The organism is Streptomyces sp. NPDC101152, from assembly GCF_044768275.1.
Taxonomy (GTDB): domain Bacteria; phylum Actinomycetota; class Actinomycetes; order Streptomycetales; family Streptomycetaceae; genus Streptomyces.
Map to the genome: position 1 here is coordinate 18,175 of NZ_JBIWPO010000012.1, position 97,826 is coordinate 116,000.

Annotated in this window: 92 protein-coding genes and 2 riboswitches; of the genes, 51 read left to right on the forward strand and 41 right to left on the reverse strand. The window is 71.4% G+C overall.

What is annotated here, in order from left to right; translation table 11 throughout:
• Positions 1–124: 124 nt before the first annotated feature.
• The 5 genes from aceE to ACIRVK_RS18070 all read right to left on the reverse strand — a co-directional run bounded on the left by aceE (position 125) and on the right by ACIRVK_RS18070 (position 8,948).
• A complete protein-coding gene (gene aceE, locus ACIRVK_RS18050) occupies positions 125–2,827 on the reverse strand; it encodes a pyruvate dehydrogenase (acetyl-transferring), homodimeric type (RefSeq protein WP_404248035.1) in 2,703 nt (900 codons plus the stop codon).
• 256 nt (positions 2,828–3,083) lie between these two features.
• Positions 3,084–3,707 carry a GntR family transcriptional regulator gene (locus ACIRVK_RS18055; RefSeq protein ID WP_404248036.1) on the reverse strand — a complete coding sequence of 208 codons (624 nt, stop codon included), beginning with the start codon at positions 3,705–3,707 and terminating at the stop codon, positions 3,084–3,086.
• 222 nt (positions 3,708–3,929) lie between these two features.
• Positions 3,930–5,696, reverse strand: coding sequence for a 2-oxoglutarate dehydrogenase, E2 component, dihydrolipoamide succinyltransferase (gene sucB, locus ACIRVK_RS18060; RefSeq protein ID WP_404248037.1), 1,767 nt, complete (start codon positions 5,694–5,696; stop codon positions 3,930–3,932).
• 59 nt (positions 5,697–5,755) lie between these two features.
• A complete protein-coding gene (lpdA, locus tag ACIRVK_RS18065) occupies positions 5,756–7,144 on the reverse strand; it encodes a dihydrolipoyl dehydrogenase (RefSeq protein ID WP_404248038.1) in 1,389 nt (462 codons plus the stop codon).
• Positions 7,145–7,421: 277 nt separating this feature from the next.
• Positions 7,422–8,948: a leucyl aminopeptidase gene (locus ACIRVK_RS18070; protein WP_404248039.1), complete on the reverse strand. Its 1,527-nt coding sequence runs from the start codon at positions 8,946–8,948 to the stop codon at positions 7,422–7,424.
• Between the two features lie 242 nt (positions 8,949–9,190).
• Between ACIRVK_RS18070 and ACIRVK_RS18075 the strand changes: the two genes are divergently transcribed.
• Complete coding sequence (locus ACIRVK_RS18075) at positions 9,191–9,985, forward strand: endo alpha-1,4 polygalactosaminidase (RefSeq protein ID WP_404248040.1); 795 nt, start codon at positions 9,191–9,193, stop codon at positions 9,983–9,985.
• 25 nt (positions 9,986–10,010) lie between these two features.
• Here ACIRVK_RS18075 and ACIRVK_RS18080 read toward each other — a convergent pair whose 3' ends face one another.
• Positions 10,011–10,805, reverse strand: a complete 795-nt coding sequence (locus tag ACIRVK_RS18080) for an adenosylcobinamide-GDP ribazoletransferase (RefSeq protein WP_404248042.1) — start codon at positions 10,803–10,805, stop codon at positions 10,011–10,013.
• A gap of 60 nt (positions 10,806–10,865) precedes the next feature.
• Between ACIRVK_RS18080 and ACIRVK_RS18085 the strand changes: the two genes are divergently transcribed.
• Positions 10,866–11,630, forward strand: coding sequence for a hypothetical protein (locus tag ACIRVK_RS18085; protein ID WP_404248044.1), 765 nt, complete (start codon positions 10,866–10,868; stop codon positions 11,628–11,630).
• Positions 11,631–11,980: 350 nt separating this feature from the next.
• On the opposite strand, the gene ACIRVK_RS18090 is transcribed toward ACIRVK_RS18085, so the two are convergent.
• From ACIRVK_RS18090 to cobT, 3 genes are all read right to left on the reverse strand, one after another.
• Positions 11,981–12,781: a hypothetical protein gene (locus tag ACIRVK_RS18090; protein WP_404248045.1), complete on the reverse strand. Its 801-nt coding sequence runs from the start codon at positions 12,779–12,781 to the stop codon at positions 11,981–11,983.
• A 37-nt stretch (positions 12,782–12,818) separates the two neighbouring features.
• Positions 12,819–14,555: a phosphatidylglycerol lysyltransferase domain-containing protein gene (locus ACIRVK_RS18095; protein ID WP_404248046.1), complete on the reverse strand. Its 1,737-nt coding sequence runs from the start codon at positions 14,553–14,555 to the stop codon at positions 12,819–12,821.
• Between the two features lie 84 nt (positions 14,556–14,639).
• Positions 14,640–15,803, reverse strand: coding sequence for a nicotinate-nucleotide--dimethylbenzimidazole phosphoribosyltransferase (gene cobT, locus ACIRVK_RS18100; RefSeq protein WP_404248048.1), 1,164 nt, complete (start codon positions 15,801–15,803; stop codon positions 14,640–14,642).
• 104 nt (positions 15,804–15,907) lie between these two features.
• Between cobT and ACIRVK_RS18105 the strand changes: the two genes are divergently transcribed.
• On the forward strand, positions 15,908–16,465 hold the full coding sequence (locus tag ACIRVK_RS18105; protein ID WP_404248050.1) for a hypothetical protein: 558 nt from the start codon (positions 15,908–15,910) through the stop codon (positions 16,463–16,465).
• A gap of 15 nt (positions 16,466–16,480) precedes the next feature.
• Here the strand turns inward: ACIRVK_RS18105 and ACIRVK_RS18110 are convergent, their stop codons facing one another.
• Positions 16,481–17,686 carry a bifunctional adenosylcobinamide kinase/adenosylcobinamide-phosphate guanylyltransferase gene (locus ACIRVK_RS18110; RefSeq protein WP_404248052.1) on the reverse strand — a complete coding sequence of 402 codons (1,206 nt, stop codon included), beginning with the start codon at positions 17,684–17,686 and terminating at the stop codon, positions 16,481–16,483.
• A gap of 114 nt (positions 17,687–17,800) precedes the next feature.
• On the opposite strand from ACIRVK_RS18110, the gene ACIRVK_RS18115 reads away from it, so the two are divergent.
• Positions 17,801–18,013 carry a hypothetical protein gene (locus tag ACIRVK_RS18115; RefSeq protein ID WP_404248054.1) on the forward strand — a complete coding sequence of 71 codons (213 nt, stop codon included), beginning with the start codon at positions 17,801–17,803 and terminating at the stop codon, positions 18,011–18,013.
• 51 nt (positions 18,014–18,064) lie between these two features.
• On the opposite strand, the gene ACIRVK_RS18120 is transcribed toward ACIRVK_RS18115, so the two are convergent.
• From ACIRVK_RS18120 to ACIRVK_RS18130, 3 genes are all read right to left on the reverse strand, one after another.
• The gene (locus ACIRVK_RS18120; RefSeq protein ID WP_404248056.1) at positions 18,065–19,129 is read right to left on the reverse strand and encodes a S1C family serine protease; all 1,065 of its coding nucleotides are present in this window, start codon (positions 19,127–19,129) and stop codon (positions 18,065–18,067) included.
• Between the two features lie 55 nt (positions 19,130–19,184).
• Entirely contained in the window at positions 19,185–19,886 is a 702-nt protein-coding gene (locus ACIRVK_RS18125) for a class I SAM-dependent methyltransferase (RefSeq protein ID WP_404248355.1), read from the reverse strand.
• An 83-nt stretch (positions 19,887–19,969) separates the two neighbouring features.
• The gene (locus tag ACIRVK_RS18130) at positions 19,970–20,641 is read right to left on the reverse strand and encodes a DUF3043 domain-containing protein (protein WP_404248058.1); all 672 of its coding nucleotides are present in this window, start codon (positions 20,639–20,641) and stop codon (positions 19,970–19,972) included.
• A gap of 191 nt (positions 20,642–20,832) precedes the next feature.
• Between ACIRVK_RS18130 and ACIRVK_RS18135 the strand changes: the two genes are divergently transcribed.
• The 4 genes from ACIRVK_RS18135 (at position 20,833) to ACIRVK_RS18150 (ending at position 23,917) form a co-directional block, all read left to right on the forward strand.
• Positions 20,833–21,624: a PspA/IM30 family protein gene (locus tag ACIRVK_RS18135; protein ID WP_404248060.1), complete on the forward strand. Its 792-nt coding sequence runs from the start codon at positions 20,833–20,835 to the stop codon at positions 21,622–21,624.
• A 31-nt stretch (positions 21,625–21,655) separates the two neighbouring features.
• Positions 21,656–21,934 carry a hypothetical protein gene (locus tag ACIRVK_RS18140; protein ID WP_404248357.1) on the forward strand — a complete coding sequence of 93 codons (279 nt, stop codon included), beginning with the start codon at positions 21,656–21,658 and terminating at the stop codon, positions 21,932–21,934.
• 82 nt (positions 21,935–22,016) lie between these two features.
• The gene (locus ACIRVK_RS18145) at positions 22,017–23,237 is read left to right on the forward strand and encodes a sensor histidine kinase (protein WP_404248062.1); all 1,221 of its coding nucleotides are present in this window, start codon (positions 22,017–22,019) and stop codon (positions 23,235–23,237) included.
• Positions 23,234–23,917 carry a response regulator gene (locus ACIRVK_RS18150; protein ID WP_404248064.1) on the forward strand — a complete coding sequence of 228 codons (684 nt, stop codon included), beginning with the start codon at positions 23,234–23,236 and terminating at the stop codon, positions 23,915–23,917. The genes ACIRVK_RS18145 and ACIRVK_RS18150 overlap by 4 nt, the downstream gene beginning before the upstream one ends.
• 4 nt (positions 23,918–23,921) lie before the next feature.
• Here the strand turns inward: ACIRVK_RS18150 and nadA are convergent, their stop codons facing one another.
• The gene (gene nadA, locus ACIRVK_RS18155) at positions 23,922–25,106 is read right to left on the reverse strand and encodes a quinolinate synthase NadA (RefSeq protein WP_404248066.1); all 1,185 of its coding nucleotides are present in this window, start codon (positions 25,104–25,106) and stop codon (positions 23,922–23,924) included.
• A 242-nt stretch (positions 25,107–25,348) separates the two neighbouring features.
• On the opposite strand from nadA, the gene ACIRVK_RS18160 reads away from it, so the two are divergent.
• Positions 25,349–25,705: an iron-sulfur cluster assembly accessory protein gene (locus ACIRVK_RS18160; protein WP_030582488.1), complete on the forward strand. Its 357-nt coding sequence runs from the start codon at positions 25,349–25,351 to the stop codon at positions 25,703–25,705.
• An 84-nt stretch (positions 25,706–25,789) separates the two neighbouring features.
• On the opposite strand, the gene ACIRVK_RS18165 is transcribed toward ACIRVK_RS18160, so the two are convergent.
• Positions 25,790–27,583 (reverse strand): hypothetical protein, encoded by a 1,794-nt coding sequence (locus ACIRVK_RS18165; RefSeq protein ID WP_404248068.1) that lies wholly within the window; start codon positions 27,581–27,583, stop codon positions 25,790–25,792.
• Positions 27,584–27,771: 188 nt separating this feature from the next.
• Positions 27,772–27,981, reverse strand: coding sequence for a hypothetical protein (locus tag ACIRVK_RS18170; protein ID WP_404248070.1), 210 nt, complete (start codon positions 27,979–27,981; stop codon positions 27,772–27,774).
• A 133-nt stretch (positions 27,982–28,114) separates the two neighbouring features.
• Between ACIRVK_RS18170 and ACIRVK_RS18175 the strand changes: the two genes are divergently transcribed.
• Positions 28,115–29,089 (forward strand): carbohydrate kinase family protein, encoded by a 975-nt coding sequence (locus ACIRVK_RS18175; protein WP_404248072.1) that lies wholly within the window; start codon positions 28,115–28,117, stop codon positions 29,087–29,089.
• A gap of 3 nt (positions 29,090–29,092) precedes the next feature.
• On the opposite strand, the gene ACIRVK_RS18180 is transcribed toward ACIRVK_RS18175, so the two are convergent.
• Positions 29,093–30,469, reverse strand: coding sequence for a cysteine desulfurase/sulfurtransferase TusA family protein (locus ACIRVK_RS18180; RefSeq protein ID WP_404248074.1), 1,377 nt, complete (start codon positions 30,467–30,469; stop codon positions 29,093–29,095).
• 286 nt (positions 30,470–30,755) lie between these two features.
• Here ACIRVK_RS18180 and coxB point away from each other — a divergent pair, with 286 nt between their 5' ends.
• From coxB to ACIRVK_RS18200, 4 genes are all read left to right on the forward strand, one after another.
• Positions 30,756–31,718, forward strand: a complete 963-nt coding sequence (gene coxB, locus ACIRVK_RS18185) for a cytochrome c oxidase subunit II (protein WP_404248076.1) — start codon at positions 30,756–30,758, stop codon at positions 31,716–31,718.
• Complete coding sequence (gene ctaD / locus ACIRVK_RS18190) at positions 31,715–33,451, forward strand: cytochrome c oxidase subunit I (RefSeq protein WP_404248078.1); 1,737 nt, start codon at positions 31,715–31,717, stop codon at positions 33,449–33,451. The genes coxB and ctaD overlap by 4 nt, the downstream gene beginning before the upstream one ends.
• On the forward strand, positions 33,448–33,846 hold the full coding sequence (locus ACIRVK_RS18195; protein ID WP_404248080.1) for a cytochrome c oxidase subunit 4: 399 nt from the start codon (positions 33,448–33,450) through the stop codon (positions 33,844–33,846). Before ctaD ends, ACIRVK_RS18195 begins: the two co-directional genes overlap by 4 nt.
• Before the next feature lie 132 nt (positions 33,847–33,978).
• Positions 33,979–35,235, forward strand: coding sequence for an Ig-like domain-containing protein (locus ACIRVK_RS18200; RefSeq protein WP_404248082.1), 1,257 nt, complete (start codon positions 33,979–33,981; stop codon positions 35,233–35,235).
• A 33-nt stretch (positions 35,236–35,268) separates the two neighbouring features.
• Here ACIRVK_RS18200 and ACIRVK_RS18205 read toward each other — a convergent pair whose 3' ends face one another.
• Complete coding sequence (locus ACIRVK_RS18205; protein ID WP_404248084.1) at positions 35,269–35,673, reverse strand: hypothetical protein; 405 nt, start codon at positions 35,671–35,673, stop codon at positions 35,269–35,271.
• Between the two features lie 145 nt (positions 35,674–35,818).
• On the opposite strand from ACIRVK_RS18205, the gene ACIRVK_RS18210 reads away from it, so the two are divergent.
• The 6 genes from ACIRVK_RS18210 (at position 35,819) to ACIRVK_RS18235 (ending at position 42,913) form a co-directional block, all read left to right on the forward strand.
• Complete coding sequence (locus ACIRVK_RS18210; RefSeq protein WP_404248086.1) at positions 35,819–36,439, forward strand: heme-copper oxidase subunit III; 621 nt, start codon at positions 35,819–35,821, stop codon at positions 36,437–36,439.
• Positions 36,440–36,519: 80 nt separating this feature from the next.
• Complete coding sequence (locus ACIRVK_RS18215; RefSeq protein ID WP_404248088.1) at positions 36,520–37,329, forward strand: c-type cytochrome; 810 nt, start codon at positions 36,520–36,522, stop codon at positions 37,327–37,329.
• Positions 37,326–38,381 carry a Rieske 2Fe-2S domain-containing protein gene (locus ACIRVK_RS18220; RefSeq protein WP_404248090.1) on the forward strand — a complete coding sequence of 352 codons (1,056 nt, stop codon included), beginning with the start codon at positions 37,326–37,328 and terminating at the stop codon, positions 38,379–38,381. Before ACIRVK_RS18215 ends, ACIRVK_RS18220 begins: the two co-directional genes overlap by 4 nt.
• Positions 38,378–40,012, forward strand: a complete 1,635-nt coding sequence (locus ACIRVK_RS18225) for a cytochrome bc complex cytochrome b subunit (RefSeq protein WP_404248092.1) — start codon at positions 38,378–38,380, stop codon at positions 40,010–40,012. The genes ACIRVK_RS18220 and ACIRVK_RS18225 overlap by 4 nt, the downstream gene beginning before the upstream one ends.
• A 141-nt stretch (positions 40,013–40,153) precedes the next feature.
• A complete protein-coding gene (trpD, locus tag ACIRVK_RS18230; RefSeq protein ID WP_404248094.1) occupies positions 40,154–41,218 on the forward strand; it encodes an anthranilate phosphoribosyltransferase in 1,065 nt (354 codons plus the stop codon).
• Between the two features lie 75 nt (positions 41,219–41,293).
• Positions 41,294–41,410: riboswitch (SAM riboswitch) on the forward strand.
• Between the two features lie 141 nt (positions 41,411–41,551).
• Complete coding sequence (locus tag ACIRVK_RS18235; protein ID WP_404248096.1) at positions 41,552–42,913, forward strand: aminotransferase class V-fold PLP-dependent enzyme; 1,362 nt, start codon at positions 41,552–41,554, stop codon at positions 42,911–42,913.
• Positions 42,914–42,929: 16 nt separating this feature from the next.
• Here ACIRVK_RS18235 and ACIRVK_RS18240 read toward each other — a convergent pair whose 3' ends face one another.
• Both ACIRVK_RS18240 and ACIRVK_RS18245 read right to left on the reverse strand, forming a co-directional pair.
• Positions 42,930–43,211, reverse strand: a complete 282-nt coding sequence (locus ACIRVK_RS18240) for an Lrp/AsnC family transcriptional regulator (RefSeq protein ID WP_404248098.1) — start codon at positions 43,209–43,211, stop codon at positions 42,930–42,932.
• Positions 43,208–43,942 carry a rhomboid family intramembrane serine protease gene (locus ACIRVK_RS18245; protein ID WP_404248100.1) on the reverse strand — a complete coding sequence of 245 codons (735 nt, stop codon included), beginning with the start codon at positions 43,940–43,942 and terminating at the stop codon, positions 43,208–43,210. Before ACIRVK_RS18245 ends, ACIRVK_RS18240 begins: the two co-directional genes overlap by 4 nt.
• 166 nt (positions 43,943–44,108) lie before the next feature.
• Here ACIRVK_RS18245 and ACIRVK_RS18250 point away from each other — a divergent pair, with 166 nt between their 5' ends.
• The 5 genes from ACIRVK_RS18250 (at position 44,109) to ACIRVK_RS18270 (ending at position 49,452) form a co-directional block, all read left to right on the forward strand.
• Positions 44,109–44,348: a hypothetical protein gene (locus tag ACIRVK_RS18250; protein WP_055541554.1), complete on the forward strand. Its 240-nt coding sequence runs from the start codon at positions 44,109–44,111 to the stop codon at positions 44,346–44,348.
• A 36-nt stretch (positions 44,349–44,384) separates the two neighbouring features.
• On the forward strand, positions 44,385–45,728 hold the full coding sequence (locus ACIRVK_RS18255; protein ID WP_404248102.1) for an NYN domain-containing protein: 1,344 nt from the start codon (positions 44,385–44,387) through the stop codon (positions 45,726–45,728).
• Positions 45,729–45,963: 235 nt separating this feature from the next.
• A complete protein-coding gene (locus ACIRVK_RS18260) occupies positions 45,964–47,001 on the forward strand; it encodes an NlpC/P60 family protein (RefSeq protein ID WP_404248104.1) in 1,038 nt (345 codons plus the stop codon).
• A gap of 207 nt (positions 47,002–47,208) precedes the next feature.
• Positions 47,209–48,225 (forward strand): NlpC/P60 family protein, encoded by a 1,017-nt coding sequence (locus tag ACIRVK_RS18265; RefSeq protein ID WP_404248106.1) that lies wholly within the window; start codon positions 47,209–47,211, stop codon positions 48,223–48,225.
• A gap of 33 nt (positions 48,226–48,258) precedes the next feature.
• Positions 48,259–49,452: a hypothetical protein gene (locus ACIRVK_RS18270; RefSeq protein WP_404248108.1), complete on the forward strand. Its 1,194-nt coding sequence runs from the start codon at positions 48,259–48,261 to the stop codon at positions 49,450–49,452.
• A 57-nt stretch (positions 49,453–49,509) separates the two neighbouring features.
• Here ACIRVK_RS18270 and ACIRVK_RS18275 read toward each other — a convergent pair whose 3' ends face one another.
• On the reverse strand, positions 49,510–50,745 hold the full coding sequence (locus ACIRVK_RS18275) for a glycosyltransferase 87 family protein (protein ID WP_404248110.1): 1,236 nt from the start codon (positions 50,743–50,745) through the stop codon (positions 49,510–49,512).
• A 130-nt stretch (positions 50,746–50,875) separates the two neighbouring features.
• On the opposite strand from ACIRVK_RS18275, the gene ACIRVK_RS18280 reads away from it, so the two are divergent.
• On the forward strand, positions 50,876–52,018 hold the full coding sequence (locus ACIRVK_RS18280) for a glycosyltransferase family 4 protein (protein WP_404248112.1): 1,143 nt from the start codon (positions 50,876–50,878) through the stop codon (positions 52,016–52,018).
• A 127-nt stretch (positions 52,019–52,145) separates the two neighbouring features.
• The gene (locus ACIRVK_RS18285) at positions 52,146–53,729 is read left to right on the forward strand and encodes a GMC oxidoreductase (RefSeq protein WP_404248359.1); all 1,584 of its coding nucleotides are present in this window, start codon (positions 52,146–52,148) and stop codon (positions 53,727–53,729) included.
• 13 nt (positions 53,730–53,742) lie between these two features.
• On the opposite strand, the gene ACIRVK_RS18290 is transcribed toward ACIRVK_RS18285, so the two are convergent.
• The gene (locus ACIRVK_RS18290) at positions 53,743–55,539 is read right to left on the reverse strand and encodes an AMP-dependent synthetase/ligase (protein WP_404248114.1); all 1,797 of its coding nucleotides are present in this window, start codon (positions 55,537–55,539) and stop codon (positions 53,743–53,745) included.
• 295 nt (positions 55,540–55,834) lie between these two features.
• Between ACIRVK_RS18290 and ACIRVK_RS18295 the strand changes: the two genes are divergently transcribed.
• The 6 genes from ACIRVK_RS18295 to ACIRVK_RS18320 all read left to right on the forward strand — a co-directional run bounded on the left by ACIRVK_RS18295 (position 55,835) and on the right by ACIRVK_RS18320 (position 60,878).
• On the forward strand, positions 55,835–56,632 hold the full coding sequence (locus tag ACIRVK_RS18295; RefSeq protein WP_404248116.1) for a metallophosphoesterase: 798 nt from the start codon (positions 55,835–55,837) through the stop codon (positions 56,630–56,632).
• Positions 56,633–56,742: 110 nt separating this feature from the next.
• Positions 56,743–57,186 (forward strand): SRPBCC family protein, encoded by a 444-nt coding sequence (locus tag ACIRVK_RS18300; protein ID WP_404248118.1) that lies wholly within the window; start codon positions 56,743–56,745, stop codon positions 57,184–57,186.
• A gap of 44 nt (positions 57,187–57,230) precedes the next feature.
• Positions 57,231–58,388 (forward strand): ArsA family ATPase, encoded by a 1,158-nt coding sequence (locus ACIRVK_RS18305; protein ID WP_404248120.1) that lies wholly within the window; start codon positions 57,231–57,233, stop codon positions 58,386–58,388.
• Between the two features lie 57 nt (positions 58,389–58,445).
• Entirely contained in the window at positions 58,446–58,943 is a 498-nt protein-coding gene (locus ACIRVK_RS18310) for a DUF5304 domain-containing protein (protein ID WP_404248122.1), read from the forward strand.
• 108 nt (positions 58,944–59,051) lie between these two features.
• Positions 59,052–60,005: an ROK family glucokinase gene (locus ACIRVK_RS18315; protein WP_404248124.1), complete on the forward strand. Its 954-nt coding sequence runs from the start codon at positions 59,052–59,054 to the stop codon at positions 60,003–60,005.
• A 126-nt stretch (positions 60,006–60,131) separates the two neighbouring features.
• Positions 60,132–60,878 carry an endonuclease/exonuclease/phosphatase family protein gene (locus ACIRVK_RS18320; protein ID WP_404248126.1) on the forward strand — a complete coding sequence of 249 codons (747 nt, stop codon included), beginning with the start codon at positions 60,132–60,134 and terminating at the stop codon, positions 60,876–60,878.
• Positions 60,879–61,005: 127 nt separating this feature from the next.
• Here the strand turns inward: ACIRVK_RS18320 and ACIRVK_RS18325 are convergent, their stop codons facing one another.
• On the reverse strand, positions 61,006–61,575 hold the full coding sequence (locus tag ACIRVK_RS18325) for a hypothetical protein (RefSeq protein WP_404248127.1): 570 nt from the start codon (positions 61,573–61,575) through the stop codon (positions 61,006–61,008).
• Positions 61,568–62,347: an alpha/beta hydrolase gene (locus tag ACIRVK_RS18330; protein WP_404248361.1), complete on the reverse strand. Its 780-nt coding sequence runs from the start codon at positions 62,345–62,347 to the stop codon at positions 61,568–61,570. Before ACIRVK_RS18330 ends, ACIRVK_RS18325 begins: the two co-directional genes overlap by 8 nt.
• 156 nt (positions 62,348–62,503) lie before the next feature.
• On the opposite strand from ACIRVK_RS18330, the gene ACIRVK_RS18335 reads away from it, so the two are divergent.
• From ACIRVK_RS18335 to ACIRVK_RS18350, 4 genes are all read left to right on the forward strand, one after another.
• Complete coding sequence (locus ACIRVK_RS18335; RefSeq protein WP_404248129.1) at positions 62,504–63,259, forward strand: lysophospholipid acyltransferase family protein; 756 nt, start codon at positions 62,504–62,506, stop codon at positions 63,257–63,259.
• 43 nt (positions 63,260–63,302) lie between these two features.
• Positions 63,303–64,508: a MacS family sensor histidine kinase gene (gene macS, locus ACIRVK_RS18340; protein WP_404248363.1), complete on the forward strand. Its 1,206-nt coding sequence runs from the start codon at positions 63,303–63,305 to the stop codon at positions 64,506–64,508.
• Positions 64,508–65,185, forward strand: a complete 678-nt coding sequence (locus ACIRVK_RS18345) for a response regulator (protein ID WP_404248131.1) — start codon at positions 64,508–64,510, stop codon at positions 65,183–65,185. The genes macS and ACIRVK_RS18345 overlap by 1 nt, the downstream gene beginning before the upstream one ends.
• A 108-nt stretch (positions 65,186–65,293) precedes the next feature.
• Positions 65,294–66,322, forward strand: coding sequence for a 6-phosphofructokinase (locus ACIRVK_RS18350; RefSeq protein ID WP_404248133.1), 1,029 nt, complete (start codon positions 65,294–65,296; stop codon positions 66,320–66,322).
• An 18-nt stretch (positions 66,323–66,340) separates the two neighbouring features.
• Here the strand turns inward: ACIRVK_RS18350 and ACIRVK_RS18355 are convergent, their stop codons facing one another.
• Positions 66,341–68,218, reverse strand: coding sequence for an anthranilate synthase family protein (locus tag ACIRVK_RS18355; RefSeq protein ID WP_404248135.1), 1,878 nt, complete (start codon positions 68,216–68,218; stop codon positions 66,341–66,343).
• 98 nt (positions 68,219–68,316) lie between these two features.
• Positions 68,317–68,454, reverse strand: coding sequence for a trp operon leader peptide (locus tag ACIRVK_RS18360; protein ID WP_404248136.1), 138 nt, complete (start codon positions 68,452–68,454; stop codon positions 68,317–68,319).
• Between the two features lie 25 nt (positions 68,455–68,479).
• Between ACIRVK_RS18360 and ACIRVK_RS18365 the strand changes: the two genes are divergently transcribed.
• Both ACIRVK_RS18365 and ACIRVK_RS18370 read left to right on the forward strand, forming a co-directional pair.
• Positions 68,480–69,832, forward strand: coding sequence for a class II 3-deoxy-7-phosphoheptulonate synthase (locus ACIRVK_RS18365; RefSeq protein WP_404248138.1), 1,353 nt, complete (start codon positions 68,480–68,482; stop codon positions 69,830–69,832).
• Between the two features lie 134 nt (positions 69,833–69,966).
• Positions 69,967–70,200 carry a bacterioferritin-associated ferredoxin gene (locus tag ACIRVK_RS18370; RefSeq protein WP_404248140.1) on the forward strand — a complete coding sequence of 78 codons (234 nt, stop codon included), beginning with the start codon at positions 69,967–69,969 and terminating at the stop codon, positions 70,198–70,200.
• 24 nt (positions 70,201–70,224) lie between these two features.
• On the opposite strand, the gene bfr is transcribed toward ACIRVK_RS18370, so the two are convergent.
• Positions 70,225–70,704 carry a bacterioferritin gene (gene bfr, locus ACIRVK_RS18375; RefSeq protein ID WP_133042876.1) on the reverse strand — a complete coding sequence of 160 codons (480 nt, stop codon included), beginning with the start codon at positions 70,702–70,704 and terminating at the stop codon, positions 70,225–70,227.
• A gap of 174 nt (positions 70,705–70,878) precedes the next feature.
• Between bfr and ACIRVK_RS18380 the strand changes: the two genes are divergently transcribed.
• On the forward strand, positions 70,879–71,526 hold the full coding sequence (locus tag ACIRVK_RS18380; protein ID WP_404248142.1) for a sulfite oxidase-like oxidoreductase: 648 nt from the start codon (positions 70,879–70,881) through the stop codon (positions 71,524–71,526).
• A gap of 2 nt (positions 71,527–71,528) precedes the next feature.
• Here ACIRVK_RS18380 and ACIRVK_RS18385 read toward each other — a convergent pair whose 3' ends face one another.
• The 5 genes from ACIRVK_RS18385 to thiO all read right to left on the reverse strand — a co-directional run bounded on the left by ACIRVK_RS18385 (position 71,529) and on the right by thiO (position 76,641).
• Positions 71,529–72,407: a deoxyribonuclease IV gene (locus ACIRVK_RS18385; RefSeq protein ID WP_404248144.1), complete on the reverse strand. Its 879-nt coding sequence runs from the start codon at positions 72,405–72,407 to the stop codon at positions 71,529–71,531.
• Between the two features lie 34 nt (positions 72,408–72,441).
• A complete protein-coding gene (gene pknB / locus ACIRVK_RS18390) occupies positions 72,442–74,373 on the reverse strand; it encodes a Stk1 family PASTA domain-containing Ser/Thr kinase (protein ID WP_404248146.1) in 1,932 nt (643 codons plus the stop codon).
• Between the two features lie 118 nt (positions 74,374–74,491).
• Positions 74,492–75,286, reverse strand: a complete 795-nt coding sequence (locus tag ACIRVK_RS18395) for a thiazole synthase (RefSeq protein ID WP_404248147.1) — start codon at positions 75,284–75,286, stop codon at positions 74,492–74,494.
• Between the two features lie 3 nt (positions 75,287–75,289).
• Positions 75,290–75,490 carry a sulfur carrier protein ThiS gene (gene thiS / locus ACIRVK_RS18400; protein WP_404248149.1) on the reverse strand — a complete coding sequence of 67 codons (201 nt, stop codon included), beginning with the start codon at positions 75,488–75,490 and terminating at the stop codon, positions 75,290–75,292.
• A complete protein-coding gene (gene thiO / locus ACIRVK_RS18405; RefSeq protein ID WP_404248151.1) occupies positions 75,487–76,641 on the reverse strand; it encodes a glycine oxidase ThiO in 1,155 nt (384 codons plus the stop codon). The genes thiS and thiO overlap by 4 nt, the downstream gene beginning before the upstream one ends.
• A riboswitch (TPP riboswitch) is annotated at positions 76,639–76,750 on the reverse strand. Its footprint overlaps the gene before it by 3 nt.
• A gap of 53 nt (positions 76,751–76,803) precedes the next feature.
• Here thiO and ACIRVK_RS18410 point away from each other — a divergent pair.
• The 6 genes from ACIRVK_RS18410 (at position 76,804) to ACIRVK_RS18435 (ending at position 81,674) form a co-directional block, all read left to right on the forward strand.
• Complete coding sequence (locus ACIRVK_RS18410; RefSeq protein ID WP_404248153.1) at positions 76,804–77,154, forward strand: hypothetical protein; 351 nt, start codon at positions 76,804–76,806, stop codon at positions 77,152–77,154.
• 31 nt (positions 77,155–77,185) lie between these two features.
• The gene (locus ACIRVK_RS18415) at positions 77,186–78,415 is read left to right on the forward strand and encodes an NAD(P)/FAD-dependent oxidoreductase (RefSeq protein WP_404248155.1); all 1,230 of its coding nucleotides are present in this window, start codon (positions 77,186–77,188) and stop codon (positions 78,413–78,415) included.
• Between the two features lie 66 nt (positions 78,416–78,481).
• Positions 78,482–78,853, forward strand: a complete 372-nt coding sequence (locus tag ACIRVK_RS18420) for an Rv2175c family DNA-binding protein (protein WP_404248157.1) — start codon at positions 78,482–78,484, stop codon at positions 78,851–78,853.
• Between the two features lie 123 nt (positions 78,854–78,976).
• Positions 78,977–79,633, forward strand: coding sequence for a thiamine phosphate synthase (thiE, locus tag ACIRVK_RS18425; protein WP_404248159.1), 657 nt, complete (start codon positions 78,977–78,979; stop codon positions 79,631–79,633).
• Positions 79,634–79,743: 110 nt separating this feature from the next.
• Positions 79,744–80,667: a methylenetetrahydrofolate reductase [NAD(P)H] gene (gene metF / locus ACIRVK_RS18430; RefSeq protein ID WP_404248161.1), complete on the forward strand. Its 924-nt coding sequence runs from the start codon at positions 79,744–79,746 to the stop codon at positions 80,665–80,667.
• A 56-nt stretch (positions 80,668–80,723) separates the two neighbouring features.
• Positions 80,724–81,674 (forward strand): hypothetical protein, encoded by a 951-nt coding sequence (locus ACIRVK_RS18435; protein ID WP_404248163.1) that lies wholly within the window; start codon positions 80,724–80,726, stop codon positions 81,672–81,674.
• 27 nt (positions 81,675–81,701) lie between these two features.
• Here the strand turns inward: ACIRVK_RS18435 and ACIRVK_RS18440 are convergent, their stop codons facing one another.
• The 5 genes from ACIRVK_RS18440 to ACIRVK_RS18460 all read right to left on the reverse strand — a co-directional run bounded on the left by ACIRVK_RS18440 (position 81,702) and on the right by ACIRVK_RS18460 (position 87,632).
• Positions 81,702–83,213 carry a phytoene desaturase family protein gene (locus tag ACIRVK_RS18440; RefSeq protein WP_404248165.1) on the reverse strand — a complete coding sequence of 504 codons (1,512 nt, stop codon included), beginning with the start codon at positions 83,211–83,213 and terminating at the stop codon, positions 81,702–81,704.
• Between the two features lie 10 nt (positions 83,214–83,223).
• Positions 83,224–83,829 (reverse strand): DUF4126 domain-containing protein, encoded by a 606-nt coding sequence (locus ACIRVK_RS18445; protein WP_404248167.1) that lies wholly within the window; start codon positions 83,827–83,829, stop codon positions 83,224–83,226.
• A 347-nt stretch (positions 83,830–84,176) separates the two neighbouring features.
• Complete coding sequence (locus tag ACIRVK_RS18450) at positions 84,177–84,803, reverse strand: TetR/AcrR family transcriptional regulator (RefSeq protein WP_404248169.1); 627 nt, start codon at positions 84,801–84,803, stop codon at positions 84,177–84,179.
• Positions 84,804–84,850: 47 nt separating this feature from the next.
• Positions 84,851–86,935, reverse strand: coding sequence for a YhgE/Pip family protein (locus tag ACIRVK_RS18455; RefSeq protein WP_404248171.1), 2,085 nt, complete (start codon positions 86,933–86,935; stop codon positions 84,851–84,853).
• A complete protein-coding gene (locus ACIRVK_RS18460) occupies positions 86,922–87,632 on the reverse strand; it encodes an ATP-binding cassette domain-containing protein (protein WP_404248173.1) in 711 nt (236 codons plus the stop codon). Before ACIRVK_RS18460 ends, ACIRVK_RS18455 begins: the two co-directional genes overlap by 14 nt.
• Positions 87,633–87,792: 160 nt before the next feature.
• Here ACIRVK_RS18460 and ACIRVK_RS18465 point away from each other — a divergent pair, with 160 nt between their 5' ends.
• The 3 genes from ACIRVK_RS18465 (at position 87,793) to ACIRVK_RS18475 (ending at position 90,004) form a co-directional block, all read left to right on the forward strand.
• Positions 87,793–88,359: an SAV_6107 family HEPN domain-containing protein gene (locus ACIRVK_RS18465; protein ID WP_404248175.1), complete on the forward strand. Its 567-nt coding sequence runs from the start codon at positions 87,793–87,795 to the stop codon at positions 88,357–88,359.
• A 208-nt stretch (positions 88,360–88,567) separates the two neighbouring features.
• Positions 88,568–89,338: a methyltransferase gene (locus ACIRVK_RS18470; RefSeq protein WP_404248177.1), complete on the forward strand. Its 771-nt coding sequence runs from the start codon at positions 88,568–88,570 to the stop codon at positions 89,336–89,338.
• A gap of 276 nt (positions 89,339–89,614) precedes the next feature.
• Positions 89,615–90,004, forward strand: coding sequence for a DUF3040 domain-containing protein (locus ACIRVK_RS18475; protein WP_404248179.1), 390 nt, complete (start codon positions 89,615–89,617; stop codon positions 90,002–90,004).
• A gap of 77 nt (positions 90,005–90,081) precedes the next feature.
• On the opposite strand, the gene ACIRVK_RS18480 is transcribed toward ACIRVK_RS18475, so the two are convergent.
• The 4 genes from ACIRVK_RS18480 to ACIRVK_RS18495 form a co-directional block, all read right to left on the reverse strand.
• Positions 90,082–92,490: a DUF3488 and DUF4129 domain-containing transglutaminase family protein gene (locus ACIRVK_RS18480; protein ID WP_404248181.1), complete on the reverse strand. Its 2,409-nt coding sequence runs from the start codon at positions 92,488–92,490 to the stop codon at positions 90,082–90,084.
• Positions 92,487–93,851, reverse strand: a complete 1,365-nt coding sequence (locus ACIRVK_RS18485; protein WP_404248183.1) for a DUF58 domain-containing protein — start codon at positions 93,849–93,851, stop codon at positions 92,487–92,489. Before ACIRVK_RS18485 ends, ACIRVK_RS18480 begins: the two co-directional genes overlap by 4 nt.
• Positions 93,851–94,903 (reverse strand): AAA family ATPase, encoded by a 1,053-nt coding sequence (locus tag ACIRVK_RS18490; RefSeq protein WP_404248185.1) that lies wholly within the window; start codon positions 94,901–94,903, stop codon positions 93,851–93,853. The genes ACIRVK_RS18485 and ACIRVK_RS18490 overlap by 1 nt, the downstream gene beginning before the upstream one ends.
• Positions 94,904–95,154: 251 nt before the next feature.
• Positions 95,155–95,700: a beta-class carbonic anhydrase gene (locus ACIRVK_RS18495; RefSeq protein ID WP_404248187.1), complete on the reverse strand. Its 546-nt coding sequence runs from the start codon at positions 95,698–95,700 to the stop codon at positions 95,155–95,157.
• Positions 95,701–96,033: 333 nt separating this feature from the next.
• On the opposite strand from ACIRVK_RS18495, the gene rsmH reads away from it, so the two are divergent.
• Complete coding sequence (gene rsmH, locus ACIRVK_RS18500; protein WP_404248189.1) at positions 96,034–96,990, forward strand: 16S rRNA (cytosine(1402)-N(4))-methyltransferase RsmH; 957 nt, start codon at positions 96,034–96,036, stop codon at positions 96,988–96,990.
• The gene (locus ACIRVK_RS18505; RefSeq protein WP_404248191.1) at positions 96,987–97,475 is read left to right on the forward strand and encodes a hypothetical protein; all 489 of its coding nucleotides are present in this window, start codon (positions 96,987–96,989) and stop codon (positions 97,473–97,475) included. Before rsmH ends, ACIRVK_RS18505 begins: the two co-directional genes overlap by 4 nt.
• Positions 97,476–97,826 lie beyond the last annotated feature (351 nt).

The window sequence follows — 97,826 nt, forward strand, 5'->3', positions numbered from 1 at the left end:
GCCTGGGCCAATCCCCCCATATGGCGGGGGGGGGGGGGGGGGGGGGGGCCCGGGTTGGGGGGGGGCGCCCCGGGGCGCCCCCCCCGCGGGGGCCCCACCAGCCCCCACCGGACCCGCGGCCGAATTACAGCCCGTACTTCTCCCGGGCCTCCTTGACCGCCGTGGCCTTCACCTCGCCGCGCCGCGCCAGCTGGGCCAACGCCGCGACGACGATCGACTCGGCGTCGACGCCGAAGTGGCGCCGGGCCGCCTCGCGGGTGTCGGAGAGGCCGAAGCCGTCGGCACCGAGCGAGGACCAGTCCTGCTCGACCCACTGCGCGATCTGGTCCGGTACCTGGCGCATGTAGTCCGAGACGGCGAGCACCGGACCCTCGGCGCCCTGCAGGGCCTGGCGGACGAACGGCACCCGCTCCTCGCCCCGCAGCAGCGCGGCATCCGCCTCCAGCGCGTCACGCCGAAGCTCCGTCCAGGACGTCGCCGACCAGACGTCCGCCGCCACGCCCCATTCCTCGGCGAGCAACTGCTGCGCCTTGAGCGTCCAGTGGATCGCCGTGCCGGAGCCCAGCAGCTGGATGCGCGGGGCGTTCGCCGGGACGGTCAGACCGGCGGACTCCGCCGTGTTGAAGCGGTACAGGCCCTTGACGATGCCCTCGTCGATGCCGAGGCCCTGCGGCTTGGCGGGCTGCGGCAGCGGCTCGTTGTAGACCGTCAGGTAGTAGAAGACGTTCTGGTCCTCGCCCGGCTTCGCCTCGCCGTACATCCGGCGCAGACCCTCACGGACGATCACCGCGATCTCGTAGGCGAAGGCCGGGTCGTACGACAGCGCCGCCGGGTTCGTCGCCGCGATCACCGGCGAGTGGCCGTCCGCGTGCTGCAGGCCCTCGCCGGTCAGGGTCGTGCGGCCGGCCGTCGCGCCGACCAGGAAGCCGCGGCCGAGCTGGTCGCCGAGCTGCCACATCTGGTCGGCCGTGCGCTGCCAGCCGAACATCGAGTAGAAGATGTAGAACGGGATCATCGCCTCGCCGTGCGTGGCGTACGCGGTGGACGCGGCGATGAAGTCGGCCATCGAACCGGCCTCGGTGATCCCCTCGTTGAGGATCTGGCCGTTCTTGGCCTCCTTGTAGTACATCAGCTGGTCGCGGTCGACCGGCTCGTACGTCTGCCCCTTGGGGGAGTAGATGCCCAGGGACGGGAACAGGCTCTCCATGCCGAAGGTGCGCGCCTCGTCGGGGACGATCGGCACCCAGCGCTTCCCGGTCTCCTTGTCGCGGACCAGGTCCTTGACCAGGCGGACGAAGGCCATGGTGGTGGCCACGTTCTGCGAGCCGGAGCCCTTGTCGAAGGAGGCGAACGCCTTCTCGGCGGGGGCGGGCAGCGGCGCGAGCGCGTGCGTACGGCGGGCCGGGGCCGGGCCGCCGAGGGCCGCGCGGCGCTCCTGGAGATAGCGGACCTCGGGGGAGTCGGCGCCGGGGTGCCCGTAGGGGACCACGCCGTCGACGAACTGGCTGTCGGAGATGGGGAGTTCAAGAAGGTCTCGCATGTTCTTGAACTCGTCCACCGTCAGCTTCTTCATCTGGTGGTTGGCGTTCTTCGAGGCGAAGCCCTCGCCGAGGGTGAAGCCCTTGACCGTCTGGGCCAGGATCACCGTCGGGGCGCCCTGGTGCTCGACGGCCGCCTTGTACGCCGCGTACACCTTGCGGGCCTCGTGACCGCCGCGCGAGAGGTGGAAACACTCGAGGATCTTGTCGTCGCTCAGCAGCTTCGCCATCTCGGCGAGCGCCGGGTCCTTGCCGAAGAAGTCCTCGCGGATGTAGGCCGCGTCCCGCGTCTGGTACGTCTGCACCTGGGCGTCCGGTACCTCGCGCAGCCGGCGTACCAGGGCACCCGTGGTGTCGAGCTGGAACAGCTCGTCCCAGGCCGTGCCCCACAGCGTCTTGATGACGTTCCAGCCGGCGCCGCGGAACTGGGCCTCCAGCTCCTGCACGATCTTGAAGTTCGCGCGGACCGGTCCGTCGAGGCGCTGCAGGTTGCAGTTGATGACGAAGGTCAGGTTGTCCAGGCCCTCGCGGGAGGCCAGCGCGAGCGCCGCCGTGGACTCCGGCTCGTCCATCTCGCCGTCGCCGAGGAAGGCCCAGACGTGCGAGGACGAGACGTCCTTGATGCCGCGCGCGGTCAGGTACCGGTTGAAGCGGGCCTGGTAGATGGCGGACAGCGGGCCGAGGCCCATGCTCACCGTCGGGAACTCCCACAGCCAGGGCAGCCGGCGCGGGTGCGGGTACGACGGCAGGCCGTTGCCGCCTGCCTCCTGGCGGAAGTTGTCCAAGTGCTGCTCGGTCAGGCGGCCGTCGAGGAAGGCGCGGGCGTAGATGCCGGGGGAGGCGTGGCCCTGGATGTAGAGCTGGTCGCCCGAGCCGTCGGACTCCTTGCCCTGGAAGAAGTGGTTGAAGCCGGTCTCGTAGAGCCAGGCGGCGGAGGCGAAGGTGGCGATGTGGCCGCCGACGCCGTGTTTGCTGCCCCGGGTCACCATCGCGGCCGCGTTCCAGCGGTTCCACGCGGTGATACGGCGCTCCATCTCCTCGTCACCGGGCACGGACGGCTCGGCGGCGGTCGGAATGGTGTTGACGTAGTCCGTCTCGAGGAGCTTGGGCAGCGCGACGCCGGTGCCCTCCGCGCGCTCCAGCGTGCGGCGCATCAGGTACGCGGCACGGTGCGGGCCCGCCGCCTTGGCGACCGCGTCCAGGGAGGCCTGCCATTCGGCGGTCTCCTCAGGGTCCCGGTCGGGGAGCTGGTCGAGCTCGCTCGGCTGGATGGCGTTGGGGTCGGTCATGTCGCCGCCTTCCTCAGTCGAAGGGGGTTCCCTCATCGGTAAGGGTTCGGGGGTGCCCTTGGTCTTTGGCAGGACAGGGCGGAGGGCCTTGGTGGGCCCGTCGGCGACAATAACTCCCTGATCGATGATCGATCAAAGGCTCCAGGGCAAAATATCTTGATTCCGAGAAAGTCGGCACGGAGTGTCTCGCCCGAAGACACCGGGTGCCGCTTATGTCGGGCGTTTTCGCAGGTGAGCGGGGTTGTGCTCGGGTGGGTCAGGCGCGCGGCGCGCACCCGAGGACATGTGCCTTGACGATCTCGGCGATCCGCGGATCCCGCCTGCGGAACGCGGCCACCAGCTCCTCGTGCTCCTCCGCGTACGACTGCTGGACCGTCCCCAGCCACCGGATGGACAGCGCCGTGAACACCTCGATGCCCAGGCCCTCCCAGGTGTGCAGCAGCACCGAGTTGCCGGCCGCCCGCACCAGCTCGCGGTGGAAGGCGACCGTGTGCCGCACCTGGCCCGTCCCGTCGGAGGCCCGGTCCGCCTCGTACAGCGCGCTGACGTGCGGTTCCAGTGCCGAGCAGTCCTGCGCCAGCCGCTCAGCGGCAAGCTCCGCCGCGATGGCCTCCAGGCCGGCCCGCACCGGGTAGCTCTCCTCCAGGTCGGCCGCCGTCAGGTTCCGGACCCGGACGCCCTTGTTCGGCGCGGACTCGATCAACCGCAGCGACTCCAGCTCGCGCAGCGCCTCCCGCACCGGGGTCTGGCTGACCTCCAGCTCGGTCGCGATCCGCCGCTCCACGATCCGCTCGCCCGGCTGCCAACGCCCGCTGACGATCCCCTCCACGATGTGCTCGCGGATCTGTTCGCGCAGCGAGTGGACGACGGGCGCGGTCATGAGGGCTCCTTCAACGCGTTTGACGTTTAGACAATACGGCCGGTTCGCTCCGTGGGTAGGGCCGACGGGGGTGCTTCAGTGCAGGTGAGACGAGACTTACACGTTGGCTGCGTTGATACAGCCCCGCGCCCCTGGGGGGTGCAGCCGACCCAGGCCACAACGGCGGCGCCCCGTCCGGAGATCTCCGGACGGGGCGCCGTACCGCCTGACAGGGAAGGAAAGTCAGAGGCCGAGTTCGACCTCGAACTCGCCGGCCTCCAGGATGGCCTTGACCGCGGTCAGGTAACGGGCCGCGTCGGCGCCGTCGACCAGACGGTGGTCGTAGGACAGGGTCAGGTAGGTCATGTCGCGGACGCCGATGACCGTGCCCTCCTCGGTCTCGATGACCGCCGGGCGCTTGACCGTGGCACCGATGCCGAGGATCGCGACCTGGCCCGGTGGCACGATGATCGTGTCGAACAGCGCGCCGCGCGAACCGGTGTTGGAGATGGTGAAGGTCGCGCCGGACAGCTCGTCGGGCGTGATCTTGTTGCCACGGACCTTGCCGGCCAGCTCCGCCGTGGCCTTCGCGATGCCGGCGATGTTCAGGTCGCCCGCGTGCTTGATGACCGGGGTCATCAGGCCCTTCTCGGAGTCCACCGCGATACCGACGCTCTCGGTGTCGAAGTAGGTGATCGTGCCCTCGGCCTCGTTGATCCTGGCGTTGATGACCGGGTGGGCCTTCAGCGCCTGGGCCGCCGCCTTCACGAAGAACGGCATGGGGGAGAGCTTGACGCCCTCGCGCGCGGCGAAGGAGTCCTTGGCCTTTGCGCGCAGGCGCATCAGCCGGGTGACGTCGACCTCGACGACCGAGGACAGCTGCGCCTGCTCGTGCAGCGCCTTGACCATGTTGTCGCCGATGACCTTGCGGATGCGCGGCATCTTGACGGTCTGGCCACGGAGGGGAGAGGCCTCCAGGGTCGGCGCCTTCTTGGCGGCCGGGGCGGCGGCCGCGGCCGGAGCCGGGGCAGCGGCGGCGGCCTTCGCGGCCTCGGCGGCGGCGATGACGTCCTGCTTGCGGATACGGCCGCCGACGCCGGTGCCCTTGACGGAGGCGAGGTCGACGCCGTTCTCGGAGGCGAGCTTGCGCACCAGCGGGGTGACGTAGGCGCCGTCGTCGGTCGCCTGGGTGGCGGTCGGGGCGGTGGGCGCGGCGGCCGGGGTGACCGGAGCCGGAGCCGGAGCCGGCGCGGGGGCCGGGGCAGCCGGAGCGGCCTGGGCCGGAGCCGGGGTGGGAGCCGGGGCGGCGGGCGCCGGGGCCGGAGCGGCGGGGGCGGCCGGGGCGGCGGCGGGCGCCGGAGCCGGGGCGGCCGGAGCCGGAGCGGCGGCCGGGGCGGCACCCGGGGCGCCGATGACGGCGAGCTTGGCGCCGACCTCGGCGGTCTCGTCCTCGCCGACCGTGATCTCGAGCAGCACACCGGAGGTGGGTGCCGGGATCTCGGTGTCGACCTTGTCCGTGGAGACCTCGAGCAGCGGCTCGTCGGCCTCGACGGAGTCGCCGACAGACTTCAGCCAGCGGGTGACGGTGCCCTCGGTGACGGACTCGCCGAGCGCGGGCAGGACGACGTCCGTGCCCTCGGCACTGCCGCCGCCGGACGCGGCCTCGGCGGTGGGAGCGGGCGCCGGGGCGGCCTGCTCGGTGGAGGGGGCCGCGGCCTGCGGGGCCGGCTCCGGCTCGGCGGCGGGGGCCGGGGCGGCGGCGGGCGCGCCGGTGCCGTCGTCGATGACGGCCAGCTCGGCGCCGACCTCAACGGTCTCGTCCTCGGCGACCTTGATGGAGGCGAGGACACCGGCGGCGGGCGAGGGGATCTCGGTGTCGACCTTGTCGGTCGACACCTCGAGCAGCGGCTCGTCGGCCTCGACGCGCTCGCCCTCGGCCTTCAGCCAGCGGGTGACAGTGCCCTCGGTGACGCTCTCGCCGAGCGCCGGAAGGGTTACGGAAACCGCCATGGTTTCGGTTGCTCCTTACGAATTGCGGAAGTCTGTCTCGTCGCTTCGTCGACCGAGGGTCAGTCGTGCGCGTGCAGCGGCTTGCCGGCCAGGGCCAGGTGGGCCTCGCCGAGCGCCTCGTTCTGCGTCGGGTGGGCGTGGATGAGCTGGGCGACCTCGGCGGGCAGCGCCTCCCAGTTGTAGATCAGCTGGGCCTCGCCGACCTGCTCGCCCATGCGGTCGCCGACCATGTGGACGCCGACCACGGCACCGTCCTTGACCTGGACGAGCTTGATCTCGCCCGAGGTGTTCAGGATCTTGCTCCTGCCGTTGCCCGCCAGGTTGTACTTCAGAGCGACGACCTTGTCCGCACCGTAGATCTCCTTGGCCTTGGCCTCGGTGATGCCCACGGAGGCGACCTCCGGGTGGCAGTACGTGACCCGGGGGACACCGTCGTAGTCGATCGGGACGGCCTTGAGACCGGCCAGACGCTCCGCCACCAGGATGCCCTCGGCGAAGCCCACGTGCGCGAGCTGGAGCGTCGGGACCAGGTCGCCGACGGCGGAGATGGTCGGGACGTTCGTCCGCATGTACTCGTCGACCAGGACGTAGCCGCGGTCCATCGCGACGCCCTGCTCCTCGTAGCCGAGACCGGCGGAGACCGGGCCGCGGCCGACCGCGACCAGCAGGATCTCGGCCTCGAACTCCTTGCCGTCGGCCAGGGTGACCCTGACGCCGTCGGCGGTGTACTCGGCCTTCGAGAAGAAGGTGCCCAGGTTGAACTTGATGCCGCGCTTGCGGAACGCGCGCTCAAGAAGCTTGGAGGAGTTCTCGTCCTCGACCGGGACGAGGTGCTTGAGGCCCTCGATGACGGTGACGTCCGCACCGAAGGACTTCCAGGCGGAGGCGAACTCGACGCCGATGACACCGCCGCCCAGGATGATCGCGGACTTGGGCACGCGGTCCAGGACGAGGGCGTGGTCGGAGGAGATGATCCGGTTGCCGTCGATCTCCAGGCCCGGCAGCGACTTCGGCACGGAGCCGGTCGCCAGCAGGACGTGACGGCCCTCGACGCGGCGGCCGCCGACGTCGACGGAGGTCGGGGAGGACAGCCGGCCCTCACCCTCGATGTACGTCACCTTGCGGGAGGCGACGAGACCCTGCAGGCCCTTGTACAGGCCGGAGATCACGCCGTCCTTGTACTTGTGGACGCCCGCGATGTCGATGCCCTCGAAGGAGGCCTTCACACCGAACTGCTCGCTCTCGCGGGCCTGGTCGGCGATCTCGCCCGCGTGCAGCAGGGCCTTGGTGGGGATGCATCCCCGGTGCAGGCAGGTACCGCCGACCTTGTCCTTCTCGATCAGGGCGACGTCCAGGCCCAGCTGCGCCCCGCGCAGGGCCGCGGCGTAACCGCCACTGCCACCGCCGAGGATCACTAGGTCGAAAACGGTGCTGGCGTCGTTCGCCACGTCACGTCCTCCATGCATGTGCGCCACGCCGGTCAGCGGTGACCGGTCGGCGGCTGGTGTCCGGCCGCTCTTGTCTTCGGCCCTGTGGTGGGGCCCTGTCCTGCCGTGGCCCATCTTCGCACTTGTCAGGGGGGAACGAGACGCCGGGCCGGTGTGTGAGACGTCCCACGTTCAGTTGAGCGCTCACCGAAACGGCAACGGGAACAACCGGCGAAACGGCCACCGAGAAGGGGGCCCCGCCCTACCCGCGCGCGGGGCCCCCTCGGTCGGGGCGCTATCAGCCCAGGTCACCAGCGGCGGTCAGCTCCGCCAGCCGCACCAGCGTCCGTACCGCCGTACCCGTACCGCCCTTGGGGGTGTAGCCGAAGGGGCCGCCCTCGTTGAAGGCGGGGCCGGCGATGTCCAGGTGGGCCCAGGTGATGCCCTCGCCCACGAACTCGCGCAGGAACAGGCCCGCCACCAGGCCGCCGCCCATCCGCTCACCCATGTTGGCGATGTCGGCGGTGGGGGAGTCCATGCCCTTGCGCAGGTGCTCCGGCAGCGGCATCGGCCAGGCCGGCTCGCCGACCGCCTCGGCGGCCTCGTGCACCGCGGCGCGGAACGCGTCGTCGTTCGCCATGATCCCGAACGTGCGGCTGCCCAGCGCCAGCACCATCGCGCCGGTCAGCGTGGCGACGTCGACGATGGCGTCCGGCTTCTCCTGGGAGGCGGCCCACAGCGCGTCGGCCAGCACCAGCCGGCCCTCGGCGTCGGTGTTGAGCACCTCGACCGTCTTGCCGCTGTACATGCGCAGCACGTCACCCGGGCGCGTGGCGGAGCCCGACGGCATGTTCTCGGCGAGTGCCAGCCACCCGGTGACGTTCACCTCGAGACCGAGCCGCGCGGCCGCGACCACGGCCGCGAAGACCGCCGCCGCACCGCTCATGTCGCACTTCATCGTCTCGTTGTGCCCGGCCGGCTTCAGCGAGATGCCGCCCGAGTCGTAGGTGATGCCCTTGCCGACGAACGCGAGGTGCTTCTTCGCCTTGGAGGAGGTGTACGACAGCTTCACCAGCCGCGGCCCGGACGCCGACCCCGCGCCGACGCCGAGGAGGCCGCCGTAGCCGCCCTTCTGCAGGGCCTTCACGTCGAGCACCTGCACCTTGATGCCGTGCTCCTTGGCCGCAGCCGAGGCGATCGCCGCGAACGCCTCCGGGTTCAGGTCGTTCGGCGGGGTGTTGATGAGGTCACGCGCGCGGTTGAGCTCCTCGGCGACGGCGACGGCACGCTCGACGGCGGCCTTGTGCTCCTTGTCCCGGGGCTTCGCGCCGAGCAACGCGGCCTCGGCGAGCGGCGCCTTGCCGTTCTTCGCCCGGGGGTCCTTGCCGTTCTCCTTGTAGGCGTCGAAGGAGTACGCGCCCAGCAGCACGCCCTCCCCGATCGCGCCGACGTCGCCGGCATCGCCGACGGGCAGGGCGAAGGCGGCCTTCTTGGCACCCGTGAGGGCGCGGGCGGCGGCACCGGCGGCCTTGCGCAGCGCCTCGGCGGCGTAGCCGGCGTCCTTGTCGGGCTCGGCGCCGAGACCGACCGCCACCACGAGCGGGGCCTTGAAGCCGGAGGGCGCGGGCAGCTTCGTCACCTCGCCCTCGGCACCCGAGGCGCCGAGGGTTTCCAGGACGCCGGCGAGGTTGCCGTCGTAGGCCTTGTCCACGGCCTCGGCGCCCGGCGCGACGACCGGGTTCTTGGCGCCCTTGGCGACACCGATCACGATCGCGTCGGCCCGAAGACCGGGCGCCGCGGCGGTGCTGAGAGTGAGAGCAGTCACGGTGGTGAAATCTCGCTTCCGATTGTGAGTTCCTGTGGTCGGTGTGGTCGACCGGGCCCGACAGCCGACCCCGGATGCGAACCGAGGGTGCTGCTTGGCGGGGCCTTCCCCGGTGCGGCGAACACTCCCGCTGAGCCTACGCGCGTGCGTGCGTTCGCTCCCCCCTCATGTGGCCGCTACCGGACGGGGCCCGGCATCGGAGATCATCCTTGGCGAAACGTCACGTCACTTCTGGAGCCAGCATGGTGAAACGCCCGATACTCATGCTCGCCCTGATCCTGCTGCTCGCAGGCTGCGGCGGCGCCCCCGCCTCCACCCCCGACTCCGAGCCGTCCGGCGGGCGTTGGCAGCCGCGCCCCGGGGTGGCCTGGCAGTGGCAGCTCAGCGGCAGGCTCGACACCTCCGTCGACGTCCCGGTGTACGACATCGACGGCTTCGACCAGCCCAGGGCGACGGTGACCGCGCTGCACGACAAGGGCCGCAAGGTCATCTGCTACGTCTCGACCGGCGCGTGGGAGGACTGGCGGCCCGACGCGAAGAAGTTCCCCTCGTCGGTCATCGGCAAGGGCAACGGCTGGAAGGGCGAGCGCTGGCTCGACGTCCGCAAGGCCGACGTCCTCCAGCCGCTGATGGCGGCCCGCCTCGACAGGTGCCGGCAGAAGGGCTTCGACGCCGTGGAGCCCGACAACATGGACGGCTACAAGAACACGACCGGCTTCCCCCTCAACGCCGACGACCAGCTCCGCTACAACCGCCTGATCGCGCGCCTCGCCCACGACCGGGGCATGTCCCTCGGCCTGAAGAACGACCTCGACCAGATCCCGCAGCTGGTCGGGGACTTCGACTTCGCGGTCAACGAACAGTGCGCCCAGTACGGCGAGTGCGCGGCGATGAAGCCCTTCATCGCCGCGGACAAGGCCGTCTTCCACGTGGAGTACGAACTCCCCACGAGCCGCTTCTGCGCCGAGTCCCACCGCCTGAGGTTCAGCTCGATGCTCAAGAAGTACGAACTGGGCGCCTGGCGACAAGCCTGCTGACCGGCGGCGGCCAGGGGGTGTTCTCCTAGTGCCCCAGCGACAGCACGAGCAGCGACACCGTCGCCGCCGTCTCGGCCAGCCCGCCGAACACATCGCCGGTCACCCCGCCGAAGCGGCGCGTGCAGTGCCGCAGGAGGAGTTCGGCGACGGCGAGCGCGGCGAGCACCGCCAGCGCGGCACGAACCGCGTCGTACGGCGAGACGAGCGCCCCCGCGCCCGCGGCGACCGCGGTCACCACGACGGCCGCGGCCACCGCGCTCCGTACCGGAACGACCCCGGCGACCGCCGCGCCCAGCCCCTCCGGGCGCGCGGCGGGCACCCCGTCCCGGGCGGCGAGGGTGAGGGCGAGCCGGGCCGCGGTCGCCGAGACGACGGCGGCCAGCGCGCCCCGCCCCCACGAAGCTCCGTACGCCTGGGCCAGGGCGGCCATCTGGGCCAGCAGGACCAGGACCAGCGTGATGACCCCGAACGGGCCGATGTCCGACTGCTTCATGATCCGCAGCGCGTCCTCGGCGGGCTTCCCGCTGCCCAGCCCGTCCGCGGTGTCCGCGAGCCCGTCGAGGTGCAGACCCCGGGTGAGGACCGCGGGTACGGCGGCGGAGGCGACGGCCGCGAGCAGCGCGCCGGCGCCCAGGGCCAGCAGCAGCACGCCGGTCAGGGCGGCGCAGCCGCCGACGACCAGCCCGGCCGACGGGGCGCACAGCATGCCGCCGCGCGCCGCGTCCCGGTCCCAGCGGGTCACCCTCACCGGCAGCACGGTGAGGGTGCCGAAGGCGAAGCGGAGGCTGTCCGGCCAGGGGGTCTTGGAGGGTTCGGGCACCGGCGCAGGTTACCCGGCGGTCGGGAGGGCGGATACGGGTACCCTCGCTAAAGTGCGCATATGGGACATTGGCTGGAGCGGAACATCATCGAGCCCGGCAAGCTCCCGCTGCTGCTGGCGCTGGCCGCGTTCGTACTGACGTTCCTGATCACCCGGGTGATCACCCGCCTCATCCGGGCCGGGAAGGGGCCCTTCGGGAACGTCAAGGCGGGCGGACTGCACATCCATCACGTGGTGCCCGGGGTGGTGCTCACGGTGGTGGGCGGGTTCGGTGCGGTGGCCAGCGACCGGCACGGGTTCGGGTCGGCCGTGTGCGCGGTGCTATTCGGGATGGGGGCCGGTCTTGTCCTGGACGAGTTCGCGCTGATCCTGCACCTCGACGACGTCTACTGGACCGAGCAGGGCCGCAAGAGCGTCGAGGTCGTCGTCCTGACGGCGGCCCTGGTCGGGCTGCTCCTCGCGGGGTTCTCGCCGTTCGGCGTCAACGACATGAGCCAGGGGGAGCTGAACGACCGCGGCGGCGTGATCTCGACCATCGTGGTCAACTTCCTGTTCGCGCTGGTCGTCCTGGTCAAGGGCAAGCCCCGGATGGCGATCTTCAGCGTGATCGTCCCGCTGGTGGGGCTGATCGGCCTCATCCGCCTCGCCCGCCCGGGCTCCCCCTGGGCCCGCCGCTTCTACCGACGCCGCCCCCGCGCCCGCGCCAAGGCCGTCCTGCGCGCCTACCACCGCGACCGCCGCTGGTCCGGCCCCCGCCGCAGACTCCAGGACTGGATCGCCGGCAAACCCGACCCGGAACCCACCCGCACCCTCGGCCACCGGTGACGCCGCCGCGGCGGCGGTGCGTCGATCGGTGTCGTCACCACTGTCGGTCCGGCCCATGGCGTGGGCTCCGCGACCGGGTCGGCGCGAACCCGGCCCTGGATCCACCCGTGCCGTCAACGCCGTCGGTCCGGCCCATGGCGTGGGCTCCGCGACCGGGTCGGCGCGAACCCGGCCCTGGGCCCACCCGTGCCCTCGGCCACCGGTGACGCCGCCGCGGCGGCGGTGCGTCGATCGGTGTCGTCACCACCGTCGGTCCGGCCCATGGCGTGGGCTCCGCGACCGGGTCGGCGCGAACCCGGCCCTGGATCCACCCGCGCCCGACAGCAACGCGGGGCCGGACATGTCCGTGTCTAGTGGCGCGGCAGGCGGCGTCTGCCCGGCAGGGAGCGGCGGGCGGCGCGGCGAGCGGGTGGGCCGGACGTCGTGACGGGGCGGACGCCGCCCGTCGTGGTACCCGCGCCGGGGTGGCTCTCGGCCGAGGCGGTCCCCGCCCTGCGGTGACGGTGCCGTCGGCGCAGGGCCGAGGCGCCGATCAGCAGGGCCACCGCCGCGATCGCCGCGAGGTGTTCCTTGCCGGCCAGGTTGCCCTTGAGGGCCACCTCCACCGCCATCGCGCCGGTCACCGCGCCCGCCGTGACGTACGCGCCGTAGCGCCAGCCCAGGAACACGGCGAGGCCCACCACGGCCGCCGACGGGCCGGTGTCGACGACCTGGGCGTCCGCGGCGGGCAGGCCGAAGAGGCTCTCGAAGCCCAGCCAGATGCCCACGCGCGCGTACAGCGTGCCGGCGAGGGTGGCGGTGTAGACGATGACGGCGGTGCGCCAGCGGCCGAGGCAGATCTCCGCGATCCCGAAGACGAACACGATCTGCAGAAGCGCGCCCCACACCGGCAGGTCGAGGGCGGGCACGAAGAGGGACAGGGGAGTGCGCAGCAGGGCCAGCCACAACGGGTCCGCGGCCCGCACCGCCCCCGTGTCCTGGACGAACCGGAAGCCCCAGGACTGGTTCTGCACGATCTGCACGACCGCCGTCAGCACCACCGCCGCCAGGGTCATCGGGACCGCCCGCCAGCGCCGCTCGAGCAGCGGCTCGCGCACCGCGGCGTACACGCGCCCCCATTCGGCACGGGCCCAGCGGGCGAGCCTGTTCATCCGGCGGTCCTCATCTGACGTTGTCGCGAAGCTGCTGCTATCGATGGGTTTCCAAATGCCTCCGATACAGCCACTTGGGCAGCCCCGGCGGCTCCAGGAACCCCTCCGCCCGCGCCGACGCGATCGCGATGCGCGGGAGGTCCGCGCTCTTCTCGAAGAGCAGGAAGCGCGGCTCCCAGATGGGCCGGTACTTGGCGTTGGCGCGGTACAGCGACTCGATCTGCCACCAGCGGGAGAAGAAGCTGAGCAGCGAGCGCCACAGCCTCAGCACCGGCCCGGCCCCGAGACGTGCTCCCCGTTCGAAGACCGAACGGAACATCGCGAAGTTGAGTGAGACCTGAGTGATCCCGATCTCCCGGGCCCGGCGCAGGAGTTCCAGCACCATGAACTCCATCAGCCCGTTGTCGCAGGCGCGGTCCCGGCGCATCAGGTCGAGCGAGAGCCCGTGCGGCCCCCACGGCACGAAGGACAGCAGCGCCTTCAGCTCACCCGTACCGTCCGTGCACTCCAGCATCACGCACCGCCCGTCCTCCGGGTCCCCGAGCCGCCCCAGCGCCATGCTGAACCCGCGCTCGGTGGCCCCGTCCCGCCAGTCGTCCGCCCGCTGCAGCAGGTACGCCAGCTCGGCCGCCGGGATGTCCTCGTGCCGTCGCACACACACCGTGTACCCGGCCCGCTTGACCCGGTTGTAGGCCTGACGCACGGTCCGCATGGCCCGTCCCTCCAGGGTGAACTCGGCGACGTCCACCAAAGCCTCGTCGCCCAGCTCCAACGCGTCCAGCCCGTGCCGCGCGTACACCGTCCCGGCCTCCTCGCCCGCCCCCATCACGGCCGGGATCCACCCGTGCGCCCGCGCCTCGGCCAGCCACGGCTCGATGGCCCCCGGCCAGGCCTCCGGATCGCCGATCGGATCGCCGGAGGCCAGCGACACCCCGCCCACGACCCGGTAGGCGACCGCCGCCTTCCCCGTCGGCGACCACACCACGCTCTTCTCCCGGCGCAGCGCGAAGTACCCGAGCGAGTCGCGCTCGCCGTGCCGCTCCAGCAGCGCCCGCAGCCGCTTCTCGTCGTCCTCGGTCAGCGGGTCGACGGCGCGCCGGGAGCGGAAGGCGGCGTACAGGACGGCGAGGACGAGCAGCGTGCTGAGCACGTTGACGGCGACGTTGACCCAGTTCGGCACGTCGATGCCAGGGAAGCGGGACTCGTCGACGGAGACCGAGACCAGCCGGAAGGTGCCGTAGCGCCAGCGCTCCAGGAACGTCGAACGCGCCGCGTCCGGCGCCTGGTTGGTGACGGTGACCAGCAGCGCGGCGAACAGCGAGGAGGCGAGCGTGCCGCCGACCGCGACGGCCACGGCCAGCCTCGGATTGGCACGGTCTCCCTTGGCGTAGAACTCCTTGCGCCCGACGACCAGCGCGGCGACGAAGGCCGCGGTGAGGGCGAGGGAGACCCAGTTCTGGGCGTACTGGCGGATCTCCGGGAACGCCATCGCGAAGGCGAACAGCCCGAGGAAGGAGCCCGCCAGCGCGAGGTTCAGGATCCACGCGGCACGCTTGCGGCGGCGCATGGTGATGGCGAGGAAGGCGGTGAAGACGCCCGACGCGAAGCCGGCGGTCAGCAGGTACGGCGTGAAGAAGTTCTCCTGGTTGTGCCGCCGCACGTCCTGCCCCAGGGAGACCCAGCCGGCACTGAGGAAGTTGACGAACGCGACGGCCCGCAGGTACCAGACAGCGAAAGCGGCGGCCCGCCGCGAGGCATTTCGGGCATCTCCCATGGATGAGGATCATATGGGGGATGCCCGACGGAACCCGACCACCTTTGGTCTGCCGCACGGCCGACTTTCGGCTTCTTCTCCCGCCTAGTCGATCTCCTCCTTGTCGACTTCGGCGACGCCCGCCCCTTCGGCGACGCCCGCCCCTTCGGCGACGTCGGCGACTTCGGCGACGTCGGCGGCCTTCTCGGCCTCCCCGGCGACCTCCGGCTTCTCCGGCAGCTCCGCGGCCAGCGCCGCCGCGGCCTGCACCACCGGCAGCGCGAGCAGGGCGCCCGTGCCCTCGCCCACGGTCACCCGCTGGGTCAGCAGCGGCTCCAGCGCCATCCGGTCCAGCGCCTTGGCCTGCCCCGGTTCCCCGCTGTCGTGCGCGGCCAGCCACCAGTCCGGCGCCCGGAACGCGATCCGCTGCGCCACCAGAGCGCAGGCGGACACCACGACCCCGTCCAGGATCACCGGCGTCTTGCGTACCGCGCTCTGCAGCAGGAAGCCCGTCATCGCGGCGATGTCGGCCCCGCCCACACTCGCCAGCAACTGCAACTGGTCACCGAGGACCGGCCGCGCCCGCCGCAACGCGTCCCGGATCGCCGCGCACTTGCGCATCCACGCCAGGTCGTCGATCGCGAGCCCGCCCCGCCCGGTCACCACGGACGCGTCGGTCCCGCACAGCGCGGCGATCAGCACCCCCGCCACCGTCGTCCCGCCCACGCTCACATCGCCGAGCACCACCAGATCCGTACCGGAGTCGGCCTCCTCGTCGGCGACGGCCATCCCGGCCCGGAACGCGGCCTCCGCCTCCTCCAGCGTCAACGCGTCCTCGATGTCGATCCGGCCGCTGCCGCGCCGCACTCGGTGCCGTACGACCTCGGCGGGCAGCTCGTCCGGGTCGCAGTCCAGGGACATGTCGACCACCCGCACCGGTACGCCGAGCCGCCGGGCCAGCACCGACACCGGACGGCCGCCCCCCAGGACCTCACGCACCAACGCGCCCGCGCTGCCCGCGGGACGCGCCGAGACACCCAGCTCGGCGACGCCGTGGTCACCGGCGAACAGCACCACGCGCGGCCGTTCGATCGGTCGCACCGGCACCGCGGACTGCGCCGCGGACAGCCACTCACCCAGGTCGTCGAGGCGGCCCAGCGACCCGGGCGGCACGATCTGACGCTCCCGACGCGCCTCGGCGTCGCGGCGCACCCCACCGTCGGGGCGCTCGATCAGATCGGTGAAGTCGTCGAGATTAAGCGAGCTCATTCGCCGAACAGTACCGGCCCGGATCGAACATGACCGCGCCACATGGCCATCACGCGCATCCGGCATCGTTGCCCCCGACAACGAGACGCCTTATGTTCCTTTTTGTGACGATTTCGGTACGTCTCCCCCCGCCGGCCCCGCACCGTCTGCGCACCCTCCTGAACGACCTCGACCGCCGACGCCGCCACCGCGGGGCCGCTCGCGCGATCTGGCGCCTCCTCCCCGAGCCGGAGAGCTGGCTGGACGTCAACACGGGCGACGCCGACTTCCCCGAAACCGCCAGACGCCTGTTCCCGTACACGTCCTTCGACGGCACCGACCCGACGCCGCGAGTGGCATACGCGCGCGCGGCGGAACGCGTCGAGGAGGCATACGTCGGCACGTTGACGGACCCACACATCGCAACGGCGGTGCGGGGCCGCTATGACGTGGTCAGCGTCCTTGACGCCCCGGCTTCCAGCGAGGAAATCCGCACGGCCGTCACCGCTCTGCGTCCGGCAGGCCTCCTCGTCATGGAGGCTCCTTGGCGCCCATCGGACGAGACGCGTGCCTACCTGAAATCGCAGGGCTGCACACTCGTCACCCCATCCCGCCCTCTGGCGGAGCGTCTGGCGAAAACCCACCTTCTCATCGCACGCCGGGCTCCCGGGGCGCCCCGATAGGGGCGCGGGGCCGCCTCACCCCCGCAAAACCACCGCCTGCCCGGCGACAACCAGCACCACCGCCTCACACTCCGCGCCGAACCCCGCGTTCAACCGCCCGAGTTCATCGCGATACCGCCGCCCCGACGCCGTAGACGGCACGATCCCCGACCCCACCTCGTTGGACACGGCGACAACGGTCCGCCGAGCCGAACGCACCGCCGACGTCAACTCCCGCACCCGCTCCCGCAAGGCACTTTCCCCACCGTCCGCCCACACCGCGTCGTCCCACGCCCCGACGGAGTCCATCGCGTCCGTCAGCCACAGCGACAGACAGTCGATGAGCAACGGCGCCCCCTCCTCCCGGAGCAACGGCACCAGGTCGCACGTCTCGGCCGTACGCCACGAACCCGGCCGCCGCTCCCGGTGCGCGGCGACCCGCGAGGTCCACTCGGCGTCGCCGCCCCGCGTGCCGCCCGTCGCCACGTACAGCACGTCCGGGAAGGCCTCCAGCCGCCGCTCGGCCTCCACCGACTTCCCGGACCGGGCCCCGCCCAGCACCAGCGTGCGCCGGGGCACGTCGGGAACGTCCTCGTAGACGCCGACGGTCAGCGTCGACCCGTCCGGCACGGCCCGCGCCCCCGCGGCCGCGAGCCGGCGCCGCAACTCGGCGCCCGGCGGCACGTCGTGGTCGAGGTGGACGGCGACGACGTCCGTGGTCGGTCCGACCGCGCCGACCGCACGCAGCTTGGCGAGCGCGTCCGGCCGTCCCACGACATCGGCCAGCACCATGTCACATACCACTGAGCCGTTACCGCTCTCCAGCCCCGCCGGCGCACCCCCCGGCGGCAGGTACAGCAGCCGCTGCCCGGTCGGCCCCGTCACCGCGTACCCCGTGCCCGGCGCGTCCATCGCCACCGCGCGCACCCGATGCCCCGTCAGCAGCGCCAACTCCCGCCCGTCCGGCACCCGTACGGGCTGCGGCAGCCCCGCGGGCACCTCCACGGGCGGCCCGTCGTGCGGATGGGAGAGCACCACCTGCCGTACGCCGCTGAGCGAGTGCCCGGCGCGCGCGGCCGCGAACGCCGCGCCCGGCGTCAGGTCCAGGAGCAGCGTCCCGTCCACCAGCACGGCGGTGGCGGCCCGCGCGTCCTCGCCGAGCGCGACCGCACACGCGGCGCAGGGACAGTCGGGGCGGGGCAGTCCCGCCGGGGCACCGGTACCGAGCAGAGTCACTTCCACGGGAGTGATTTTCGCTTGTCCGTGCAGGTGTTGCCCGTCCGACTAGGCTTCAGGGCAGGAGGCGGACCAAGATCCGCCTTCTGCTGTGCAGGTGATCGGATACGGGAGGCGTAGATGACGTCATGGACGTGGCGGTTCGAGAAGGCCGACGGGGCGGAGGTCCCGCCCGCGGTGCAGCCCGAGGAGTTCACCACGCAGGGGGACGCCGAGTCCTGGATCGGGGAGCACTGGAAGGCCCTGCTGGACGGCGGCGCGGACCAGGTACGGCTGTTCGAGGACTCCACGGAGATCTACGGGCCGATGAGCCTGCACGCCGCCGAGGCGTAGGCCCGCGGCCATTGCGGACGAGGGGGCGGCCCGCGCCGGCCGCCCTCGCCGTCACTGCTGGCCCAGCGTCACGTCGGCCTTCTTCTGGCTGCCGTTGCGGGTGAACGTCACCGACGTCCGGTCGCCCGGCTTGTCCTGTGCCAGTGCCTCGGTCAGGGACGTGATCGTCGTGATGTCCGTGTCACCCAGTCTGGTGATGATGTCCCCGGCCTGGATCCCGGCCTTGTCGGCCGCCCCGCCGCTCTTCACCGAGACCACGGCGACCCCGGCGGGCTGGTAGTTCTGGTCGACGACCGTCCGGCCCGTGATGCCGAGCGCGGCCCGGCCCGAGTCGGTCACCTTGCCGGTCCTGACGATCTGGTCGGCGATCGTCTTCACCGTCGAGGCCGGGATCGCGAAGCCGATGCCGGGCGCGCTGCCCCCGAAGGACGGGTCGGTCGCGGCGAGCGTCGGGATGCCGATGACCTGCCCGTTCAGGTTGACCAGGGCGCCGCCGCTGTTGCCGGGGTTGATGGCCGCGGAGGTCTGCACCATGTTGGCGATCGTGGCGCCCGTACCGCCGTCGCTGCTGCCCTCGGTGACGGTCCGTCCGGTCGCCGAGACGATGCCCTGCGTCACGCTGGAGGACAGGCCGAGCGGCGAGCCCATCGCCAGCACGATCTGCCCGACCTCCACCTTCGCGGAGTCGCCGAAGGTCGCCGCCTTCAGCCCGCTGGGGACCTGGTCCAGCTTGACGACGGCCAGGTCCTGCTGGGGGTAGGAGGAGACGAGCCGGGCCGTGAGGGTGTTCTCGCTGTTCGCCGTCGTCACCTTGAACGTCTTCTCGTTGCCGACGACATGCGCGTTGGTGAGGATGTGCCCCTTGTCGTCGTACACGATCCCCGATCCCAGCTCACGGCTCGCCTGGATCTGCACGACCGACGGCAGCACGTCCTTGATCACCCGCTGGTACTCGCTCTGCAGGTCGCCGCCGGACTGCTGGGCGAGGGCCTGCGCGGCCCGCGTGGTGGACGAGTCCCGCGCACCGGGGAAGCCGGCGCCGGAGCACCCGCTCACCAGGGCGAGAACGGCGAGGGGGAGGACCAGCCGAAGGGCACGGGTACGCGTGATGTCCATGCCCCGAGTGTCTCTTTGGGGTGAATGTCCGGCCCCTGGTGCACGCCCCAACGGCTCAGCCGCGTACTCCGCACAGGTGCAGCAGCGCGGCCACCCGGCGATACGGATCAGTCCGCCCGGCCCGCTCCTCCGCCGCCAGCAGGGTCTCCACGTCCGCCGGGGGCTCCGCGTCGTCGGCCGCCGTGTCCGTGAAGACCCGCACGCCGTACCAGGCGTGCAGCGGCGCCCCGATGCCGGCCAGGGTGGCCGTCAGCGTCTCCAGGCGGTCGGCGCGGACGTCGAGCCCGAGGCGGTTGGTGTAGGCGACGGTGTCGAAGGCGGCCAGCACGCCGGACCAGTCGCCGTGCAGGCCGGGCCGCATGGCCAGCGCGTCGGCGTTGCGGACCAGCAGCGACAGCAGGCCGCCGGGCGCGAGCATCCGGGCCAGCCCGGCGAGCAGGGCGTCCGGCTCCCCGACGTACATGAGCACGCCATGACAGAGCACGACGTCGAAGCTGCCCGGCAGGAAGTGCACTCCGGTGTCCCGGCCGTCGCCCTCGACGATCCGCACGCGCTCCCGGATGCCCTCCGGCTCGGCGGCGAGCGCGGTGCGGGCGACCGCCACCATCCTGGGGTCCTGCTCGACCCCGGTCACCTGGTGCCCGGCCCGGGCCAGCCGCAGCGCCTGCGTGCCCTGGCCCATCCCGACGTCGAGCACCCGCAGCCGCTGCCCGACCGGGAACCGCCCCCCTATCTGCTCGTCGAGCTGCCGGGCCACCAGCTCCTGGCGTACGACGTTCCGCAAACCGCCCAGCTTGTTCAGCCAGGACTCCGCCGCGCCCCCGGTGAACGACGTGGTGCTCAGGGCCGCTCTCCGCGCTTGACCTGCGGCTTCGGCAGCCGGAGCCGGCGCATCTGGAGGGAGCGCATCAGCGCGTAGGCCACGGCGCCCTTGCGGCTCTGGTCGGGGAAGCGCGCAGCGAGCGCCTTGCGCAGCCGGACGGCGCTGATGACCGCGTCGACCACGATGAACACGATCACCACGAGCCACAGCAGCAGCGCGATGTTCTGCAGCGCGGGCACCCGTACGACGCTCAGCACCAGGATGATCACGGCCATCGGCAGGAAGAACTCGGCGACGTTGAAGCGCGCGTCGATCCAGTCGCGGGCGAACCTGCGCACCGGGCCCTTGTCACGGGCGGGCAGGTACCTCTCGTCACCACCTGCCAGCGCCTGGCGCTGCCGCTCCAGGGCGGCACGGCGCTCCTCACGCTGGCGCTTGGAGGCGTCCTTGCGGGTCAGCGTCGTGTCGGCGACGCTGCGGCGCTGGGACTGGGCCTCACTGCGCTTGGGCGTGGGGCGGCCCTTGGGGGCCTGCGGGTCACGGGGCTGCTTGGAGTCGGTCAGCGGCGCCTTCTCGGCGCCGGCCTTCTCTTCCTTGGCACGGCTACGGAACACAAAACCCAAGGGTACGGGGTGCCCGGGGTTGGACCCCAGCCCCGCGGGGAACGATCCGGCAACACCAGTCGTCATGTAAGGGACAGAGGGGGCGGTTTCCCCAGGGGGACACCTACTCCCTACGCCGGAGCGGCGGCCGGAGCAGTCGTCCTTGGGGATGAGCGCATCCGTCCCGGAACAGTGCGTCAATGGATGCAGGGCCCGTACTGTGGGTTCTGTCGCAGAGCTGGAGCTGGAAGTCCGTCAGAAGGGGGCGCGCGAAGCCCATGAGCGGTGTCATGAAGCGTATGGGGATGATCTTCCGCGCGAAGGCGAACAAGGCCCTTGACCGGGCCGAGGACCCGCGCGAGACCCTCGATTACTCGTACCAGAAACAGCTGGAGCTGCTTCAGAAGGTGCGCCGCGGGGTCGCCGACGTGGCGACCAGCCGCAAGCGTCTGGAACTGCAGCTCAACCAGCTCCAGTCCCAGTCCACCAAGCTGGAGGACCAGGGCCGCAAGGCGCTGGCGCTCGGCCGTGAGGACCTCGCCCGCGAGGCGCTCTCCCGCCGTGCCGCGCTCCAGCAGCAGGTCACCGACCTCGAGACGCAGCACGCGACCCTGCAGGGCGAGGAGGAGAAACTCACCCTCGCGGCCCAGCGCCTGCAGGCCAAGGTGGACGCCTTCCGTACGAAGAAGGAGACCATCAAGGCCACCTACACCGCCGCCCAGGCCCAGACCAGGATCGGCGAGGCCTTCTCCGGCATCTCGGAGGAGATGGGCGACGTCGGGCTGGCGATCCAGCGCGCGGAGGACAAGACCGCCCAGCTGCAGGCCCGCGCCGGCGCCATCGACGAGCTGCTCGCCTCGGGCGCCCTCGACGACCCGTCCGGGTTGCACAAGGACGAGATCCAGGCCGAGCTGGACCGGATCTCCGGCGGCTCGGACGTGGAGCTGGAGCTGCAGCGCATGAAGGCGGAGCTGGCCGGCGGCTCGCCCCAGCAGGCGATCGAGGGCGGCACAGGGCAGGCTCAGTCCCAGCAGCAGCCACAGGACACCCCACGCTTCGACAAGCAGTAGGGGTCACCCCGAGGAGGCCGACATGAGCGACATGATCGTGCGGATCATGGGGGAGGGACAGGTGAGGCTGGCCGACAGCCACCTCGCCGAACTCAACAAGCTGGACGACGACCTCCTCAAGGAGATGGAGAACGGCGACGGCCCCGGCTTCCGCCGCACCCTGGCGGCCCTCCTGGCCAAGGTCCGGGAAGTGGGCACGCCCCTGCCCGACGACTCCCTGGAACCCTCCGAACTGATCCTCCCCTCCGCGGACGCGACCCTGGAGGAGGTCCGCGACCTCCTGAGCGACGACGGGCTCATCCCGGGGTAGTAGCAGCTACCTGTTCCCGGGCGGCGTCACGGTACGGCCACCAGGCATTCCGGCCTGGGCGGCCGCCCCTTACTGTTCAAGCGTGAGCACCACCCTCGAACGCACCCGTTGCCGCCTCAGGGCGCACCCCCTCGCGCTGGACGCGACCCTGGCGGCGGGCGTGCTCGTCTGTATGGTGGCCGGCTCCTTCGTCGACCCGCACGGGAAGAACGGCGTCAGCTGGGGACTGCGCACACCCGACCCGCTCGCCCTGCTGCTGATGGCCCTCGGCGCCCTCGCCCTGGTCTTCCGCCGCCGCGTCCCACGGACGGTCCTCGCCCTCACCGGCGCGGTCTCCCTGGTCGAGTGCGTCGTCGGCGACCCGCGGGCCCCGGTCGCCATGTCCGCCGTCGTCGCCCTGTTCACCGTCGCCGTCAGCACCGACCGCGCCACCACCTGGCGCCTGGGCCTGCTGACGATGACCGTGCTCACCGGCGCCTCGATGCTCTTCGGCCCGCTGCCCTGGTACGCCCAGGAGAACCTCGCCATCTTCGCCTGGACCGGCATCGGCGCGACCGCGGGGGACGCCGTCCGCAGCCGTAAGGCCGCCGTCCAGGCCATCCGGGAGCGCGCCGAGCGGGCGGAACGCACCCGTGAGGAGGAGGCCCGCCGCCGCGTCGCCGAGGAGCGGCTGCGCATCGCCCGGGACCTGCACGACGTCGTCGCCCACCACATCGCCCTGGTCAACGTGCAGGCCGGCGTGGCCGCTCACGTCATGGACAAGCGGCCCGACCAGGCCAAGGAGGCCCTCGCCCACGTCCGCGAGGCCAGCCGCTCCGCGCTCAACGAGCTGCGCGCCACCGTCGGCCTGCTGCGCCAGTCCGGCGACCCCGAGGCCCCCACCGAGCCCGCGCCCGGCCTCGACCGCCTCGACGAACTCGTCGGCACCTTCCGCAGCGCCGGCCTGCACGTCGAGGTCGCCCGCGCCGACCAGGACACGACGCTGCCCGCCGCCGTCGACCTCGCCGCCTACCGCGTCATCCAGGAAGCCCTCACCAACGTCCAGAAGCACGCCGGTACCCGGGCGAAGGCCGAGGTCAGCGTCGTGCGGGTCGGCCCGAACATCGAGATCACCGTGCTCGACGACGGGGCCGGCGAGGACCAGGACCCCGAGCACGGCGGCGGCCACGGCCTGCTCGGCATGCGCGAGCGGGTCAGTGCGCTGCGCGGCACCCTCACCACCGGCCCCCGCTACGGCGGCGGCTTCCGCGTCCATGCGATCCTGCCGGTCAAGACCCGTACGGCCACCGGGGGAAGCGCATGACGATCCGTGTCCTGCTCGCCGACGACCAGGCGCTGCTGCGCAGTGCCTTCCGGGTGCTCGTCGACTCCGAGCCCGACATGGAGGTGATCGGCGAGGCGTCCGACGGCGCGGAGGCGGTACGGCTGGCCAAGGAGCAGCGGGCCGACGTCGTGCTGATGGACATCCGCATGCCGGGCACCGACGGCCTCGCCGCCACCCGCATGATCAGCGCCGATCCCGCCCTCGCCCACGTCCGCATCGTCATCCTCACCACCTTCGAGGTCGACGACTACGTGGTGCGGTCCCTGCGGGCCGGCGCCTCCGGCTTCCTCGGCAAGGGCAGCGAACCCGAGGAACTGCTCGCCGCCATCCGCGTCGCGGCCGGCGGCGAGGCACTCCTCTCGCCGACCGCCACCAAGGGCCTGATCGCGCGCTTCCTCGCCCAGGGCGACGCCTCGGACGACGACCGCGACCCCGCCCGCGCCGAACGCCTCGACGCGCTGACCGTCCGCGAGCGCGAGGTCCTCGTCCAGGTGGCCGGCGGCCATTCCAACGACGAGATCGCCGAACGCCTCGAGGTCAGCCCGCTCACCGTGAAGACGCACGTCAACCGCGCCATGGCCAAGCTGGGCGCGCGCGACCGCGCCCAGCTGGTGGTGATCGCCTACGAGTCCGGACTCGTACGCCCGCGATCGGACTGAATCCTTACGGCAGCGCCAGCATCCGCTCCAGCGCCAGCTTCGCGAACGCCTCCGTCTCCTTGTCGACCTCGATGCGGTTGACCAGGTTGCCCTCGGCCAGCGACTCCAGGGTCCAGACCAGGTGCGGGAGGTCGATGCGGTTCATGGTCGAGCAGAAGCAGACCGTCCGGTCCAGGAAGACGATCTCCTTGCCCTCCGGGGCGAAACGGTTCGCGAGCCGTCGTACGAGGTTGAGCTCGGTGCCGATGGCCCACTTGGAGCCGGCCGGCGCCGCCTTGAGCGCCTTGATGATGTACTCCGTCGAGCCCACGTAGTCCGCCGCAGCGACGACCTCGTGCCGGCACTCGGGGTGGACCAGGACGTTGACGCCCGGTACGCGCTCGCGCACGTCGTTGACGGAGTCCAGCGAGAAGCGGCCGTGCACCGAGCAGTGCCCCCGCCACAGGATCATCTTCGCGGCCCGCAGCTCGTCCGCCGTCAGCCCGCCGTTCGGCTTGTGCGGGTTGTAGACGACGCAGTCCTCGAGGGACATGCCCATGTCGCGGACGGCGGTGTTGCGGCCCAGGTGCTGGTCGGGCAGGAACAGCACCTTCTCACCCTGCTGGAAGGCCCATTCCAGGGCCCGCTGGGCGTTCGAGGACGTGCAGATCGTGCCGCCGTGCTTGCCTGTGAACGCCTTGATGTCCGCGGAGGAGTTCATGTACGACACCGGGACGACCTGCTCGGCCACCCCGGCCTCGGTCAGCACGTCCCAGCACTCGGCGACCTGCTCGGCCGTGGCCATGTCGGCCATGGAGCAGCCGGCGGCGAGGTCGGGAAGGACCACCTTCTGGTCGTCCGAGGTCAGGATGTCGGCCGACTCCGCCATGAAGTGCACACCGCAGAACACGATGTACTCGGCCTCCGGGCGCGCGGCCGCGTCCCGGGCCAGCTTGAAGGAGTCGCCCGTGACGTCGGCGAACTGGATGACCTCGTCGCGCTGGTAGTGGTGGCCGAGCACGAACACCTTGTCGCCGAGTTTCTCCTTGGCCGCGCGGGCCCGCTCGACCAGGTCCGGGTCGGACGGCGAGGGCAGGTCTCCGGGACACTCGACACCGCGCTCGCTCTTCGGGTCGGCCTCCCGGCCGAGGAGCAGCAGGGCGAGCGGAGTCGGCTGTACGTCGAGCTCCGGGGTCTGGGCGGTGGTCACGGCACGCACCCTTTCTACTTTTCGTCGTTCTGACATTATCTATCATAACCCGGTTCACGTCACTTTGACGATGGTCATAACGTCGATGTGACATGAATCCCCATGAGCCGTTTTCCGCTCGGCATCCCGTGTGCGAGCATGAAGAAGACGCCGAAAGACAGGCGCCGGCCCGGAATGAATCCGCGGCCTTGCCGGTTGGACCAGTCGGCAAGCAGTCTCCGTACAACCCGGGAGAGATGTAGATGTCCGTATCGGACGAGACCAGCACCGTCACCGACGGCATCATCCTGTCCGACGCCGCTGCGGCGAAGGTCAAGGCCCTGCTCGACCAGGAAGGCCGTGACGACCTGGCCCTGCGCGTCGCCGTTCAGCCCGGCGGCTGCTCCGGCCTGCGCTACCAGCTCTTCTTCGACGAGCGTTCGCTCGACGGTGACGTGGTGAAGGACTTCGGCGGCGTCAAGGTCGTCACCGACCGCATGAGTGCCCCGTACCTGGGCGGCGCGTCCATCGACTTCGTCGACACCATCGAGAAGCAGGGCTTCACGATCGACAACCCGAACGCGACGGGCTCCTGCGCCTGCGGTGACTCCTTCAGCTGAGCCTCCGAGCTGCTGAACAGCTGAACACGCCGAAGGCGGCGGCCCCTTCCGAGAGGGTCACCGCCTTTGCGCTCTCTTGTGCCGCTACCGCACGCCCGCCGACGTGCCGGGCAGCAGCGCCCCCGGCTTCACCTGCGGGATCTGCCTGCCGTCCGAGCCCACGACCGTGCGGTCACCGAGCGGCTGCGCCAACTGAACGGTCTTCGACAGCTCCTTGGCGATCATGATGCAGACCTTGCCCTTCCAGGGCGTCTCGGTCACCGTGACGGTCACCTTGTCGGAGCTCTCGCTCGCCTTGGCGGCGTAGTCGCCGCACACCCCACCCGTGAACGTCACGGTCAGCTCCCTGCCGTCGGCCCGGTAGCCGTCGACCTTGATGTCCCGGGTGGCGGGCGCGCCCGTCCCCGGCGGGGTCGGCGTGGCCGACGGCGAGCTGGGGACCAGGTACTTCGGGTCGATCGCCGGGTACGTGACCGTGAAGGTGTCGGCCGCCCTTCGTACCTCAAACAGCCAGGACGGCACCAGCGCCGGGCGGCCGCCCACGCTGTGCGAGGCCAGCCCGAACACCGCCTTCTCGACGGGGAGCGCCTGCGCCGCCGACGTCGGCGAGGCAGCCGAGGTCCCCTGCCCGCACGGGGCCTCCAGACGGTCCTTCAGCGGCTCAGGAGTGGCACAGCCACCGATACCCATCCGGTGATCGGCCCCCGGCGACGCGTTGAGCAGGTCGAGCGTCTTCTTCGCGCCCAGCACCGGGTACGTGTCCCCCTTGACCGGGGCGCTCAACTGCCCGCTGCCGCCGATCACCTGCCCCTGCGCGCCGACGGTCAGCCCGATCGTCCAGCCGTACGTCGGCAGCCCGCCGACCACCGGATCGGCGTTGACCACCCGCTGGGCGCCCATGACCTGGCTCGCGTCCACCTTCGCGTCGTCCTGACCCACCGCCTTGAGCACCGGCGCCGCGGCCTTCTTCGCCGCGGCCTCGGTCACCGGGTCGAACGCCGGGTCGGCGGGATCCTTGGTGCAGACGGTGACCTTGTGGCAGTCGTCGGTCCCGGCCGCGTACCGGTGGAACGTCCAGTTGCCGGGCGCCTGCCGGTTCACCACGAGGCTCGGCCCCGAGCCGTCCCCGCTCGCTCCGACCTGCCAGGCCTCACCCCGGGCCACCGGCGTCCCGGTCAGCCCCAGCGCCTTCGCCAGCCGGGCCACCTGCTCCTCGGTGACCCCGCCGGTCACCCGGAACACGGGCGCCGAGCCCGGCCCGTCCGGCAGGCTGCCGTCGGCGGCGTACTTCATGCCGTACGGGTTCGGCTCACCGGGCGCGATCCCTTTCGAACCGCCCGAGCCGGAACCGTAGTCGTCGAGTGCGAGGGGCGGGGGGGTGCCGCCGTCCCCGGACGCCCCGGGAGCCGTACCGCCGGACCCACCGGAGGCCGACGTCGCGAGGTAGGCCCCGCCCCCGCCGACGAGGAAGACGGCGGCGGCCACGGAGGCGATGAGCAGGGGGGAACGCCGACGGCGCGGGTGGGGGGCGTCACCGGACTCATGGGGGCCGGGAACCTCCGCGGCCTCCTCGGCACGGGGGCTCTCGGCGTCCTGCGCGTCGGTGTCGGCCTCAGCCGCAGCGCCCTCTTCAACGGCGGTTTCCGCTTCGGCGGACGTACCCTCCGCGTCACCGTCACCGTCACCGTCACTGTCGCCGTCGGCGGCCGGAACCTCCGGGTCGCCCGAGGCCCTACCCGTCTCCTGCACGTCCTCGGGAGCGCCCCCGTCGGTCTCCGCACCGGGGGGAGTCTCGGCGCCCGGGGCGTTCCGCTCCTCCCCGTCGCCCCGCTCCTCGGCGGAGCCGGCGGTGTCGTTGTCGGGTCGCTCGGTGTTCACCGCATCGCTCCTTCGGCTGTGCACTGTCCCTGCGACCCTGACCCGGCCCTGTCAAAACGGCCGGCGGGAGGGTCGTATCGCGTATCCCCTTCACGGGGGACGGCGATGGGACGCACCGGGGGAGCGCACGGTTCCCTGAAACGCGCCGATCGGGACTACGGACGCCGTTTGGGCCGCCGCCCCCCTGGTCAGTCGCCGTAGTCCGACATCGCGTCCAGCAGGCGGGCCGACCTCGACGGCACCGTCACCCCGTGGATGAGGGAGGGGGAAACGGGACGGGAGTCGGTCCGGTCGGGCGCGGCCCAGTGGGGTGCCATCCGGGCGCAGTCGCCCCACAGCGACGCGAGGTCGCCTTCGAGGTCGACCGGCGCCGGGGAGTGGACCTTGAGGTTCGTCATAACGGAACGGTATGCACGCACCGGCCTGTGAAGAAAGATCTACTATCAGGTAGTTTTGGCGGCTTCAGCGCTCCGGTACGACCCGGTAGCGTGAACCGTCAACCCAGTTTCTCCCTACAGGAGAGTCCACGCCGTGCGCATCGCAGTCACCGGATCCATCGCCACCGACCACCTGATGACCTTCCCCGGCCGCTTCGCCGACCAGCTCGTCGCGGACCACCTGCACACGGTCTCGCTCTCCTTCCTGGTCGACAACCTCGACGTACGCCGCGGCGGGGTCGGCGCCAACATCGCCTTCGGCATGGGTCAGCTCGGCACGAACCCCATCCTCGTCGGCGCGGCGGGCTTCGACTTCGACGAGTACCGCGCCTGGCTGGAGCGGCATGGCGTCGACACCGAGTCGGTCCGCATCTCGGAGACCCTGCACACCGCGCGCTTCGTGTGCACCACCGACTCCGACCACAACCAGATCGGCTCCTTCTACACGGGCGCGATGAGCGAGGCCCGCCAGATCGAGCTCAAGACCGTCGCGGACCGCGTCGGCGGCCTCGACCTGGTGCTGATCGGCGCCGACGACCCGGAGGCGATGCTTCGCCACACCGAGGAGTGCCGCTCGCGGTCCATCCCCTTCGCCGCCGACTTCTCCCAGCAGATCGCCCGGATGAACGGCGACGAGATCCGGATACTGCTGGAGGGCGCCACGTACCTGTTCTCCAACGAGTACGAGAAGGGGCTCATCGAGTCCAAGACCGGCTGGAGCGACGCCGAGATCCTCACCAAGGTCGGCCACCGGGTGACCACGCTGGGCTCGCGGGGCGTGCGGATCGATCGGGTCGGCGAGGACCCGATCGAGGTCGGCTGCCCGGACGAGGAGCGCAAGGCCGACCCGACCGGTGTGGGCGACGCGTTCCGCGCCGGGTTCCTGTCGGGCCTCGCCTGGGGCGTCTCCCTGGAGCGCGCGGCCCAGATCGGCTGCATGCTGGCGACCCTGGTCATCGAGACGGTCGGCACCCAGGAGTACCAGCTGCGCCGCGGCCACTTCATGGACCGCTTCACCAAGGCGTACGGCGACGAGGCCACCTCCGAGGTCCAGAAGCACCTGGCGTAACGGCTACGCGACCCGGCGGACCACGTAGGCCGAGCCCTGGTCCGCCGGCTCCTCGCCGACGTACTCCTGCCCCCGCATCGCGCACCACGCCGGGATGTCCAGGCGGGCCGCCTCGTCGTCGGCCAGCACCCGCACCGTGCCGCCCACCGGTACGTCCCCGATGACCTTGGCCAGCTCGATGACGGGCAGCGGGCACAGCTTGCCCAGGGCGTCCACGACCAGGGCGTCCTCCTGGCGCGCTGTCCTGGGCACCGGCGCCCCCAGCTTCTCCCGCACCCCGCGCACCGCTCCCGGCAGCACCTCCAGGAACCGCTCCACATCGGCCTCGGCCGTCCCCATCGGCAACGAAACCCGCACATTCCCCTCACTCAGCACCCCCATCGCCTTCAGCACATGGCTGGGCGTCAGCGTGCTGCTCGTGCAGGACGATCCGGACGAGACGGAGAACTCCTCCCGGTCCAGCTCGTGCAGCAGTGTCTCCCCGTCGACATAGAGACACGAGAAGGTGACGATCCCGGGCAGCCGCTGCTCCGGATCGCCCACGACCTCCACGTCCGGCACCAGTTCCGGCACCCGGGCACGGATCCGCGCCGTCAGCTCCCGCAGCCGTACCCCCTCTTGCGCCGCCTCGGCCCGCACGGCCCGCAGGGACGCGGCCGCCGCCACGATCGCCGGGATGTTCTCGAACCCGGCAGCCCGCCCCGACTCCCGCTCGTCGGCGGGCCCCCGCACCGCGAACCGCACCCCCTTCCGCACCACGAGCACCCCCACCCCGGCGGGCCCACCCCACTTGTGCGCACTGGCGGTCAGCAGCGACCAGTCCCCACCGACCGTCCCCCACCCCAAGGACTGCGCCGCATCCACCAACAACGGCACCTCCACCGCCCGGCAGGCTTCCGCCACCGCCTCCACAGGCTGCACGGTCCCCACCTCATGGTTGGCCGACTGCAGACAGGCAAGCGCGGTGTCCGTCCGGAGTGCGGCGGCGAAGACCGAGGGGTCCACGGCCCCTTGCCGGCCCACGGGTACCTCGCTCACCTCCCCACCGCCGGCCGCGAACACCTCGGCCGAATGGAGTACCGAGGAATGTTCGACGGCCGACACGATCAGGTGACGACCCACCCGACGCCGCCCGGCCACCGCACCCGCGATCCCGGTGTGCACGGCCTGCGTCCCGGACGAGGTGAACACCAGTTCGTCGACCCGACACCCCACAGCCTCGGCAACAGCCTCCCGAGCGGCATCCAACAGCAACCGAGCCCTCCGCCCCTCCCGGTAAAGACGCGCAGGATCAGCCCACCCTTCGTCCAACGAGGCCAACAGCGCCTGACGAGCGACGGGATGGAGAGGAGCGGAGGATGCAGCGTCGAAATAGGACATACGCAAACGCTATGACGTCCCTCGCGGCAGCGGACCCAAGGGGCGCGGGGCGGTGACATTGGCGGCTCCGCCGAGGGGCGCGACCAGCCACAAACAACCCGCAGCCGCCAAACCAGCGAACCCACCTCCACACTAGGCCCCCCTCCCCGCGAACCCTCGGAGAGCGTCGGCTAGGGTTTGGTCCGCATAAACATCCAAACCCCTGCCCGACGCAGGGCGGCGACCGACCAGATGAGAAGGCAGGCCGCAGCCGACCGCGCGGGCGAGACTCTCGGGAAGGCGCTACGTGAGTCCCAACGGCTCCGACCGCTCGCCGCGGCGCCCGATGCGGCGGAAGCTGCTGCAGGCAATGACCGCGGGCCTGGTCCTGGCGACCGCCACCGGTTGCACATACAAGGACTTCCCCCGCCTTGGTATGCCCACCCCGACCACGGAAGAGGCTCCGCGGATCCTCTCCCTGTGGCAGGGCTCCTGGGCTGCCGCGCTCGCCGTCGGCGTGCTGGTGTGGGGTCTGATCATCTGGAGTGCGATCTTCCACCGGCGCAGCCGCACCAAGATCGAGGTTCCTCCGCAGACCCGGTACAACATGCCCATCGAGGCGCTGTACACGGTGGTCCCGCTCATCATCGTCTCGGTGCTGTTCTACTTCACGGCCCGCGACGAGTCGAAGATCCTCAGTCTCACGGACAAGAAGCCCGACGTCACCATCAACGTCGTCGGCTACCAGTGGAGCTGGGGCTTCAACTACGTGACGCCGGTTCCCGGTGTGGCGGGCGACGCGAAGACCGACCAGAACCTGGCGGCCATTCCGGACCGGTTCAAGAACGATTTCCCGGCGAACGCCGGCGGTGTGTACGACGTCGGCACGCCCGCCACGCGCAACCCCCAGACCGGCAACCCGGGCCCCACGCTGTGGCTGCCCAAGGGGGAGACGGTCCGCTTCGTCCTCACCTCGCGTGACGTCATCCACTCCTTCTGGGTGGTGCCGTTCCTGATGAAGATGGACGTCATCCCGGGCCACACCAACTCCTTCCAGGTGACCCCCAACAAGGAGGGCACGTTCCTGGGCAAGTGCGCGGAACTGTGCGGCGTCGACCACTCCCGGATGCTGTTCAACGTGAAGGTCGTCTCCCCGGAGCGTTACCAGCAGCACCTCAAGGACCTCGCCAAGAAGGGGCAGACCGGTTACGTTCCCGCCGGCATCGCGCAGACGAGCCACGAGAAGAACCGGGAGACGAACAACCTGTGAGCATCCTCAACGAACCCCAGGGTGCCGCGGCAGCGGGAACGCATTACGCGGACGAGCTGCCGGTCCGGCGCAAGCAGCCCGGCAACGTCGTGATCAAGTGGCTCACCACCACTGACCACAAGACGATCGGGACGCTCTACCTCGTCACGTCGTTCGCGTTCTTCCTGATCGGCGGCGTCATGGCGCTGCTGATGCGCGCCGAACTCGCCCGGCCCGGTCTGCAGATCATGTCGAACGAGCAGTTCAACCAGGCGTTCACGATGCACGGCACGATCATGCTGCTGATGTTCGCGACGCCGCTGTTCGCCGGCTTCACGAACTGGATCATGCCGCTGCAGATCGGCGCCCCGGACGTGGCGTTCCCGCGGCTGAACATGTTCGCCTACTGGCTCTACCTGTTCGGCTCGACCATCGCGGTCGGCGGCTTCCTCACCCCGCAGGGCGCGGCCGACTTCGGCTGGTTCGCCTACAGCCCGCTGTCGGACGCGGTCCGCTCCCCGGGCGTCGGCGCCGACATGTGGATCATGGGTCTGGCCTTCTCCGGCTTCGGCACCATCCTCGGCGCGGTCAACTTCATCACCACGATCATCTGCATGCGCGCCCCCGGCATGACGATGTTCCGCATGCCGATCTTCGTGTGGAACGTGCTGCTGACCGCGGTGCTGGTCCTGCTCGCCTTCCCCGTCCTCGCCGCCGCGCTGTTCGCGCTGGAGGCGGATCGGAAATTCGGGGCACACGTCTTCGACTCGGCCAACGGCGGAGCGTTGCTGTGGCAACACCTCTTCTGGTTCTTCGGCCACCCAGAGGTGTACATCATCGCCCTGCCGTTCTTCGGCATCATCAGTGAGGTCATCCCGGTCTTCTCCCGCAAGCCGATGTTCGGCTACATGGGTCTGATCGGCGCGACCATCGCCATCGCCGGCCTCTCGGTGACGGTGTGGGCGCACCACATGTACGTCACCGGCGGTGTGCTGCTGCCGTTCTTCTCCTTCATGACGTTCCTCATCGCGGTCCCGACCGGCGTGAAGTTCTTCAACTGGATCGGCACGATGTGGAAGGGGTCGCTGAGTTTCGAGACCCCGATGCTCTGGGCGACCGGCTTCCTCGTCACGTTCACCTTCGGTGGTCTGACCGGCGTCATCCTGGCCTCGCCGCCGATGGACTTCCATGTCTCCGACTCGTACTTCGTGGTGGCGCACTTCCACTACGTCGTCTTCGGCACCGTGGTGTTCGCGATGTTCTCCGGCTTCCACTTCTGGTGGCCGAAGATGACCGGCAAGATGCTCGACGAGCGGCTCGGCAAGATCACGTTCTGGACGCTGTTCATCGGCTTCCACACGACGTTCCTGGTGCAGCACTGGCTGGGCGCCGAGGGCATGCCGCGCCGGTACGCCGACTATCTGGCGGCCGACGGCTTCACCGCGCTGAACACGGTCTCCACGATCGGCTCGTTCCTGCTCGGCCTGTCGATCCTGCCGTTCCTCTACAACGTGTGGAAGACGGCCAAGTACGGCAAGCCGGTCGGCGTCGACGACCCGTGGGGCTACGGCCGGTCGTTGGAGTGGGCGACGTCCTGCCCGCCGCCGCGGCACAACTTCCTCACCCTGCCGCGCATCCGCAGCGAATCGCCGGCGTTCGACCTGCACCACCCGGAGATCGCCGCTCTCGACCAGCTCGAGAACGCGCCTCACGGTGACAAGGCCCTCGCTGGTGGCAAGGAGGCCGGCAAGTGAAGATCCAGGGCAAGATGTTCATGTGGCTGAGCGTCTTCCTGCTCGTCATGGCGATCGTCTATGGCGTGTGGTCGAAGGAGCCGGCCGGTACCACGGCCCTCTTCCTGGCCTTCGGTCTGAGCATCATGGTCGGCTTCTACCTGGGCTTCACGGCCCGGCGGATCGACGTGGGCGCGCAGGACAACAAGGAGGCCGACGTCGCGGACGAGGCCGGCGAGGTCGGGTTCTTCAGCCCGCACAGCTGGCAGCCGCTCGCCCTCGGCATCGGTGGCGCCCTCGCCTTCCTGTCGATCGCGATCGGCTGGTGGCTGCTCTACTTCTCGGCGCCGATCATCCTGATCGGTCTCTACGGCTGGGTCTTCGAGTACTACCGCGGTGAGAACCGCACCCAGTAGCACACGCAGAGCGCTCAGGGAGCCCGGACACTCCGTCAGGAGGGTCCGGGCTCCGGCATTTGCCGCAATCGCCGTCCCTCGTACGAGTCACCCAGCGCGCCATGATTGACACCGCTCCCTAGCGTCAATCTCATGAACCACACTCCGCGCACCCGCACCGTCGTCAGCTGCACGCTGCTGGTGATCGCCCTCGGCGCGGGCGGCACCGCTTGCAGCGGCGGCGGCAACCCGCTGACCGCCAAGCCGTACGACGCGACGGACCAGCTCTCCTTCACCGGCCCGGCAGCCGAGGGCAAGAAGGCCGACCCCGACAAGCCCCTCGAGGTCACCGCCGAGGACGGCCGGATCACCGACGTCACCGCCGTGGACGCCACCGGCCGCTATCTGACGGGCGAACTCTCCGCCGACGGCTCCCGCTGGCACAGCACCTCTCCGCTGGCCGCGGACGCCCGCTATACGGTGCGCGTGAGCACCGAGGACGGCGACGGCGCGCCCGGCCGCAAGGTGCTCACCTTCGTGACCAGCAAGCCGACCACCAAGAAGCGGCTGCAGGTCAGCCTCGGCCCGGACTCGGGCATGTACGGCGTCGGCCAGCCAGTCACCGCCAAACTCGACAAGCCCGTCTCGGACCGGGCGCAGCGGGCCCTCGTCGAACGGTCCCTCAGGGTCGACTCCGTGCCCGCCGTGCAGGGCGCCTGGCACTGGGTGGACGACAAGGAACTCCACTACCGCCCCAAGGACTACTGGCCCGCCCACGCCACCGTGCAGGTCCACAGCGACCTGGACGGCGTCAAGATCGGCGACCGGCTGTGGGGCGCGAAGTCCAAGCCGCTGAAGCTGACCATCGGCGACAGCGTCATCGCCGTCACCGACGCATCGGCGCACTCGATGACCGTGTACAAGAACGGCGAGGAGATCAACCAGATCCCGGTCACCACCGGCAAGCCCGGCTTCGAGACCCGCAACGGCGTCAAGGTGGTCCTGGGCAAGGAGTACTACGTACGGATGCGCAGCAGCACCGTCGGCATCGCCGAGGGCTCCTCGGACTCGTACGACCTGCCGGTCTACTACGCGACCCGGGTCACCTGGAGCGGCGAGTACGTGCACGCCGCGCCCTGGTCGACCGGCTCGCAGGGATACGCCAACGTCAGCCACGGCTGCACCGGCATGAGCACGTCCAACGCGGAGTGGTTCTTCAACCACGTGGAGACCGGCGACGTGGTGAAGGTCGTCAACTCCCAGGGCAACACCATGGAGCCCTTCGGCAACGGCTTCGGCGACTGGAACCTGGCGTGGCAGAAGTGGCGCAGCGGCAGTGCCCTGGTGGCCGACACCCCGGACGGACCGAGCCCGTCGGAACGGGCCCGGCTGCGACCGGAAAGCCTCTAACGCCGCGGCACCAGCGCTGCGGCACCCGTACGGCTAGGCGCTCTGCTGGAGGCTCTTGCGCCGTAGCAGGGACGCGAGGGCCGCGGCGAACTCCACCGGGTCCACAGGGAGCGTCACAGCGGCGTCCGCGCGGCTCCACGTGGCGAGCCACGCGTCCTGGGGACGGCCGATCAGCAGTAGCACCGGCGGGCAGTCGAAGACCTCGTCCTTGATCTGCCGGCACATGCCCATGCCGCCCATGGGCACGGCCTCGCCGTCCAGGACGCAGACGTCGATGCCGCCCTTGCCCAGCTCCGTGAGGACGGCGGCCGGCGTCGCGCACTCCACGAACTCGACGACGGGGACGTCCGGCGCCGGCCTGCGCCCGGTCGCCAACCGGACCTGTTCGCGGGTGGTGGAGTCGTCGCTGTAGACCAGCACCGTGGCGGTCGGCTGCATTGTTCCTCCGAGACGTCTTCGTCGTACGGAAAGGCCCGTTGCGGCGGATGTTACTCCGTTCAACACCACGTCAACCACGGTACGAACGGGAGCAACACTCCGAACGGCACCCCCCGGAGTGAGGGCGGGATAAGCGACCGACATAATGTCGGTCGTGGCGACAGCAACGACAGTAGATACCGGGCACGCGCACCCGTCGGTCAACCGGCCGAACCTCACCAGCGTCGGAACCATCATCTGGCTGAGTTCCGAGCTGATGTTCTTCGCGGCCCTCTTCGCGATGTACTTCACCCTGCGATCGGTGACCGGTCCGGCTCACTGGAAGGAGATGGCGAGTCATCTCAACCTTCCGTTCTCCGCGACCAACACCACGATCCTGGTGCTCTCCTCCCTGACCTGCCAGCTCGGCGTCTTCGCCGCCGAGCGCGGGGACGTGAAGAAGCTCCGGGGCTGGTTCATCGTCACGTTCGTGATGGGTGCGATCTTCATCGGCGGTCAGATCTACGAGTACACGGAGCTGGTGAAGAAGGACGGGCTCTCCCTGTCCTCCGACCCGTACGGCTCGGTGTTCTACCTGACCACCGGCTTCCACGGCATGCACGTGACAGGCGGCCTCATCGCCTTCCTGTTCGTCCTCGGCCGCACCTACGCGGCCAAGAGGTTCACGCACGAACAGGCGACCGCGGCCATCGTCGTGTCCTACTACTGGCACTTCGTCGATGTCGTGTGGATCGGCCTCTTCGCCACGATCTACCTGATCAAGTAGCCGGGCCCCGTCCCGCGTGCGCCCGCACGGCGCACATCCCACAAGCATCGACGCAGAAGATCCTGACACCGGGGTAATCCGTGAAAAAGCTCTCCGCACGACGACGCCATCCCATGGCGGCGCTCGTCGTCCTACTCCTCGCGCTGGCATGCACCGGGGGGCTGTACGCCACGCTCGCGCCCGCGAGCCAGGCGAAGGCCGACGACACCGCCCAGTCCCTCGCCATCGACGAGGGCAAGAAGCTCTACTCCGTGGGCTGCGCAACGTGCCACGGAACCGGTGGGCAGGGGTCCTCCAACGGTCCGAGTCTCGTCGGCGTGGGCGCCGCAGCCGTCGACTTCCAGGTCGGCACCGGCCGTATGCCGGCCCAGCAGCCGGGCGCGCAGATCCCGCGCAAGAAGGTCATCTACACGCAGGCCGAGATCGACCAGCTCGCGGCGTACATCGCCTCGCTGGGCGCCGGCCCGTCCATTCCGACCTCGGCGCAGTACGGCCCCGACGGTGCCGACATCGCCAAGGGCGGCGAGCTGTTCCGCACCAACTGCGCGCAGTGCCACAACTTCACCGGCAAGGGCGGTGCGCTGACGCACGGCAAGTACGCGCCGAGCCTCGAGGGCGTCGACCCGAAGCACATCTACGAGGCCATGCAGACCGGCCCGCAGAACATGCCGTCGTTCCCCGACACCACGCTGTCGGAGCAGAACAAGAAGGACATCATCGCGTACCTGCACGCGGTCAACGGAGACAACACCGTGAGCAACGGCGGCCTTGAGCTGGGCGGACTCGGCCCGGTCTCCGAAGGCCTGTTCGCCTGGATCTTCGGACTCGGCGCGCTGATCGCGGTCGCCGTCTGGGTCGCCGCTCGGACCGCAAAGGCCAAGAAGTCATGAGTAGCCACGACATTCCAGAAGAGAACCTGCCTGCAGAGCAGGGCGCGCACGGCGCGGTAAGCGTCGCGGACGACAAGGACCCCTTCGCGGATCCCGGTCTTCCCCCGCACGAGCACCGGATCCAGGACATCGACGAGCGGGCCGCCAAACGGTCCGAGCGTGTGGTGGCCATGCTGTTCACGGTGTCCATGCTGGCGACGGTCGGCTTCATCGCCTCCTACGTGGCGATCCCGCACGACAAGGCGATCTTCGTCTTCCCGATCGGTCACATCAACGCGCTGAACTTCGCGCTCGGCCTCACCCTGGGCCTCGCGCTGTTCTCCATCGGCGCAGGTGCGGTCCACTGGGCCCGCACCCTGATGTCCGACGTGGAGATCGCCGACGAGCGGCACCCGATCGAGGCCTCGCCCGAGGTCAAGGCCAAGGTCATGGCCGACTTCCGGGACGGCGCCAGGGAGTCCGCGCTCGGCCGCCGCAAGCTGATCCGCAACACCATGTTCGGCGCGCTGGCCCTGTTCCCGCTCTCCGGCGTCATGCTGCTGCGCGACCTCGGCCCGCTGCCGGGGACCAAGCTCCGCCACACGCTGTGGTCCAAGGGCAAGCTGCTCGTCAACATGAACACCAACCAGCCGCTGCGTCCCTCCGACGTCGCGGTCGGCTCGCTCACCTTCGCCAAGCCCGAGGGCCTGGAGGAGAAGGACGAGAACTTCCAGACCGAGATCGCCAAGGCCGCCCTGATGATCGTCCGGCTCCAGCCGGACAACATCAAGGACAAGCGCGAACTCGAGTGGTCGCACGAGGGCATCGTGGCGTACTCGAAGATCTGCACCCACGTCGGTTGCCCGATCTCCCTGTACGAGCAGCAGACGCACCACGTGCTGTGCCCCTGCCACCAGTCCACCTTCGACCTCTCCGACGGTGCCCGGGTGATCTTCGGCCCCGCCGGTCACGCCCTGCCGCAGCTGCGCATCGGCGTGAACGACCAGGGCTACCTCGAGGCGCTCGGCGACTTCGAAGAGCCCGTCGGTCCTGCATTCTGGGAGCGCGGATGAGCACCAACACCACCACCGGGGCCCGGCGCGGCAAAGCGCCAGCCGGCGAGCGCGTCGCCGACTGGGCCGACGGCCGGCTGGGGATCTACTCCCTGGCCAAGACCAACATGCGCAAGATCTTCCCCGACCACTGGTCGTTCATGTTGGGCGAAGTGTGCATGTACAGCTTCATCATCCTCATCCTCACGGGTGTGTACCTGACGCTGTTCTTCCACCCGTCGATGAACGAGGTGGTCTACCACGGCAGCTATGTCCCGCTGCAGGGACAGATGATGTCCGAGGCGTTCAACTCGACCCTGCACATCTCCTTCGAGGTGCGCGGTGGTCTGCTCATCCGGCAGATCCACCACTGGGCCGCGCTGATCTTCCTCGCCGGCATGTTCGTGCACATGATGCGCGTGTTCTTCACCGGCGCGTTCCGCAAGCCGCGTGAGGTCAACTGGGTCTTCGGCTTCCTGCTGCTCGTCCTGGGCATGTTCACCGGCTTCACCGGTTACTCGCTCCCGGACGACCTGCTCTCCGGCACCGGTGTCCGCTTCATGGAGGGCGCGATCCTGTCCGTGCCGATCGTCGGCACGTACCTGTCGATGTTCCTCTTCGGCGGCGAGTTCCCGGGCGGCGACTTCGTGGCCCGCTTCTACTCGATCCACATCCTGCTGCTGCCGGGCATCATGCTCGGTCTGATGGTCGGCCACCTGATCCTGGTCTTCTACCACAAGCACACGCAGTTCGCGGGCCCCGGAAAGACGAACAACAACGTCGTCGGCATGCCGCTGCTGCCGGTGTACATGGCGAAGGCCGGCGGCTTCTTCTTCCTGGTCTTCGGTGTCATCACGGCGATCGCCGCGATCGCCTCGATCAACCCGATCTGGGCCATGGGCCCCTACCGTCCGGACCAGGTGTCCACCGGCGCCCAGCCCGACTGGTACATGGGCTTCTCCGAGGGCCTGATCCGCGCCATGCCGGGCTGGGAGATCAACCTGTGGGGCCACACGCTCGTCCTGGGCGTGTTCATCCCGCTGGTGATCTTCCCGCTGGTCCTGGTCACGATCGCGGTCTACCCGTTCATCGAGTCCTGGGTCACCGGCGACAAGCGCGAGCACCACATCCTGGACCGTCCGCGCAACGCCCCGACGCGTACCGCGTTCGGTGCCGCGTGGATCTCCTGGTACTTCGTGCTGATGGTCGGCGGCGGCAACGACCTGTGGGCCACGCACTTCCACCTGTCGCTCAACGCGGTCACCTGGTTCGTGCGCATCGGCTTCTTCGTCGTGCCGGTCCTCGTCTTCGTCGCCACCAAGCGGATCTGCCTCGGCCTGCAGCGCCGGGACCGGGACAAGGTGCTGCACGGCCGTGAGTCCGGCATCATCAAGCGCCTGCCGCACGGTGAGTTCATCGAGGTCCACGAGCCGCTCAGTCAGGAGGCGCTGCACACCCTCACGGCGCACGAGCAGTACCGCCCGCACGAGATCGGCCCGACGGTCGACGAGAACGGCGTCGAGCGCAAGGTCAAGGGCTCCGAGAAGCTGCGCGCCAAGCTCAGCGAGGCGTACTACGGCGAGGAGTCCCAGATCCCGAAGCCGACCGTCGAGGAGTACAAGGAGATCACGAGCGGCCACGGCCACCACTGATCACTGCTTGTCGCCGCGCCCGCCACAGCGCGCCAGAAGGGCCCCGTCCGGTGTTCGGACGGGGCCCTTCGGCATGCCCTGAGCTGGATAGGGTGGCCCCACACTCGTTTTTCCCGACCTACGACGACCAGGAGCGGCCGTATGAGCGCTGTGACCCCCGCTGGAGGCGACACCGCGGCGGGCCGTTCCTGGCCCGAGGTACTGAACGCCCTGCTGTACGGCCGCGACCAGAGCGCCGACGCGACGGCCTGGGCGATGGACCAGATCATGCGCGGCGAGGCGACGGACGCGCAGATCGCCGGGTTCGTGGTGGCACTGCGGGCCAAGGGCGAGACGGTCGAGGAGATCAACGGCCTCGTGCGCACGATGTACGAGCACGCCAACGTGATCGAGGTGCCCGGCCGGACGGTGGACATCGTCGGCACCGGTGGCGACGGCGCCAAGACCGTCAACATCTCGACCATGTCGGCGATCGTCGTCGCGGGCACCGGCGCCACGGTCGTCAAGCACGGCAACCGTGCCGCTTCCTCCGCCTCCGGTGCCTCGGACGTGCTGGGCAAGCTGGGCGTCAACCTGGAGTTGAGCCCGCAACGGGTGGCCGAGGTGGCCCAGGAGGCCGGGATCACCTTCTGCTTCGCCATCAAGTTCCATCCGGCGCTGCGTCATGTGGGCGCCGCGCGCGGCCAGTTGGGCATCCGCACGGTGTTCAACATCCTCGGCCCGATGACCAACCCTGCCCGGGTGCGGGCCCAGGCCGTCGGTGTGGCCGACCCGCGCATGGCACCGGTCGTCGCCGGTGTCTTCGCGGAACGCGGCAACTCCTCCCTGGTCTTCCGCGGCGACGACGGCCTCGACGAACTGACGACGACGGCCACCTCCCACGTCTGGGTCGTCCGGGACGGCAAGGTCACCGAGGAGACCTTCGACCCCCGTGACGTCGGCCTCGACCTGGTCCCCGTGGAGGCCCTGCGCGGCGGCGACCCGTCGTTCAACGCGGAGGTCGCCCGGCGGCTGCTCGACGGCGAGATGGGCCCGGTCCGCGACGCCGTGCTGCTGAACTCGGCGGCTGCCCTGGTCGCTCTCGACCCCGGCCCCGGCACCCTGGCCGAGCAGATCCGCGTCGGCATGGCGAAGGCCGCGGAGTCGATCGACTCCGGGTCGGCCAAGCGGGTCCTGGAGCGCTGGGTGGCGGCCAGCAACAAGTAGCCGAACGGCGGTCGCGGTCCCGTATTCCGGACAGGAGTTGCGGGACCGCGATCACGTCACGTACGTTCCTTCCCAGGTCATGAGTGACAGTCATGAGGCCCCGGCCGACTGTCCGGCAACCCTCCGTCCGTGGCGGGGTGCCCCGGGTGAAGACCAGGCCGTAGGCAGCGAGGTCCACGGCAAGCGCGGATCCCTCACACGCCAGGGATCCTGGTCATCGAGGGAGTCCTCCGTGAGCAAGCGAATGCGATAGGGCCGCCGAGCCCCGCCTCCGCGCACCCCTTTCCTCTCTCTTCCCGCATGCCCGCGCATGCCTTCTCACGGGAGTTCCCCATGTCTGTCTCCACCGCTGCCTCCGCCCAGGCTGTTTGTGCCCCGCTGCCCGTTCTGGGCCGGGATGTCACCGTCCCGCTCGTGACGGGCGGCGAAGTCACCTACGCGGCGCTCGACTACGCGGCCAGCGCCCCCGCCCTGCAGCGTGTCTGGGACGACGTGGCCGCCTACGCCCCGTACTACGGCAGCGTCCACCGCGGCGCCGGCTACCTCTCGCAGCTCTCCACCGACCTGTTCGAGAACGCCCGGAAGACGGTGGCCGAGTTCCTCGACTGCCGTGCCGACGACCAGCTGGTGTTCACCCGGTCGACCACCGACTCCCTCAACCTCCTCGCCCGCGCCCTCCCCGCCGACTGCCAGGTCTTCGTCTTCGAGACCGAGCACCACGCCGGCCTGCTGCCCTGGAAGGACACCCGGGTCAGCTACCTCAACGCCCCGCGCACCCCGCAGCAGGCCGTCGAGACGCTGGAGAAGGCCCTCGCCGCCCGCGACCCGTACGGCCCGGCCCTGGTCTGCGTCACCGGCGCCTCCAACGTCACCGGCGAGCTGTGGCCGGTGCGCGAGCTGGCCGCCGCCGCCCACGCGCACGGCGCCCGCATCGTCCTGGACGCCGCCCAGCTGGCTCCGCACCACCCGGTGAGCGTCCGTGACCTCGACGTCGACTGGGTCGCCTTCTCCGGCCACAAGCTGTACGCCCCCTTCGGCTCCGGCGTCCTGGCCGGCCGCGCCGACTGGCTGCGGGCAGCCGACCCCTACCTCGCGGGCGGCGGCGCCAGCCGCAAGGTCACCCGGCGCGAGGACGGGGGAGTGGACGTGGAGTGGCAGGACAGCGCGGCCCGGCACGAGGCGGGCTCCCCGAACGTCATCGGCGCCTACTCCATCGCCTCGGCCTGCAAGGCGCTGACGGAGGCCGGCTTCGACACGCTGGTCGCCCGTGAGCAGCACCTGATCGAGAAGGTCCGCGCGGGCCTGGCGGCGGTGCCGCAGGTGAAGGTGCTGTCCCTCTTCGGTGACGACGCCCCCCGGGTCGGCGTGATCTCCTTCGTCGTCGAGGGCTGGAACAGCTCCCACTTCGCCGCCGCCCTGTCCGCCGAGTACGGCATCGGCGTGCGCGACGGCCTCTTCTGCGCGCACCCCCTCGTCCGCACCCTGCTCGGCAGCGACCCGCAGACCCAGGGCGAGTGCGGCGCCCCGGAGGCCGCGCCCGGCGAGAAGTCCCTGAACGCGATCCGGGTCAGCTTCGGCGCCGGCACCCCGGACGAGCACGTCGAGCGCTTCGTGACCGCCGTCGGGGAACTGGTGACGGAGGGCGCGAAGTGGCAGTACCGCACCGAGGACGGCCGCTGCGTGCCGGCGGTCTGACCTGAGGTACGTCGCCTCAGCTGTCCAGGCCGATCGAGAACGCCGCTTCCAGGTCGTGCTGGGAGTAGGTGCGGAAGGCGACGTGGGTGTCGGTGGCCTCGACGCCGGGGATCTTGCTGATCGAACCCGGGATGACCTCGGCGAGGTCTTCGTGCTGCTTGACGCGGACCATGGCGATCAGGTCGTAGGTGCCGGTGACGGAGAAGACCTCGCTGACGGAGTCCAGCGCGGCGATCCGTTCCGCGATCTCGGGGATCCGGTCCACGCTGGTCTTGATGAGGACGATCGCGGTGATCACGGCTGGTTCTCTCCCTCATGGGCCGGAGCTGGGGCGGCCCTCACTCTAGTCGTACGGCGGAAACGGGCCCACGCGAAGAGGAAGCCCAGGCCGAAGCCCACCAGGTGGGCCAGGTAGGCCACCCCGGGCCCCTGGGCCGCCCGGCCCGCCGCCAGCCACTGCAGGGACGCCCAGAAGGGGAGGACGACCCAGGCGGGGAAGCGCAGGGGCAGGAAGAAGAGGAACGGGAGCAGGCTTGTCACCCGGGCTCCGGGGAAGAGGTACAGGAACGCCCCCAGGACCGCGGAGATCGCCCCGGACGCGCCGACCAGGGACTGCTCGGAGGCGGCGTTGGCGGCCGCGTACCCCAGCAGGGCCAGGTAGCCGCAGCCGACGTAGAAGAGCGTGAACTGCAGGCGGCCCATGCGTTCCTCGGCCATCGCCCCGAAGACGTAGAGGAAGAGCATGTTGCCGAGCAGGTGGACCCAGCTGCCGTGCACGAAGAGGGCGGTGGCCGGGGTCAGGGCCGCCCTGGGCGACCCCGCGAACAGCTGGGCCGGGACCACACCCCACCGGTGGAAGTACGCGCGCTGGGCGGCGAGCAGCGCGTCCCCGGAGCCGTAGGCCGGGTTCAGCCCCGCCGCCGGGCCGGCCAGGAAGAGCAGGCAGCACAGGGCGATCAGCCCGTACGTCACCGGCGCCGAGGGCGTGCGGAGCACTCTGCCGAAGGTCACGTTCCAGTTGCCGATCATGAACACAGAGCATGACGTAACGGGACGCAGCCGCCCAGACCGCCTCGCCGCCGGACAGGCCCTGGGGACGCTCCAGCGGAGGGTCGCTTGCAGGCCGTAGGGTTACGGCCACACGCTCCAGGGAAACTGGCGCGTCACGGACACTAGAAGGAAGAGCACAGTCACGATGACGGTTCCCCTGCCGACCGCCACGACGCGGTGGCGCTGCACCCTCTGCGGCAACCTGACGCGTTTCGACGTGACCCGCTCGTCGAAGGTCGTCGAGTACGTCCACCTCGACCTGGCCGGAGAGCCGAAGGTGGAGGAGCGCGAGGTGGTCAGTGAGACCATCGAGTCGGTGCGCTGCCGCTGGTGCAACGCGGTGGACCAGGTGGAACTCGTGGACAGGCCGGGCGCCGGCTCCTGACCGGGAGCGGCCCCGCACAGTGATGGGGTGTGACGGATGGCGGAGACACAAGGCGGGGGGCCGGGCGACGGCGCCGCCGAGGTGCTCGACCGTCCGCTGCCCGACGGCGTGCGCAGGAGAGTCGTCCAGATCGTCTCGGACGGCTTCGGCGGGCTGACCGTCGCCGAACTGCCCGCCCAGCTGCGGCAGTACGCCCGGTTCGCCCCCAACCGGCGGGCCAAGTTCGCAGGGAACGCCATGGCGGCCGCCCTGGAGAGCGATCCGCTGTTCCGGCAGCGGATCGGGGAGAAGCTCAGAGAGGCCCAGCCGGAACTCGCCGGCGCCCTCGACTCCGGCTCGCCGCCCCCGGCCGCGGATCCGCTCGACGTGGCGGCCGCGGCCTATGTTCTGCGCCCCACAGACTGGGTCAAGCTGGTGACGGCGGCCGGCGAGGAGGCCCAGCGGGCGGACGCCGAGCGGGCCGACGAGGAGAGCCGGGCGGAGCTGGAGCGGCTGCGCGGGGAACTCGCGGCCGCCCGCGACCAGACGCGTGCGGAGACCGAGCGACTGCGCCTGGAGCTGGAGTCGGCCCGCAAGGAGGCCGAGTCGCTGCACCGCAAGCTCCGCGCCGCCCTCAGCGACGTCAAGCGCGGCGAGGCCGCCCTGCGGAAGGTGCAGGGCGAGATCGAGACCGTGCGTGCCGAGGGGCAGGCTCAGGTGTCCGCCGCGGAGAGCGAGTCCCGGCGGCTCAAGGCGCGGCTCGGGGAGGCCGAGGCGGCCCTGGAGGCCACGCGCAGAGCGGCGCGGGAGGGGCGCAGTGTCGAGGACATGCGCGTCCGGCTGCTCCTTGACACCGTTCTGGACGCGGCCCAGGGGCTGCGCCGCGAACTGGCGTTGCCGCCCCTGTCTGCACGGCCCGCCGATTCCGTGGACGCGGTCGAACCGGGACGAATGACCCCGAAGGACATCGCCGCGCGGGCGCTCTCGGAGCACGACCCGGCCATCCTGGACCAGTTGCTGGCCCTGCCCCAGGCGCACTTGGTGGTCGACGGCTACAACGTCACCAAGACCGGCTATCCCCAGATGCCCCTGGAGAAGCAGCGCCTGAGGCTCCTCGGCCAGCTCTCGCAGCTCGCCGCGCAGACGGGCGCCGAGGTGACCTGTGTCTTCGACGGGGCCGAACTGGCGGCTCCGGTGCTGCTGGCGCCCCCGCGCGGCGTGCGGGTGCTGTTCTCCAAGCCGGGAGTCACCGCCGACGAGTTGATCCGCCAACTGGTGCGCGCCGAGCCGCCCGGCCGGCCCGTCATCGTCGCCTCCACCGACCGCGAGGTGGCCGACGGGGTCGCCAAGGCGGGGGCGCGTCCGGTCGCCTCGGCGATGCTGCTGAAGCGCCTGTCCTGACCCCGTCTTCCGCCGCCTGTCGTAAACGTCAATCTCCAGGTTTAATGCCCGATTTGGTGCGATCGTCACGCAACGTAGTGTCAACCCGTCGTGACGCGATGTGAGTTGTGTGCAAAGAATGCATTGCGTGACGGGATTTTTTGGTGTGAGGATTTGATCTGATCACAGGAAGGTCACTAGGGTCTGGCCTCGAACCTCCGAGCGGGTGATCACTCAAAAGAAGGAGTTCACCTCCGTGGCGTCCCATCGTCGACCCAAGCAGCCCAGTCGAGCGCGTGTGACCGTGCTCTCCACCGCAGCTGCTGCCGCCGTTGCCTTCAGCGCCCAGGCCGCCAATGCCGCGCCTAGCGAGAAGCCCTCCAAGGACGAGGTCAAGGCGAAGGTCGACGCGCTCTACTCGGAGGCCGAGCAGGCCTCCGAGCAGCTCAACGGGGCCAAGGAGAAGGAGCAGAAGCTCCAGAAGGAGATCTCCACCATCCAGGACAACGTCGCCCGCGGCCAGCAGGAGCTGAACGCGCTGCGCGACTCCATCGGCCTGGCGGCCGCCGCCCAGTACCGCAGCGGCACCATCGACTCCTCCCTCCAGCTCTTCCTGTCGTCGAACCCGGACGACTACCTGGACAAGGCGTCCACCGCCGACCAGCTCAGCGCCCAGCAGGTCGAGGCGCTGAAGAAGATCCAGGAGAAGCAGCGCGAGCTCGCCCAGGAGCGCGCGGAGGCCTCCGACAAGCTCAAGGACCTCTCCTCCACCCGCACCGAGCTGGCTGCCCGCAAGAGCGCCGTCCAGGGCAAGCTCGCCGAGGCGCAGAAGCTGCTCAACTCCCTGACGTCCGCGGAGCGGGCCGCCCTCAACGCGGCGGACCAGCGGGCCAGCCGCGACGCCAGCCAGCGCGTGGACCTCGGCAACAGCGCCCCCGCCTCGGGCCGGGCCGGCGCCGCCTTCCAGTGGGCGCAGGGCCAGCTCGGCAAGCCGTACGCCTACGGCACCTCCGGTATGAGCACCTTCGACTGCTCCGGCCTCACCTCCAAGGCATACGAGGCGGCCGGCGTCACCATCCCGCGCACCTCCCAGGAACAGGCCAACGCCGGCACCCGGATCTACAGCGCCAGCCAGCTCCAGGTCGGCGACCTCGTGCTCTTCTACGGCGACCTGCACCACGTCGGCCTCTACGCGGGCAACGGCATGGTGCTGCACGCTCCGCGCACCGGCACCGTCGTGCGCTACGAGTCGATGAGCGACATGCCCTTCCAGTTCGGCGTCCGCATCGCCTGACCCTCCGCGTGCCGCCCGAACGGGCGAATTGCGGTGCTTGCCGCTGACCCCGCGCCCCGCCGATGACCTGCGTCAGAGGCGGGGCGTCACTGTGTGTGCACGCACGGGGTCTTTGGCCGGGCCCCCGCTCCACGGCTACTGTCTGCCGCGTTTCCCCGCCGCGGCGGGGAGCAGTCCTTGTCGTCTGCGGAAGGAGCGCGGCTTCCCGTGGGGTCCCATCGCCGCCTTGTACCGACGTCCGGGTTCAACCGGGGTGCCGGAAGCGCCCTGTGTGTCCTGTCCGCCGCGGCCGCCGCCCTCGGCGCCGTACCGGCGAACGCCGCCCCGCACACCGACACCAGGGCCGAGGTGGACCGCCTCTACCAGGAGGCTGAGGACGCCACCCAGGCGTACGACAAGGCCGCCGAGGCGGCCGCGGCACTGCGCCGGGAGGTCGGTGCGGCCCAGGACGCCATCGCCCGGCAGCAGCAGCGCGTCAACGCCCTGCGGGACTCGCTCGGTTCGCTGGCCGGCGCCCAGTACCGCGCCGGCGGCATCGACCCGACCGTCGCCCTGCTGTTCTCCGACGACCCGGCCGACTACCTCGACAAGGCCTCCACGCTCGACCGGATCACCACCCGCCAGGCCGACCAGCTCCGAAAACTCCAGTCGGCGCTGCGCGACCTCGCCCAGGAGCGCACGGAGGCGGCCGGCAAGCTCGCCGAGCTGCAGCGCAGCCGCACGGCGGTGGCGACCCACAAGAAGACCGTCGAGCGGAAGCTCGCCCAGGCCCAGCGCCTGCTCAACTCCCTGTCGTCCGCGGAGCGTTCCGCCTACGACCGGGCCTCCCGCTCGGGCGGCGACGACATCCCCGACCTCTCCGCCGTCGTCCCGCCCGACGCCCGCGCGGCCGCCGCGCTCGCCGCGGCCCGCTCAGCGCTCGGCAAGCCGTACGTCTGGGGCGCCACCGGCCCCTCAGGCTTCGACTGCTCGGGCCTGATGCAGTGGTCGTACGCGCAGGCCGGCGTCCATCTGCCGCGCACCTCGCAGGAGCAGCGGTACGCCGGCCGGCAGATCCCGCTCTCCCAGGCGCAACCCGGCGACCTGGTCGTCTACCGCTCCGACGCCGGCCATGTGGCGATGTACGTGGGGCACGGCCAGGTCATCCACGCGCCCTATCCGGGCGCCCCCGTGCGCTACGACCCGGTCGACATGATGCCGGTGTCCTCCGTCACGAGGGTCTGACGCCCCGTGCCCGGTCGGCCTTACGATCGGGAAGTGGCTGGTGGTCGTGGTCGGGCGTGGGGTTCGGGTGTCGTGGCGCTCGTCCTGCTGCTCGTCGCGCTGGTGGGCTGCGGCGGACAGTCCGCCGACGGCAGGGCCACAAGCGATGTACAGCGCGTCCTGGACCGGCGCTCCACCGCCGTCCTCGACCGCGACCGGGTGGCCTTCCTGAAGACGGGCTCGCTCAGCTGGTTCGAGAACCTGCGCGGGGTGCCGCTGGCCGGCTGGTCGTACCGTGTGACCGCCCTGCACGAGAACGGCGACGGCGCCACCGCGGACGCCGAACTCCGGTACCAGGTCCAGGGGTACGACAACGCCCCGGTCACCGTGGGCCGCACGCTCACCCTGTCCCGGGACGCGAACGGGCGCTGGCAGGTGGACGCCGACGTCCCCGCCCAGAAGACCGCCCAGCAGCTGTGGGACCAGGGCGAGGTGAGCGTCGTGCGGGGCACACGCAGCCTCGTCCTCGGCGTCGGCCAGTCCAGCGAGCAGCTGCACGTGTACGCCGACCTCGCCGACCACGCCGTACCGGCCGTCTCCGGGGCGTGGGGCACCGACTGGTCCCGGCACGTCATCATCCTCGTACCGAAGTCCCTGGACGGCATGGCGGGGCTGCTCGGCTCGCCGGCCTCCCAGTACCGAGGGATCGCGGCGGTCACCACCGGCGAGGTCGGCGGGCCGCCGCACGCGCCCGCGGACCGGATCATCGTCAACCCCGACGCGTACGCGTTGCTCGGCACGCTGGGCAAGCAGGTCGTGCTCACCCACGAGACGACCCATGTCGCCACCCGTGCCCACACCACGGCCGCGACCCCGCTGTGGCTGTCGGAGGGGTACGCGGACTGGATCGGCTACCTCGGCACCGGCCGCACCGCGGTGCAGGCCGCGCCCGAGCTGGCCCGCTCGGTCGACGACGGGCAGGTGCCGGCCGCGCTGCCGGCCGACGGGGACTTCGGGTTCAGCGGCGACGCGACGAAGCTGGCGCAGGCGTACGAGGGGGGCTGGCTGGCGTGCCGGCTGATCGCCGAGCGGTGGGGGGTCGGGCGGCTCGGCCAGTTCTACCGGGCGGTGGGCGATCATCGGCAGCGGGCTGGTTCGGTCGAGGACGCGATGAGCAAGGTGCTCGGGACCACGCCGGAGAAGTTCACCGAGCAGTGGCGACAGTACCTGCGCGCACAGCTGCGCTGAGGCAGCCCCGCGCCCCTTCAGGGCGAACGGCGCCTGTCCCGTGCCCCTATGGGGCCGTCAGGAGGACGTGGACGTTTCCTTTGTGCGGGTGGGCTGGGTGGGGAGTGGGGGGACCGGGGCTCGGGAGACCGTCGAGCGCCACAGTTCTCGGGCGGCCAGGATCGCGGCGAGGAGCAGGAGGCCGTTGCGCAGGAGGAGGAGGGTGACGCCCAGGCGGTCGGAGGCCACGACGTGTTGGAACCAGAGAGGGAACTCCAGCACCGTCAGGAGGGCCGCCGTGAGGACCAGGGCGGTGGGCAGGACCATCCGGCTGCCGCGGAAGCACAGGCAGACCGCGGCGAGGCCGATCAGCCACACCAGGTACTGCGGGCTGATCACCCGGCTCGTGACCGTGAACATCAGCACCCCGGTGAAGGCCGCGTCGGCGAGCGTGGCCGGCAGGAACCGGGTCGCCATCAACCGCCACAGCAGCAGCCAGCCGAAGGCCACCCCGGTCAGGAACAGGGCCGCCGAGCTGACGGCGTCCACCCAGGGGCCGACGAACTCGATCGAGCCGTAGTTGAACAGCACCCGGCCGCCCCAGCCGAAGTGCCGGGCCACGTGGAAGACGAGGGAGCCCAGCGACTCCACCTCGGTGCCGCGCCCGCGCTGGGCGGTCAGGAAGGAGAACGCGCCCGGCATCGACACCGCGAACAGGCCCCCCACCATGGCGACACAACCGGCGGCCCAGGTCCACGCGCCCCGCTTGCGGGCACCGACCAGCAGCAGCGCCGGCCACACCTTCAGCAGCGCCGCGAAGCCCACCAGGACGCCCATCACCCGGGGGCGCCGGGCGCCTGCGAGCAGCGCGGCCACGGCCACCGCCGTCACCATCACGTCGTAACGGGCGTACACGGTCGGCCCGAGCAGCGGCACCCCCGCGACCCACACCCAGGCGCCGCGCAGCGACTTGCCCGGACGCAGGCCCGCGTACACGACCAGGGCGAGGACGACCGCGTCGGCCAGGAAGGCCAGGACGAAGAAGGCCGACGCGTACTGCAGGAAGGGCAGCAGCGCGGGGGAGAGGATCGCGAGGGCGGCGGCGGGCGGGTACTGCCAGGTGACGTCCCCGCGCGGGAAGGTCCCGGTGCGCAGCACCTCGTACCAGCCCTGGTAGATCACCGAGACGTCGCTGGTGACGTCCGGGCCCGGGAAGGTCCACACCTTGAAGACGAACAGGAGCAGCAGCAGCCTGGTCAGCCCCCAGGTCCCCAGCAGTCCCGCCAGGGACCGCCTCGCACCCGCCATGTCCACCCGTGCCCCTTCGGCCCGCTGTTCGCCTCGGTTCGTCTTGAGGGGAACATGATGTCCTGCTCACCTGTGTAACCCACCATAAACGCGGCCGGGCCCGCCCGTGCGGACCTGCCCGGTAGGGTCGGCGACGATGCACAAGACGCTGATCGTGACGAACGACTTCCCGCCCCGCCCCGGCGGCATCCAGGCCTTCCTGCACAACATGGCGCTGCGCCTGGACCCCGAGCGGCTCGTCGTCCACGCCTCGACCTGGAAGCGGGGCCGGGAGGGCGCCCGGGCGACCCGCGCCTTCGACGCCGAGCAGCCCTTCACCGTCGTACGCGCCCGTACGACGATGCTGCTGCCGACGCCGGCGGCCACCCGGACGGCCGTGCGGCTGCTGCGGGAGCACGGGTGCACGTCGGTGTGGTTCGGGGCGGCGGCGCCGCTCGGGCTGATGGCACCGGCGCTCAGGAAAGCCGGCGCCGAGCGGCTGGTGGCGACGACCCACGGGCACGAGGCGGGGTGGGCCCAGCTGCCCGCCGCGCGGCAGCTGCTGCGCCGGATCGGGGAGTCGACGGACACGATCACCTATCTGGGCGAGTACACGCGCTCACGGATCGCCTCCGCGCTGACGCCCGGGGCGGCCGGGCGGATGGTGCAGCTGCCGCCCGGGGTCGACGAGAAGGTGTTCCACCCGGGCTCCGGCGGTGACGCGGTCCGGGCGCGGCTCGGGCTGAGCGACCGGCCGGTGGTCGTGTGCGTGTCCCGGCTGGTGCCGCGCAAGGGACAGGACACCCTCATCCTCGCCATGCCCCGCATCCTGGCCGCCGAGCCGGACGCGGTGCTCCTGATCGTCGGCGGCGGCCCCTACGAGGGCGAGCTGCGCAAGCTCGCGCGCGAGACCGGCGTCGCCGGCTCCGTGCGCTTCACGGGTGCCGTCCCCTGGTCGGAGCTGCCCGCCCACTACGGCGCCGGGGACGTCTTCGCCATGCCCTGCCGCACCCGGCGCGGCGGTCTCGACGTCGAGGGACTCGGCATCGTCTACCTGGAAGCGTCGGCGACCGGGCTGCCGGTGGTCGCGGGGGACTCGGGCGGCGCCCCGGACGCCGTGCTCGACGGCGAGACCGGCTGGGTGGTGCGGGGCGGCTCGGTCGAGGAGACGGCCGACCGTGTCACCGCGCTGCTCGGCGACGCGGAACTCAGGCGCCGCATGGGGGAGCGGGGACGGGAGTGGGTCGAGGAGAAGTGGCGGTGGGACCTGCTGGCACAGAGGCTCAGGACGCTTCTGTGAAGGACACCGACAAAGGTCCGATCCAAACCCTGCGGTAGCTCTAGGCGGAACCGGAAAATCCGCCCATGCTGCGCACATGACAGCAAAACTGATGCAGCGTCAGCTGACGAGACGTCACATTCTGGGCATGATGGCCCTGCAGACGGCCGCCGCGGCCGGTCTCACCCGTATCGGCCTGACCTCGGCCCAGGCGGCCGAGGAGGCGGCCGCCGTCGACAACGCCCCCGCGATCGTGGTCGGTTCGGGCTACGGCGGCGCCGTGGCCGCCCTCCGGCTCGGTCAGGCCGGCATCCGCACCCTCGTCCTGGAGATGGGGCAGCTGTGGAACACGCCCGGCGCGGACGGCAAGATCTTCTGCAACACCGCCAACCCGGACCAGCGTTCCATGTGGTTCAAGTCCCGCACCGAGGCCCCGCTGGCCACCTTCCTGTGGCTGGACGTCGTCAACAGGAACATCACCCCCTACCCGGGCGTCCTGGACCGGGTGCACTTCGACGCCATGTCCGTGTACGTGGGGCGCGGTGTCGGCGGAGGCTCCCTGGTCAACGGCGGCATGGCGGTCACCCCGCGCCAGTCGTACTTCACCGAGCAGTTCCCCACCGTGGACGCGACGGAGATGTACAACACGTACTACCCGCGTGCCCGTTCCATGCTCGGCGTCAACACGATCGACCCCGCCTGGTTCGAGTCGACCGAGTGGTACCAGTTCGCCCGGACCTCGAGGAAGGCGGCCGACACCACCGGGCTCAAGACCACCTTCGTGCCGAACGTCTACGACTTCGGCTACATGGAGCGCGAGGCCGCCGGCACCGCCACCAAGTCGGCGCTCGGTCAGGAGGTCATCTACGGCAACAACTACGGCAAGAAGAGCCTCGACAAGACCTACCTGGCCGCCGCGCTCGGCACCGGGAACGTCACCATCAACACCATGGAGCGGGTCAGGGCCGTCCACCGGGCGAGCGACGGGAGCTGGCAGCTGACCGCCGACCGCGTCGACGTCACCGGCAAGGTGGTGGAGACCAAGCAGTACAGCTGCACCTACCTCTTCCTCGGCGGCGGCAGCCTCGGCACCACCGAACTGCTCGTGCGGGCCCGCGACACCGGCGCGCTGCCCGCGCTCAACTCCAGCGTGGGTGCCGGCTGGGGACCCAACGGCAACACCATGCTGGGCCGCGCCAACCACGTCTGGGACACCACCGGCGCCAACCAGTCGACCATGCCGGTCATGGGCATCGACGACTGGGACAACGCCGCCAACCCGGTCTTCGCCGAGATCGCCCCACTGCCCATCGGCTTCGAGACCTGGGTCAGCCTCTATCTGGCGATCACCAAGAACCCTCAGCGGGCGGCCTTCACCTACGACGCCGCGAGCGACGGGGTCAAACTGGGCTGGACCGCCGCCCAGAGCGCCGTCTCGGTCGCCATGGCGAAGAAGCTCTTCGACCGGATCAACGCGGCCAACGCCACGATCTACCGCTACGACCTGTTCGGCACGTCCAACAAGGTCTTCGCCGACGACTTCTGCTACCACCCGCTGGGCGGCTGCGTGCTCGGCCAGGCGACGGACGACTACGGCCGGGTGAAGGGCTACTCGAAGCTGTACGTCACCGACGGCTCGTTGGTGCCCGGCAACATCGGCGTGAACCCGTTCGTCACCATCACCGCGCTCGCCGAGCGCACGATGGCACGGGTCCTCGCCGAGGACACCTGACCGAAGTGGCCTCCTACTTCTGGTAGATGGCCTCGATCTCGTCCGCGTAGTCCTTCGCCACCACGCTGCGCTTGAGCTTCAGCGAGGGCGTGAGGTGGCCCGACTCCTCCGTGAACTGGGAGGACAGAATGCGGAACTTCCGCACCGATTCCGCCTTCGACACCGCGGCGTTGCCGTCGTCGACCGCCTCCTGGATCGCCGCGAGCAGATCCGGGTCCTGGCGCAGCGACGCCGCGGTGACACCCGCGGGCTTGCCGTGCTCGGCGGCCCAGCGGCCCAGGAACTCCTCGTCGATGGTGACCAGCGCGCCCACGAACGGCCGCCCGTCGCCCACCACCATGCACTCCGCGACCAGCGCGTGCGCGCGGATGCGGTCCTCGATCACGGCCGGGGCGACGTTCTTGCCACCCGCGGTGACGATGATCTCCTTCTTGCGGCCGGTGATCCTGAGGTAGCCGTCCTCGTCGAGGGTGCCGATGTCACCGGTGTGGAACCAGCCGTCCATCAGCGCCTCGGCCGTGGCGGCCTCGTTGTTCCAGTAGCCCTTGAACAGGTGCTCCCCATGCAGCAGCACCTCCCCGTCGTCCGCGATCCGGATCACCGAGCCCGGCAGCGGCTGCCCGACCGTGCCGATCTTCGTACGGTCCCAGGGGTTGAAGGCGGTCGCCGCGCAGGACTCGGTCAGGCCGTAGCCCTCCAGCACCGTGAATCCGATGCCGCGGAAGAAGTGACCGAGCCGCTCGCCCAGCGGGGCGCCGCCGGAGATGGCGTACTCACCCCGCCCACCGAGCACCGCGCGCAGCTTGCTGTAGACCAGCTTGTCGAAGGTCCGGTGCTTGATCTTCAGGCCCAGCGAGGGACCCGAGGGGGTGTCCAGCGCCCTGCTGTACGCGATCGCGGTGTCCGCCGCCTTGTCGAAGATCTTGCCCTTGCCGTCCGCAGCCGCCTTGGCGCGCGCGGAGTTGTAGACCTTCTCGAAGACCCGCGGGACGCCCAGGATCAGCGTCGGCCGGAAGGACGCCAGCTCGTCGGTGAGGTTCTTGATGTCCGGCACGGTGCCCAGCTTGATCGGTGCCATCATGGGCGCGATCTGCACCAGTCGGCCGAAGACGTGCGCGAGCGGCAGGAACAGCAGCACCGAGCAGTCGCCGGTGCGGAACAGCGGCCGCAGGCGCTCGACGATGTTGCCGCACTCGGCGAAGAAGCTGCGGTGGGTGAGCACGCAGCCCTTGGGGCGGCCGGTGGTGCCGGAGGTGTAGACGATCGTCGCCGGGTCGTCCGCCTTCGCCAGCGAGCTGCGCTCCTCGACGGTCGCGTCGCTGACGTCCTTGCCCAGCCGCCCGAGCTCCTCCACCCCGCCGGCCTCGATCTGCCAGACGTGCTTGAGGGCGGGCAACCGGTCGCGCACCGACTCGACGGCGGCGGCGTGGCCGTCCAGCTCGACGACGGCCGCGGTCGCGCCCGAGTCGGAGAGGATCCACTGCACCTGCTCCGGCGAGCTGGTCTCGTACACCGGCACGGTGACCGCGCCCGCGCTCCAGATCGCGAAGTCCAGCAGCGTCCACTCGTAGCGCGTACGGGACATCAGCGCGACCCGGTCGCCGGGCTGGACGCCGGAGGCGATCAGGCCCTTGGCGGCAGCGTGCACCTCCGCGAGGAAGGCCGTGGCCGTCACGTCCTGCCAGGCGCCGCCCACCTTGCGGGCGATGACGGCAACGTCGGCGTGCTGCGCGGCGTTTCTGCGGACGATGTCGGTGAGATTGCCGTCCGCAGGGACCTCGTACAAAGCCGGAAGGCTGAACTCGCGCAAGACTGCTGCTCCTCATAAGGCGCCGGCGCCACGACGTTGTGCGATGCGACGGTGCGTCCAAGGCTCGGGCAGGTACTCAGGCGATCGCTCGTTGAAATCCTGAGCACGACTGGACTGCCCGGACGTTACCCGCCGGTATGGCTTCTCCGACAGGGGGTCCCGGCGAGATGTACGCTGCGTCACACGGATTGGTGTTCCTCCGCGTACGGTAGTCCACCAACTAACTGACTGGCCAGTAACCGCAGGTCCTGCCGCCACTGTTCACGTCCACCCCACACGCCTACGCTTGATCGTCATGGCATCCACACCGGCCGGCAGCGCCAGGACCCGCGTCCACGTGGTCAGCGACGTGCACGGCAACGCCCGTGACCTGGCCCGGGCCGGCGACGGCGCCGATGCCCTGATCTGCCTCGGCGACCTCGTCCTCTTCCTCGACTACGCCGACCACTCGCGCGGCATCTTCCCCGACCTGTTCGGCAGGGAGAACGCCGACCGCATCGTCGAGCTGCGCACCGCCCGCCGCTTCGAGGAGGCGCGCGAGTTCGGCCGCCGCCTGTGGAGCGGCATCGGCGCCGACCGGGCCACCGCGATCGAGCAGGCGGTACGCCGGCAGTACGCCGAGATGTTCGCGGCCTTCCCGACACCGACGTACGCGACCTACGGCAATGTCGACATGCCGCCGCTGTGGCCGCAGTTCGCGCGGCCCGGCACCACCGTGCTCGACGGGGAACGGGTCGAGATCGGCGGCCGGACCTTCGGCTTCGTGGGCGGCGGCCTGCGCTCCCCGATGCGCACGCCGTACGAGATCAGCGACGAGGAGTACCAGGCGAAACTGGACGCGGTCGGCGAGGTGGACGTCCTGTGCACGCACATCCCGCCGGAGGTGCCGGAGCTGGTCTACGACACGGTGGCGCGGCGCTTCGAGCGGGGCAGCCGGGCACTGCTGGCGGCGATCCGTCGGACTCGTCCCCGTTACGCGCTGTTCGGTCACGTCCACCAGCCGCTGGTGCGGCGGATGCGGATCGGGGCGACGGAGTGCGTGAACGTCGGGCACTTCGCCGGGACCGGGAAACCGTGGGCGCTCGAATGGTGAACAGCCTGGTACGGGTGAACTCGGCTGGTCGGGCGCGCGGTAGCCTTCACGCTGCACACACGTGCGCAGGACGACCTCAGTACCGGCCCGCATCTGGAGGAGCCACGGCGATGGCGGAACACACCAGCTCGAGCATCACGATCGAGGCGGCACCGGCCGACGTCATGGGGGTGATCGCCGACTTCGCGCGCTACCCGGACTGGACGGGTGAGGTGAAGGAGGCGCAGGTTCTCGAGACCGACGCGCAGGGGCGGGCCCAGCAGGTCCGTCTGGTGATGGACGCTGGCGCGATCAAGGACGACCAGGTCCTCGGCTACACCTGGACCGGGGCGAACGAGGTCTCCTGGACGCTGGTCAAGTCCCAGATGCTGCGCTCGCTCGACGGCTCGTACATCCTTAAGCCGGTCGGCGCGGGGGCGACCGAGGTCACCTACCGGCTGACCGTGGACGTGAAGATCCCGATGCTGGGGATGATCAAGCGGAAGGCCGAGAAGGTCATCATCGACCGGGCGCTGGCCGGTCTCAAGAAGCGGGTCGAGTCCGGGGAGAAGTGACCGCGGCGGTTTGAGAGCGGTGCACGAAGGTACCGTTCACCCCCATGCGCACCCTCCTGATCACGGGCTCCGGCGGCAGCGGTCGCACGACCGTCGCGGCCGCCACCGCACTCGCCGCCGCCCGTGCGGGCACCCGGACGCTCGTCCTCAGCGGCGACCGGGCCGACACCCTCGGCGCGGCCCTCGGAACGGCGACCGGCCCGGCGCCCGTCTCCGCCGGCCCGGACCTCACCGCCTGGCGTCCCGACGCCGTCGCCGGGTTCCGGGACGACCTGACCGCCTTCCAGGAACGCGCGGCCGGCGTCCTCGACCTGCTCGGCGCCTCCCGGCTGGACGCCGAGGAGGTCACCCCTCTGCCCGGGGCCGAGGAACTAACCCTGCTGCGGGCCCTGCGCGACGCCGCCCTGTCGGAGCGGTTCGACCTCCTCGTCGTCGACCTGCCGCCCACCGAGCAGGCCCTCGCCCTGCTCGCGCTGCCCGAGGAACTGCGCCGCTACCTGCGCCGGCTGATGCCCGCCGAGCGGCAGGCGGCCCGCGCGCTGCGCCCGGTCCTCGGCCGGCTGGCCGGGGTGCCGATGCCCTCGGAGTGGCTGTACGAGACGGCGGCGCGCTGGGACACCGAACTGGCCGCCGTCGAGGCCGTCCTCGCCGACCCGGAGACCGCGCTGCGCCTGGTCGCCGAACCCGGGCCGGCCGGCGCCGACGCGGTACGCGGCGCAGGTCTCGCGCTCGCGCTGCGCGGGCTGCGCCCCGACGTGCTGGTCGCGAACCGCGTCGTACCGGAGGAGTGGCCGGCCGGCCTGGTCGCCCAGCAGCGCAAGGCGCTGGAGGAATGGCGGGAGTCCTACGACGTACGTCAGGTCCCGCACCTCGGGCACGATCCGCGCGGAGCGGAGGACCTCGCCGCCCTGCCCGTGCCCGGCGTCAACGACACGACGTCCACCGTCGAGTGGCCCGTCGCCGACCGGCTCGCCGAGGACGGCGTGCTGGTCTGGCACCTCCCGCTGCCCGGCGCCGTGCGCGAGGACCTGGACCTGATCCGGCGCGGGGACGAACTCGTCCTCTCCGCGGGCCCGTTCCGCCGCATCGTGCCGCTGCCGTCCGCGCTGCGCCGCTGTACCGTCCGCGGGGCCGCCCTGCGCGACGGCGAGCTGCGGATCCGGTTCGCGCCGGACCCGGGTCTGTGGCCCGACAGGGCCTGAACGACGTACGGCCGTTCGGGTAACGTCGTAAGGACGAACCGTAGTCAGGAGTCCGTCATGAGCGAAGAGCTCCCCCCGTCGGATGCCACGGAGAAGGAAGCCGTCGACGAGGTGCGGGCCACCGACGCCGACGCCTGGGCGACGGCGGCCGCCGAGGACCTCGCCGCGGAGAAGGCCCGCCGCCGCGCCGAGTACGGCCAGCCGCCGGTCTCGGCCGCCGAGGAACTGCGCAAGCTGGTCGACGTCGTCTCCGAGAAGCTGTCGTCCATCCAGTCGCCGCTGTTCGGGGCGGTCGCCGGGCCCGCGGCGCAGCAGGTGGTGAAGCAGGTCGTCCAGCAGGCCAGGGCGGCGGTCGAACCCGTCATGGAGCGCAACCCGGAGGTCTTCGACCACCTGGCGGCGGCCGGCAACGAACTCCTCGCCGCCTACCGCTCCGCCGTCCAGGCCCAGGAGCAGCGCTGGACCACCCGCGGCACGGACCTGCACAAGGACCTCGAGGAGAACCGCGACGACGGTGCGGGCAGCGGCCCGGGGCAGCGCATCGACCTGGACTGACCTCCCCGACGGCGGCCCGGCCCGTCCGCCGGGCGGACGACGGGAATCCCACGGCAGGGCCTCGGGTACGGTTGGCCGTAGCGGGGCTCGACCGAAACTGAGGGATTCATGGGACTCACCATCGGCGTCGACATCGGCGGCACGAAGATCGCGGCCGGCGTGGTCGACGAGGAAGGCAACATCCTCTCGACCTTCAAGGTGCCGACCCCGGCCACGCCCGAGGGCATTGTGGACGCCATCGCCTCCGCCGTCGAGGGGGCGCGCGCGGGCCACGAGATCGTCGGCGTGGGCATCGGCGCGGCCGGCTACGTGAACCGGCAGCGCTCCACCGTCTACTTCGCGCCGAACATCGACTGGCGCCAGGAGCCGCTGAAGGACAAGGTCGAGGTCCGCGTCGGCCTCCCGGTCGTCGTGGAGAACGACGCGAACGCGGCCGCGTGGGGCGAGTACAAGTTCGGCGCGGGCAAGGGCCACCGCAACGTCATCTGCATCACGCTGGGCACCGGTCTGGGCGGCGGCATCATCATCGGCAACAAGCTGCGCCGCGGGCACTTCGGCGTGGCCGCCGAGTTCGGCCACATCCGCATGGTCCCCGACGGGCTGCTGTGCGGCTGCGGCTCCCAGGGCTGCTGGGAGCAGTACGCCTCCGGGCGCGCCCTGGTCAGATACGCCAAGCAGCGCGCCAACGCGACCCCCGAGCACGCCGAGGTGCTGCTGTCCCTGGGAGACGGCACCCCCGAGGGCATCGAGGGCAAGCACATCTCCATGGCGGCCCGCCAGGGCGATCCGGTGGCCGTCGACTCCTACCGCGAACTCGCCCGCTGGGCCGGCGCCGGCCTCGCCGACCTCGCCTCCCTCTTCGACCCCTCCGCCTTCATCGTCGGCGGCGGTCTCTCGGACGAGGGCGAACTGGTTCTCGACCCCATCCGCAAGTCCTACAAGCGCTGGCTGGTCGGCGGGAACTGGCGCCCGGTGGCCGACGTCATCGCGGCCCAGCTGGGCAACGAGGCGGGCCTGGTGGGCGCGGCGGATCTGGCCCGCGAGCCCGACCCGATCATGTAGCGCGGACGACCTCGAGGGGCGCGGGGCCGCGTCGACGAGCGGCTCCGCCGCGTGGGCGCGGCCAGGTGCGACCGCCGGCCGTCCACAGGCCTCGCGCCCCTCCCCACGGGGCCGTAGATTGATCACATGGAGCCGTTCCCCAACTCCCTCACCGAGCCCGACGGTTCAGCCGTCATCCGCGTCCTGAGCTACAACATCCGCTCGATGCGCGACGACACCGACGCCCTCGCCCGGGTGATCAGCGCCTGCGCACCCGACCTCGTCCTGATCCAGGAAGCCCCCCGCTTCTTCCGCTGGCGCAAGAAACTGGCCCGCCTGGCGGCGGCGTCCGGCCTGGTCATCCTCACCGGCGGCGGTACGGCGGCGGGCCCGGCGATCCTCTGCGACCTGCGCGCCACCGTCGAGCGCACCGAGGACGTCCTCCTGCCCCTCACCCCGGGCCTGCACCGACGCGGCTTCGCCACGGCTGTCCTGCGTTTCGGCGCGGTCCGTGTCGGCGTGCTGAGCTGCCACCTCTCCCTGCAGCCGGACGAACGCCACGACCAGGCCGGCATGCTCCTCGACCGCCTCGCCGGCCTCGGCGTCGACCACGCGATCGCCGGCGGCGACCTCAACGACCGCCCCACCGGCCGCAGCTTCCAGCGCCTGGCGGCCGGCCTCCAGGACTGCTGGGCGACCGCCCCCTGGGGCGAGGAGTACACCTTCGACCAGGTCACCCCCTTCCAGCGCATCGACGCGATCTTCGCCACCAAGGGCGTCGAGGTGCTCGGCTGCGGAGTCCCCGTCGGCCTCCCCGGCGTCACGGAGACGGACCTGAGGACGGCCTCGGACCACCTCCCGGTCCTGGCCGCCCTCAGAATCCCCGCACACTAGGGGGTGTTTTGAAGGTCCGGTGCGGTGTCCGCGGTGTACGGTGCGTGGCCTCGGCGTGCCGGGCGCCGCGGGTGCTGTGCGGGCTTTCAAAACACCCCCTAGTGGCTCGTGTGTCGGGCGCGGGGCGTCAGACCACCGCGCCGCGGCCCGGGTCGTCGGGCTCGTCGTCGTCCGTGCGCATGCGCATCACCAGCGTGGCGAAGCCGCCGAGGAACCCGCCGACGCTCAGCGTGGCGAGCCACCAGGTCATCTCCCAGCCGAACAGCACCGCCAGCAGCAGCAGGACGGGACCGCCGATGACGCCGAGCCAGGCGAACTTCGCGGTGGTGTCGGCGGTCGGCAGCGGTGGCGGCTCCGGCGGGACGAAGTGGCCCTCGTCGTCCTCGTCGAAGTCGTCCTCGGAGGGTTCGCGGGCGGCGTAGTCGCGCGGCCCGACGCCGGGCGCGAAGGAGATGGAGCTGCCCAGCGGGCCCGCCGGCTTCTCCTCCTTGCCCGGCTGCGGCCGGGACGGCTCGTCGTTCGTCTCGGGCTCCAGCAGCGCCAGATCCTCGATCGACTTGAACGGCTTGGTGCCCGGCGGGTCCTTCGGCTCCTCGCCGTACCCGGCGACGATCGCGGCCCACGCGGCGTCCTCGTCGAACGGGACGCCCTGCTCCTCCGGCTCGCGGTCCTCGCGATCCGAGTCGTGCTCAGCCACCAGCGGCCGTCCCTTCCTTGCCGACACTGGGTGCGAGCCGGCCGATGAACGCGAGGCTCTCCTCGAAGATCCGGTCCGCGTCATGGTCCAACGTCGCGACGTGGTAGCTCTGTTCCAGCAGGATCTCCGTCACGTCCCGGGAGGAGACCCGGCTGAGCACGCGCGCGGAGTCGACCGGCGGCACGACATGGTCCTGCGGGCTGCGCAGCAGCAACAGCGGCTGCGTGACCTGCGGCAGCTCGCCGTCGACCAGCCGGAAGAAGTTCCGCAGGGAGTGCGCCGCGTGCAGCGGCACCCGGTCGTAGCCCAGCTCGGCGCTGCCGGGCTTGGCGATGTCGCTGGCGATCCCCTTCGTCGTCCGCACGAGATGGCGGGCCACCGGAAGGGCGTAGGCGGACAGGCCGTGCACCTTGTTCGCCGGGTTGACGACGACGACCCCGCTGATCGCGTCCCCGTGCTTGGCGGCGAGGCGCAGCGCCAGCGCGCCACCCATGGACAGGCCGGCCACGAAGACCCGCGCGCAGCGCTCGCGCAGGGCACGCAGCTCGCGGTCCACCTCCGCGTACCAGTCCGGCCAGCCGGTGAGCTGCATGTCCTCCCAGCGGGTGCCGTGCCCGGGCAGCAGCGGCAGCGAGACCGTGAGGCCGCGCTCGGCGAGGTACTCCGCCCAGGGGCGCAGCGACTGGGGGGAACCGGTGAAGCCGTGGCAGAGCAGGACGCCGATCTCGCCGCCCTCGTGGCGGAACGGCTCGGCTCCAGGAAGGACCGGCACCATCGGTCTCCTGTTCGTGAGAGGGACGGTTCTTGCGTGACGTGAACTCCAGGTGTGCTTCACCGTACGCGACGGCACTGACACCGACCAGGGCCGTCGGCTCCTTTGGCGGCGGGCCGGGTTAAGGTCTGATCGACGGAAACAGGAGGCACTCGGTTGTTGTACGGCACGATGAAGGTCGCCATCGGGGGGCCGCTGAAAGTCGCCTTCCGGCCCTGGGTGGAGGGGCTGGAGAACATTCCGGCCGAGGGCCCCGCGATCCTCGCGAGCAACCACCTCTCGTTCTCCGACTCGTTCTTCCTGCCCGCGGTGCTCGACCGCAAGGTGACCTTCATCGCGAAGGCGGAGTACTTCACCACGCCCGGCGTGAAGGGCCGGCTGACGGCGGCCTTCTTCAAGGGCGTCGGCCAGCTCCCGGTGGACCGCTCCGGTGCGCGGGGCGCGGGCGAGGCCGCGATCAGGAGCGGCCTGGAGGTCCTGGAGCGCGGTGAGCTGTTCGGGATCTATCCGGAGGGCACCCGTTCGCCCGACGGCCGGCTCTACCGGGGCAAGCCCGGCGGCCTCGCGCGTGTGGCCCTCGCCAGCGGCGCCCCGGTCGTACCCGTCGCGATGATCGACACGGAGAAGATCCAGCCGCCGGGCAAGGTGATGCCCAAGCTGATGCGTCCCGGCATCCGTATCGGCAAGGCCCTCGACTTCAGCCGCTACCAGGGCATGGAGCACGACCGCTTCGTCCTGCGCGCGGTGACCGACGAGGTCATGTACGAGATCATGAAGCTCTCCGGCCAGGAGTACGTCGACATCTACGCGACCGCCGCCAAGCGCCGGATCGCCGAGGCGGCGAAGGCCGACAAGGAACAGGCCAAGGAACAGGCCAAGGAACAGGCCAAGAAGGAGAAGTCCGGGGCCTAAGCTGGGCGTCTGTGGGCGTGGGGAGTCGGCGGGGGTGGGGGAGTTGGCCAAGCGCGAGCGCGTGCTGAAGATGTCGGTCGAGCAGCCGCTGTGGCGTGCGCTCAGCGCGTACCGGGTGCTCACCATGCTGTACGCGGTCGGTCTGTTCGCCACCGCCTACGACGAGTTCGACCACGCCGGCGTCGCCATCGCGTACTACTGCGTGCTGTTCGTCTGGACGCTCGCCACCCTGCCCCGCGTGCAGAACGCGGCCGCCTGCACCAAGCGCTTCCTCGCCGCCGACCTCGCCATCGCCCTCACCGGCATCCTGCTGACCCCGGTGGCCGCGAACGACCAGCACATCCACAGCGGCGGCCCCACCCTGCCGTCGATATGGACGGCCGGTTCGGTGCTGGCCTACGCCGTCAAGGGCGGCTGGCGCTGGGCCGCGTTCGCGTCCACGCCGGTGGCCGCCGCCAACCTCATCGAGCGCGGCGCCCCGGCCCGCGACACCGTCCACAACGTCATCCTGGTCTGGGTCGCCTCCATCGCCATCGGCTACGTCGTCGAGGTCGCCCGCGCCTCCGAGCGCACCCTCGCCCGCGCGCTGGAGATCGAGGCCGCGACGCGCGAGCGGGAGCGGCTCGCCCGGGACATCCACGACGGCGTGCTGCAGGTGCTGGCGATGGTGCAGCGGCGGGGTGCCGTCATCGGCGGCGAGGCGGGTGAGCTGGGCCGGATGGCGGGCGAGCAGGAGGTCGCCCTGCGCACCCTGGTCTCCGGCGGGCTGCTCCCGGTGTCGCGGGCCGCGCAGGACGCGGCCGAGGGCGCGGTCGTCCGCGCCGTGGACGAGCCCGACGAGGACGGCTCCGTCGATCTGCGCACCCTGCTCGCCCCGTACGCCGCCGCCAAGGTCAGCTTCGCCGAGCCCGGCGCGCCGGTGCTGCTGGCGCCGGGCGCCGCGAGGGAGCTGGCCGCGGCTGTCGGCGCCTGCCTGGACAATGTCCGCCGGCACGCGGGCGAGCACGCGCGCGCGTGGATCCTCGTCGAGGACGAGCCCGGCGAGATCGTGGTGACGGTACGGGACGACGGTCCCGGTATCCCCGAGGGACGGCTCGCCCAGGCCGAGGGGGAGGGACGGCTCGGGGTCGCCCTGTCGATCCGCGGCCGGCTGCGCGACCTCGGCGGCAGCGCCGAACTGGTCTCGGTCCCCGGGCAGGGCACGGAGGTCGAACTGAAGGTACCCAAGAGCGTGAAGGCGGAGCGGTGATGAGCGAGCGGCAGGACCCGATCAAGGTCATGGTGGTCGACGACCACCCCATGTGGCGCGACGCCGTCGCCCGCGACCTGACCGAGTCCGGCTTCGACGTCGTCGCGACGGCCGGGGACGGCGACCAGGCCGTGCGCCGCGCCAAGGCCGCGGCCCCCGACGTCCTCGTCCTCGACCTGAACCTGCCCGCCAAGCCCGGCGTGCAGGTCTGCAAGGAACTCGTCGGTCACAACCCGGCCCTGCGGGTCCTGGTCCTGTCCGCGAGCGGCGAGCACGCCGACGTCCTGGAGGCGGTGAAGTCCGGCGCCACCGGCTATCTGGTGAAGTCGGCGTCCACCGAGGACCTGCTGGACGCGGTGCGCCGTACCGCGGCCGGCGACCCGGTGTTCACGCCGGGCCTGGCCGGACTCGTCCTCGGCGAGTACCGCCGCCTCGCCTCCGAACCGACGCCCGCCGCCGGCACCGACGAGCCCCGGGCCCCGCAACTCACCGACCGCGAGACCGAGGTGCTGCGCCTGGTCGCCAAGGGCCTGAGCTACCGGCAGATCGCCGAACGCCTGGTCATCTCCCACCGCACGGTCCAGAACCACGTCCAGAACACCCTCGGCAAGCTCCAGTTGCACAACAGGGTGGAACTCGTGCGGTACGCCATAGAGCGCGGGCTTGACGACGAGTAAACCAACCGCACGCCGATTCACCGGAATTGCCGGTCCCGCCCATCACGCTGTGACGTGGATCACCATTAGCGTGGCTGTCACAGGCAACCGTGGCGAAGGGACTTTTCCATGCGGGTCGGAGTACTGACCGGAGGCGGCGACTGCCCCGGGCTCAACGCCGTCATCCGGGGCATCGTCCGCAAGGGCGTGCAGGAGTACGGCTACGACTTCGTCGGCTTCCGGGACGGCTGGCGAGGACCTCTGGAGGGCGACACCGTCCGCCTCGACATCCCCGCCGTACGTGGCATCCTGCCTCGCGGCGGCACCATCCTCGGCTCCTCGCGCACCAACCCCCTCAAGCAGGAGAACGGCATCCGGCGCATCAAGGAGAACCTCGCCAAGCTGGAGGTCGAGGCGCTCGTCGCGATCGGCGGCGAGGACACCCTGGGCGTCGCCGCACGCCTCACCGACGAGTACGGCGTGCCGGTCGTCGGCGTGCCGAAGACCATCGACAACGACCTGTCCGCCACCGACTACACCTTCGGCTTCGACACCGCGGTCGGCATCGCCACCGAGGCCATCGACCGGCTGCACACCACCGCCGAGTCCCACATGCGCGTCCTGGTCTGCGAGGTGATGGGCCGCCACGCCGGCTGGATCGCCCTGCACTCCGGGCTGGCCGGCGGCGCCAACGTCATTCTCATCCCGGAACAGCGCTTCGACGTGGACCAGGTCTGCGCCTGGATCACCTCCCGCTTCAAGGCCTCCTACGCCCCGATCGTGGTCGTCGCCGAGGGCGCCATGCCGAAGGACGGCGACATGGTCCTCAAGGACGGGTCGCTCGACTCCTTCGGGCACGTGCGCCTCTCCGGCGTCGGCGAGTGGCTGGCCAAGGAGATCGAGAAGCGCACCGGCAAGGAGGCCCGCACGACCGTGCTCGGCCACATCCAGCGCGGCGGCACCCCGAGCGCCTTCGACCGCTGGCTCGCCACCCGCTTCGGCCTGCACGCCGTCGACGCGGTCCGCGAGGGCGACTTCGGCAAGATGGTCGCCCTGCGCGGCACCGACATCGTCCGCGTCCCCATCGCGGAGGCGACGGCGAAACTGAAGACGGTGGACCCGAAGCTGTACGAGGAGGTAGGCGTCTTCTTCGGCTGACGGCTGACGTCCGCCGAGTCAGTACGTCGTGCTCGTGCCGCGCAGTTGACCGACGAGGTCCCGCACGAGCACCGCCCCGTTCAGTGTCAGGACCGACTCCGGGTGGAACTGCACCCCCGCGAAACCCGGGCCGCGCACGGCGTGCACCTCGCCGTTGCCGGCCCGGCTCACCTCGACGCCGTGCGCGGCCAGCTCCCCGGCCACCTCGTCGTCGCAGCGCGCCACGAAGCTGTTGTAGAAGCCGACGGTCTCGTCCCGCCCGAACAGGTCGATCGTCGTCTGCGCCCCCTGGTACGGCACCTCCTTCCGTACGACCTCAAGCCCCAGCTCGGCCGCGATCAGCTCGTGTCCGAGGCAGACGCCGAGGACGCCGTGCCGGTGCTCCCGGATCACCGCCGCGGTCAGGTCCCGCAGGAACCGCATCTTCGGGTCGTCCAGGTCCGACGGGTCACCGGGGCCGGGGCCCAGCACGACCGGTCCCTCGTGCGCGAGGACGGCTTCCCGCAGCCCGGGTTCGTCGTAGCGCCGGACGGTGACCTCCAGCCCGCCCGAGCGCAGCACGTGCGCGAGCATCGCCGTAAAGGTGTCCTCGCCGTCGACGACCAGGGCGTGCCCGGTCAGCTCGGCGGCCTGCTCCTGCATCCGCAGCCAGAAGGGCGCGAGCGAGGCCCGGCGCCCGTCGAGCGCGGCACGCACGCGTGGGTCGTCGGCAAGACGCACGCGCGCGTGCTCGTCACGCGGCCGTGCCGGCCGTACGCCCAGAGCCGCGAGCACTCCGGCGGCCTTCGCGTGCGTCTCGGCGACCTCGCTCGCCGGGTCCGAGCCGCGGACCAGGGTGGCGCCGACCGGCACGCGCAGCAGGCCGCCGGCGTCGATGTCGGCCGTCCGGATCAGGATGGGGGAGTCGAGGGTCTGGGCGCCGCCGGAGTCCCGGCCGAGCAGGGCCAGGGCGCCCGCGTAGTAGCCGCGTCCGACACCATCCCGCCCGAGGGGCTCATACCGCTCGATGACCCGGCAGGCGTTCTGCACCGGCGATCCGGTAACGGTCGCCGCGAACATGGTCTCCTTCAGCACCTCGCGCACGTCCATGGACGACTTGCCGCGCAACTCGTACTCCGTGTGCGCGAGATGGGCCATCTCCTTCAGCCGTGGGCCGATCACCACCCCGCCCATGTCGCCGACCGTGCACATCATCTTGAGCTCCTCGTCGACGACCATCGACAGCTCCTCGATCTCCTTGCCGTCGGCGAGGAAGTCCAGCAGGTGCTCGGGGGTCGGGCCCTCGGCGGGATAGCGGTACGTCCCGCTGATCGGGTTCATGACGACGGTGCCGCCGGACATCCGGACGTGCACCTCGGGGCTGGCCCCGACCAGCGTCCGCTCCCCGGTGTGCACCACGAACGTCCAGTACGCGCCCCGCTCACCCTCCAGCAGCCGCCGGAACAGCGCGAGCGCGTCGGCGCGGGAGAACCCCGGGATCTCCCCCTGGTACGTCCGCCGGATCACGAAGTTGGCACCCTCGCCCCGTCCGATCTCCTCCCGGAGCACGCGCCCGACGATCTCGCCGTACTCCTCGTCGTCGACGTCGAAGGCGCCGCGCTCGACGCGGACGTCGTGGGCGGGGAGCTGGGCCAGCACGTCATCGAGGGACAGCGTGTGCGTCTCCTCGGGGGTGAGCACCGTGAGCGGCGTCCCGTCGTCCCGCACGTCGAAGCCGCGCTCGCGGATCTGCCGGAAGGGGACCAGGGCGAGGCCCTCGTCGGGCAGGTCGGCGAGCCGGTCGTACGACGTGACCGGGCCGAGGAGCAGCTCCACGGTCTTCTCGCCGTGGCCCGGCGTCCGGCGGCGCAGCAGGGCGAACGGGCGGGGGTCGTGCAGGAGCTGGGTCAGGTCCATGGGTCCTCTTCCGTCGACGTCGATGACGTGAGGAACGGCCCCGGAAACGCCGAAGGCCGCCCCTCGGGCGGCCTTCGCGAAGTCTTGCGTACGCGCAGTCAGTGGGCCGCCGGATGAGCGGTCCACCACCAGTTCTGGGTCGAGTGCGCGAACATGCGAGGCACCATACCCCATGTCCGCACCTCGTACCCCGTGGTACCCCGTGTCTCATTTGCTGGGCAAGGCGCGGGAGCCATGACACGACCCCGTAATGTTGAGGCCGTGACCGTGAACGCTAAGTCCAGCGCGAGTGCTGGCAACACCTGGCGAGACCTGCCCGCGGCGCAGCAGCCCGAGTACCCCGACCTTGAGGCTCTGCGCGCAGTCGTTGCGGACCTCGAGTCGTATCCGCCGCTCGTCTTCGCGGGCGAGTGCGACCAGCTGCGCGCCCGGATGGCGGCCGTCGCCAAGGGAGAGGCGTTCCTCCTCCAGGGCGGCGACTGCGCCGAGGCCTTCGACGCGGTGTCCGCCGACCACATCCGCAACAAGCTCAAGACGTTGCTGCAGATGGGCGCCGTGCTGACGTACGCCGCGTCGGTTCCGGTCGTGAAGGTCGGCCGGATCGCCGGCCAGTACTCCAAGCCGCGGTCCAAGCCGACCGAGACCCGCGACGGCATCACGCTGCCGACCTACCGCGGCGACTCCGTCAACGGCTTCGACTTCACCGAGGCCGCCCGCGTCCCGGACCCCGAGCGCCTGAAGCGGATGTACCACGCCTCCGCCTCCACGCTGAACCTGGTGCGCGCCTTCACCACCGGCGGCTACGCCGACCTGCGCCAGGTGCACGCCTGGAACCAGGACTTCGTGAAGTCGTCCCCCTCCGGCCAGCGCTACGAGCAGCTCGCCCGGGAGATCGACAACGCGCTGAACTTCATGCGGGCCTGCGGCACCGACCCGGAGGAGTTCAAGACCGTCGAGTTCTACTCCTCGCACGAGGCGCTGCTGCTGGACTACGAGTCGGCTCTGACCAGGGTCGACTCCCGCACGGGACAGCTGTACGACGTCTCCGCGCACATGGTGTGGATCGGTGAGCGCACCCGGCAGCTGGACCACGCGCACATCGAGTTCGCCTCCCGGATCCGCAACCCGATCGGCATCAAGCTCGGCCCGACGACCACGGCCGAGGACGCGCTGCAGTACATCGAGCGCCTCGACCCCGACCGTGAGCCCGGCAGGCTGACCTTCATCGTCCGCATGGGCGCCGACAAGGTCCGCGACAAGCTGCCCGAGCTGGTCGAGAAGGTCACCGCGTCCGGCGCGACCGTGGCCTGGGTGACCGACCCGATGCACGGCAACACCTTCGAGGCCGCCTCCGGTCACAAGACCCGGCGCTTCGACGACGTGCTCGACGAGGTCAAGGGCTTCTTCGAGGTCCACAAGGGCCTCGGCACCCACCCGGGCGGCATCCACGTCGAGCTCACCGGCGACGACGTCACCGAGTGCGTGGGCGGCGGCGACGAGATCTTCGTCGACGACCTGCACCAGCGCTACGAGACGGCCTGCGACCCGCGCCTGAACCGCAGCCAGTCGCTGGACCTGGCGTTCCTCGTGGCGGAGATGTACAGGGACCAGTGACGGCTGGGCCTGTTACCGGGGCATGAACTGGGCGCGGATCACATACGATCCGCGCCCCACTCCACTTTTGCCGTCCCCGAGTGCCGGGTAAGGTTAGGTTCACCTTATTGATTCTCGGTGGGAGGTGAGTCCGCGTGTACGTCTGCAGCTGCTTCGGCGTGACCGAGGCGCAGGTCCAGCAGCACGTGGACGACGGCGCCTGCACGCCCCGCCAGATAGCCTCCGCCTGCAAGGCCGGCACGGACTGTGGCTCGTGCGTCCGCCGTATCCAGGCCATCCTCGGCCGGGGCAGCTGCCCGCGACGGGAGGCGGCGGACCAGGGCCGGCCGGTGCTCACGGCGCTCACGGACCTCGACGAGGCGGCCTAGCCCGCATCGAGGGAGCGGCCCGGCTCAGCTCTCCGGCTGCTCGATCAGCTGCGCGATGTACAGGGCCTCGCCGAGCTTCTCCACCAGCTCCAGCTGGGTGTCGAGGTAGTCGATGTGGTGCTCCTCGTCCTCGAGGATCGACTCGAAGATGTTCGCGGACGTGATGTCGCCCTTGTCGCGCATCACCTTGATGCCGCGCCGCAGCCGGTCGATCGCCTCGACCTCGATCTGCCGGTCCGCCTCGAACATCTCCTTGACGGTCTGACCCACGCGTACGTGGAAGAGCCGCTGGTAGTTGGGCAGTCCCTCCAGGAAGAGGATGCGGTCGGTGAGCACCTCGGCGTGCTTCATCTCGTCGAACGACTCGTGGCGGGTGTACTTCGCCAGCTTCGTCCAGCCGAAGTTCTCCTGCATCTTCGCGTGCAGGAAGTACTGGTTGATCGCGGTCAGCTCGCCGGTGAGCTGCTCGTTGAGGAATTCGATGACCTCGGGGTCGCCCTGCATCGCAGAGGCTCCTTCCAACCGGGGGAACTGGCGGATTGCGCCGCATGATTGCACCGGCAACGAAGATCGTCCAGTAAGTCTTCACTTAGTGGGCAGGTGCGCGCTTGGTCCGAGTTGCCCGCGTTTGCTGGGTGCCGGTCAGGCGCACCCTGTCCGGTCTGTCAGGATGGAGTCATGGGTCAGCCGGTGGAGCGTGAATCGGGAGAACGCGATTCGGGAGGGGCAGGTCAGCCGGAGCTTCCGCCGGGGCAGCGACTGCAACGCGGCTGGCCGGTCACCCACTACGGGCCGGTACCCAGGTTCCGCCCCGAGCGCTGGGAGTTCCGGGTCTTCGGGGCCACCGCGGACGGCGAGAAGCGCTGCTGGAACCACGAGGAGTTCGCGGCCCTGCCGTACGCCACCGTCGTCGCCGACCTGCACTGCGTCACGAAGTTCAGCATGCTGGGCGCCGAATGGGGCGGGATCCCGGCCCGGACGATCCTCGAGCTCGCCCCGCCCGCGCCGGTCGTCACCCATGTGATGGTGTGGGCGGAGTACGGGTTCAGCTCGAACCTGCGCCTGTCCGACTTCGCCTCCGAGCGCACACTGTTCGCCACCCACAAGGACGGCGAACTCCTGACCGCGGAACACGGCTTCCCGCTGCGCCTGGTCGTCCCCCACCTCTACGCCTGGAAGGGCCCCAAGTGGGTCCGGGGTATCGAGTACATGACCGCCGACCGGCGCGGCTTCTGGGAGGAGCGCGGCTACCACAACGTCGGTGACCCCTGGAAGGAGCAGCGCTACTCCTATCAGGAGGAGCCAGGCGACGGCCCCGAGCTCTGAAATCAGGCCTCGCGCAGCTTCTTCAGCCGTTCCACGTCCGCCGCGTGTCCCTCCTTGCCGCCGGGCGTCTCGATGACCAGCGGTACGCCCTCGGTCGCCGGGTGGGTCATCAGGGCGCGGAAGGGGTCCTCGCCGATGTGACCGGCGCCGATGTTCTCGTGACGGTCCTTGTGGGCGCCGACGACGTCCTTGGAGTCGTTGGCGTGGATCAGCTTCAGCCGGCCCTCACCGACCGTGTCCACCAGCAGGTCGAGGGTCTGGTGCATACCGCTCGGGCCGGTCAGGTCGTGGCCGGCCGCGAAGACGTGGCAGGTGTCCAGGCAGACCCCGAGCCTCGGGTGCGCGTCCAGCGCCTCGAAGTAGGGCCCGAAGTCCCAGGTCCGCGAGCAGAGCGAGGCGCCCTGTCCGGCCGTCGACTCCAGCAGCAGGAACGGGTCGTCGTCGTGCGTGAGCTCGTCCAGCAGCGGCAGCAGGTGCTCGCGCACCTGCTTGAGCGCCACCGAACGCTCCCGGCCGCCCGTCGCGCTGCCCGTGTGCACGACCACGCCGAGCGCCCCGATCTCCCGCCCGCGCCGCAGGGAGTGGCGCAGCGACTCCACGGACCTCTCGACGGTGGCCTCCGTGTGCGAGCCGAAGTTGATCAGGTAGGGCGCGTGCACGTACGCCGGGATCGACTCGGCCTCGCACACCGCCCGGAACTCCTCGTCCTGCCGTGGGTTCCCGGCCGGTGTGGCCCAGCCGCGCGGGTTGGCGACGAAGACCTGCACGGTCTCGGCCCTGAGGTCGCGCGCGTAGGACAGGCCGACGGAGTGCAGACCGCCGGCCACCGGGACATGGCCGCCGACGGGGTTGCGGGACGGGAAGGGGGACTCGCTCTTCACCCGTTCAGGGTGTCATGCGGCCCTCAGTGCCCGGTCACCGGATCTTGATGGTGATCGTCGACCCCTTGGGTGCCGTCTGCCCGCCCGGGACCGACTGGCTCTTGACGGTGTCGCCGAACAGGCCGAGCAGCCCGCGGTCCTCGCTGACCTGGAAGCCCTTGTCCTCCAGGGCCTTCTTCGCGTCGTTCACGCTGTCCCCGGTGACGTCCGGGACCTCGACCATCTGCGGGCCCCTGGACAGCGTCAGCGTCACCGTGTCGCCCTCGGCGGCCTGGCCGTTGCCCGCCGGGGTCTGCGCGGCGACCTGGCCCTTGTCGAAGTCGGAGTTGACCTGCTCGGCCGCGACCTTCACCTTCAGGCCCGCGCTCTGCAGGTCGGACGTGGCGCTCTGCAGGTCCTCGCCGGTGACGTCCGGGACGTCGACCGGGCTGCCGTTGCTGACGGTCAGGGCGATCGCGGAGCCCGCGTGCCGGGTCGTGCCCGCGTCCGGGGTGGTGGAGATCACGAAGCCCTTGGGGACGTCCTGGCTGAACGTCCGGGTCACCATGCCCGGCGCCAGCCCGTCCCTGGCCAGCAGGGCCTGCGCCTTGTCCAGCCGGTAACCCTTCAGGTCGGGCACCTGCACGGTCTCCGGACCGTCGGAGAGGGTGACGTACACGACGCCGTTGTCCCGGATCCGGGTGCCGGGCGTCGGATCGGAGCTGATGACCGTGCCCCGCTTCACCGTGTCGCTGTACGCGTGCCGGACCGCCCCGAAGCGCAGCCCGGCCCCCTTGATCTTCCGTTCCGCCTGTACCCGGGTCTTCGCCAGCACCGGCGGGACGCTGGTGAACTGGCCGGAGTTGATGTACCACACGCCCGTGCCGACGCCGAGGACCAGCAGTACGGCGACGACGATCGCCAGCGGACCGCGCCGCGAGCGCACGCCACGGCGCCGGGGCGGCAGCGGCGGAGGGCTCTCCAGCCGGCTGGTGCGGAGCACGTCGGGCGGCACGCCGTCCCCGCCGGCCTGCCCCGGGTGGGGCGTGGTCAGCGCGCGCGGGATGACGCTCGTACGGTCCTCGGAGATGTCCCGGTGCTCCGCCGTCAGCGCCAGCGGCGGCACCGCGTCCAGCTGGTCCGCGCTGAGTGCGGCGCGCGCCCGGCGGGCCTGGGCGAGCAGCGCCACCGCGTCGTGCGGGCGGACGGCGGGCACGCGCGCGGTCGCCGACGCCACCAGCTCGTCCAGCGCGTACGGCAGCCCGGGGACGGCCGCCGACGGGGGCGGGACGTCCTCGTGGATGTGCTTGTAGAGCACGATGGCCGGCGAGTCGCCCTGGTGCGGCCGCTCGCCGGTCAGCATCTCGTACAGGACGACACCGCACGCGTACACGTCGACGCCCGGGTCGGCCGTGCCCTGCTCGATCTGCTCCGGCGCGAGATAGGACACCGTACCCAGGACCGTTCCGGTGGTGTGGGTGACCGTGTCCACGGACCGCACCAGCCCGAAGTCGGCGACCTTGACCCGGCCGTCGTCCCCGATCAGGACGTTCTCCGGTTTCATGTCCCGGTGCACGAACCCGGCCCGGTGTGCGGCGCCGAGCGCCGCCAGCACCGGCTCCAGGATGTCCAGGGCGGCGCGCGGCTGCAGCGCCCCGCGCTCGCGCAGCACGTCCCGCAGGGTGCAGCCGGCCACGTACTCCATGGCGAGGTAGACGTACGACCCGTCGGTGCCCTGGTCGAAGACCTGCACCACGTTCGGATGGGCCAGTCGGGCGACCGACTTGGCCTCCCTGATGAACCGCTCGACGAAGGAGCCGTCGGAGGCGAGTGCGGGGTGCATCACCTTCAGCGCGAGCACGCGGTCCAGACGGGTGTCCAGGGCCCGGTAGACCGTGGCCATCCCGCCGACCGCGATCCGCGCGTCCACGCGGTAGCGCCCGTCGAGCACCTGCCCGACCAGAGGGTCCTGAAGGGTCGTATCCACGCAGGTGAGTGTACGAGCCGTGACGGACAGGACCACGGTTTCCGGTGAGACCGGAGCGCTACTGCAGCCGAGCTGTGACGGACCTCGCACCGCCGTCCGGATCCGTTCGAACCCCCGTTCAGAAGGCCGGGCGCTCGGGATCCAGCCTGGCCAGGCCCTCCTCGGGGGACGAGGCCTGGGCGAAATGCCGCCGCGGAATCCGGCCCGCCAGCCGGGCCAGCCGCCCCGCCTCCACAGCGTGCTTCATCGCCTCCGCCATCAGCTGCGGCTCCTGCGCCCGCGTCACCGCCGAGGCGAGCATCACACCCGCGCAGCCCAGCTCCATCGCGAGCGCCGCGTCCGAGGCCGTACCGGCGCCCGCGTCCAGGATCACCGGCACGCGCGCGTGCTCGACGATCAGCTGGAAGTTGTGCGGGTTGCGGATGCCGAGACCGGAGCCGATGGGCGAGCCGAGCGGCATGATCGCCGCGCAGCCGACGTCCTCCAGCCTCCGGGCGAGCACCGGGTCGTCGTTGGTGTACGGCAGCACGGTGAAGCCGTCGTCGACCAGGGTCTCGGCGGCGTCCAGCAGCTCGATCGGGTCGGGCAGCAGGGTGCGCTCGTCGGCGATCACCTCGAGTTTGACCAGGTCGGTGCCGAGTGCCTCGCGCGCGAGCCGGGCGGTCAGCACCGCCTCGCCGGCCGTGAAGCAGCCCGCCGTGTTGGGCAGCACCCGGATGCCGAGCCGGGTGAGGACGGAGAGCACCGAGCCGTGCACCGAGGGGTCCACCCGGCGCATCGCGACCGTCGTCAGCTCCGTGCCGGAGGCCACCAGCGCCCGCTCCAGCACCTCGAGGCTGGGGGCACCGCCGGTGCCCATGATCAGGCGCGACGTGAAGGACGTACCGCCGATGACAAGGGGATCGTCGGCCATGGCTCAGCCTCCTTGGACGGCGGTGAGGACCTCGACGCGGTCCCCCTCGCACAGGGGCGTCGACGGCCACTGCCCACGCGGGACGACGGTCTCGTTCAGGGCGGCGGCCACTCCGGAGGGCGCCTGGGTGAGCGTCCGCACCACGGTGTCGAGAGCCGTGCCGGGGGCGAACTCGTGCGGCTGTCCGTTGACGGAGATGTTCATGCGGGCTGCTCCACGCGCGCGAAACGCCTCGGGGTGAACGGGCGGGCCTCCTCGGGGAGTTCCCCGGTGGCCAGGACGTGCGCCATGGCGTCGCCGGTGACCGGCGTGAGGAGCACGCCGTTGCGGTAGTGGCCGGTGGCCAACAGCAGACCGGGCAGCCGCGTGGGCCCGAGCAGCGGCGCGTTGTCGGGGGAGCCGGGGCGCAGACCCGCGCGGGTCTCCGTCAGCGGCAGCTCCGTGATCCCGGGGACCAGCTCGTGCGCGTCCCGCAGCAGCTCGTACACCCCGCCGGCGGTGACCGTGGTGTCCCAGCCCAGCTCCTCGCTGGTCGCGCCGACGACCAGCTCGCCGTTTTCGCGCGGCACCAGGTAGACGCTGCTGCCGCGCACCACGGCCCGCACCGTGCGGCTCATGAACGGCGCGAACCGCTTCGGCACGGTCAGCCGCAGCACCTGGCCCTTGACCGGCCGTACGGGCGGCAGGACGTCGTCCGGGACGCCCGGGAGCCGCCCGCTGAGACTGCCGGCGGCCAGCACCACCTGGCCCGCGCTCAGCTCGGTGCCGTCGGTCGTGGTGACGCCGGCCGCCCGGTCGCCCGCGACCCGGAAGCGTTCGGCCCAGGTGCGGCGGAAGACCACGCCCGCGTGCTCGCAGGCGGCCACCAGCGCGCGTGCCAGGCGCCGCGGGTCGACCTGGTGGTCGCCGTCGACCCGGAGCCCGCCGCGTACGCCCGGCGCGAGCATCGGCTCCAGGCGTCGGCACTCGCGCCCCGACAACCACTCGGACTCCAGCCCCGACTGCGTCTGCAGGGCGTGCAGTTCGCGCAGGTGGGCGCGGTCGTCGGCGTCCAGGGCGACGGCCAGCGTGCCGCACCGGCGGTAGCCGAGGTCCTGGCCGGTGAGGTCGGTCAGCTCGGCCGCGAAGTCCGGGTAGCGGCGGGCGGAGGCCAGGTTGAGGCCCAGCAGGGTCTGCTCGCCGTAGTGCAGTTCCGTGACGGCGGCCAGCATCCCGGCGGCCACCTGGGCGGCCCCGCCGCCCGGCTCCGGATCCACCACGGACGTGGCGAGACCGCGCTGCGCGGCGCGCCAGGCCGTGACCAGGCCGATGATCCCGCCCCCGATGACGAGGACGTCTGACGTACGTGACGACATGGGCGTCCAGCCCCTCCCTTCGCCGGCATGACCCGGATCAGGTTCGTACGGTCGGAGGCCGCCAGCCTCCCTCTCAGCCCGGTGCGTCCGGGCTCCCGCGAGTGCTTGTACGGTGGCCACCCTAGCCCGAGCCGCCAAGCCTCTGTAAGGGAGCCTGCCGCCGTGTCCCGCTCGCTGGACGGCCTCGTCCTCGCCCCCGTCGCCGACCAGGCCCCAGGTCAGGTGGGTACCAGGACCCGCTTCACGTACCACGAGAAGGACGGGGAGATCTGGGCCGAGTACACGGGCGGCGACGTCGTACGCGGGCATCTGGTGGGTACCCGCCGCGGTGACCGGCTCGACTTCCGGTACGTGCAGCTGAAGCGGGACGGGACGACGGCCTCGGGGCACTGCGCCTCGACGGTCGTGGAACTGCCGGACGGCCGGGTGCGGCTGGAGGAGACCTGGGTGTGGGAGTCGCAGCCCGGCCGGGGCACCAGTGTTGTGGAGCAGGTCACTGAGCAGGACCGCTGACTGACGGATAGTCAGTGTCTATGGTGATCAGGTGAGCGAGCAGACGACGCAGTCGCAGCGACGGGTGGTCGTGGTCGGCGCGGGCATGGCCGGCGTCCAGACCGCCGTCGCCCTGCGCGAACAGGGCTTCACGGGCACCGTCACCCTGATCGGCGCCGAACCCCACCAGCCCTACGACCGGCCGCCGCTGTCGAAGGCCGTCCTGCTCGGCAAGTCCGAGGGCTCCGCCTTCGACGTCGACTTCGAGGCGCTCGGCATCGAACTGCTGCTGGGGCGCGAGGCGCTCGGCGTGCGCCCGGACGCCCACGAACTGGACACCGAGGCCGGGCCCGTCCCCTACGACGTCCTGGTCCTCGCCACCGGCGCCGAACCCGTCCGGCTGCCCGGCGCGGAGGGCGTGCCCGGCGTGCACCTGCTGCGCACCCTCGACGACGCCGAGCGGCTGCGCCCCGTGCTCGCCCGGCAGCACGACATCGTGGTCGTCGGCGCGGGCTGGATCGGCGCCGAGTTCGCCACCGCCGCGCGCGAGGCGGGCTGCGCGGTCACCGTCGTCGAGGCCGCGGACCGGCCGCTCGCGGGCGCGCTGCCCGCGGAGGTCGCCGCGCCGATGGCCGCCTGGTACGCGGACGCCGGCGCCGTGCTGCGCACCCACGCGCGCGTGCGGCACATCGAGCCCGGCGAGGTCGTCCTCGACGACGGCACGCGCGTGCCCGCGGGCGCCGTCGTGGTGGGGATCGGCGCGCGGCCGGCCACCGGCTGGCTCACCGGCTCCGGCATCGAGCTCGGTGCGCACCACGAGGTCCAGGCCGACCAGCACCTGCGCGCCTCGGCCCCGGACGTCTACGCCGTCGGCGACTGCGCCTCCTTCCCCTCGGGCCGCTACGGCGAGCGCCTGCTGGTCCACCACTGGGACAACGCCCTGCAGGGCCCGCGCACGGTCGCCGCGAACATCATCGGCGCCGCCACCGGGGCGCCCGACGCCGTCTACGACCCGGTGCCGTACTTCTGGTCCGAGCAGTTCGGCCGGTTCGTGCAGTACGCCGGCCACCACACCTCGGCCGACACGACCCTGTGGCGGGGTGACCCGTCCGGCCCGGCCTGGTCGGTGTGCTGGCTGCGCGAGAACCGCCTGATCGCCCTGCTGGCGGTGGGCAGGCCCCGCGACCTGGCCCAGGGCAGGCGCCTGATCGAGGGGGGCACGCCGATGGACCCGGAGCTGCTGGCGGACCCGGCGAGGCCGCTCAAGGCGGCCACCGCGTAGTCCTGAGCCCCCAGGTCGGACCCTCCTGGCTTCCGACTGTCAGTCCGGGATGGCACGCTTGGTCCCGTGACCGAGATTGACGCAAAGATCGATGCTCTCGTCCCCGCCTGGCTCACCCTCCCCGACATCGCGGAGATGCTCGACGTCGAGGTGACGCGCGTGAGGCAGCTGGTCAAGGAGGGCCAGCTCATCGCCGTACGCCGAGGTGAGAACCGCGCACTGCACGTCCCCGCCGCCTTCATCGACGGGGCCGAGCGGAAGGTCGTCAAGGGCCTGGCCGGCACCCTGACGCTCCTGCGGGACGACGGCTTCTCCGACGAAGAGATGCTCGAGTGGCTCTTCACCCCCGACGAGAGCCTGCCCGGCACGCCCGCGCAGGCCCTCAGCGAGAATCGCGGCACGGAGGTGAAGCGCCGGGCCCAGGCGCTCGCCGTCTGATACGAACAACCTGATCCGCACATCGTCCGGCGCACGGGCCGGGCTCCCACCGAGCCACGGCCGCGGTCCACCACGGCCCGGCCCGTACGCCGCCGACACCGAACACCCCGGGGGGACCCTCGTATGCCCGACGCCGCCACCACCGCCCGCGCGCGGCTCGCCGACGCCCGTGTCTACCTGTGCACGGACGCCCGCAGGCGCCAGGGCGACCTGCCGGAGTTCCTGGACGCCGTGCTGGCCGGCGGGGTGGACATCGTGCAGCTGCGCGACAAGGGCATGGAGGCGGCCGAGGAGCTGGAGCACCTCCAGGTCCTCGCCGAGGCCTGCGCCCGCCACGGGAAGCTCCTGGCGGTCAACGACCGGGCGGACGTCGCCCACGCGGCCGGTGCGGACGTGCTCCACCTCGGCCAGGGCGACCTCCCGGTGCCCGCCGCCCGCGCGATCCTCGGCGACGACGTCCTCATCGGCCGCTCCACGCACGCGGAGGCCGAGGCGGAGGCCGCTGCCGTCCAGGAGGGCGTCGACTACTTCTGCACCGGCCCCTGCTGGCCCACCCCCACCAAGCCCGGCCGCCACGCCCCCGGCCTCGGCCTGGTCCGGCACACCGCGGCCCTCGGCACCCGGCGCCCCTGGTTCGCCATCGGCGGCATCGACCTCGGCAACCTCGACGAGGTGCTCGAGGCGGGAGCCCGCCGGGTCGTGGTCGTGCGCGCGATCACGGAGGCGCAGGACCCGGGCGCGGCCGCGGCCGAGTTCGCGAAGCGGCTGCGGCAGCCGTAATTCGGCCACGCTGTCCGGATCAGCGTCCGATGGGTGGACAGCAAGTCGACAAATAGGGCAATTCGTGGTCTCTGGTTGGGGGACCGCCTCCGCCTGACTAACCTGCGGGTATGGCCCTCGGAACCGCATCCACAAGGACGGACCGCGCACGTACCGTGCGTGACATGCTCGCCACGGGCAGGACGACGTACTCGTTCGAGTTCTCGGCACCCAAGACGCCCAAGGGCGAGCGGAACCTGTGGAGTGCGCTGAGGAGGGTCGAGGCGATCGCCCCCGACTTCGTCTCCGTGACCTACGGCGCCGGCGGCTCCACCCGCGCCGGCACGGTCAAGGAGACCCAGCAGATCGTCGCGGACACCACCCTCACCCCGGTCGCCCACCTCACCGCCGTCAACCACTCCATCGCCGAACTGCGCAACATCATCGGCCAGTACGCCGACGCCGGGATCCGCAACATCCTCGCCGTGCGCGGCGACCCGCCCGGCGACCCCATGGGCGAGTGGGTGCCGCACCCCAGGGGCCTGACCTACGCCGCCGAACTAGTCCAGCTCATCAAGGAGTCGGGCGACTTCTGCGTCGGCGTGGCCGCCTTCCCGGAGATGCACCCGCGCTCCGCCGACTGGGACACGGACGTGACCCGGTTCGTCGACAAGTGCCGGGCCGGCGCCGACTACGCCATCACGCAGATGTTCTTCCGCCCGGAGTCGTACCTGCGGCTGCGCGACCGGGTCGGCGCGGCCGGCTGCGCCACCCCCGTCATCCCCGAGGTCATGCCGGTGACGAGCGTGCGGATGCTGGAGCGGCTGCCACAGCTCAGCAACGCGGACATCCCCTCCGTCCTGAAAGAGCGGATCCTCACAGCACAAGACGATCCGGCCGCTGTACGCTCCATTGGCATCGAATTCGCCACGGAGTTCTGCGCGCGACTGCTGGCCGAGGGAGTGCCCGGACTGCACTTCATCACGCTCAACAACTCCACGGCGTCGCTGGAAATCTACGAGAACCTGGGCCTGCACCACCCCCCGCAGGCCTAGACCGGCCGCACGGGTGTACGACACACTGCGTAGCGGCGACTGGGAGAGGGGCGTACATGGGCTGGACGGTCCTCTACATCGCGTTCGGAATCGTCGCGCTGTGGCTGCTGGGTGAGGTGCTGCTGCAGTACAAGGCGCGGCTGCGCTGGCGGCTGCTCGCCTTCGTCGGCTTCCTCGGCGTCGTCGTCGGGGTGCTGATGGCCTCGGTCGTCGTCATCGGGCTGGGCGCGGCCGCCTTCGCGGTCGGCCAGACCTACGTCACCCTGTCCTTCCGGCGCGGCTTCTCCGCCGGCTGGGCGGTCAAGCGCCCCGACGCCGACGACGAGCCGCTGGGCGCCACCAGCAAGCGCCGCCGCGGCAAGGCGGACCCCCAGGACCCGTCGCTGGAGGACGCCGACCTCGAACCCGCCGCCGACGCGGCCTACGGCGACGAACGCTCCTACGGCCGGGACGCCGCCTACGGCGCGGACGACGAATACGACCGCGACGACGTCTTCACCCCGGCGCGCTCCGTCCACCCCACGGCCGCCGAGACCACCACCGTCTACGAGCCGCAGCCCCTGGAGGACGACACCGGCTCGTACGGCGTGTACGGCGACTCCGCTCAGGCGGGCCAGGCCCAGGAACAGTACGCGACCGCCGCCCAGGGCGCCGACCAGACGTACGGGTACGACTACTCGGGCTACACCCAGCAGCAGTACGGCTACGACGCCGGCGGCCAGCAGCAGTACGCGGCCTACTCCGACCCGTACATCGGCACCCAGACCTACGGCGGCGGCTACGACGCCACGTACGGCCAGTACGACCAGCAGGGCTACGGCCAGGAGCAGTACGGCACCGGCACCTACGGTGGCGAGACCCCGGGCGGGGGCGTGTGGGTCCCGCAGCAGCGCACCGACGAGACCTACGGCGGCGAACTCCCGCAGGAACAGCAGTACCCCTACCAGGGCAACGGCCAGGGACAGGCCCAGGGGCACGGCTACGACGAGCAGCAGTACCGTTTCTGACCGCCCCTCAGCCCCCGCCCGGGCCGCTCACTGAGAGCCCCTGAACTCCGCCCCCTCCACGATCAGTCCGGCCACCAGCGCGCCGGACATTCCGGCGTGGGGGAGACCTCCACCGGGGTGCGACCAGCCGCCCGCGCGGTACAGGCCGGGCAGCCGTGTGGTGTTCGCCGGCTGCAGGAAGCGGCCACCGCCGGCGGCGAGGGCGGGGGCGGCCACGGCTCCGCCCCGGGCGCCCGTCTCCGCCTCGACCCGCAGCGGTGAGCGCACCTCGTGCCACAGCAGCCGTTCCGACAGCCCCGGTATGGCGCGCCCGGCGGCCTCGAGCAGGTGGTCCGTGTACCGACGGACGGTTCCCTCGTCCTCCCAGGCGGCCTCTGTCGGCACCACGGCGGACAGCACCACCGACTCGTGCTCGCCGTCCGGCCGCAGGGCGGGGTCGCCCGGGCGCAGCACGGTCACCGTGGGACACGGCGGCACGTCGTCGCCAGGGGAGACCAGGAAGTCGAATTCGGACTCGGGGGCCGGTGCGTGGACGACCGTGCGGTGCGCGGCGCCGGCCTCGCGAGCGCCGCGCAGCGCCAGCAGGACGGTGAACCGGGAGGGCGGGGGCGAGACCGGGTCGGGTCGAACGTCACCGTCCGCGTCCAGCGGACGCTCCGTCAGCGACCGCAGCCGTACCGGATCCACGTCCGCGACGACGTGGTCCGCCTCGGCCACCGTCCCGTCGGACAGCTCCACGCCCGCCGCCCGGCCGTCCTTCTCCACGATCCGGGTGACCTCGGCGCCGAAGACGAACTCAACCTTCCGCTGCAGGCAGCGCTCGTACACCGCGCGCGCCAACTCCCGCAGGCCACCGCGCACATACCAAATGCCGAAGGCGTGCTCCATGTACGGCAGCACGGCCGCGCTCGCCGGAGCGGTCCGCGGATCGAGCCCGTACGCCAGCGCGTGGCTGTCCAGCAGGGCCGTCAGCCGCTCGTCCCGCAGCTCCCAGGCGCCGACCTCGGCGAGCGTGGACGCGCGCCGGGTGCGCAGCAGCTTCTTGCGCGGGACCGACGGGTACGGCTCGCGCTCCGCCAGCACCTGCCAGTTGGGCCACAGGGGCTCCTCCAGCAGGGGGCGGCGGGTGCGGTCCCAGGCCTCGCGGGCCCGGACCAGGAAGTCGCCCCAGCGCTCGCCGGCGCCGGCGCCCAGGGCCTCGTCGAGTGCGGCGACCACGCCCGCGCGTGAGGCGTTCGGCAGGGACACCCTGGTGCCGTCGGCGAACACGTGCCGTGACGACGGGTCGACCTGGACCAGTTCGACGCGGTCCTCCAGCGGCTCCTTGCCGGTCTTGATGAACAGGTCGCGGTAGACGGCGGGCAGCGTCAGCAGCCCGGGTCCGGTGTCGAAACCGAACCCGTCCCGCTCGAAGAGGCGCACCGCGCCGCCGTACGTCGCCGTACGCTCGTACACCGTCACCCGGTGGCCCGCCACGGCCAGCCGGGCGGCGGCCGCCATCGCGCCCATCCCGGCGCCGATCACCGTAATCCGTCCCATGCCGGCGACTCTAGCCACCGCCACTGACAGTCACCGAACGGGAGGCCCGGCGCTCGGCTCTGCGGCGCAGGAACCGGCGGATGCGGGAGACCAGGAAGACCAGGACCACCAGGCCGGTCAGCAGCAGCACCCCGGCGATCACGGCTGCCGCGACCGGATGGAACATCGCGAACGACACGATCCCGGCCACGCCGAGATCCTCGGCCAGGCTGAGGACGATGTTGCTGAACGGCTCCGGCGAGGTGTTGACGGCCATCCGGGTGCCCGCCTTGACGGCGTGGCTCGCGAGCGCCGTCGAACCGCCGATCAGCCCGGCGACCACGTCGTTGAGTGACCCGCTGTGCCCGGCGAGCAACGCGCCGACCCAGGCGCCCGCGATCGGCCGGATCACGGTGTGCACGGAGTCCCAGACGGAGTCAACGTACGGGATCTTGTCGGCGACCGCCTCGCACAGGAACAGCGCGCCCGCCGCGACGAGGACCTCCGGACGCTGCAGGGCCGAGGGGACGGCGTCGCTCAGCCCGGTCGCGCCGAAGACGCCGAGCAGCAGCACCACGGCGTAGGCGTTGATGCCGCTGGCCCAGCCACTGGTGAAGACGAGAGGGAGTACGGACACGGGGGCGATCGTAACCAGTGGGGGACACGCCGTCCTGGGGGTGAGCACGCAGAACTGAGTATCCGTACCTAGTGAGTGAGTTGAGTACGCGCGCGGATGGGGTTCGACCTGCGCGAAAGGGAAAGTGGAGGCACGGAAAGGGGCACGGCTCCGGTACCGGCGACACGGGGCGCCGGAACGGAGCCGCCCGCGATCCGCTCCTTCCGCCGACGGCTGTCGGCGGGAGCGAGACACGGGGGAACACGGGGGAACAGGGGAAAGGGAAACCGGGGGAAGTACGAGAAGGCGCCGGTCCGAGGTGGCCCGCGGGGGACGCGGCCACACCGGACCGGCGCTTTCGTGTGTCCTCAGCGGTGTCCGCTCACCCGTCCCTGCAAGAGCCGGGACAGCGCCGCGTGGACGTCGTCGAGGGAGCGCTCCGGCTGGAAGGACTGCCAGTCGAGGGCCGCCACCAGCACCATGCCGACCAGCGCCGACGCGGTCAGCGGTACATCGATCTCGTCGCTGAACTCGCCGCCCTGAACGCCCGCGCGCAGCACGTCCTCGACGACGGCGACCGCCTGCTGCCGCACCACCATCAGGGTCGACTGCCAGGCCCGGTTGGTGCGCCACAGCTCGGCCACGTACAGCTGGGTGAAGGCCGGATAGCGGTCGATGAAGACCAGGCCGGCCCGGATCATCGCGTCCAGGGCGTCCACCTTGCTGCCGCCGTCGCGTGCCGTCTTCTCGGCCGCTTCCCGCAGGGAGGCGGTGAGGAGTCCCACGCCGTGCCGCAACAGCTCCTCGAAGAGGCCGGACTTGCTCGAGAAGTTGTAGTAGACGGTGCCCTTCGCGACCCCGGCCCGTTCGGCGATCTCGTCCACCGTGGTGGCGGAGAAGCCCTGCTCGGCGATGAGCGTGACGGCGGCCTCGTAGAGCTTCTGCCGGGTGGCCTCGCGGCGCGTGCCGCCGCCCGGCGTGGTGCTGCTTTCCATGGCCCCGATTGTCACAGGTACGCGCGGGTGCAGGGCCTTCTTCGGGATCACAGGCTCAGCTCCGGGTGCAGCCGATCGAGGGTCCACACCTGCCGACGGCGGGCCGACAGCGCGGTGAGCGCGAGGGCGCCCGCGGTGAAGGCGACGAGCACCACGCACGCGTGCCACACCGGTCCCATACCGCCGCCCGTGATGAGTCTCCTGAGGGCCTCGACGACGTAGCTCATCGGCAGGAGAGGATGGAGGGCGTTGAAGAAGCCCGGGCTGGTCTCCACCGGGTACGTGCCGCCGGCCGAGGTCAGCTGGAGCATGAGCAGCGCCAGGACGAGGATGCGGCCCGCGGGACCGAAGCGGGCGTTCAGCCACTGGACGATCGCCGCGAAGCAGGCCGCCACCAGGAACAGGAAGCCGATCGTGCCGGCCGCCCGCAGCATCCGCAGGCCGATCGCCCAGTGCAGGACGGCCATGAGGGCGCTCACCTGGAGCACGCCCACCGCGACCACCGGCAGCCAGCCCGCGAGCGCGATCCGCCAGGCGGACGAACCGACCGCCAGGGCACGCCGGTTGAGCGGCGCGATCAGCATGTACGCCACCATCGCGCCCACCCACAGGGACAGCGGGATGAAGTACGGGGCGAAGCCGGTGCCGTAGTTGGGCGCCTTGTGCAGGTCGTGGGAGGCCAGCCGGACCGGGTCGGCCATGACGCCGGTGCGCCGGTCGCGGTCCTTCCTGTCGTAGTCGGGGATCTTCTTCGCGCCGTCGTGCAGGCCGCCGGCGAGCTGCTGGGAGCCGTCGGCCAGCTTGTACATGCCGCCGCTCAGGGTCTCGGCGCCCGATGCCGCGGTGCCGATGCCCTCATCGAGCGTCACCGCTCCGGTGCTCGCGGTGCCGAGCCCCGAGTGCAGCTTCTTCGCGCCGGCGGCCACCTGGTGGGCGCCGCTGTTCAGTTCGTTGATCCGCCGGACGGCGTCGGCGACGTCCTCGGAGAGGTGCGGGGCGCGCTCGGAGAGGGCCCGGGCCTGCTGCTGCAGGGTGGTGAGGTTCGCCTTCATCGTCCGCAGGTCGCCGTCCTGGTCGGCGACGAGGGTGTTGAGGTCGTCGGCGACGGTCGCCGTGTCGTCGGCCGCCTGCTTGGCCTTCCCCAGGTCGGGGCAGGCCGGGTCGGGGAGCGGGGCCTTGTCGCAGCGCGTCCGGTAGACGTCGTCCAGGACGGCGGCGGAGGCGTGGGCGGTGCGCGCGGCGCCCGGCGCCAGCTTCACCAGGACGTCGAGGTTGTCCTTGACGGTGCCGGCCGAGTCGGCGACCAGCCGGGCGGTGTCGCCGATGGTCTTCTCGTTGTCCCTGAGGAACGGGCCGGCCTTCCGGTAGACGCCGTTCACCTTGTCGGCGAGCGTCTGGGTGCCGCCGGCGACCTGCTCGGAGCCGTCCTGGAGCGTGCCCGCTCCCGCGTCGAGCTTCTGCAGGCCCTTGGCGAGCCTGCCGCTGCCGCTCTGGGCCTCCCGCAGGCCGGCCGCGAGGTCCTCGGAGCCCTTCTTCGCCTTTCCGATGCCGCCGTGCAGCGTGTCGGCGCCCTTCGCGGCCGTCACGGTCTTGTCGTGGATGTCGGAGAAGGAGACGAAGATCCGGTCCAGGAACGTCCGGGACGCCTTGGCGGAGGCCGCCGAGCGGACCTCGTTGAAGACCGTCCGGGAGATCTGACCGACGATGTAGTTGTTGGCGTCGTCGGTGCGCACCTGGAGCGCGCCGGTTTCCGGGGAGTCGCCCGAACTGGACGCGATCCGCCTGCTGAAGTCGGCGGGCATGGTCAGCGACAGGTAGTAGGTGCCGTTCTCCAGACCCGCACGGGCCTCGGCGTCGCTCACCTCGTGCCAGTCGAAGGTGTCGCTGTGGCGCAGCCCGTCGACGATGTCGTCGCCCGCGGTGATCCTCCTGCCGTCGGCGCTCGCCCCCTTGTCGTCGTTCACGAGCGCCACGGGGATACGGTCAAGGCGGCCGTACGGGTCCCAGAACGACCACAGGTACAGGGCGCCGTACAGCAGCGGCAGCACCAGGAGCGCGACGAGCGCGGCCCGCGGGAGCCTGCCCCGCCTGAAGCGCCTCAGCTCGAGCGCGGCCAGCCTAGGCGAGCGCATCGGCCTTCTCCTTCCCCTGGGTGCTCACGACCACGGCGTCCCCGGGGGCCTGGCTGGACACCGCCACGACGGTGGTCCCGGACGCGGCGACCGACCTCAACAGCGCCCACACCTCGGCACGTTCGGCGTCCGAGAGCTTGAGGTCGCTGTCGTCCACGCCGAGCAGCCGGGGACGGCCCAGCAGGGCGAGGGCGAGGGACAGCCGCAGCTCCTCCAGCCGCTCCAGATCCCGTACGGCGGTCCGCGTGCCCTTGGGCAGGGCCGCCGGGTCCAGCCCGGCGGCGGCCAGGGCGTCGTCGATCCGCAGCCGCGCCTCGGCCGTCCGCTCGCGGCGCGGGCGCAGCAGCCCGCGCAGGGAGTCGCCGAACCGCCGCTGCAGCAGAGCCCGTTCGCTCAGGTGCTCGCCAACGGTCAGGGCCGGTTCGAGGTCGGTGACCCCGGCGACGTTCGCCAGGCCACTGGCCCTGCGTACGGCGGCCATCTGCTGCGGCAGCCGCCACTCGCCCACCTCGGCCGCACCCTCGGTGGGTTTCATCCGCCCCGTGAGGGTGAGCAGCAGACAGGTACGGCCGGACCCCGACGGCCCCTCGATCGCGATCAGCGAGCCGGGCCCTGCGTCGAACGTGACGTCGCCGAAGACCGGGCCGCGAGGGCCCCGGAGTCCGAGACCGCGGGCCGTGACACCGGTAGCGGGCACGTTCCCCCCATCCCCTGTATTTGAACTGACTGGTCAGTGCAAAAACTACTCCGAACCTTCGATCGAAGCAAAAGCCCAGGTCAGAACGGATTGTCAGTGGCATACCGCACGATGGGCACATACGGCACCCGTGCCGTTACCCACTGACAGGAGGTTCGTCATGGCCAGCTACCACGCAGCAGCCGCCCGCCGGCGCCGCGCCACCGGCCCTGCCCCCTCACTGACCGGTCCGGCGAGCGACGTCCATCCGGTGCTGCGCCGGTCCTCCGCCCCGCCCGCCGCCCTCGACCTGCTCGCCCAGGCCCGCGCCGGGCTGGACGAGGCGGCCGTGCTCGAGACGCCCAACGAGCGCTATGCCACGGCACATCTGGCGGCCCTGCGCACGGCCGCCGCCGTGCTCGCCGCGCGGGGCCGCCCGGAGCTCACCCCCAGGCGCCGGGCCCGCATCCGGAGCGCCTGGGAAGTGCTCCCCGAGATCGCGCCCGAACTCGCCGAGTGGAGCGCGCTGTTCGCCTCCGGGGCGCGGACCCGCGCCCGCGCCGAGGCCGGCATCCAGGGCGCGGCCAGCCGCCGGGACGCCGACGACCTGATACGCGACGTCGCGATGTTCCTCCGCCTCGTCGAGCGCATGCTCGTCCTCCAGCCGGTCCTCCCACAGCCCCGCCAGGACGCGGACCACCCCGGGCCGGGCCCGCAGGGCGACCGCGACTTCCCGGACGCGGGATGAGCGGAGGTGAGCGGTGCGGGGCCGGGTGGGAGGGCCGCTGTCCGGCCTGCGAGACGTTCCGCGGGGCGCCTCGCCGCGGTGACCGGGTACGGCGGCGGAGGCAATAGGGTGGAGGGCGCCTGAAGCCTTCCCTGCGCACACCGGGCCGGGAGGCAGCCCGTTCGCTCCGCCGTGCACCAGGCGGGGCCGCGCCGAGGAGTCAACTGCCGTGTCGGACCCGCTGCGACCCCGCGCCTCCCTCCGCACCGCCGTGGTCTGGGAGGTCCTCCAGGACGCCCTCGACCGACGGGTCAAGGCCACCGGACGCCAGGCGCTGGACGTCCTCGACGCCGGAGGCGGCAGCGGCAACTTCGCCGTGCCCCTCGCCCGCCTCGGCCACCACGTCACCGTCGTCGACCCCAGCCCCAACGCCCTGTTCGCGCTGGAGCGCCGGGCCGCCGAGGCGGGCGTCGCCGACCGGGTGCGGGGCGTCCAGGGCGACGCCCACGGCCTCTTCGACGTGGTCGAGCGCGGCCGGTACGACGTGGTGCTGTGCCACGGCGTCCTGGAGTACGTCGACGACCCGGCCGAGGGCCTGCGCAACGCGGTGGCCGCTCTGCGCTCGGAGGGCGTTCTCAGCCTGCTCGCCGCCGGGCTCGGCGGCGCCGTGCTGGCCCGCGCGCTCGCCGGGCACTTCAAGGAGGCCCGGCAGGCGCTCGAGGACCCGGACGGCCGCTGGGGCGCCGGTGACCCCGTACCGCGCCGCTTCAGCGCCGACCAGCTCACCGCGCTGGTCGAGGGGGCGGGCCTGAGGGTCGGCGCCGTGCACGGCGTGCGGGTCTTCGCCGACCTCGTCCCCGGCGTGCTCGTGGACACCGAGCCCGGTGCTTTGGAGGCGCTGCTGAAGCTGGAGGAGGCGGCGGCCGAACTCCCCGCCTTCCACTCGGTGGCCACCCAGCTCCACGTGCTCGGTGAGACGCCGGAGGCGACCGGGGCCTGAGTGCCCGCCGTGCCGCGTCCCTGATCAGCGGCTCCGGTCCGCATGGAGTACACCACAGGCCCCCCGAACGGGGGCTTGGCGCCGTATGATCGAAGGAGATCACCCGGCATGACGGGTCGGCCGCTGGGGAATGGAATGTTCAGCGAGCCGGGACGTCGATGGCGGAATCCGGTTGGCCAATTGGCGCAGAGGGGCGGGTTTCACGGGGGCGATTCCCTGCCTATCCTGAAGGGACCCCCCGGGTCGCCCCGGCGACTGCACGATGAGGAGGACTCCGTGCCGCTCTCTGAGCACGAGCAGCGCATGCTCGAGCAGATGGAGCGAGCGCTGTACGCCGAAGATCCCAAGTTCGCGTCGGCGCTCGAGGGAAGCGGGCTGCGTACGTACACCCGGCGGCGGGTCTACCAGGCGGTCGCGGGCTTCCTCGTGGGTATCGCGCTCCTCATGGCTGGAATGGTCGCCAAGCAGGTCTGGCTCAGCGTGGTGGGTTTCCTCGTCATGCTCGGCTGTGCGGTGCTCGCCGTGACCGGCTGGCGCAAGGCCCCCAAGCCGGGCGAACAGCCCGCGGGCGCCCCGCACGCGCGTCGGCAGCCTCGCCCGAAGCGCTCCATGATGGACCGCATCGAACAGCGCTGGCAGCGGCGGCGCGACGAGCAGGGCCAGTAGCGCTCCCAGTCTCGCGATGAGGGGGGTGACCACCACGGTGGTCGCCCCCCTCACGCATGGGCTTTCCGGCCGGGGCGTCAGCCGCTCTGCTCTCCGGGCCGACCCGACGGCCGTCGTACCAGAGCCGTCCAGCGTTCCGCCGTGCCGGTCTTGAAGGCCGTCCAGCGGTCCGCGAGGTCCCCCAGGGCACGGACGGCCGAGCGGGGGGCGACGATCGCGCGGATCCGGGTGAGCCGGCCCACCCGCGCCCGCAGGGCCGCCCGCAGCCGGCGGACGTCGTCCGGCAGACCGGGGACGGGCTGCGGCCGCGGCGCGAACAGCACCTGTTCCACGGCGCCCGCCACCCGGTGCACCGACTCCGCCGTCGCCGGATCCAGCTCCCCGATCCGCACGATCCGCGCGGCGGCCTTGCGCGGGGTCAGCGCGTCGTCCGGCAGGATGCCGTGGTCCCAGGCCGTGTCCGTCAGTTCGCGCCAGACGGCCAGGACATGCCCGGCGGCCGCCTCCGCGCCGGGCGCGGTGTGCTGGGCCGACGCCAGCCGCGCCGAGCGCCGCCGCAGCCGCCACAGCATGGGCAGCAGCGGCACGGCGACCACGAGGAGGGCGAGCAGCCCCCACCCGGCGTACCAGAACCAGGGGTGACCGTCCGCGCCCGGCGTGGCGGTGTTCACCGGCAGCGCGGCGGCGCATCCCTGGACCTTCTTCTCCTGCACGCTGCAGCTGCTGCTCGCCGAGGGCGCCGCCGATGCGGACGAACCCGCCGCCTGCGAGGGCCGCACCACGTCGGGGAGGCCTCCGCCCGGCGTGTCCGACTGGGTGTACGAGGGAGCCACGCCCCGGGTCGGGGTCGGCTCGAAGCGGGTCCAGCCGACGCCCTCGAAGTACAGCTCCGGCCAGGCGTGGGCGTCCTTGAGGCCCACCGACACCGACTTGTCCGCCTGCGGGGCACCGGGGGCGAAGCCCACCGCGACCCGGGCCGGTATGCCGAGGGTGCGGGCCATCGCCGCCATCGCGAAGGAGAAGTGGACGCAGAAGCCCTCCTTGTCCTTCAGGAACTTGGCGATCGCGTCGGGACCCGTGCCCACCTGCACCTGCGTGCTGTACTGGAATCCGCCGTCGACGGTGAAGTAGTCCTGGAGCTTGACCGCCTGCTCGTAGTGGTTGGTCGCGCCCTGGGTGACCTGGCGGGCGGTCTTCGCCACCACCGCGGGCACCGAGTCCGGGACCTGGGTGTACTGGCGCAGGATCGCCGCGGGCGGGGCCGGCGCGTCGGCGAGCTGCTGCGCCGTCGGCTGCACGTCGAGGCTTCTGACCAGGTAGTTCTTGCCCTGGGTGGTCTGACCGTGGTCGCCGACCAGGGTCATGCCCACCGGCTCGTAGCGCCAGTTGCCGTCGATGTCCACGCCGCTGGGCGGGTACGGCATCGGCAGCCAGTCCTGGGCGTACCAGTCGGCGGCCGAGATACGGGTCTGGACCTGCGTGTACTTGACGTCGGCGCCGAGGCCGGTCGGCAGCGGGAACTTGTCGGGCACGGCGGTGATGTGCCGCTTGGCCGGCCTCCAGGTGCTGCCGTCGAAGTCGTCCAGCGACACGATCCGCAGGTACAGGTCCGAGATGTCGCTGCCGGTGGTCCGCACGGACAGGACCTGGCGGTCCTGGTCCACGTTCAGGCTGTCGCGCAGCGAGACCAGCGGGTTGACCGCGGAGATGGTGCCCCCGTTCCCGTTGCCCACGCCGATACCGGTCCCGGCGCCGTCGAGCAGCCCGCCGCTCATGGCGGGCAGCGCGGCCGGCACCACGAGGGCGATGCCCAGTGCCAGCATGCCGATGCGGCGGCCGGTGCGGATCGGCGCCACCGCGCCGGGTTCCCCGCCCGGGGTGCGCGCGGCCCCGCCGAAGACCCGCCCCCACTGGGAGAGCCGGTCGCGGCCCTCGGCCAGCAGCAGCATCAGATAGCCGCCGGCCGCGACCAGGAACCACAGCCAGTCGGCGCCTCCCCTGGACAGCCCGGCGGCCACGGAGTACAGCGCCAGCAGCGGCAGTCCGGCCGGGGCCGCGCTGCGGAACGTCACCGCGAGGGTGTCCACCGCGAGCCCTATGATCATGATCCCGCCGAGCAGCATCAGCCGGATGCCCTCGGCCTGCAGGGGCGCCGGAATCGCGTACCGCGCGATGTCGTCGCCGCCCTCCTGCAGCAGGTCGGCGAAGTGCCGGAAGGCCTGCGGCCCGGGCACGATCCCGAGGACCGCCTGCTGCCGGGCGAAGACCAGGGTCAGCATCAGCAGCGTGACCAGCGCCTGCGCGGCCACCGTCAGCGGCCGGGCCAGCGGCACCCGGCGGGTCGCCGCGCCCACGCCCGTCTGCACGCCCAGCATGAGCGCCACCTGCAGAATCCAGGTGGCGGGCGTGACCAGGGGCAACAGGGAACACGAGGCCATCAGCGTGGCCGCCCAGGCGCACAGCGCCAGCCTGGCCCGGCCGCTCATGAGCCCACCCCCTCACCGCTCGTCGCCGCCACGCCCGTGCGCTCACGGTCCGCCAGCCGCCACAGCTCGTTCAGCGAGGTGCCCCGCGGCACGCTCAGGGCCGTCCAGCCGGCCTCCCGCAGCATCCGCAGCCGCTCCTCACGCAGTTCCGACGGCCCGGGCACATCGGCCGGTTCCCGCACCCAGGTGTCACTGTCCAGCAGGAAGGCGAGCGCGCCCCCGCTACGCTGCCGCATCTTGGCGATCACCGCGGCCTGCTCCTCGTCGATGTCGCCGAAGAAGGCCACCAGCAGCCCCTCGTTCCCGCTGCGCAGCACGTCGTACGCCCGGGACAGGCCCGTGCCGTCGGAGTGGTCGATCACCGCGAGGGTGTCCATCATCAGCCCGGCCGAGTCGGCCGTCTCCTGGCTGGCGCCCGCGAACCCGTCCGCGCCCTCGCCGGGTACCGAGTTCCCGGTGTCCGTCAACAGCCGTACCGAGAAGCCGCGTTCGAGCATGTGCACCAGTACCGACGCCGTCCCCGAGACGGCCCACTCGAAGGCCGAGTCGGGGCCCGCGCCCTGGAAGGCGATGCCACGGGTGTCGAGCAGCACCGTGCAGCGGGCGCGCTGGGGCTGCTCCTCGCGGCGCACCATCAGCTCGCCGTAGCGGGCCGTGGAGCGCCAGTGGACGCGGCGCAGGTCGTCGCCGTAGCGGTAGCCCCGCGGGATCACGTCGTCCTCGCCGGCCAGCGCGAGCGAGCGCTGCCGCCCGTCGCCGTACCCCTTCGCCTCGCCGCTCAGGCGCACCGGCGGCAGCGCCTCCACGCGCGGGATCACCGTCAGGGTGTCGTACGAGGAGAACGAGCGGGTCAGCTCGCACATGCCGAACGGGTCGGTCAGGCGCAGCTGGAGCGGGCCCAGCGGATAGCGGCCGCGCAGGTCGGAGCGGACCCGGTAGGAGACCTCGCGGCGGCCGCCCGGCTCGACCCGGTCCAGCACGAAGCGCGGGCGCGGACCGAGGACGTAGGGCACCCGGTCCTGCAGCATCAGCAGGCCGGTGGGCAGCCGGGAGACGTTGTCCATCCGCAGGTGGACGCGGGCCTCGCTGCCGGCCGGCACGCGCGCGGGGGTGAGCCGGCGACTGCCCGCCACCCGGTAGCGGGTGCGGTACAGGAACAGCGCGCACACCAGGGGCAGCGCGGCGAGCAGCAGACCGACCCGCAGCAGGTCGCTCTGGCCGAGGACGTAGGCGCAGACGGCGGCGGCGATGCCGGCCGCGAGGAAGGACCGGCCGCGGGTGGTCAGGCCCGCCAGAGCGGTTCGGACGCCGCCCTTCTCGCCCCGGTCGGCCTCCGGGTGCCCGGCACCCGCGGTGGTCATCACAGCCTCCGCGGCGGCTGCTGGCTGTACGCCGGCGTGCCGGTGCCGGTGCCGGTGCCGTGGCCGGAGAAGCCGCTCTGCTGCTGGGGCACGGCGGGCACCGGGGTGCGCTGCAGGATCTCCTGCACGACCTGTTCCGCGGTACGGCGGTTGAGCTGGGCCTGCGCGGTGGGCAGCAGGCGGTGGGCGAGGACCGCGACGGCGAGCGCCTGCACGTCGTCCGGCAGGGCGTACTCCCGGCCGCTGAGGGCCGCCGACGCCTTCGAGGCGCGCAGCAGGTGCAGCGTCGCGCGCGGGGACGCACCGAGTCTGAGGTCCGGGTGAGTACGGGTGGCGGCGACCAGGTCCACCGCGTACCGCCGGACCGTTTCGGCGACGTGGACCGTGCGGACGGCCTCGATCAGCTTCACGATGTCGTGCGCGTGCGCCACCGGTTGCAGGTCCTCCAGGGGGGACACCCCGCCGTGGATGTCGAGCATCTGCAGCTCGGCCTCCACGCTGGGGTAGCCCACCGAGACCCGGGCCATGAAGCGGTCGCGCTGCGCCTCGGGCAGCGGGTAGGTGCCCTCCATCTCGACCGGGTTCTGGGTGGCCACCACCATGAAGGGACTGGGCAGCTCGTAGGTCTGCCCGTCGATGGTGACCTGGCGCTCCTCCATCGACTCGAGCAGCGCCGACTGCGTCTTCGGCGAAGCGCGGTTGATCTCGTCGCCGATCACGATCTGCGCGAAGATCGCGCCCGGTTTGAACTCGAAGTCCTTGCGCTGCTGGTCCCAGATCGACACACCCGTGATGTCCGAGGGCAGCAGGTCCGGGGTGAACTGGATGCGTCGCACCGAACAGTCGATGGACCTGGCCAGGGCCTTGGCCAGCATGGTCTTGCCCACGCCGGGGACATCCTCGATCAGAAGATGTCCCTCGGCGAGCAGTACGGTCAGCGAAAGCCGCACGACCTCGGGCTTGCCCTCGATCACTCCTTCCACCGAACTGCGGACCCGCTCCACAGTGGCAGTCAGATCTGTAAGGCTCGCTCGATCGTCATAGGTCGTCACCCGGCCCTCCTCGGCCCGTTCTTTCTCCGGGCCGTCGCGCTGCGATGCGGACCGGCCCACCCCTGGAACACGGACACCACGCGGGAAAAGTTCCGCGCGACGCCACAACCGCATTCTTGCCGCCGTTACCGTTTCGTGTCACTCGACTGTGGACAAGTGGCCGCGATATGTCGGGTTTTACGGTGCTTGAGTTCCAGGATGGGCCCACTGAGGGGAAAACGAGCGGGCCGGGAGGCGGTGACGGGGGCCGGTTACGCCGGGTCGATCTCGCGCAGCAGGCCCGTCCTCACGTCGAACACGAAGCCGCGCACGTCCTCGGTGTGCAGCAGGAACGGCGAGGTGCGCACCCGCTGCATGGACTGACGGACGTCCTGGTCGACGTCGGCGAAGGCCTCCGCCGCCCACGCGGGACGCTGTCCGACCTCCTGTTCCAGCTCGGTACGGAAGTCCTCGGTGATCGTCTCCATGCCGCAGCCCGTGTGGTGGATCAGCACGATGCTGCGGGTGCCGAGCTTGCGCTGGCTGATGGTGAGCGAGCGGATCACGTCGTCGGTGACCACACCGCCCGCGTTGCGGATGGTGTGACAGTCGCCGAGTTGCAGCCCGAGCGCCTTGTGCAGGTCGATACGGGCGTCCATGCAGGCCACGACCGCGACGTGCAGGACGGGGCGGGCGTCCATGCCGGGGTCGGTGAACTCCTGGGCGTACCGCTGGTTCGCCTCCACGAGACGGTCGGTGACGGTGCCGCCGTGTATGGCGCCTTCGGGCTCGGTGGATACGGATGCAGAAGTCGTCATGCTGATGACGTTACTGGTCACATGCGCTCCGGTCTCGTTGTGAGGGCGGGAAAAGAGCGTCATCACGGTCCTCTTGTGAGGTAACCCACATAGGCGGCGCGGCGGACGTCGTACGGGTGGATTTCCCCGGTTTGCCGCTTCGCACGCACGCCGGTCCGCGACGCGCAGGCCGGTTGATTGACCGCGAGACACCGTGGACTAAAGTGACGCGAAGCGGGAGGCGAGGCTCTCCCTGCTGGACTGAACTTCCCGGAGGCCCCCGCGCGGACGGCCTCCCCACGTGCGCGGGGACCCGGCGGTGCGTACGGCCCGCGCCGGACCTGAGAGGGCCCCTTGAGCAACAGTCGACATGTCCCGGTGATGCTCCAGCGGTGCCTGGACCTGTTGGCACCCGCCCTGGAGCGGCCCGGGGCGGTCGTCGTCGACTGCACCCTCGGCCTCGGCGGGCACAGCGAGGCCCTGCTCGCCCGGTTCCCCGAGGCCCGGCTGGTCGCCCTCGACCGCGACAAGGAGGCGCTGCGCCTGTCCGGCGAGCGGCTCGCCCCCTTCGGCGAGCGCGCCACCCTGGTGCACGCCGTCTACGACGAACTCCCGGACGTACTGGAACGGCTCGGCATCGCGCGCGTGCAGGGCGTCCTGTTCGACCTCGGCGTGTCCTCCATGCAGCTCGACGAGGCCGAACGGGGCTTCGCCTACGCCCAGGACGCCCCGCTCGACATGCGCATGGACCAGACGACCGGCATCAGCGCCGCCGAGGTCCTCAACACCTACCCGCCTGGCGAACTCGTGCGCGTCCTGCGGGCGTACGGCGAGGAGAAGCAGGCCAAGCGGATCGTCGCCGCCGTCGTGCGCGAGCGCGAAAAGGAGCCGTTCAGCAACAGCGCCCGCCTGGTGGAGTTGATCCGGGACGCGCTGCCGCAGGCCGCCAAGCGCACCGGGGGCAACCCGGCCAAGCGCACCTTCCAGGCGCTGCGCATCGAGGTCAACGGTGAGCTGTCCGTCCTGGAGCGGGCGATCCCGGCCGCCGTGAAGGCGCTCGCCGTCGGCGGACGGATCGCCGTGCTGTCGTACCACTCGCTCGAGGACCGCCTGGTCAAGCAGGTCTTCGCGGCCGGCGCCGCCACCACCGCTCCCCCCGGACTGCCGATCGTCCCGGAGCAGTACCAGCCCCGGCTCAAGCTGCTCACCCGCGGTGCCGAACTTCCCACGGAGGAAGAGGTCGCCGAGAACCGGCGGGCGGCGCCGGCGCGGCTGCGCGGGGCCCAGCGCGTCAGGGAGGACATCGAGTGAGGCGTGACAAACCCGAACTGCGGGGGCGGGCCGCGCGTCTCGCCCGGCTCTTCCCGGGGGCGCCGAGCCGCGGACAGGCGGCCCGCACCCCCTTCGTCCTGCTCGTGGTGCTCCTGCTCGGCGGTGGTCTGATCGGGCTCCTGGTGCTGAACTCCGCGCTCAGTGAGGGCTCGTTCAAGCTCGACGACCTCCAGAAGGGCACCAAGAACCTCACCGACGAGCAGCAGGCCCTCCAGCGGGACATCGACGCCTACTCGGCCCCGGAGGCGCTCCAGCGCCGGGCCCAGGAACTCGGCATGGTCCCCGGCGGCGACCCCGCCTTCCTGAACCCGAACGGCACCGTGAAGGGCGTCCCCTCGCCCGCAGCCCAGCAGTCCGCCGCCCGCACGCCCCTCGTCCTGCTCCCCCCGGAAGCCCTCCCCCCGTCCCCGCAACCCCCCACGGCCACCGCAACCCCGGCCCCCACCACGACCCCCGGCAGGTGACGGAAGTGTCCGACAGGCAACCGCCCCGCCGCCGCGCCCCCTCGCCCGCAGCCCAGCAGTCCGCCGTCCGCCGGCAGGCCCGGCGATCCGCGCTCCCCGTCCCCGTGGGCCCCGGGAACGCGGCGGGGACCGCGCCCGCGCGTGCCGCTACCCGCATGCCGGCGGCCACCGCAACCCCCGCCCCGACCACGACCCCCGGCAGGTGACGGAAGTGTCCGACAGGCAACCGCCCCGCCGCCGCGCCCCCTCGCCCGCTGCCCAGCAGTCCGCCGTCCGCCGGCAGGCCCGGCGATCCGCGCTCCCCGTCCCCGTGGGCCCCGGGAACGCGGCGGGGACCGCGCCCGCGCGTGC

Coding starts and splice junctions, on each gene's coding strand:
- ACIRVK_RS18085 (WP_404248044.1), top strand. CDS start 10,866: ATGGGACATTGGCTGGAGCGGAACATCATCGAGCCCGGCAAGCTCCCG.
- ACIRVK_RS18320 (WP_404248126.1), top strand. CDS start 60,132: ATGGAGCCGTTCCCCAACTCCCTCACCGAGCCCGACGGTTCAGCCGTC.
- ACIRVK_RS18210 (WP_404248086.1), top strand. CDS start 35,819: ATGTCGGTCGTGGCGACAGCAACGACAGTAGATACCGGGCACGCGCAC.
- thiS (WP_404248149.1), bottom strand. CDS start 75,490: ATGAACATCTCCGTCAACGGACAGCCGCACGAGTTCGCCCCCGGCACG.
- metF (WP_404248161.1), top strand. CDS start 79,744: ATGGCCCTCGGAACCGCATCCACAAGGACGGACCGCGCACGTACCGTG.
- ACIRVK_RS18450 (WP_404248169.1), bottom strand. CDS start 84,803: ATGGAAAGCAGCACCACGCCGGGCGGCGGCACGCGCCGCGAGGCCACC.
- ACIRVK_RS18250 (WP_055541554.1), top strand. CDS start 44,109: ATGACGGTTCCCCTGCCGACCGCCACGACGCGGTGGCGCTGCACCCTC.
- ACIRVK_RS18360 (WP_404248136.1), bottom strand. CDS start 68,454: ATGGCTCCCGCGCCTTGCCCAGCAAATGAGACACGGGGTACCACGGGG.
- ACIRVK_RS18245 (WP_404248100.1), bottom strand. CDS start 43,942: ATGATCGGCAACTGGAACGTGACCTTCGGCAGAGTGCTCCGCACGCCC.
- ACIRVK_RS18200 (WP_404248082.1), top strand. CDS start 33,979: ATGAACCACACTCCGCGCACCCGCACCGTCGTCAGCTGCACGCTGCTG.
- ACIRVK_RS18345 (WP_404248131.1), top strand. CDS start 64,508: ATGAGCGAGCGGCAGGACCCGATCAAGGTCATGGTGGTCGACGACCAC.
- ACIRVK_RS18495 (WP_404248187.1), bottom strand. CDS start 95,700: ATGACGACTTCTGCATCCGTATCCACCGAGCCCGAAGGCGCCATACAC.
- ACIRVK_RS18440 (WP_404248165.1), bottom strand. CDS start 83,213: ATGGGACGGATTACGGTGATCGGCGCCGGGATGGGCGCGATGGCGGCC.
- ACIRVK_RS18255 (WP_404248102.1), top strand. CDS start 44,385: ATGGCGGAGACACAAGGCGGGGGGCCGGGCGACGGCGCCGCCGAGGTG.
- ACIRVK_RS18285 (WP_404248359.1), top strand. CDS start 52,146: ATGATGGCCCTGCAGACGGCCGCCGCGGCCGGTCTCACCCGTATCGGC.
- ACIRVK_RS18350 (WP_404248133.1), top strand. CDS start 65,294: ATGCGGGTCGGAGTACTGACCGGAGGCGGCGACTGCCCCGGGCTCAAC.
- ACIRVK_RS18280 (WP_404248112.1), top strand. CDS start 50,876: ATGCACAAGACGCTGATCGTGACGAACGACTTCCCGCCCCGCCCCGGC.
- ACIRVK_RS18090 (WP_404248045.1), bottom strand. CDS start 12,781: ATGAACAGGCTCGCCCGCTGGGCCCGTGCCGAATGGGGGCGCGTGTAC.
- ACIRVK_RS18355 (WP_404248135.1), bottom strand. CDS start 68,218: ATGGACCTGACCCAGCTCCTGCACGACCCCCGCCCGTTCGCCCTGCTG.
- ACIRVK_RS18160 (WP_030582488.1), top strand. CDS start 25,349: ATGTCCGTATCGGACGAGACCAGCACCGTCACCGACGGCATCATCCTG.
- ACIRVK_RS18305 (WP_404248120.1), top strand. CDS start 57,231: ATGCGCACCCTCCTGATCACGGGCTCCGGCGGCAGCGGTCGCACGACC.
- ACIRVK_RS18485 (WP_404248183.1), bottom strand. CDS start 93,851: ATGACCACCGCGGGTGCCGGGCACCCGGAGGCCGACCGGGGCGAGAAG.
- ACIRVK_RS18225 (WP_404248092.1), top strand. CDS start 38,378: ATGAGCACCAACACCACCACCGGGGCCCGGCGCGGCAAAGCGCCAGCC.
- thiE (WP_404248159.1), top strand. CDS start 78,977: ATGCCCGACGCCGCCACCACCGCCCGCGCGCGGCTCGCCGACGCCCGT.
- ACIRVK_RS18130 (WP_404248058.1), bottom strand. CDS start 20,641: ATGACGACTGGTGTTGCCGGATCGTTCCCCGCGGGGCTGGGGTCCAAC.
- thiO (WP_404248151.1), bottom strand. CDS start 76,641: ATGTCGTCACGTACGTCAGACGTCCTCGTCATCGGGGGCGGGATCATC.
- cobT (WP_404248048.1), bottom strand. CDS start 15,803: ATGAGCTCGCTTAATCTCGACGACTTCACCGATCTGATCGAGCGCCCC.
- ACIRVK_RS18380 (WP_404248142.1), top strand. CDS start 70,879: ATGGGTCAGCCGGTGGAGCGTGAATCGGGAGAACGCGATTCGGGAGGG.
- ACIRVK_RS18205 (WP_404248084.1), bottom strand. CDS start 35,673: ATGCAGCCGACCGCCACGGTGCTGGTCTACAGCGACGACTCCACCACC.
- ACIRVK_RS18220 (WP_404248090.1), top strand. CDS start 37,326: ATGAGTAGCCACGACATTCCAGAAGAGAACCTGCCTGCAGAGCAGGGC.
- ACIRVK_RS18180 (WP_404248074.1), bottom strand. CDS start 30,469: ATGTCCTATTTCGACGCTGCATCCTCCGCTCCTCTCCATCCCGTCGCT.
- ACIRVK_RS18295 (WP_404248116.1), top strand. CDS start 55,835: ATGGCATCCACACCGGCCGGCAGCGCCAGGACCCGCGTCCACGTGGTC.
- ACIRVK_RS18455 (WP_404248171.1), bottom strand. CDS start 86,935: ATGCGCTCGCCTAGGCTGGCCGCGCTCGAGCTGAGGCGCTTCAGGCGG.
- ACIRVK_RS18310 (WP_404248122.1), top strand. CDS start 58,446: ATGAGCGAAGAGCTCCCCCCGTCGGATGCCACGGAGAAGGAAGCCGTC.
- ACIRVK_RS18140 (WP_404248357.1), top strand. CDS start 21,656: ATGATCGTGCGGATCATGGGGGAGGGACAGGTGAGGCTGGCCGACAGC.
- ACIRVK_RS18115 (WP_404248054.1), top strand. CDS start 17,801: ATGACGTCATGGACGTGGCGGTTCGAGAAGGCCGACGGGGCGGAGGTC.
- ACIRVK_RS18435 (WP_404248163.1), top strand. CDS start 80,724: ATGGGCTGGACGGTCCTCTACATCGCGTTCGGAATCGTCGCGCTGTGG.
- ACIRVK_RS18300 (WP_404248118.1), top strand. CDS start 56,743: ATGGCGGAACACACCAGCTCGAGCATCACGATCGAGGCGGCACCGGCC.
- ACIRVK_RS18055 (WP_404248036.1), bottom strand. CDS start 3,707: ATGACCGCGCCCGTCGTCCACTCGCTGCGCGAACAGATCCGCGAGCAC.
- ACIRVK_RS18465 (WP_404248175.1), top strand. CDS start 87,793: ATGGCCAGCTACCACGCAGCAGCCGCCCGCCGGCGCCGCGCCACCGGC.
- ACIRVK_RS18095 (WP_404248046.1), bottom strand. CDS start 14,555: ATGGGAGATGCCCGAAATGCCTCGCGGCGGGCCGCCGCTTTCGCTGTC.
- bfr (WP_133042876.1), bottom strand. CDS start 70,704: ATGCAGGGCGACCCCGAGGTCATCGAATTCCTCAACGAGCAGCTCACC.
- ACIRVK_RS18235 (WP_404248096.1), top strand. CDS start 41,552: ATGTCTGTCTCCACCGCTGCCTCCGCCCAGGCTGTTTGTGCCCCGCTG.
- sucB (WP_404248037.1), bottom strand. CDS start 5,696: ATGGCGGTTTCCGTAACCCTTCCGGCGCTCGGCGAGAGCGTCACCGAG.
- ACIRVK_RS18315 (WP_404248124.1), top strand. CDS start 59,052: ATGGGACTCACCATCGGCGTCGACATCGGCGGCACGAAGATCGCGGCC.
- aceE (WP_404248035.1), bottom strand. CDS start 2,827: ATGACCGACCCCAACGCCATCCAGCCGAGCGAGCTCGACCAGCTCCCC.
- ACIRVK_RS18075 (WP_404248040.1), top strand. CDS start 9,191: ATGGTGAAACGCCCGATACTCATGCTCGCCCTGATCCTGCTGCTCGCA.
- ACIRVK_RS18480 (WP_404248181.1), bottom strand. CDS start 92,490: ATGAGCGGCCGGGCCAGGCTGGCGCTGTGCGCCTGGGCGGCCACGCTG.
- ACIRVK_RS18395 (WP_404248147.1), bottom strand. CDS start 75,286: ATGGCCGACGATCCCCTTGTCATCGGCGGTACGTCCTTCACGTCGCGC.
- ACIRVK_RS18170 (WP_404248070.1), bottom strand. CDS start 27,981: ATGACGAACCTCAAGGTCCACTCCCCGGCGCCGGTCGACCTCGAAGGC.
- ACIRVK_RS18150 (WP_404248064.1), top strand. CDS start 23,234: ATGACGATCCGTGTCCTGCTCGCCGACGACCAGGCGCTGCTGCGCAGT.
- ACIRVK_RS18120 (WP_404248056.1), bottom strand. CDS start 19,129: ATGGACATCACGCGTACCCGTGCCCTTCGGCTGGTCCTCCCCCTCGCC.
- trpD (WP_404248094.1), top strand. CDS start 40,154: ATGAGCGCTGTGACCCCCGCTGGAGGCGACACCGCGGCGGGCCGTTCC.
- ACIRVK_RS18135 (WP_404248060.1), top strand. CDS start 20,833: ATGAGCGGTGTCATGAAGCGTATGGGGATGATCTTCCGCGCGAAGGCG.